Origin of the sequence: Vibrio orientalis CIP 102891 = ATCC 33934 (assembly GCF_000176235.1) — a bacterium.
Classification (GTDB): Bacteria; Pseudomonadota; Gammaproteobacteria; order Enterobacterales; family Vibrionaceae; genus Vibrio; species Vibrio orientalis.
On the sequence record NZ_ACZV01000003.1, the window covers coordinates 172,547 to 287,889 of the forward strand.

The following is a 115,343-nucleotide window of genomic DNA, read 5'->3' on the forward strand; positions in this document are numbered from 1 at the left end:
CAAGAAATTGAAGCGATGAATAGAAGCCATTGCATAGCACTCTTAGTATAAAAATTCTTTGGGGTCGTTAAGAATAAGAACAACATTACTAATGTCGCTCTTAGTTCTCTTGAATCAAAGCCGTATACCTCATATGCTAACGCACCAAACAGGCCATTAATAAAGAGTAATTTAACCCAAAAACTACTTTTTAAGTTGTCTTTGATGATAGCAAAACGAAAAACAAATAGAGAAAGTGCAGCAATAACTAATACAATTGGAACAAGGCGCATATCCCCATCCCCATCCCATAACATCCCTGTTGTAATCCATAGAACTGGGGCTAAAAATAACAATGATACTGCTTTTCTGTTATTTATGAAGTTTAACATTCTCAAATACTCTAAAGACTCGCTTGTTGACATGACTCCACACATATTTCTTATGGTAATTCTTGATATAATATCTAATCTTATCAATAGCCCCCGTACCTTCAGCATTAATTGCACTAGCAAAAGTACCATTCTTGCTACCTTGCTGAACTAGAGCAGGTTGAGACCAGTAGATATTAAAACCAATGACATCTCTCATTTCACTTTGATAAACATCTACTGGAAGGTGAATAGGATGAGTCTGCAGGTAGTCATACAATTTTTTTGCCGCTGCATAATCGATAATATAACCACCCGTCATTTTCGTATAGTTAGCTAGATAGACATGCTGGTTACACTTACGGAATTTAAATGGAACGCTCAAATAAGCACTCTCAATATTTACGAGATAATTAGACTTACCTTTCAATTCTTCAATAATTTTTTCTAGCTTTTTTGAAAAATCATAGGTTAAATAAGCATCATCTTCTAGCACCAAAGCGAAAGGAACCTCTCGCTCCACAATAGCTTTATAAGTTAAATAATGTTTATAGAAACATGATTGCTCTGCAGGGCTCTGAGGACTACCTCGGAACAAATTTTCTAAAACTTCCTCTGTCAAATCCTTAATATCACCATCAAGCATATACTCGAAGCGTTCCAGACCTGACTCTGGTAAATGTTTGTCGATATGCTCTCGTCTTTCGTCATATCCTTCACTTACGTGAATAACAAACACATGCTCAATGGGTTGCACCATTTAAGGCATCTCCTACAACAATATGGGGCGAAACAAAAGAACAGATTATATCTTGAGTGGGCATATGTTTCACGCAATCTTAGTAATACTGTGTAAGAAAACGGGAGCCTTGACTTTACTTCTGGCACTCACCACAAAAAAACGTATTCCTTTGACCTATCTTTTGCTCTGAGATCGGCTCTCCACAACTTGGGCAAGGTTCACCAGCTTTGCCATAGACTTGTAGCTCCTGAGCAAAATAGCCCGGTTTTCCATCAGCTTGAGCAAAATCTTTGAGGGTTGTACCACCTTGCTTGATGGCGGTATCGAGGACTTGCTTAATCTCACTGACAAGTAACACCCACTCTTTTTTGGTGATCTTACCTGCAGGACGAGTGGGATGAATTCTGGCGCTAAATAAAGACTCGTTGGCGTAGATGTTCCCTATACCTACAACCACCTTGTTATCCATAATGAATTGTTTAACCGCGACACGCTTCCCTTTGGCTTTTTCAGCTATGTAGTCAGCATTAAATTCATCGGTCAAAGGCTCGGGTCCCATGATACCTAACGCAGTATGGTTGCCATCTTCCGTCCATAACCAAGCACCAAAGCGTCTTGGATCGTTATAACGCAGCACTTTGCCATTGGTTAGCTTGAGATCAACGTGATCATGCTTGGCTGGTGCTATTTCAGCATCCAGTACTCTCAGAGAGCCCGACATACCTAAGTGGACAATTGCGCAGCCAACATCAGTTTCAATCAGCAAGTATTTGGCTCGGCGAGAGATGTTACGAATCACCTGCCCTTCCATCTGCTTTAACTCTTGGGGAATATCCCAACGCAGCTTCGGAGTGCGAAACGTCAGCTTGGCAACGGTTTCTCCAATTAAATGTGGAGAGATTCCCATCCGGCTGACTTCTACTTCAGGCAATTCAGGCATAACAAAGTCCTATGATGTGGTTATTCAGGCATAAGATAACGAGGTTCGACTGAGATTGCTATCCACTTGCCCTGCCAATTTTTCAGCAGCCAAAACTGCTGAGTTTGGTAAAAAGTGATCCTTTGTGGTTCTTCTTGATCGAAATACCACACTTCGATAGTTTCAGGTGAACCTAATTGAGGCTTCAAATCGTCAAAGCTTTGTTGATTAATCTCTGTACCCACTAACTCTTGCCAGCGCTTTACGAGGTCAGCTTCTGGAATCACACTTGGAATAGAGCTGCGCCAACGACCTTGGTTATTTTCTAATGACCAATTAGCAAAATGTAGCGCTTGAAGATCTTGATTTGGATTGAGTAGATAAGGATGCTGACTGACAACCGCTGGTTCATCAATTAAGTAGGTCTTGATTATCGTGGGCAGGTTGAGCAAACCAATAAAGGCGATAATGCCTAGAATAAGGATATTGTTCCAACGTCGACGACGCCTTGGTGAAACTCGCATGATTGATGTCTTCACTGCTATTAACTATCTCAAAAATAGCAGAAAAGAGGAAGGGAGGCGAGGTATGTTAAATCTTACCTATATCCAAGATTGTCATCCTCAAGAGAGAAGGACGAACAAGTTGGGGATTTCATTAGCTTAGTAACGGATTCAAAAGATTCCCTACTCTCTCCTTCGTCGTTCTATGGAATGGCACTCATGCTAAGCAACATTCCTAGATGTTACAGGCAATAAAAAACCCAACCATATTGCTATGGTTGGGTTTCAATTCACGCTTCCCGAAGGAAGTTCAAAGAAGAATCAATTACTTGATTTTAGCTTCTTTGTACATAACGTGCTGGCGAACTACTGGATCAAATTTCTTGATCTCAAATTTGCCTGGCATGTTACGCTTGTTCTTATCAGTCGTGTAGAAGTGACCAGTACCTGCAGAAGATACTAGACGGATTTTCTCACGTACGCCTTTCTTTGCCATTGTCTATTTCCTCTTAAACGTTTTCGCCGTTTGCACGGATATCAACAAGAACAGCATCGATGCCTTTCTTGTCGATGATACGCATACCTTTAGCAGATAGACGTAGTTTAACAAAACGTTTTTCGCTCTCTACCCAGAAACGATGAGTTTGTAGGTTCGGCAGAAAACGACGCTTAGTAGCATTGCGTGCGTGTGAACGGTTGTTACCCGTTACTGGACGCTTACCAGTTACTTGGCATACTCGTGACATGAATGTCTTCTCCAAAATCGTTTCAGCTCGATATCAACCTTGGTGGCCGAACCTCTCAGTTTCTAAATTAGAAGTTTGAGGTCTTATACCGCTATGGAAACCCATACAAGGCTATCAAAGGTCGCGCATTATACTAACTTGAGTAGCATTGCTCAAGACCCGAACAGATCCTTTTTACAGGTTTTCCTGATCTTTTTTAGGCAGAGCTGATTTATGTGCTAAAAAATGTCGGGGGATTGTAGCAGAAATCAGCGAACTCACAACAAAAAATGTGATTTAAATCCAACCACGTTCTGCGAAGGAAACAATTTCACCATCTCCAACGACAAAATGGTCTAAAACACGAATGTCGACTAAGGCCAATGCGTCAGTAATTCGTCGAGTTATCCTACGGTCGCTCTGGCTAGGCTCAGCAACGCCTGAAGGGTGATTATGAGCAAGAATTAAAGCTGCTGCATTATGCTCTAGTGAGCGCTTCACCACCTCTCTAGGATAAACAGAGGCCGCATCTATCGTGCCTTGGAATAGTGGTTCGCCACAAATAACTCGGTGCTGATTGTCTAAAAATAGCACATAAAACTCTTCACGCTGCTTATCCCTTAGTAATCCAGATAAATAAAGCTTGGTCTGCTCAGGGCTTGTCAGCGCCTCACCACGCTTAAGTGTTTCCGCTAAATAGCGCTGAGTCATCTCTAATGTCGCTTGCAATTGAACAAACTTGGCAACGCCCAAACCTTTGTGGTGACAAAATTCATCAAGATCGGCTGAAAACAGTGCTCTTAATGAGCCAAACTCCTTAATAAGGTGGTCTGATAGCGTTAAAACATTCATTCCCTGCGTTCCGGTGCGAAGAAATATGGCTAATAGCTCTGCATCAGTGAGTGAATGAGGACCATGAGAGAGTAGCTTCTCGCGTGGCATTGATTCTTTGGGTAGTGCATTCATTTATAGACTCTCTGACTAATTCGTGGTGAAGAGAATACTTAAGCAACAACGAACAGCTGAAAGTGAACCGCTATAACACGAGCTAACTCCGCACATTCAAGGTACGAATTGTAATCAAAGTAGGCCGTTTCGCGCGCCTGCTCATATTTCAACTTCAATATCTCAGATACCGAAACTAGGCACGTAAATAGCAGCCATGGTATCTTACGGGCAGAATTTTTAAGGAAGATCATCATGCAAACACTCGCTGGCAAAAAGATCCTTTTGGGCATTAGTGGTGGCATTGCCGCATATAAATGTGCCGAGCTGACACGCCGTCTTATTGAACGTGGCGCCGAAGTTCAGGTTGTCATGACTAAGGCAGCAAAAGAGTTTATTACTCCGTTAACCATGCAAGCCGTCTCTGGCAGACCAGTATCAGATAATTTATTAGATCCTGCTGCTGAAGCCTCTATGGGGCATATTGAGCTAGCGAAATGGGCTGATTTAGTATTACTTGCGCCCGCTACTGCTGATCTTATCGCGCGAATGAGTGCAGGCATGGGCAATGATTTGCTTACTACACTGGTTTTGGCTACTGACTCCCCTATTGCCGTTTCTCCAGCGATGAATCAACAGATGTATCGTAATCTCGCGACTCAAGAGAATATAGCCACACTTGAGCGTCGAGGAATGCACATTTGGGGACCGGCTGCGGGCGAGCAAGCGTGTGGTGATGTCGGTCCAGGTCGAATGCTTGAGCCAATGCAGCTTGTTGAGCGCTGTGAACAGTTCTTTGCTGATAAACCTCTGCAAGGTAAGTCAGTACTCATTACCGCCGGCCCAACCCGTGAGGCAATTGACCCTGTACGTTATATCTCCAACCACAGTTCAGGCAAGATGGGATTTTCATTAGCACAAGCGGCAACTCAGCTTGGTGCAAAAGTTACTTTGGTTTCAGGCCCTGTTTCACTGGCAACTCCGGCTAACGTTCAACGTATTGATGTCGATAGTGCTCAAAGCATGTTTGATAACGTGATAGATAACGCGACAAAGCACGATATCTTTATTGCTTGCGCAGCCGTGGCCGATTATCGCCCGCAAACTATCGCTGAGCAGAAAATCAAAAAGACCGATGACAGTGACCAAATGACCATCACTATGGTCAAGAACCCCGACATCGTTGCTTCAGTTGCCAAACTTAGCGAATCAAGACCGTTTACTGTTGGCTTTGCAGCAGAAACTCAAGATATCGAACACTACGCTCGCACTAAGCTTGCGAAGAAGAACCTCGACATGATTTGTGCCAACGATGTCTCAGTAGAAGGACAAGGATTCAACAGTGACGACAATGCCATCACCATGTACTGGAAAGATGGTAAGCAATCACTTACCCTAGCGTCCAAGCAACAGATTGCATCACAAATCATCCTTACTATCGCAGAACGACTAGAAGCCTAAACGGCCATTGCTCTCATTGAGCGATCAGCTGCGACAAGTAATAGAGCTTACAATATTTGGCTCCGAGGTTAACGGAGCCTTTTAATTCAGAATGGTAATAGAAGGAAAAGAGTTCATGGCCGGAACAAGAAAATCCAACCGCCGGGAAGAAATTTTGCAAGCATTAGCGGAAATGCTGGAGTCCAATGAAGGCGCTTCTCGCATCACCACAGCAAAACTGGCGAAACAAGTTGGTGTTTCTGAAGCTGCTCTGTATCGCCATTTCCCGAGCAAAGCTCGAATGTTTGAAGGATTGATTGAGTTCATCGAAGAGTCATTAATGTCGCGCATTAACCGTATCTTAGATGAAGAAAAAGATACCCTGACACGCATTCGACTGGTACTGCAGTTGATCTTAGCTTTTGCAGAACGTAACCCAGGTCTTAGCCGCATTCTTTCAGGCCACGCTTTGATGTTTGAAAATGAGCGTCTACGCGAGCGTATCAACCAACTGTTTGAGCGTATCGAAACCTCTATTCGTCAAATTTTACGTGAACGCAAGTTACGTGAAGGTAAATCTTTCCCTGTTGATGAAAAAATCTTGGCGGCACAGCTACTGGGGCAAGTTGAAGGCAGCCTTAACCGCTTTGTACGTTCTGATTTTAAATACCAGCCTACTGCTAACTTCGAAGAGTACTGGGCTCTGCTAAGTGCACAGATTAAGTAATCGCTATGAAAAAAAAATCGACCGTTGAGAAACCTAAGTTCACGCTAACTCTCCTCCACCCTAAGTATTGGGGTGTATGGTTTGGTTTCGGCTTACTAGCCCTTATCGTTAACCTGCTACCTTATGCGGTGCTTTATCGTATCGGGCGTGGCATTGGCAAGCTAGGCATGAAAGCGGGCAAATCGCGTGTCAAAGTGGCTCGTCGTAACCTCGAGCTAGCATTTCCAGATATGGAGCACGCTGAACGCGAGAAAATGGTCGAAGAAAACTTCAAAAATACCGGTATGGCGTTAATCGAAACAGGTATTACTTGGTTTTGGCCAACATGGCGCTTTAAACGTATTCTCGTTGCTAAAGATGTTGAAGAACTCAAGCGTTTAGATAGTGAGGGTAAAGGGGTATTACTCTGCTGTGTCCATGCGTTAAACCTTGAAATTACCGCCCGTGCTTTTGGCGCCTTAGGCTTGCAGGGTTATGGTGTTTATCGCCCTCACAGCAACCCAGCTTACGAATTTATCCAATACCGTGGACGCTCACAAAATGGCAATCAACTTGTCTATCGCCGTGATATTAAGCAGATGATCCGCGTGATGCGTGATGGTGAGCGCTTGTTCTACCTTCCTGATCATGACTACGGCAGAAATAAGTCGGTTTTCGTACCCTTCTTCGCTATAGAGGATGCTTGTACCACCACAGGGACCAGCATTCTTGCCTATACCAGCAAGTGCGCCATTGTCCCAGGCTCTGGGTTTAGAAATGCTCAGGGTAGATACGAAATCATTGCTGATAAGTCGATTGAGGCTGATTATCCGCAGAAAGATGAAAAAGCGGCAGCGGCTTATATGAACAAGTATGTTGAAGAGTTGATTCTTCGAGCTCCCGAGCAGTGGATGTGGCTACATAAGCGCTATAAGACCATGGAAGATGAAAGTGTCGAGAGAGGGATTCGATACAAGTAGTCTCGATTAAAAAAACAAAGGGGCTGATGTTTACGCATCAGCCCCTTTTCGATTCAATCGCTAACAGTGTCATTCCCGAAAGGGAGGCTCGACCGAGTTGGGAATCTTTTCAAGCGAGTAGCAAATTTCGAGAGATTCCCTACTCGATCCTTCGTCACTCTATGGAATGACAGGGGCTTATCTCTTAGATGCCGTACTCAGCGCGGTACGCTTTCACTGCTTCTAGATGTTCAGGCGCTGTGCCTTTCTCTTCTAGGAAAGTCACTAGGTCAGTCAGGCTAACAATTGAGATGATTGCGCAGCCAAAGTCACGCTCAACTTCTTGGATAGCTGACAACTCACCTTTACCTTTCTCTTGGCGGTCAATCGCAACCAACACACCTGCTAGGTCAGCGCCGTTTGCTTGGATGATTTCCATTGACTCACGGATTGCTGTGCCTGCAGTAATTACATCATCCACCAGCATAATACGACCTTCCAGTGCGCTACCGACTAGGTTGCCACCTTCACCGTGATCTTTTGCTTCTTTACGGTTGAAACAGTAAGGCGTATCCACATCGTGGTGATCCGCTAGTGCAACAGCTGTTGTCGTCGCAATTGGAATACCTTTGTACGCAGGGCCAAATAGCACATCGAATTCAATGTCAGAATCTGCTAGCGCTGCTGCGTAGAAACGACCTAGACGCGCTAAGTCACGACCAGTATTGAAAAGACCAGCGTTAAAGAAGTACGGACTCTTACGGCCAGACTTTAAAGTAAACTCGCCAAATTTTAGGACTTCTTTCTCTAGTGCAAACTCAATAAATTCACGCTGGTATGCTTTCATTACTTTCTCTCTAAATAAAAGGTCTAGTTTTCTAGACGGTTTATAAACAGTTCAAAACTTAGCCTTGGCCAAATTTTGATAAAAAAATAGCTTCCTAAAAAGGAAGCTATCTAAATCAATTTTCTAACGCCGCCTTCTGCGCCGCTACGATCTCGGTAATACCTTTGGTCGCCGACTCGAGCAACTTCATCAGCTCAGCGTGGGTGAACGGTTCGCCCTCTGCCGTGCCTTGAACTTCGATCATACGCCCGTCTTCGGTCATCACTACGTTCATATCGGTATCAGCGGCTGAATCTTCTGTGTACTCAAGGTCACACAGGATGTCTTCACCTAGAATACCCACAGAAACGGCTGCTACATGGCCTTTCATTGGGTTAGCTTTTAACTTGCCCTTTTCTACTAGGTGTTGGAATGCATCTGCCATCGCAACGCTTGCACCCGAGATAGACGCAGTACGTGTACCGCCATCCGCTTGGATTACATCACAGTCTACTGTCACCATGATTTCGCCCATTGCTTCTAGGTCAACTACTGCGCGTAAGCTGCGAGCAATCAGACGTTGGATTTCCATCGTACGACCACCTTGCTTACCACTTGCCGCTTCACGACGCATACGCGAGTGCGTTGAACGTGGCAGCATGCCGTATTCAGCCGTTACCCAGCCCTTGCCCTGACCTTTTAGCCAGCGTGGAACGTTCTCTTCAACGGTCGCATTACAAAGTACTTTTGTATTGCCGAATTCAACCAATACAGAACCTTCTGCATAAGCTGTGTAGTTACGAGTAATTTTGATTGGGCGAACTTGGTCCGCCTTGCGATCGTTTGGACGCATGGGCATCTACCTTATATGAAGGGGGAGACGTTTTTGGTTGGAGCAGGATTATAGCGAAGTTTGCTCTACAAAGCTATCCATCCGAGATTTGTGCTACTATTGCCTCGCGTTATTTTCAAAGATGATTAAACAGGAAAATTCGATGATCTACAGTATGACAGCCTACGCACGTAAAGAAGTGAAAGGCGATTGGGGCACAGCAGTATGGGAAATTCGTAGTGTTAACCAACGCTACCTTGAAACCTACTTCCGCCTACCAGAACAGTTCCGTGGCCTAGAGCCAGTACTGCGTGAGCGTTTCCGTAAACGCCTAGCGCGCGGTAAAGTTGAATGTGCACTGCGTTTTGAAGCTAACCCAGCCGCAAAAGGCGAGCTAAGCATCAATGAAAGCCTAGCACAGCAAGTGATCAACGCAGCAAACCAAGTGATGCAGATGACTGGCGAAGAGAGCCGCCTAAACCCATTCCAAGTAATGAACTGGCCGGGTGTAATGGAAACGTCTGAGCAAGATATGGATGCGGTAAACAAAGACTTGCTAGGTGCATTTGATGAAGCAGTAAGCGAGTTTATTGAAGCGCGTGGCCGTGAAGGTGAAAACATGAAAGCATTGATCGCTCAGCGCTTAGATGCAATCACCGAAGAAGTGGTTAAAGTGCGTGCTCGTATGCCTGAAATTTTAGAATGGCAACGTGAGCGTCTGTTCTCGAAGTTTGAAGATGCAAAAGTTGAGCTTGATTCATCACGCGTAGAACAAGAGCTAATCTTACTAGCGCAAAAATCTGACGTGGCAGAAGAGCTCGACCGCTTAGACTCTCACGTAAAAGAAGCAACCAACATCCTGAAGAAGGGTGGCGCTTGTGGCCGTCGTCTCGACTTTATGATGCAAGAGTTTAACCGTGAGTCGAACACACTAGCGTCTAAGTCTATCAGCACAGATATCACAGCATCTGGTGTTGAGCTTAAAGTACTTATCGAGCAAATGCGTGAGCAAATTCAGAACATTGAATAATCGATTCAATTGAAATAAAAGCCCCGCGATAAGTGTGGGGCTTTTTTATATCTACAGCCTAACTAGGCACTAAGTCGTTTCGCACATTGAGCGCAAAGCACCGGCTGTTGTTTTGCACGCCTAAAACCAAGTTTGCGCCAGAAAGACGGTTCCGCTTTGGTCACCAAAATACCGAGCAGCAGTGGCACCATTAAAAACAGCGATGTCATCGAAAAACTATTTCCCGCCACCCAACTCGACAAACTTAAAGCAATAAGTGGGAAAAAGAGAAAACAGATAGAAGCAGTAAACGGCGTCGATACCTGACCGAGCTTAAAGTAGGCTACTATACCGCCGACACTTGCGAAAACACCTAAATAGGCCACTGCCACCATTGAGTCTACTGAAAATGCCGCAATCAGTGGTTGCTCTAACCAGAAGGAAACCAGCAACAAGCACACCGAGGCAATCAAACTTGGAATGGCGTTGTAGGTCAGAACTGGAGTGCTACGGCAGTACTTTTCCACAAACACATACATCACCGAATGAATGGCGACGGCGCCACCAAGAGCCAGCGAACCAAGCAAATAGTCTTCGCCACCTAATGTCATTTCTGTCGCTAAGATCAGTGCTAAGCTCAACACCGCAACGAGCAGACCTGCTATTTGTAACTTACTCAAACGTAAGCCCAAAAACAGACTTGATGTCACCATCACAGCAATCGGCATATTGGCAAAAATAATAGAAGCCAAGCCTGATGAGATGTACTGCTCACCAAAAATCATCAAAGTAAATGGAATCGCAAAATAGAAGATAGCGACGACAAACATCCAAAATTGCTTTCCCTTCGGGAACAACAACGGTTGTTTCAGCTTTACCGCTAGTAACACCAACAGCGGCGAAGCGATCAAGAATCGCAGACCCGTAGCAAAAATCGGTGGGACAGTCGCTACCGCAACCTCCATGGCTAACCAAGTCGTCCCCCAAATAAGGCATACCGAGACAAACAAAAACGTCGTTAGATATTTATGCGGCATAACGACCTCCTTGAATCAAAGAGAACGTAATTAATGTCGGCAGGCAAACAGCAGAAGCAGCACAGACACTCGTGCCATAAATCATTTCAAATTTCATATTCTTATTCCCATCACAGGGTGGTGCAAATAAGCCAAGCTACTTACACCGATATCAAAGGAACACAAGCAAGTTGTGTGAATAGTGGTGCGATAAATCGCAGTGAAATAAGAATTAGGCTATTGGAGGTCGATATAGAGATTGGATCTCTACACTGGTGTAACTAATAGGTGCACTTACTGCAAGCGCATAACGGAAAGGGGAACTATAGGAACGAACATTCGTCTCAACGAGTGCAATGTTTGAGACGTTTATATGAGAACAGCACTGTTTCTCGAAACAGGTACCGCCGGGTTCGCAACAACCAACCTCAGTTGTTGCGTCTACTGGTTCAAAACCACATCCACCAAACTCTATCTTTTGCACGACAGAGTTTGAGTTAGCAACATGATGAGAAGAAACTTCCGCTTGTGCTGCACTACTAAGCAGCACAATGGATAGCAATGCACTTAGCACAAAACAAATTGTGGATGTATAGCGAAGCAGCATCACACACTCTCATCACAAAGGGGGTGATGAAAAGATAATCGGCTATTCAGAAAATAACAATATGATTTGATAAGACTTTACACTTCTTTACCTCATACTGCCCCACAGATAACCTTACTCATCTTTCTCGGCGGTATTGTTATCAATATACGGCCAATAATGGTGCCCTACTCGAATCACCATTGTCGCTACCGCCAAAATTAGCGCCGCTACCGAAAGCCAAACTACCAATACCGCATCCAACTCTTTCATACCTAAGGTGATGTATCGAGCGATCGCCATCATGGCAATGTAGATTGGGTAGCGCACTGGGATCTTACCGTTCATCACAAACTGCTTAACCATCGCCAGCACTTCGAGATAGATGAACATCAACAGAATATCGGTCAGCAGCACGCGTTTCTCAGTAAACACATGAACAAACTCTTCGACCATCGCAAACAGCGTCGCAAGCGTGATCGCCACTAGCAGCACAGCCTCTAGCGAATGGAAGATTTTAAGAAATGGTTTACTGAAAGATTTAGGAAGATTGGAAGGCATAATCCCTATCCGTGATAAAAACTAATAGGCATCCAGTTTACCACGAGATGTATGACAAAGAAGCGAGCGGTCATCATTCTTTAGTCGATAACCGCTCCCTATGATGTAACTTTCTATAGCAGTAACAAGTAAGCTAAGAATACTGCAGACAGCGCGTAGATAATTGGGTGAACCTCTTTACCTTTACCTGCCACAACCATGCTGAATGCGTAACTGATAAAGCCCATCGCCATACCGTTAGCTGGAGAGAAGCTCAGTACGGTAAACATGATGGTAAAGAACGCCGCAATACGAGACTCTTTCTTATCCCAGTTAATCTGACCTAGGCGACCTATCATGTAGATACCCACTACGACCATCGCTGGAGCAACCATCGCCGCAGAGAAGATAGAAAATAGTGGATATAAGAGTAGCGATACGAGGAACAGGCCCGACACTACAACCGCCGCAAGACCTGTCTTTGCACCTTGTGAAGAGGCAATGCCCGACTCTGAGAATGCAGTGATTGACGTGGTACCTAGCACTGAACCAATCACGGTACCGCCCGCATCAGCGACTAGCGCAGAGCGCGCATTTGGTACCTTACCGTCTTTATCGATAATCCCCGCATCACGGCCAACACCGACAATGGTGCTCATGCCATCAAAGAAATCGACAATCAGGAAAATCACCACCACAAACAGCAAATCAAACATCTTATCTGCGGTTAAGCTTGAGAAGTCAAAAATCGCACCGAACGTACTTGCCATGCTTGGCGGCGCCGTCACGATTTGCTCAGGAATTGGCGCATTGGATGTACCCATCACTAGATCAGCAATCAATGTCAGGCCAATTGCACTGACAAATGAGATAAACGTCGCCAGCTTAATGTCACGTACCATACAGCCTAATGCAATGAAGATACTGATGTAAGCAATAATCACTTGTGGATCGGTAATGTTACCCATACCGACAAGAACAAACTTATTCTCAACAATGATGCCGGCGTTCTTGAGGCCTAAAAAGGCAATGAATAGGCCAAGCGAGACAGTAATCGCATTCTTTAAGTCTTCAGGAATTGATTCAATCAGCGACTTACGGATATTGGTTAACGAGAGCAGTAAGTACAAAACACCGGACAAGAAGATACCAAACAGCGCTTCATTCCAGAGCAAAGCCACTGAACCGCTTAGTAGCATGCCTTTAAAAAAGCCATTCATGCTCATCCCAGGCGCTAGCATCACTGGGTAGTTACCCCAAACACCCATAATAAAGGTCGCAATTGCTGCTGATAAAGCTGTCGCAGTAAACACCGCGCCTTTATCCATTCCAGGGATACCACCCAAGATTGCTGGGTTAACCGCCAGAATATAGCTCATCGCTAAAAAGGTAATAAAGCCAGCGTATAGCTCAGTACCTAGGGTTGTTTTGCGTTCAGTAATTTTAAATACAGAATCTAAAAGACCTGCTTGATTTTGCGCTTTTAGCGTTGAATCGAGACTCACAGTGAAACCTATACAATTAAAATGGAAGGTAAATGAGATGAAATGCTGTAAGCGGTGATATTTGGAGTCTCAGCACTTAAAAACTGTAGTCACTAAGATAGGCTCAGTGGTAGAGACATCTAGACCATCACTCTAGATATATACAGCATTTAATCGTTTGCGCGGATTGTAAGGAAGTAGAACAAAAACTCAACGATTATTTGAACAAATCCACAAAACAGTACTCGAGTTAGGTCAAATTTGCTGGCTTGTGTGAACGACATCAAGCGACAATTTGACTAATAATCAGAGTTAATCAATCTTATTGTCCTAAATAGGCGATTTATGCTACTCTTCGCCTCCATTTTTCTGGCCTAAATTTCACCACTTCGGTGCGTCAACTTGGTCAGTGCTATCTTTATATATGTCAGCTTTGCTGCTGGCTGTTATCAAACCAAATGTGAGATCGTCCCTATGGGTAAAGGCACTCTATATATCGTATCTGCACCAAGCGGCGCTGGAAAATCTAGTCTTATTTCAGCAATGCTAGAAACAAATCCAACCTACGCGATGAAAGTGTCGGTATCTCACACTACTCGTGGCATGCGCCCGGGTGAGCAAGATGGTGTCCACTACCACTTCGTACAAAAAGAGCACTTCGAAGAGCTGATTGAAAAAAATGAGTTCCTAGAGTACGCAGAAGTGTTCGGTAACTACTACGGTACCTCTCGTGTTTGGATTGAAAATAACCTAGATAAAGGGATCGATGTGTTCCTAGATATTGACTGGCAAGGTGCTCGTCAAATCCGCGAACAAATGCCGCAAGCAAAAAGCCTGTTTATCCTACCACCATCAAACGGTGAGCTAGAGCGTCGTCTTAACGCTCGTGGTCAGGATAGCGATACAGTGATCGCTAAACGCATGGCAGAAGCAAAGTCTGAAATCTCACACTACAGTGAGTACGACTACGTGATCGTCAATGATGATTTCGATACTGCATTAATGGACTTTAAGGCCATCATCCGCGCAGAAAGATTGAAGCAAGACAAGCAAGCTGCTAAATATAAAGGCATGCTCGACGCGCTTTTAGCTGAGTAAATTAGTCGAATGGCAAACAGATCCTAGACACTAGGAACTGTCAGCCTGTATAATTTCTCGTCATTCAAAATTTTAGTTAACTAATTTGGAGTTCTCATGGCACGCGTAACTGTTCAAGACGCTGTTGAAAAAGTAGGCAACCGTTTCGACCTAGTTCTAATTGCGGCACGCCGCGCTCGTCAAATGCAAACTGGTGGCAAAGATTCACTAGTGCCAGAAGAGAATGATAAGCAAACGGTTATCGCTCTACGCGAGATCGAAGAAGGTCTTATCACTAAAGAGATCCTTGATGCACGTGAGCGTCAAGAACAGCAAGAGCAAGAAGCCGCTGAACTAGCAGCTGTAAGCAGCATCGCTCACAGCCGTTAATTAGCCCTCTCTTTTACAACTATCTTCCGGGCCTAAAGTTTGTATCTATTCGATAGCCTTAAAGACGTTGCCCAAGAATACCTAACAGAGCCTCAAATTGAGGCTCTGCGTCAATCTTATGTGGTAGCGAAAGACGCCCATGAAGGGCAAACCCGCTCTAGCGGCGAACCTTATATCATCCACCCTGTTGCTGTAGCTCGCATCTTGGCCGAAATGCGCCTAGATATTGAGACGCTACAAGCAGCCCTTCTGCATGACGTCATAGAAGACACTGAAGTGACCAAAGAAGAGCTCGAAGCTCAATTTGGTAATACGGTTGCAGAACTTGTGGATGGCGTTTCTAAGCTTGATAAGCTTAAGTTTCGTGATCGCAAGGAAGCTCAGGCAGAAAACTTCCGTAAGATGGTTCTTGCCATGGTGCAAGACATCCGCGTTATTCTAATCAAACTCGCAGACCGTACTCACAATATGCGCACTTTGGGTGCTCTACGCCCAGATAAAAAGCGCCGTATTGCTCGCGAGACATTAGAAATCTACTCTCCATTGGCTCACCGCCTTGGTATCCACAACATCAAAACTGAACTTGAAGAGCTTGGTTTTGAAGCGCTCTACCCGAACCGTTATCGTGTTCTTAAAGAGGTAGTGAGAGCTGCGCGTGGTAACCGTAAAGAGATGATTCAACGCATTCATGATGAGATAGAAGGTCGACTTGAAGAAGTCGGCTTAAAAGCTCGCGTATTTGGTCGAGAAAAAAACCTGTTCTCCATCTACAACAAGATGAAGACCAAAGAGCAGCGTTTCCATACCATCATGGATATCTACGCTTTCCGTGTCGTGGTTGATGATGCTGACACCTGTTACCGAGTACTTGGTCAAGTTCATAGCTTGTACAAGCCGCGTCCAGGCCGCATGAAAGACTACATTGCGGTACCAAAAGCGAACGGCTATCAATCTATTCACACTTCAATGGTCGGCCCTCATGGTGTCCCTGTTGAAGTTCAGATCCGTACAGAAGATATGGATCAAATGGCAGACAAAGGTGTCGCGGCTCACTGGTCGTATAAAGGCACTGGCGAGCGTACCGGCACCACCGCTCAGGTGAAAGCCCAGCGCTGGATGCAAAGCCTACTAGAGCTGCAACAAAGCGCGGGTAACTCATTTGAGTTTATCGAGAACGTTAAATCGGATCTGTTCCCAGATGAGATTTACGTCTTCACGCCAAAAGGCCGCATTGTTGAACTACCTGTCGGTGCAACCGCGGTCGACTTTGCTTACGCAGTACATACCGATGTCGGTAATACCTGTGTGGGTGCACGTGTTGATCGCAACCCATACCCGCTAAGTAAATCACTTAAGAACGGCCAAACTATTGAGATCATCAGCGCGCCGGGTGCACGCCCGAATGCAGCATGGCTCAACTATGTAGTGACTTCACGCGCGCGCACTAAGATCCGTCAGGTTCTGAAAACCATGCGCCGCGAAGAGTCAATTACTCTAGGCCGCCGCCTGCTCAATCATGCACTGGGTGAGCTATCACTTTCTGACATCAGTGAAGAAAACATCAATCATGTATTGAGCGATCTTAAGATTGATTCGATTGATGACCTACTGGCTGATATCGGCCTAGGCGAACTAATGAGTATCGTCATTGCTCGTCGCCTATTAGGTGATGCGGATGAGTTAACCGAAGTGGAAGGCTCAAGCGACACCGATAGCAACAAGAAGAAACTGCCTATCCGTGGCGCGGAAGGTATCTTGCTGACGTTTGCGAACTGTTGTCACCCGATTCCAGACGATCACATTATTGCTCACGTATCACCAGGCCGCGGCTTAGTGGTTCACCGCGAGATGTGTCCGAACGTACGTGGTTACCAAAAAGAGCCAGATAAGTACATGGCGGTTGAGTGGTCGGAAGATTACGATAAAGAGTTCATTACTGAAGTGACCGTTGACGTGCAAAACCGTCAAGGTGCACTGGCAGAACTGACCAACGTCATCTCTAAGACTGGCTCAAACATCCACGGCCTTTCTACCGAAGAACGTGATGGTCGCCTATACACAGTCACTGTACTGCTAACGACCAAAGATCGCGTTCACCTTGCGGGCATTATGCGTAAGATTAAAGCGATGCCACATACGCTCAAAGTACGCCGTCGTAAGAACTAATCGACTAATCAGTTGAAACTAAATGTCCTTGAAGCCTCAGGTTTCAGGGACATTTTTGTAAGTAAGAAAGAGTTATGAATTTAGAACGTTACAACCGAATCCAACAAGTCCTTAAAGCTCGCCAAGCCGATTTAACGCTTTGTCTTGAAGAGGTTCACAAGCCAAACAACGTTTCCGCTGTGATTCGTACCGCTGACGCAACCGGTATCCACAAGGTTCATGCGGTATGGCCACACGAGATGCGTACCCTAAGCCACACTTCGGCAGGCGCACGTAACTGGGTTGATGTAGAAACGCATGACAACATTGAAGACGCGATAGCGGAGCTCAAAGCCCAAGGTATGCAGGTTCTCGTGACCAACCTTTCAGATACCGCAGTCGATTTTCGTGAAATTGATTACACCAAACCAACCGCAATCATTTTAGGTAGTGAAAAGGTTGGGGCTTCTGAAAAAGCCAAGCAACTTGCCGATCAGGACATCATCGTGCCTATGGTGGGTATGGTTCAGTCACTCAATGTTTCGGTAGCCAGTGCCGTCATTCTGTATGAAGCGCAACGTCAACGTGAAGCCGCTGGTATGTACGATAACGAAGTGAGCTCAGTACCAGAAGAAACCATTCACCGCCTACTATTTGAACGTGGCCACCCCGTGCTCGCTAAAGTAGCTAAGCGCAAAAGCCTCGCTTACCCACCACTTGATGACCAAGGCCAGATCGTTGCAGACGACGCTTGGTGGGCCGAGATGCAGAAGAAATAGTCTTTTCTATCGTCCGTCATCCTCAAGAGTGAGGGACGAACGAGTTGGGGATCTCTTCTTGTTAGTCAATGATTTGAGAGATTCCCTACTCCTTCCTTCGTCAGTCTATGGAATGACAGATTTTCACTTCTCCCATATGAAATATACCTAAACAGCCTAGATCCCCCTCAATTTATCCTGTACAAAAACACAGCCCGATGGTTAACTATTACTAACTTATAGAATGACTTATCGAGCTTTTTTATGTCCCAACTACTCTCTGCTATTCCTTTAACGTCGTTGACCGGCGTCGGTGCCAAAGTGGCCGAGAAACTAGCGAAAGTTGGGCTTGTTACTGCTCAAGACCTCCTTTTTCATCTGCCTCTTCGCTACGAAGATCGCACTCGCGTCTATCCAATCGCCAAATTGCATGCAGGCCTATGGGCAGCGGTGCAAGGCAAGGTGATGAGTGTTGATACCCTATTTGGCAAACGTAAAATGCTGGCGGTGAAAATCAGCGATGGCAACGGCACCATCACGCTGCGTTTTTTCAACTTCACCGCGGGGATGAAAAACAACTTCACGGAAGGCAAAACCGTACATGCCTATGGTGAGATTAAGCGTGGTGGCTACGGCTTAGAAATCGTCCATCCAGATTACAAGTTTTATGCGTCAAACCAGCCAGCTGATATCGAACAGACCTTAACCCCAGTTTATCCAACCACAGATGGCTTGCGTCAGATAACACTGCGCAACCTGACTGACCAAGCTCTTGAGCTACTCGATAAAACCGCAGTACAAGAACTACTACCCAATGGGTTGTATGATCAGCAAACGACGCTTGCCCAAGCGCTGCATACCATTCATAGACCCCCGCCAAACATCGACTTAGAACAGTTTGATGAAGGCAAACACCCTGCGCAAATTCGCCTGATTATGGAAGAGTTACTCGCGCAGAATCTATCGATGCTTTCTGTACGCAGCAAAGGCCAGCAAGATACCGCGCTGCCATTAACGCCAAAGGACACCCTAAAACAGCAGCTACTCGAACAGTTACCTTTCTCTCCCACCAATGCCCAAGCCCGGGTGGTACAAGAGATCGAGCAAGACTTAGAAAAGCCTCACCCTATGATGCGTTTAGTTCAAGGCGATGTCGGCTCGGGCAAAACCTTAGTTGCGGCTTTAGCCGCGCTGCGTGCACTCGAACATGGCTACCAAGTCGCCTTGATGGCACCAACAGAACTGCTAGCAGAGCAGCACGCAATCAACTTTGCTCACTGGCTAGAGCCAATGGGTATCAAAGTCGGCTGGTTAGCGGGCAAGCTCAAAGGCAAAGCAAAAGAAACTGAGTTGGCTAAGATTGCCAGTGGTGAAGCACAAATGGTGGTCGGTACCCACGCCCTGTTCCAAGAGCATGTAGAGTTCCACCACTTAGCATTAGTGATTATTGATGAGCAGCACCGCTTTGGTGTCCACCAGCGCTTAGAGCTACGTGAGAAAGGTGAAAAGCAAGGTGCTTACCCTCATCAACTAATCATGACAGCGACACCGATTCCGCGCACTCTGGCGATGACCGCCTATGCCGATCTTGAAACTTCAGTGATTGATGAGCTACCACCGGGGCGAACGCCGATTCAAACCGTCGCCATACCAGATACCAAGCGCGAGGATATTGTTGAGCGAGTACGTAACGCTTGCCTCAACGAGGGTAAACAAGCCTACTGGGTGTGTACCTTAATTGATGAGTCTGAAGTACTCGAAGCGCAAGCTGCTGCCGATACTGCTGAAGAGCTACAACGCAAACTACCAGATGTGAAAATCGGTTTAGTTCATGGCCGAATGAAGCCTGCCGAGAAGCAAGCTGTGATGCAGGACTTCAAAGACAACAAGCTGCACCTACTGGTTGCGACAACCGTGATTGAAGTTGGTGTGGACGTGCCAAACTCAAGCTTAATGATTATTGAAAACCCAGAACGCCTAGGTTTGGCTCAATTGCACCAGCTACGTGGCCGCGTTGGCCGAGGCAGCGTCGCCAGTCACTGTGTGTTGCTCTATCACTCACCGCTATCTAAAACCGCGCAAAAACGTTTAGGTGTACTGCGTGAAAGTAATGATGGCTTTGTGATTGCTCAGCGTGATTTAGAAATCCGTGGCCCAGGTGAACTACTCGGGACAAAACAAACGGGCATGGCCGATTTTAAGATTGCCGACTTAGTGCGAGATCAACGCTTAATCCCGGAAGTTCAGCGCATCGCTCGCCATATTCATGACAACTATCCAGATAATGCTGTCGCAATTATTGATCGATGGCTTGGGGATAGGGATGTCTATTCGAAGGCTTAAACAATGACTGTCATCCTCGAGAACGAGGGACGAGCGAGTTGGGGAGCTCTTAAAGCAAGCAAACAACTGACAAAGATGCCCTACTCACTCTTTCGTCGTTCTATGGAATGACATATTTAACCACGTCATCCTCAAGAGTGAGGAACGAACGAGTTGGGGATCTCATAAAGCAAGTAGAGAGCTTATATCGATTCTCTAGTCCTTAACTTGCAGAATCTCATCCCACGGCAAGTTCTCATCACCTAATACAATAAAGTTCGGGTTTTCCAACGTATCGCGCTCATTATAAGAAAGCGGTTCTAGCTGAGTACTTAAAATACGACCGCCCGCCTCTTCAACAATACATTGCGTCGCAGCAGTATCCCATTCACCCGTTGGTCCTAGACGTAAGTAACAATCGACCGCTCCTTCGGCAACCAAACACGCTTTTAGTGCCGCAGAACCAAGTGGCACTAAGTCGTAATTCCACGCGCTGCTCATACGGCCGGTAATACGGTTGATATCCTGGCGACGGCTAATCGCCATCGCTATCGGGCTTTTAGGGCCATCATGCTGATGGGTTTTGATACGAACACTTTCGCTTAAGTCTGGAATCTTCCAAGCACCTTTGCCGTGATAGGCATAATAGGTCACCCCAGAGACAGGGCCATACACTACCCCCATCACTGGCTTATTATTCTCGATCAAAGCAATAATGGTGGCAAAATCGCCACTGCGAGCAATAAACTCTTGGGTTCCATCAAGGGGATCGACTAACCAGTAGCGATCCCACTGCGAACGCTTATCTAAACTAATATCAGCCGCTTCTTCCGACAGCACTGGAATATCAGGTGTCAGATCCGATAGCTTTTCAATGATCAGTTTGTGAGCAGCAATATCGGCACTGGTGACCGGGGTTTCATCACTTTTGGTAAACTCTTCGTACTCTTTTTTCTCGTAAATATCGAGAATAAGCTGTCCGGCGCTGCGAGCAATTTCAATCACGGACGGTAAATGGTGAGACAAGTCTTCTGTTATTGGCATAAAAATTCCTTTGCGCTCTCGCTTAAACTCCTTTGCTCAAGGCAAGGCCGATAATTATTATTTTAAAATGCGTAGAGCGAGTAATAGCGCGGTAATACTGCGCGCTTCACTAAAATCGAGGTGCGTCAGCAGTTCTTCAGCTTGCGCCAACGGCCAACGAACCACATCTAATGGTTCAGGTTCATCACCTTCTAGTTTTTCTGAGTATAGATCTTCGGCGATGAATAGGGTCATTTTACTCGAGAAATAAGAAGGCGCTAAAACCACTTCTTTTAGCGGCGTTAGCTTATTCGAACCTTGACCTATTTCTTCTTTCAACTCTCGTACTGCAGCCTGCTCTGGCGTCTCACCCGGGTCAATTAGCCCTTTAGGAAAACCTAACTCATAGCGCTCTGTGCCCGCTGCGTATTCACGGACTAACAGAATATCGCCTTGAGCTGTGATCGGTACCATCATCACCGCGTTACGGCCACTTGGCTTCATGCGCTCATAGGTCCGTTCCTCACCATTACTAAAACGCAGATCCAGCGCTTCAATCGCGAACAGTCGTGATTGTGCAACTGTTTGTTTATCTAGAATTTCTGGTGGAGTACGTTTAGCCACGAGCCTGCTCCTTTACGAAGGTTGAAGTTCCTAATATATGAGAAATTTTATAAGTTTGAAAACAAAAAAGGGCCGGCATCGCTGCCAACCCTCTCGATTTTATTCAATTTAGAGCAATGTCTTAGTAGTAAGAGTGCTCACCGCGATCGTGTTCAGTCGCGTCACGTACCGCTGATAGCTCACCTTCGAACTGTTGTAGCAGCTCTTTCTCGATGCCTTCTTTAAGAGTCACATCAACCATTGAACAACCGTTACAACCACCACCAAAGGCTACGATTGCGACGCCTTGCTCAGTGATTTCAACTAGGTTTACGTGGCCACCATGACCTGCAAGCTGAGGGTTCACCTGAGTTTGAATTACGTACTCTACGCGCTCAACCAAAGGTGCATCATCAGACACTTTACGCATTTTCGCGTTTGGCGCTTTAAGGGTAAGTTGAGAACCCATCTTATCCGTCACAAAGTCGATCTCTGCGTCTTCAAGGAAAGGTAAGCTTAGTTCATCAATAAATGCTGAAAAACCTTCAAACTTAAGTTCTGTATCCGTAGATTCTACCGCTTCAGTTGGGCAGTAAGATACACCACACTCTGCATTTTGAGTGCCTGGGTTTACCACGAATACGCGAATGTTAGTGCCTTCTGGTTGCTGACCCAATAGGTTAGCAAAATGAGATTGGGCGTTTTCTGTAATAGTAATAGAATTTGACACGACGAATACCTGAGTAATTTTGTAGGCTATTTGTTGTCCATTTTACTCCTGAAAATTTAGAGGTCTAGCCTTTTGATCAAATTCAGCTAAGTTACTACGTCTGGAGTACGGCAAATGCAATAAATATCAACACTTTTCACGCCACTATCAAGCAGTAATTTGCATAAATGCTGCACCGTACTGCCTGTCGTCACAACATCATCAACAATTGCGACGTGGCGATAAGAATTTTCCTCTTTCAGTAACCTAAACGCCCCATTCAAGTTCACCTGCCTTTCACTTCGACTCAGCCCTTTCTGCTGTTTAGTCGCCCGAGTACGACGGAACAAAGGCCGATATTCACATCCTAATTGCTTAGCCAATGAGGCAGCCAATAGCTCACTTTGATTAAAGCCTCGACGCCACTGACGACGCCAATGCAACGGCACCGACGTGACCACTTCAGCAGGGGCATCTATATTTGGAATCAACAAATCAACCAACTTACTGGTGTGCCAAAACTGACCTTCATACTTCAAGTGATGTACATAGGTAGATAAGGGCTGTTGATAATCGCCAACACAATAGAGTCGGCGCCAAGGTGGAGGTGTAACCAAGCACTCACCGCACAAAAGCGTTTCAGCAACACAAGGTAAGCCACAACATTGACAGCGAGGTATCGGTAAGAACCTATCCCGACAGACAAAACAAAATCCATTGTGCTGCTCGTCCAGTGCCAAACCACATAACTCGCAGTTGAGCGGTAACAGGTCGGCGATGTAATTGATGATTCTTTGCGGTAACATGAGCAAAATCCCAGCAATGGAAAGTCCCATTGTGACGATCAAAATAGACGCTTAAGGATGGAAAAAGTGGTACAAGGCGAGAGCAAGTTACAACCTTTATTTTGGCACACAGCAGGCAGCGGCGACGATCTCGTCTTACTTCATGGCTGGGGAATGAATGGGGCTGTTTGGCAGCAAACTGTCGATGTTCTTAGCCAACACTATTGCGTTCACGTGGTCGATCTTCCGGGCTTTGGTCATAGCCATCAATCTTGTTTCACCAATATGCAAGAGTTAGCCAGTCAGGTTTTAGCCGATGCTCCGCAAAAAGCAGTTTGGCTGGGTTGGTCATTAGGCGGATTACTGGCAACGCATATCGCGCTCAATCATCCGGAACGAGTGCAAAAGCTGATTACTGTGGCAAGTTCACCAAAGTTTGCCGCCGAGAAGCGTTGGCGTGGCATCAAACCAGATGTACTGAGTAATTTCACCGAACAATTAGTCGAAGACTTTCAACTAACGGTCGAGCGCTTTATGGCTCTGCAAGCGATGGGCAGTCCTTCTGCAAGACAAGATGTTAAACAGCTCAAAAAAGCCGTGCTTTCTCGCCCTGCGCCTAACCCAGACTCACTGCTTGCTGGACTAAAGCTCCTGGCCGATATCGATTATCGCGCGGAGTTAGAACGTTTAACCACACCGACGCTGCGACTCTATGGTCGACTTGATGGCCTAGTACCCATCAAGGTAGCCAGTGACGTCGATAACCTGCTACCAGCGAGTGAAAGTCATACCTTTAGTGCCTCTTCCCACGCGCCCTTTATGACCGAGTTTGATGAATTTTGTCACAAAGTCCGCCAGTTTATTGCCTAAGTTTTTGTTTCTATTAGGCACATTCAAATAATTGTCACTTGCGCTAAATATTTGTCACCACTGGTCGATAAATATACTAACCGAAGGAGTGTTCGCTCCAACGGTTGGGCGTGAGGAGACAAACAATGCTCGTATCACCTACGAACGTAAGCGTTCCACTGATCGCCCCATCGGTTAATGTGCAAACTGAGCAAGCGGCACGCGACAATAAAGTCCGTGAGCCAATTGCTCCAACCATTGCATTAGCCAAGAGCAACGCCGAACGAAAAGTGACAGCAGACGATAAACGGCGCAAGCAATCTTCATGGGATCCCTCAGAGCACCCTAGCTATGAGACGGATGATGTGGAGGATGTCGTTGCCGCTTCTCACTATCAGGCCGAAGATACCATCGAACGGCTTTTTAAACTGCTTTCACTCGATAGTTACAGCGAACATCAAGGTAAAGGCTATGCTATGCGCTTTCGCTTGCCGAGGCGCATAATCGATGCGGCGATATCAGAAGGAATGATGGCCAAACGCAGGACGGTGATAAAGTTTCATTACGGACATGCGGTTGTGCCCAACACTCCCTCTGATGTAATTGCGGTGTTGTAGTACCTTATCTTGCATTAGCTCGATAAGGTAATACCCAAAAAAATCCCCGCCAGTATCACTACTGCGGGGATTTGTCTTTTCAGTTAGATCGCGAAAAATTAACGCTTGGCTTTGGCAAATGCGGCGGCAAATGCACCACCCATTGCGCTGTTGCCATTCGATTCTTCACCACGGCGTTGGTTGCCTTGCGGCTGACGCTGCTGGCCACGTGGTGCACTTGAACGTTGAGAGCGATTATCTTGTCCTGGTTCATCTTTTAAGCGCATCGACAGACCAATACGTTTACGCTGCACGTCCACTTCCATCACTTTCACTTTGACGATATCGCCCGCTTTAACCACTTCACGCGGGTCAGAAACGTAGCGGTCAGTCAGAGCAGAAATATGCACTAGACCATCTTGGTGAACACCGATATCGACAAACGCACCAAAGTTCGCCACGTTCGATACCACGCCTTCCAATACCATGCCCGGTTCAAGATCCGACACCGAATTCACACCCTCAGCGAAGGTTGCTGTCTTAAACTCTGGGCGAGGGTCACGACCCGGCTTATCCAGCTCTTTAATGATGTCGGTTACCGTTGGCACACCAAAGCTCTCGTCTGTGTAGTCCACGGCATGTAGGCCACGTAAAAACTGAGTATCGCCAATCAAGGCTTTAACATCTTTGCGGTTCTTCTCAGCGATTGCTTTGACTACGGGGTACGCTTCAGGGTGAACCGATGAGGCATCTAGTGGGTTTTTACCATCCATAATGCGCAAGAAACCGGCACACTGCTCAAACGCTTTTGGCCCTAAACGAGCGACTTTCTTTAATGTTGTACGCGCTTCAAAGCGACCGTTCTCATCACGGAAATCGACAATGTTCTGCGCGATAGTGCTCGACAAGCCTGCTACGCGTGTCAGAAGCGCGGCAGAGGCGGTATTCACATCAACACCCACCGCATTTACACAGTCTTCCACAATCGCATCTAGACGTTTTGCCAGCATTGATTGGCTAACATCGTGCTGATATTGACCGACACCAATCGACTTAGGATCGATTTTCACTAGCTCGGCCAACGGGTCTTGCAGGCGGCGTGCAATCGACACAGCGCCACGCAGAGACACGTCCATGTTTGGAAACTCTTTTGCTGCAAGCTCTGATGCTGAGTAAACCGATGCACCGGCTTCACTGACGATGATTTTCTGCACTTTCAGGTTGCCACGTTTAATAAGGTCAGCGACAAAGCTATCCGTTTCACGTGAGGCCGTACCGTTACCAATCGCAATCAAATCGACATTGTACTTACGCACCAAAGCATCAACGATTTGCGCCGATTTATCGTATTGTTTTTGCGGTGGATGCGGGTAGATGGTTTCAGTCGTCAGCACTTTACCGGTTGAGTCCACCACTGCGATTTTCGAGCCGGTGCGTAAACCCGGATCGAGACCCAGAGTTGCACGAGGGCCTGCCGGTGCTGCCATCAACAAATCTTTTAAGTTAGTGGCAAACACTTCAATTGCTTCAATTTCAGCGCGCTCTTTCATGGCGCCCATCAGCTCGGTTTCCATGTGCATCGACACCTTGATGCGCCATGCCCAGCTAATGACCTGCTTACGCCATCCGTCAGCAGGAGCACTGCTGAGGGAAATACCGTAGTGGTCACTGATAATCGTTTCGCAGTAAGACTGACGTGCGCTCTCTTCCTGTTCAGGATCCGCATTCATCGCTAGAGTTAAGAAGCCTTCGTTACGACCACGCAGCATGGCCAAAGCGCGGTGAGACGGCACTTTACTGATCGCTTCATTGTGCTCGAAGTAATCTTTAAATTTTTCGCCTTCTTGCTGCTTACCATCGACAACGCGGGCAACCAGCTCAGCACTGCGATTAAGATGATGACGAATCTTCTCCAGTAAATTGGCATCTTCAGCAATTCGTTCCATCACGATAGCACGAGCACCATCAAGTGCCGCTTTGGTGTCAGCAATGCCTTTATCAGCCGCAAGATAGTTTGCCGCTTCGCTTTCTGGATCGGTTTGTGGCTCATTCCACAACTTATCAGCCAGAGGCTCTAGACCTGCTTCAATCGCGATTTGGCCTTTAGTACGACGTTTAGGTTTGTAAGGCAGATAGAGATCTTCTAGGCGCGTTTTACTGTCTGCTTGATTGATTTCAGCTTCTAGCTCTGAGGTCAATTTGCCTTGTTCTTGAATGGATTTCAGAATGGTTTGACGACGCTCATTAAGTTCACGTAAGTACGCGAGGCGGCTATCAAGGTTACGCAGTTGGGTATCATCCAGACCACCGGTCACTTCTTTACGGTAACGAGCAATAAATGGCACCGTATTACCATCATCAATTAGGTTTACAGCAGCAATGACTTGCTCTGAGCGTACATTTAGCTCTTGAGCAATCAAATTACAGATAGCTTGGCTCATCCGTGTATTCTCTTAATTCTATGTGTGGGTTTTCAGCTTTCGCTTCTGTGCGCTTCAAAGCTATTGGGTATGTTCAATATATTGGGGTAACCATCAGATATTGCAATGCTTCCGACGCAGCGCAGAAAATTAACCTATAAATTACGGCGCTCAGTAGGACATTGGTCAAAATTGTGTCAAAACTAGAGGTAAATCCGAGACTTCTTGATTAGAAACTGCCTACTCTTTCTATACACCCAGATTCTCTCTTAGACTGATGCGGAAAATATCAATGAATAAAATGTCATTGGCGCTAGCCTTAGCCAGCTCATTACTGACTAGCTCTTTTGCTTGGGCAGAACCTCTTGCTGCCACCACCCAAAGCCCAATTTACCAACTCGACGATAAACTGGTCCTTGGCCGCGTTGAAAGTGTCTACCTCAGTGACATTCCAGCATTAGAGGGAATATCATTCGCAGGCAAGATAGATACCGGTGCAGATACCACCTCGATGCACGCCGACAATATTCATGTCATAAGCCTGAACCCAAAATTCCAACACCTAAAAGATGATGAGTTACTGTGGGCAATCATTGATGATCTCGGCGGCACTAAGGCAGTGTGGGATGCCAATACCTTTCTCCCTTATCAAGTGAAAGTCAGCTTCACTATTCCACAGCCGTACACAGGTGAAGAGATAGAGATTACTGATGATCTCGAAGATGTCAGTGCCATCCGTAGCCGAACCAGTGAGAAGCCAATTCTTCGCCCGACAGTCAGAATGCCAATCACCATTGCCGGAAGAACCGTTGATACTGTCGTCAACCTGACCAACCGTAACCAGTTTTCGGCACCTATTTTGATCGGAAAAACCTATCTAGATGACAATGCATGGGTCTTCGCAGGCTATGACTATCTGCAAGAACAGAAAAATGCACAGTTGATCGGCAAGAAAGAGAGCGTCGATATTGGCGGTCTAACGCAACAGGTTAGCTACTCACTGAGCAACAACTACAGTTCGTTACATGCTACCAATATCAAGATTGATGACAAAAATCAGCAAGTCACTTTTACCGTTGAAGATAACGGTGGTAAACAGAGTCAACTGACACGACCACTGATACGAATGCTCAAAGTCAGCGGAGAAGAAAAGCCGCTAGTCTTTGTCCCCGTCAATACCAACAGTGAAACGCCTCAATACTGGATGGTTTACCTAACCGATAGAAGCAAGTTCAGCTCTCAGCTTCGTCTTGGCAAGGACACTCTGAACAAACGCTTTATGATTGATACCAGTCAGAAGTCACTACTGAGTAATTCACCGAAAACATTCAACACTAAGTCCAAAGCGATGCAGGTGTCAGGGGAAGAGAACCTAGTCCTCGATGGCATTTCACTCAAAGCCGAGCCTTCGTTAGTAGTGAAAACCCCACTGCTAAAAGTGGTCAGCTTCGAGATGTTTGAGAAAAAAGGCAAAGATTGGGTGACCTATTACCTCACCAACGCACAAGGTGATGTGCAGCAGTTCTCTAAACCGATCAACAAGAAACTGCGTGTCGGTGATTCAGTAAGACCGGTTGTATTTGGTACATTCAACCTGTACGGCAAGAATGTCGAGATGCCATATGCGATTGATGTCCTTGATGACAACGAAGTGGAAGATTACTTTGTCATTGGCCAGAAGATGTCAAAAGATGGCGTACTGATCAACACTCGAACCGATCACCTACTTGATGCCCACCCACTGTTCAGCGCGGGTCATATCGAAGTGGCGACCGTTGAAGGGTTAGACTTCCCTGTTAAACTAGATACGGGCGCCGACGTTAGCTCAATCAATGCGCAAAACATCAAGATGTTCAAAAAAGATGGCCAACAGATGGTCAGCTTCACCTATCAAAACGATGTCGGGATGGAAGAGAAGTTCACCCGTAAAGTGGTCGATACTATGACCATAACTGCCAAACAAGGTGAGAAAGCCAATGTGCGCCCAGTGGTTGAAATGCATGTCACGCTTGGCGATCTGGAAAAGAAAATCCGCGTTAACTTACAAGACCGCAGCCGATTCCATTACAGCATGATCCTAGGAAAGAACTTCCTTAAGTATGGCGCGGTGGTCGCCAGTGACACCAACTATATCGTCACTGACAAACCTGACTACGAAAAATAGCCAACCAAAAGTCCCGCGCAATGTGGGACTTTTTTATGCTAAATGAGTAACTTCGCTGCTACTCACTATAGCGAATACTATTTACGAACCACTCTTTGAAACCTTCTGGCGTTTTGACACTGAACTCGTCATCGACTTCTTTTTTCAACAGGGCACGCGCCATCGGCGAGTCAATCGAAATGTACCCTTTGGCATCTCCATAAATTTCGTCCGGCCCAACAATGCGAAATGCTTTGGTATCACCATCTTCATTTTCAATCTCCACCCAAGCCCCAAAGAACACTTTACCCTCTTGCTGAGGAGAGTAATCGACCACTTTGACCTGCTCTAAGCGCTTACGTAGGTAACGCACACGGCGATCGATCTCGCGTAGACGTTTCTTATTGTATTGATAGTCAGCATTTTCGCTGCGGTCACCAAGACTTGCGGCCCAAGTTACTTTTTTTGTCACTTCGGGGCGATCTTCTCTCCACAAAAAATCGAGCTCTTTCTTAAGTCGATCATAACCTTCTCGCGTAATTAGGTTTGTTTTCATATTTCTGACGCTATTAAATTGAAGTTCAGATATACATTAGCTAAAAAGGAATAAACGTTAACAATTCTTTGCGCCAATAGAACTGGAACAATGTTACATTTTAAGCTGCGCAATTGAGTAAACCTTCCATTACTCAAAGTTTGCGTAAGCTTATTCAATAGGTGGAACCATTACATGCAAGAAAATCACAAAATCTTAGTTGTCGATGATGATGCGCGACTTCGTGCACTACTAGAACGTTACTTGTCTGAACAAGGGTTCCAAGTTCGCAGTGTCGCTAACAGTGAGCAGATGGACCGCCTGCTAACACGTGAGACTTTCCACTTGATGGTATTAGATTTAATGCTGCCAGGTGAAGATGGCCTATCAATCTGTCGCCGTCTACGTAATGCAAACAGCACCCTTCCGATCCTCATGCTGACCGCTAAAGGGGATGAGATTGACCGTATTGTTGGTCTTGAAGTGGGTGCAGACGACTACCTACCAAAACCATTTAACCCGCGTGAGCTGTTAGCTCGTATTAAAGCAGTACTGCGCCGCCAAACAACCGAACTGCCTGGCGCACCAAGCAGTGAAGAGTCTGTGGTTGAGTTTGGTGACTTCCGCTTAAACCTAGGCACGCGTGAAATGTTCCGTGACGATGAAGCAATGCCGCTTACATCGGGTGAATTTGCAGTTCTAAAAGCACTCGTCACCAATGCTCGTGAGCCAATGTCGCGTGATAAATTGATGAACATGGCGCGTGGCCGAGAATACTCAGCAATGGAACGTTCGATTGACGTGCAAATCTCTCGCTTACGCCGCATGCTTGAGGTTGACCCAAGCAAACCTCGCTATATTCAAACGGTTTGGGGTTTAGGTTACGTCTTTGTCCCGGACGGCAAAGAAGCTTAAAATAAACAGACACTGATAGAGTGCGAGACCAAGTCTCGCACTCTTTGTTTTGACCACCATAACTCGCTCAAGGTTGGTGTTATGCGCATCCGCAGCTCATTTACTCAATCCATCATCATCTTTCTGACGTTACTGATTGCCAGTCAGGTTTACTCTTACTATGCCGTCTTTAACTATGCATTAATGCCGAGTTTGCAGCAGTTCAATAAGATCCTTGGCCACGAAATCAACTTAATGCTTGATGACTCCAAGTCAATGGATGATGAGCTAGAAATGGATGCGCCACTGCGCCGTCGTGTACTTGAGCAACTAGGGGTGACCATTCACGCCAAAGACAGCCCAATGGCAGACGAGTACTACCACGCAGTAACCATCGACCTGATGAGTGAAGAGATGACCCATGAGCTCGGTTCACCCACTGATGTGCGTATGATGCTTGGCAGTGACAGCTATGTATTGTGGATGCAGATTGAGTCACTACCCGATTCACTGCTGCGTATCCCTCTTTCTGAGCTACAAGAAGAGGACTTTACCCCGCTATTTCGCAATAGCTTAATCATGGCACTCTTGATTGTTGCTGGTGGTTGGCTGTTTATCCGCTTGCAAAATCGCCCACTGATCGCGCTAGAAAAAGCCGCTAAGGGCGTCGGACGAGGCGAGATTCCACCACCGCTACCAGAAAAAGGCCCTTCAGAAATACGCTCAGTGACTCGCGCTTTCAATCAGATGTCGAAAGGTATTCAAGCCCTTGAGGAAGACCGCGCGTTATTAATGGCGGGAATTAGCCATGACCTACGCACTCCCTTGACGCGTATTCGCTTAGCGACAGAGATGATGTCGCCGGAAGACAGTTATCTCGCCGAAGGGATTATTGGTGATACCGAAGAGTGTAATGAAATCATCAGTCAATTTATGGACTACCTTAAGCCAGTCAACAAAGACTCTTTCATTCCCGTCGATCTTAATGATATTGCCAATGATGTCGCTTCCTCTGAGGGAGGCTATGAAGTTCAGATTGAAACTGAGCTCCACCAGCCACTCAAAGAGACAATTGGTAGCCCAATTGCGATTAAACGAGCTGTTAGCAACTTAGTGACCAACGCGATTCGCTATGGTAATGACTGGATTAAAGTCAGTACTGGCATCACCGCCGACAACAAATTGGTGTGGGTCTGTATTGAAGATAACGGTCCTGGTATTGAACAGAGCCAGATTGGCAAACTGTTTGAACCCTTTACTCGTGGCGATACTGCGCGAGGCAGTGAAGGCACCGGATTAGGTCTGGCTATCGTTAAACGCATTGTCAGCCAACATAATGGCTCTGTGATCGTAAACAATCGCAGTGGCGGCGGATTAAAAGTACAAATCAGCTTCCCAGCCAGTAAATAACTAAAGGGCAGCCAATGGCTGCCCTTTTCTCAATCTTATAATGCCAAACAACCGCTATTTACAAACGCCCACGATAAGTGAATGGGAACTTGCCTTCCGAGTCTGCTTGATTCGGCAACCACTTCAGCTGCTGTGCTAACTCAGTCGGAAATTCACTTTGCGGCTTAAACCACGCGGTCGCGACATAGTTGCGGTTTGACTCTAACGTCACGCTCGCATTACTCACAACCTGATCGCTATTTTGCTCCACAGAAACATCAATCTTGCTCTCTTGGCAATTGAACTGGGCGACAATCGGCCCTGTCGCCAAGTCAGCAAGTGGCGAACCAATCACATCGGTATTCCAGACCAAACTCCCTTCAGCCGCCTGACAGAACGGAGCTGCATAAGAGTAAGAACGTAAGCTCAGCTCAACTTGACCATTGAGTTCTAGAGGCACTGGCAAGCTAGGCGCGACTTCAAGCAAAGAAGCCACAGGCATCGAAGCGAGTACATTCTCGGCATAAGGGCCGTTTAAAGCATAGCCAACCACTCCTCGCCCTTGTAGTTGAATATCACTACCGCGACCAAAACGGACTTTAGCCTCAAGCTTAGCCGTAAACAGCTGGCTTGGACTTAGTTGCCAGTTCAACTGGCCAAAGTTTTGTCCATTCCAGACTACTTGCTGAGCTGAGCCTTGCCATATCGTCCCTTCTACCCCAGCTAAGCTAAGCTGATTCGGCAGCGGTGCGTATTGCACCACAAATTGAGCAGGCAGATGCACCAAGGCACTGGTCGACAATACACCACCGAGAAACAGGCCAGATAGAATGATTTTTTTCACACTGCTACCCTCTGCCAAATTGCAGTCGATTGATTTCTACCATGCCTTCTTGATCCCCTTTATCAAGGTCAAGGAACACCACACCAATCCCATAAGTTTCCTGCAAAAACGTTACCCAGTTCATAAACTGATTGAAAGGCATTGGTGCGACCCAAACTTGAAATTCATCACCGCGTGGCTGGACGCGAATCAATTCAACCTTAAAACGCTTAACACTGGATGACACCGCTTGGTTGATAGGCAAACCAGAGACGCTCTTGCCTCCTTGACCTTTTAGCACAGCGATCTCATCCGCTTTATCCTTGACCCAAGTAAGCAGTTGCTTTTCACTTTGAATCCGCATCAGGGCGTTGTCCGCCCGGTTGGCTACTGGCTGAACGATCCCCCAGTAGAGGCCACCGACTAACACGAGCATTGTACAGGCAACCATTAGGCGCTGTTCACGTTGAGAAATACTCTGCCACCATGTCTGCAAGGAGGCTAATAAATTATTCATACTCACTCCTTACAGTGGCTTTAACACAAACGAACCATTAACGTTACCGCCAGATCGATTAAGCTGGCCTTGCTCAACAGTAAAACGGTCACCGAGTAATTGCGCTGCTTTCTCAAAAGTCTGGAAGTCTTTACTTTGCGCTTGTAAACGCACTTCATTGCGACCCTCATCATACTTAAAGCTGGTCAAAGTAAGTTCTGGGACCTGTTTAAGTAATGGTGGCAACTTGACCATTAAACTCAGTAGAGCACTGCTATCTGCCCCACCAGATAAACGCTCGGCTTCTCGGTTCATTTCTCGCTTGAGGTAACTTACCGTTGGAATTTTACTTTTGCCCGGTAAAGATTGACGGAAGATGCGTTCACTTTCAGCTCGATAAGCCGCGGCTTGCGCTTCATAGCGCTGAACTTTAAGCACGTTATCGACAACCACAACTGCCAGCAGCAATACCGCTGCTATCGCCACTTTTTGCCATGTTTTCCAGTGACGACTAAAAGAAGACTTTGGCTTAAATGCACCAGTTAAAAGATTGATTTTACTAGCCAAAGTCTGCTCTGCGAGTAATTGCATCACCAGCTTAGGTTCACCATTTTGCCATTGCTGCTCTTCCGCTAGCTCTATGTTTGGTAACGCCGAGTAAGCTGTTAATGGTAAGAGGCCGTCATCATTCTTTACCCAATCTGACTGGGCGATCAGCGCTAACCAATCACTTTCAACCGCCATACCTGAATAAGGCGACTTTTTAAGTAGCCATTGACCGTCAAGCTCTACCGCTGACATACCGTCAACATCAGGCAGCGCCAACACATCCGGCATCACTTGGTGTATCTGGCAGCCTTGCTCACGCAGATCACTCAGCAATTGCTCGAAGAACGCTCGGTCAATTGCGCACACCTGCGCACGCCCCTGGCCTTTGTTTAACACTGAGAAGTGCAACTGATCGACATCTTGGGCTAAATCATCTTCCAATACATACGGCAACATAGATTCGAACTGGCGACTCGCCCCAGCAGGAATTTCCACATCTGTCAGCACTAAGCTTTGCGCTGAGATTAAAACCAGCGTGCGACGACCTTGGGAATAATTAGCCAATTCGGGCAATGCTGAGCGGCCCAATAGCTCGCCACTTGCAATCACCTCTTGCTGCGATTCAGACCAAACTATCCATTGAATAGCTTGCGCCGTATTATTGCTCAGTCGAACGATCAGAAACTCGTTCACCGATACCTCCGAAGCGACGGCGTACGACCGTCACAGTTTCCTTATTCTCACTAAATAGCAAACTACGAACTCTCACCCGAGAGTCGCCGACTAACAATTCAGCATCCAATTCAAAATAAACACTCGTTACCGTAAGGTAAGCTTTCGCCTCTTTCTTTTGCTCTTCCTTAACGGAAGCGAACTCTTTTTCACTTAAGAAGTCATCGATGCTGCCCCAGCCATCAAAAGGGCGATTCTCCAACACCTCTTTTGCTTGTTCTAAGCTAAGTGCTGGATGAAACAGAGCCACCAAAAGTGCCGCTTGTTCCGGCTTTAAGGTGTTCACATTGAGGCGAAGGTCAGACGTTGGCAGCGCACAAATATAAGGGCGCACTTTTTCCATTACCTCACCAGAGACTTCGTTGACCGCCCTAAGCTCCGAACCATCTGCCAATAGACTATTAGCGGTCATATACGCGGGTGACATAGATTCGTAGAAACTGTCTTCCACACCACTGGTCGAGTTGACAGAGTTGTCACTATCGACATACTCCCACAACGACTGGGCGATGGTTTCTGCTTGGTAGTTTTCAACCTCTAGTTCTTCCAATAGATGTTGGAAAGCCTCTACCAAGTAAGGGGCCTTATCTGAACCGGCGACCACTTCAACACCCGACAATGCATTGATGTTAAAGCACGCTTGTTTATCAACTAAGCGCCCAGACAAGGTGCCAAAATCAAGCGGATAGGTTTGCTCTTCAAGCGCCCATGGCTGAGACATATTAATCGTGTCTGAGTCTTTGTAGCTTTGCTCAATACCGACTTTGGCCAACGCTTCGGCGCCCACGCTATACCAATACGCTTGCTGATAATTAATCTGGTTTGTCGCGCGCTTGAACTGACCAAACAGGCGATCGGCCATCGTCGCCGTAATCGTAACCATCACCGCCAGAAGTAACAAAATGATGATTAGCGCAACACCGCGCTGTTTTTTAACCATCACTTTCGGACTCCTCAGCACCTTCCAGTGTCCCACCCGTGGTCAGATAGATGCGTTCAATTTTTCCGTAATCTTGCAGCTCTAAGCTTACTGTCACCGCTTGCGGTAAACGGTAGTTCTTCTGCCAGTTATCACTCCACTGACTGCCATCGTAAAAACGCATTTCAAACGACTCGACGCCATCGAGCAGTGGCATTACCACACCTTCTTGCCCTGCCGGAGTATCCACATAGCGCCACCAAATGCGTTCAAGTTGATCGTCTTTTATTCGGTAGCCGACCTTGCTCACCTCACCACGAGGAAACTGCTGCTGCGGGTTATGCCAACCTAATCGAGTGAACATCACACCTTTAGCATCAGAATCGAGTAAGTACTCTTGCCAATGGATAAGTTGCCCAGAAGCCTCTTCGCCATTGGTGCGTGATTGGCGCAGAGCCATTTGACGAAAGTCGTTATCCATAAATACCAGTGCACGCTGCAGAGATTTCAATCGTTCACTGCGCTCAAGCGACAACTCATTACTGCGCTGTATTTGATTAAGCACCTGATAAGCGCCGACACTTAGGCTAGCAAAGATAGCAATCGCCACCAGCACTTCAATCAAAGTGAAACCTTTCTGACCAGAGCGCTTATTTCGGTACATAACTTCTTACCGTGACAATCGGTGACGCTTTTGCACTGGTCGCGACCTTAACATCAAACGCTTGTAGCATGTCGCCACTGGTCGAAACGGGTTCAATGCTCCAAAACCACTCCCGTTCTGCTAAGGTTTCTTGGCCTTTTTTCTTCACTACTTTGCTGTTAGATAGCATCACTTTGGCCATTTGATTATCGGCCACCATCGCAGCGAAGGTTTTCTCTTCAAGAAAGTTAAGGGTATTAATATGCTGGCTGACCGAACGAATCGTCGCGATGGCTGCGGTGGCAAAAATCGCCAGCGCCACTAACACCTCAAGCAAGGTAAAACCACGTCTATTGCTGTTCATCTGATTCCCCCGGAGCAAACAGGAGAATTTGACCATTTTCTTTTGCCACTATTCGCCAACCGTCTTTCTCGGCATCCGAGTCTTGCGGGTAAATAGCAATAGAAAATGGCGTCACTTCACCACTAGACATAATAAACACTTGTGGAGGAGGAAGACGCTTCTCTTGCTCATATTCGGCAAACATCTCTTCATCAAACAGGCTGCCTGGCTCGAACAAACGCTCTTTGTTGGCCCACACATTACCGCCCAACACAAGGTTTAAGGCTAAGTTATCATCTAATTCAGTACGCTCGGCAATATTGACGCCATCCAAGCGCTGCCAACCTTCTGATGTAAGATGAAAAAACTCATACGCTGATTTTTTCTCGTCTACATGCAGGCCATAATCACGTCCACTGAGTATCGCCTCTTCATTAAGAAGTTGGACACGATGGTAGAGTGATTGAGCCTGCTGTTTGGCGCCATCTTCTGCACTAACAGGTAGTGTTGAGATAACCGCTACCGACGCTACCGATACCAGTACTAATACCAGCAAAATCTCAAGTAACGTAAAACCAGAGTGATGGCGTATGTTCAATCGAGAAAGCCTTATTGCTTACTGAAAGTCTTGAATGTTCCAGTTACCAATATCGGTATTGGCACCTTCACCACCTTCTTGGCCATCAGCACCTAAAGTAAAGATGTCCACACTACCGTTATCACCCGGGCTTAGGTACTGGTAATCATTGCCCCATGGGTCATTAGGTAGACGCTTGATATAGCCACCATCACGGTAGTTACGTGGCTCTGGGCTCGAAGGCTTATTAACAAGCGCATCTAGACCCTGATCAGTTGATGGGTAAACACTGTTGTCTAGCTTGTACATATCAAGTGCATTTTCTAACGCAACAATATCGGTAATCGCTTTTTGTTGATCGGCTTTCTCTTTGTTGCCCAGTAAGTTAGGTACAACAAAGCTTGCCAAAATACCCAAGATCACCACGACGACCATGACTTCTAATAGGGTAAAGCCTGACTGTTTTTTCATTTTTTTGTTCATTTATCTCTCCACTAAATCTCTAGCTAGGCTAAAAACGGTTATGAACTCATTAAGTTATTCATTTCTAAAATTGGCATCAGTGTCGCCATCACAATAAACAGCACCAAACCCGCCATCAGGGCAATTAATGCTGGGGTAAATATTCCCAATGCAATATTGACCGTTGATTCGAAGTTCGCATCTTGGTTGTCTGCGGCGCGCGTCAGCATTCCCTCTAGCTCGCCACTCTGCTCACCACTGGCGATCATATGCAGCATCATAGGTGGAAACAGCTTGGTTTGTTCCAGAGCACGACGCAAACTAGCACCTTCACGAACATTATCGGTCGCTACTAGGACCTGCTGTTTAACGTAATGGTTCGACATAACATCTACAGCAACACGCATGCCTTCCAAAATTGGAATCGCGCTCGACGTACAAATCGACAACGTTCGGGCAAATCGTGAAGTATTGAGACCACGGGCAATTTTACCAATCAGAGGCAACGAAATGACTTTTCGATCCCAATTGAGTCGTATCTTGGGCTTGCTGAGGGCAAATTTGACCAAGTAAATCAGGGCAAATATCGCGATGAGTAGATACAGCCCCCAGTTCTGGATAAACTCACTCGATGCAAGCAGAAACTGCGTCGATTGCGGTAGCTCTTGGCCCATTTGGACAAACTGACCGACGATTTTTGGTACAACCGCAGCCAGCAAGAAAGCGACAATACACACCGCAAATACCACCAAAACAACAGGATAGATCATCGCTTGCTGTAATTTAGAGCGCAGCTTCTGACGGTTTTCAGCGTAATCAGCCAACCGCTCTAATACCGAATCAAGGTGACCAGACTTTTCCCCTGCCGATACCATTGAACGGAAGAGCTCGTCGAAAATATGCGGGAAGTCTGCCAAGCTGTCAGCTAAGGTATAACCTTCCGTGACTTTAGAGCGCACTGCTAACAACATGGTACGAATACGCGGCTTTTCAGATTGTTCAGAGACGGCTTTTAAACACTCTTCAAGCGGCATCCCTGACTGAACTAATGTCGACAGTTGTCGGGTAATCAGTGCTAAGTCAGGTGTGCTTAGGCCACGCTTAAACTGAAACGTCGCCGGACTGCTGCTTTGCTTTTTGGCTTTCTGCCGAGTCTCTGTCACTTCGACAGGAATCAGTCCCTGCTCTTTAAGTCTGGCGCGAACTTGGCGAGCATTATCACCCTCAATCACGCCTTTCTTATTTTTACCCTGTGCATCGAGAGCTTTGTATTCAAACGCTGCCATTAGCCTTCCTTGGTCACTCGTATCACTTCTTCAAGTGAAGTAATACCTTGGCGCACTTTATCTAAGCCATCTTGGCGGATGCTTGGTGTACGTTCGCGAACACTTTTCTCGATCGCCTGTTCACCCGCTTCACTATGAATCAGCTCTTGCACTTCTTCATCGACCACCAGTAATTCATGAATACCAGTACGACCGCGGTAACCCTTAAAGTTACACCCTTCACAGCCACAAGCACGATACAAAGTCAGTGCTTCATCATCCATTAGACTAAAAAGCTTCTTGGTTTCTTTATCCGCTTGATACGACTCTTTGCAATCTGGGCATAAGGTGCGAACCAGTCGCTGCGCCAATACGCCAAGCAAAGAAGAGGAAATCAAAAATGGCTCAATACCCATATCACGCAGACGAGTAATCGCACCGACAGCAGTATTGGTGTGGAGCGTCGACATCACTAAGTGGCCAGTCAAAGAGGCTTGAACACCGATTTGTGCCGTTTCTAAGTCACGAATCTCACCCACCATCACCACATCAGGATCTTGACGCAGTATCGCGCGCAAGCCTCGGGCAAAGGTCATATCTACCTTGGGGTTAACCTGAGTCTGGCCGATGCCATCAATATCGAATTCAATCGGGTCTTCAACCGTGAGGATATTGCGCTCGTTACTGTTAATTTCCGTTAGGCCTGCATATAGGGTGGTCGACTTACCCGAACCGGTTGGACCTGTCACCAAGATAATGCCGTGGGGGCGCTGAATCATCTGACCGAAAGCGTTATGGTTAACCGCCGTCATACCCAAGCTGTGCAGATCGAGGCGAGTCGCGTTCTTATCTAAAAGACGCATTACCACGCGCTCACCATGGGAGGAAGGCATGGTTGAAACACGCACATCGACCGCTCGACCACCAATGCGCAAAGAAATACGCCCATCCTGTGGCACGCGTTTTTCTGCAATATCTAGCTTAGCCATGACTTTTACCCGCGATACCAGCAGCGGCGCAAGTTTACGACTAGGGGACAAAACGTCACGTAGCACACCATCAATACGGAAGCGAATCGAAAGGCTCTTCTCAAAAGTTTCGATATGGATATCCGATGCGCCCTCTTTGATTGCCTCACCAAGCATGGCGTTAATCAATTTGATGATTGGCGCATCATCTTCCGACTCAAGCAGATCCTCATCTTGAGGTAAGTCTTCTGCTAAAGAAAAGAAGTCGTCATTATCCGCGCCGATATCTTCCATCAACTGGCGAGCCTCTGAAGAATCGCGCTGATAGGCTTCCGTCAGTTTGCTATCAAATGCCTCTTTAGTGATTTCTTGCAGCGTAAACGGCTGAGCACAAACTCGGTTGACTTCACGCAAGGCATCGACGCAAATCGGCGCAACATAAAACAACACCAAGCCTAGTTCACCTTGCTCAAGGACCAGCTTGAAGCGATTGGCAAAGCTAAAAGGTAAACGCTTAAAGTAAGGCGTGACTGCTACATCCATTACTGAGCTTCCATCTGATCAAGGAAAGCTTGAATCTCTACCGGATGACGAATTTCCTCACCGAATTTTGGCAATACCGGAATATGCGCATCATCCATCAATTTAAGACCTTGGTCTGCCTTGTAGAGCTGCTCAGCACGAATGAAGTTGTATTTACGCTGGGTGATACCATCTGCCGTCATACCATCACGAATAATGGTTGGCTTGATAAATACCATCAGATTCTTTTTCTCTACTTGAGTACTGGTCGATTTAAACAGATGACCTAAATAGGGAATATCACCCAAAATTGGCACTTTCGACTCACTCTCTAGTGCGCGCTCATCAATCAAACCACCCAAGACAATCATCTGACCATCTTCAACCATCACGGATGTATTGAGCTGACGCTTAGCAAAACGTACATCGACCGCGCCATTGGCACCCAGTACATTCGAGACTTCTTGCTCAATATTAAGCTGAACTGAGTTACCTTCGTTGATTTGCGGTACCACTTTCAGCTTGATACCGACCTCTTTACGATCAACGGTCTGGAATGGGTTCTCGTTGTTAGAACCCGACGTTGAACCCGTCAATACCGGCACTTCTTCACCGACAATGAAAGAGGCTTCACCGTTGTCCATGACGGTAATACTTGGCGAAGATAGAATGTTGGAGTTTGAATCGGTCGACACAGCGCTGATCAGTGCCGTCCAGTCGCCCATCGCTATGCTTAGCGCGGCACCATTCACGCTACCTAATGCTGACGCGAGCGTCGAGTAATCACCTTCTTCCGTGGTGGTCTCATTGCGCAAGAACTTTCCATCAGAGTCATACACAGCGGTCGTAGTGGTCGTATCTTTCGCTTCTTCTAAGCCAACCATGACTTGACCAACAGAAGCGCCTGTATTGCTGTACTGAATCATCGCACCTGTTTCGAGGTTGCCCCACTGCACGCCAAGGTTAACGCCATCGCCTTCTGCCATTTCAACAATCAAGGCTTCAATCAGCACTTGCGCGCGACGAATATCTAATTGAGCAATCACATCTTGCAGCGCGTTCATAATATCTGGTGGCGCAGTCAGAACTAGTGCGTTGGTACCTGGGTGAGCCGCAATCACCACATCGCCACGTTGAGCTGAACTAGCCCCTTTAGAACCTGATGATTTCTCTGCTTGCAGATTATCCGAAACACCTTTGAGCACTTCGACTAACTCTTCTGCTTTAGCATATTTAAGGTAAACCACGCGGTTGTTACCTTTCGATGCCATTTCAACATCCAATTGCTGGATCAAACGACGCAGACGCTGACGCACTTGAGGGTCACCGGAGATCAAGATCGAGTTGGTTCGATCGTCTGCGACCAATTTAGGTTGCAGAAATGCCGGAGTATTTTTGGTATCAGTGGTTTTATTTAGCGCTTCGACAATACGCACCATTTCCGCAGCCGAGGCATTATCTAGCTCGACCACTTCAATCTCTTTATCACCGGCTTGGTCAACACGTTTAATAATGTCAGCAAGACGATTCACCACCGCAGCACGACCGGTAATCAAAATAATGTTGGCTGGATCGTAGTGCACCACGTTACCCGCCCCCGCATTATCGTTTAGCTGACGCAGTAGTGGAGAAAGCTCACGTACCGAAACGTTACGTACTGCAACAACGCGCGTCACCACTTCATCGCCTTTAATGGAACCATCTCCAACCACTGGGACTGCAGAAGTTTTCGCATCTTTCGACTTAATGACTTTGAGAATGCCATTGTCCATCTCGACCACAGCAAAGCCATACACTTCTAACACGTTAAGGAAGAAGCTGTAGTACTGCTCTTCAGTCAACATATCGTAACTGCGCACGTCGATTTTGCCGCGAACAGAAGGGTCGACAATGATGGTCTTGTCTAAATTACGACCAACAATATTGATGAACTCTTGAATATCTGTGCCTTTAAAGCTGGCACTAAAATCATTCGCCGCCACCATGGTGGGGGACGTCAATAAGCTTCCTGCTAAAAGCCAAATGCTCTTTTTAAGCCAATGGTTCACATTTTACTCCTCGAACGACTGCCACTATGCGCGACACTCTTATAATTCAATGTATATCTCATGCGGCTGACCATTACGTTCTACTGTCAGCGTTAATTCGGTTAGTTGAGACAAATTCTTAAAGATTTCACTCATTACCGAGGAATCTTTCAAATCTAAGCCGTTAATTGACACCGCAATATCACCTTGCTTCAAGCCAACTGACTCGAACAACACTTTGTCCTTGCCTGGTGATAAGCGATACCCAACGACATCGCCATCTTGTTTTATTTGCGACATACGCACGTACTGGAAAATCTTCGAACTGTCTTGACGAATCTCTTGGCGAATCTTCTCTAAAGCTTCGGCTGGCACTTGGCTGCGAGTCGAGGTTGTTTCTGCATGAGTCTTAGTTGCAGCTTCCGGCTTACTGTACTTCAAACCTTCTAACATCACCGTTTCATTGCGCCCAGCGTTTTCGATAATCACTCGGTCAGATTGAACTTGAATCAGCTTAGCGCGAGTTCCTTCAATCACTTCATTGATGCCGTAAGTCGCTTGACGGCCACGGTTAGCAATCACAGCCAAGCTTTTCTCTGGATTAGAACTGGTCACTGCACCAACTAACACAACATTAAGGCGACTCTTAGGTGCGTCTTGCAATTTCGGTTGCTCCACGACGGGGGCAGCTTGATTTAGCTCACCAAACAGGTGGCTATTTTGTAGTTCGGAGATATCGATACCAACGGCTGAATCGCTGCCACTTTGAGCCACATTAACCGGGCGCCATTGAGAGACCGATGGAGAACTCCATGGTTGCCAAATCATTTGACCGATAATCCATGCGCAGATCGCCAGTAAGGCGATCATAATGGTATAGCTAGCGCGCTGTTGAACGTGCGGTTCCTTTAACGATTCGCTGAGCTTATATAGTGCTTGGGCACTGTTTTGCTTCACTCACTGTCCTTACTTTACTGACTATTGCACCGCTATTTAAGTGCGCCGAATTTATAACACCGCATCATCAGAACCACACTGTTAAAAGTGATAAATTACTGATGATTACGATAATTTATAATTTTTTAGTAAACGTTGATTGTATCAGACTATGACACAAGCTAAACGTCAAACCCTATGGATGAAATTTCACAATGCCCTTTTTTTTTGATCTCGCTTGAAAAATGAGGCATCCATCACCATTGTTACAGCATCTATTTGGAATCAAAGATTCATCACCTTTAGAGGGCACAAAGCACAATGGGTTCCCAAACCGAAGCAGTAAGACTCGATAAGTGGCTATGGGCAGCACGTTTTTACAAAACTCGCTCCGTCGCTCGAAATATGGTCGACGGTGGTAAAGTCCATTATAATGGTCAGCGCAGTAAACCTAGCAAAGCGGTCGAACTCGGTGCAGTGATCACTCTAAGACAAGGTCACGAGGAAAAGACCGTGGTGATTGAAAAAATCTCTGACCAACGACGCGGAGCTCCGGAAGCACAACTGCTCTACTCAGAAACCGCTGAGAGTGTAAATAAACGGGAAGAGAACGCAACGCAGCGTAAACTTCACGCACATAACCCGAGCCCTGATCGCCGCCCTGACAAAAAGCAGCGCCGCGATATCATTAAATTTAAACACCAATAAGCTCGACCAGATTTACGAGGAACCGCCACATGGCAAGCAATGTTTTGAATCGCTACTTATTTGAAGATCTTTCGGTACGTGGTGAGTTGGTACAGTTGGATGACGCTTACCAGCAAATTATTTCAAGCAAGGAATACCCAGCAGCATTACAAAAGCTGCTAGGAGAGCTATTGGTATCAACAACTCTACTTACTGCAACGTTGAAGTTCGAAGGCTCTATCACTATGCAACTGCAAGGTGATGGTCCGGTATCTCTCGCGGTAATTAATGGCGATCACGATCAGAAGATCCGTGGTGTGGCTCGTTTTGATGGTGAAATCGCTGATGATGCAACAATCCACGACATGATGGGCAAAGGCTACTTAGTTATCACTATCGATCCTAAGAAAGGCGAACGTTACCAGGGCATCGTTGCGCTAGAAGGCGATAACCTAGCTGACGCTCTAGAGGGCTACTTCGCGAACTCTGAGCAACTTAAAACTCGCTTATGGCTGCGTACTGGAGAGCACGAAGGCAAGGCCCACGCTGCGGGTATGCTGATTCAAGTCGTTCCTGATGGCACTGGTTCACCGGATGACTTTGAGCATCTAGAACAGCTAACCAATACGGTTAAAAATGAAGAACTGTTTAGCTTAGAAGCAAGCAAACTTCTGTACCGCCTCTACAACCAAGAGAAAGTTCGCCTATTTGATCCTCAGCCTGTTGAGTTCTTCTGCGGCTGTTCGCGTGAACGTAGTGGCGCGGCAATCGTGACTATCGATCGCGCGGAAGTAAATGACATTTTGGCCGAGATTGGCTCAATTTCTTTACATTGTGATTACTGCGGCACGAATTATTCGTTCAACTCAGCAGATGTCGAAGAACTGTTTTTACATGCAACTTCAGGCGAAAATAAGCTGCATTAATTTTTATGGCATAGCAAGCCTGTAATTTACCTTTCAAAAGGCCAGCGAACGCTGGCCTTTTTGTGATCAAAGCCCCGTATTACCTAGCCCCTCTCGTAATAAAACAACCTGTTAATTTTAGACAAATAATAATCCTTTTGCCCTAGCGCAAAGCTTTGCGCACACGATAAACTAACCTTACCAATATGTGATGAGTCGCTTAAAACCCCATGAAGATTACGGGTATTTTTTGAGCTATATCCCTGTTTTCTAAGAGACCCATTGCTAGCATGGTGAGCAGATAAAAATTAAAAAATTATTACAAAATCCCTACAAAATATTCCGATAAGGAGCACCTATGACCGTTATGGAACATACTAAGGCTGCAACAATTGATCTTACCAAACACGGGCTTCATAACGTAAAAGAGGTTATTCGTAACCCTAGCTACGAAATGTTGTTCGAAGAAGAGACTCGCGCTGATCTGGAAGGCTACGAAAAAGGCGTCGTAACTGAGCTAGGTGCTGTCGCAGTTGATACCGGTATTTTTACTGGTCGCTCACCAAAAGATAAATACATCGTTAAAGACGCAACCACTGAAGAACATATGTGGTGGACGTCAGATGCAGTGAAAAACGATAATAAACCTATCGACCAAGCTGTATGGAATGATTTGAAAGCGCAAGTAACAGAGCAACTTTCAGGTAAGCGCGTATTTGTCATCGACGGTTACTGTGGGGCAAACCCAGATACTCGTCTTAGCATCCGTGTGATCACCGAAGTGGCGTGGCAAGCGCACTTTGTGAAAAACATGTTCATTCGCCCAAGCGAAGAAGAGCTGACAACGTTCGAACCTGACTTCGTGGTGATGAACGGTGCGAAGTGTACCAACCAGAAATGGGAACAACACGGTCTAAACTCTGAAAACTTCACGGTATTTAACCTAACTGAACGCATGCAATTAATTGGCGGTACTTGGTACGGCGGTGAGATGAAGAAAGGTATGTTCGCGATGATGAACTACTTCCTTCCTCTTAAAGACATTGCATCAATGCACTGTAGCGCGAACAAGTGCAAAGAAAATGGTGATGTGGCGATCTTCTTTGGTCTATCTGGCACAGGTAAAACTACGCTATCGACCGATCCTAAGCGTGAACTTATCGGCGATGATGAGCACGGTTGGGATGACGACGGCGTGTTCAACTTTGAAGGCGGCTGTTACGCAAAAACCATCAAGCTTTCAAAAGAAGCTGAGCCAGACATCTACAACGCAATTCGTCGTGATGCACTACTAGAAAACGTGACCGTTCGTAACGACGGCTCTATCGATTTCGATGACGGTTCAAAAACCGAAAACACGCGTGTTTCTTACCCGATCGAACACATCGAGAACATCGTTAAGCCAGTATCGAGAGCGGGTCACGCTAACAAGGTGATCTTCCTCTCTGCTGACGCATTTGGCGTGTTACCTCCAGTATCGAAATTAACGCCTGAACAAACTAAGTACCACTTCCTATCTGGCTTTACCGCAAAACTTGCCGGTACTGAGCGTGGTATTACCGAACCAACGCCGACCTTCTCGGCATGTTTTGGCGCTGCGTTCCTAACACTGCACCCAACTAAGTACGCAGAAGTACTGGTAAAACGTATGGAAGCAGCTGGCGCAGAAGCATATTTGGTTAACACTGGTTGGAATGGCAGCGGTAAACGTATCTCAATTCAAGATACTCGCGGCATCATCGATGCGATCCTAGATGGCTCAATCGAAGAAGCAGAAACTAAGCACATTCCTATCTTCAACCTTGAAGTACCAACAGCGCTGCATGATGTTGACCCTAGCATCTTAGATCCACGCGAAACCTACACTGACCCACTACAATGGGAAAGCAAAGCGAAAGATCTCGCAAGCCGCTTTATCAACAACTTTGATAAGTACACCGACAATGATGAAGGTAAATCACTGGTAGCTGCAGGTCCTCAGCTAGATTAGTGATATCGACAGTAATTGTTTATCTAAGCCCCTCTTTTGAGGGGCTTTTTGTTGCTTGTAGTGAAAAAGTGTTCCAAGCTAGTAACACTGTTCACTATAGGAATGTGAGTTACTGTGAAGAAAGCACTCTTGCTGCTAACACTGATTGTTGTCGGCATCATCGCTCTGTCTACTCTTGGCCTCTATACGGTTATGCAGACGCGTTATGCAGCGCAAACTGTCAATGCGCTTCTGAATCAGCTCACCTCCTACCAAATAACAGCGACCAAAGCGAGCTATACTCCCCCACTCCAATTAACCCTTGAAGATGTGGTTATTGGCCAGGATGAAACGAGTACATCCCTACCAAAACTGACTTTATGGCTTAGCCAGCAACCTTGGCAAAACGGCAAGCTCGCCTTTGATTCAATATTGATTGAGGGGGCAACACTCAACCTCAAACATACCCAACCCGCCCTACTTTCACAGTTGACTCTCCACCAGCTAGCGCTCAAAGAGACCGACATTAGTAGTTCACAGTGGTCGGCACGCGGCGTCAATCTACAAATCGAGCAACCAAAGTGGCAAACCGAACAGCAGCAGTTCCCCTTCGGAGATATTCAACTCTCGGCGCAACAGCTCTACATGCATGGGGAAGCTTTAGATAACCTCTTAGTTGATATGCGCTACCAGAATCAAGATAGCACCATCTTTGGCAGCTCCTTCAATTGGCACGGCGCGAGCATCTCAGGTCAAGCAGAGCAGTATCCGCAAGGTTGGTCACTGATTAACGTCACGATTGATAAGCTATCACTCTCCGAGTCGCAGCAAATCAGCCCTTTACTCACCACATTGGCTAACTTCAATTTGCCTATCTACTACATCAATAGTCTCGATATTCTCAATAGCTCGTTCTCTTACGGTTTGTGGCAGTTCAAACATCTCGATGCCTCGATTGAAGATCTCTCGCTCGATAAGCCACTATGGCAACAAGAGCAAGGTTATGCCTCATTTAATGCAGACAGTATTCGTCACCCAAGCTTAGCGGTGTTTTCTCCACGGGCAAAAGTGACCTTTACCCCAAATCAAATTAGCATCGATGAGTTCGACAGCGACTTCAAGCAAGGACGAGTGCAGCTACAAGGTAAGTTGACCCCGCAGCAGGTAGCACTCGACCAGCTATCGATTACTGGCGTGAAATGGCTAGAAGATACTGAGCAGCTAGCGCCTACTATTCGAGAGATACTCTCTCCACTGGAACGCCTTTCTATTGCCTCACTAGAGGTCAACAACACTCAATTGATTCAAGTTGAGCAGCAACCTTACTGGCAAGTCTCTGGGCTGACCATTGAAGGCAGTGACCTCACGCTAATCGAACAGAATAAACTCGGCTTAATTGAAGGACGGTTAGAGCTTAGCGCCAATTCTGCCAGTATTGATAAGCTGCTGACCACTCAAGCACATGTCAGTGCTTTTGCTAACCAACATAAGTTTACCTTGGAGCGTGCCTTGATTCCGCTTGAGCAAGGCTATATTGAAGCCAATGGGACGTGGGATAGAAGCAGTGTCAGTGCGCCTTGGCAATTTTCGATTCACGCCGATGGTATTCCCCTCGACCAATACCACCTACGACAGTATTTACCCTTTGCGCTTTCTGGCGCTGCTGAAATTGAAGTTGAGTTAAATGGTTTGTCTGGCGACTATTCTATGTTGTCACACAGCTTATCAGGACAGGTTACCGCCTACCTACGCCAAGCAAGTGTTGAAGCCAAAAGTATTGATGGTGAGCAGAGCTACACGCAACAGCTCGATCTTGATGAGATTCAAGTCCAAGCCGATCGAGGGCGAATTGCCATTCATTCAACCAAAGGGATGACCCAACTCGCGGGGGAAATGGATCTGACCAAACCTCAATTTGCTACCTTGCTGCTCAAGTCTGAGCAACCTTGCTTGCAGCTTTGGTCCGATCTAATTAATGGGGCAAATGTGATTAAAGCAACCTGTGACACTCCAAAGCGTACTGAGCCTAAAGCGCCACAGGTAGAAGATGATCAGGATTCGGAGTCAGAGTCAGGACCCAATACCACTTTATAATCTGGGATCAGCATGTAGGTACCAATAAACTCGACAGCAGCTTGGTCACCACTGTAGATGGTCACATGGATAACAATCCGTGCTTTACGCCCTGATGCTAAGCGATCTAAGTCACCACTGATACCATCTAAAGAGGTCGATGCAACGGGGTTTTGAGTAACCGGTTGGCGATAACGAATCTGACTGTCCGCCAACACGATATCACCACTTAGGTTGCGCTCTTTCATCAACAGCCAAGTCATCCCCCAGCCCGTCAAGGTAGCAAGGGTAAAAGCGGAGCCGGCAAACATGGTATTGTGAGGGTTCAAGTTCGGGTTAAGCTGAGCACTACACTCAAATTGATAACCTGTGTATTGGTTAATCTTAATCCCCATCTTGTCACTGATAGGAATTTGATGATCCCAACGCTCTTGTAGCTCAGTACACCACTCAGGTTTGCGCAGTACATTGGCCATTGGATCAAGATGCTTGACCATCTGCTGGTGTCTGACAGGACCACGCTCATCGGTGAGTTCACCACGGCGCTCAAAACCATTCTTTTCATAAAAAGAAATCGCATCCTCACGGGCGTTACACACCAAGCGCTTGGCACCTTCTTGGCGGGCTAACGACTCCAGAGCAACAAGCACTAATGATCCCATACCCTTACTGCGTCGGTTGCCTTTTACCGCCATAAAACGGATTTGACCTTCGCTGTCAGGGGTAATGTATAAGCGACCGATTGCCATTGGTCGACCGCGTCCGTCAACAATCATCCGATGCAAACCCATCGGATCGTATTCATCACGTTCCGAGCCAATCGGCATGCGCCAAGGCTCTCTCAGCATTTGCCAACGAAAGTGATAGTACTTGTTGAGTTGTTTTTCTGTCTTCGGCGTAATCAGCTTAAACATGTAAATCCTTTTCTAGAGGTGTAAAACCTCTCTACTAGCCTTGTAATTATACTTGCAACCAGAAGGTCACGGGGCCATCGTTGACCAAAGAGACTTTCATATCCGCAGCAAAGCGGCCACGTTGAGTCGGTAACACTTCGGCACAACGGTCAGCAAAGTACTCATATAAACGTTCAGCATCCGTCGGATGTGCACCACGAGAAAACCCTGCGCGCGTCCCTTTCTTGGTATCCGCTGGCAGCGTGAATTGAGAGACAACCAACACTTTCCCTTCAACCTGCTTAACGTTGAGGTTCATCTTGCCTTCTTCATCACCGAACACACGATAAGTAGTAACACGTTCCATCAGACGTTTTGCTTTCGCTTCATCATCGTCCTTCTCAACGCCCAACAGTACCAGTAGACCTTGGTCGATCTCGCCAACCACTTCACCATCTACACGAACGGCTGCTTCACTTACTCTCTGAATCAGTGCGATCACTGCCTTTTCCTTCTACTTGCTGTGTTTTTAAACTTTCCGCAGAGTGTATCATTTCTTCACTCTCGCACCACAGTTCCCTTTCCCCCAGCGCAGCCGTCACTTCAGCACCCACCAGCACAATTAACCAACATAGGTAGACCCAAACAAATAAGATTGGAATCGCCGCTAAGGCGCCATAAATCAATTGATAAGACGGGAACTGAGTAATGTAAGCGGCGAAGCCTTTCTTACTTGCTTCGAATAGCAGCGCTGCGACAATCGCACCAATTAAGGCATGCGAGATACGCACCTTTTTATTCGGTACCAACAGATATAAGCCAACAAAAGCAAACAGTGACAATAAGAACGGTAACCAACGGAGCAGCAAGTTATAAACACCAGACACCGCTTCGCTTTCGATAATTTTTAGTGACGTGACATACGAGGTAGCAGCAATACTCGCCCCGACTAGGATTGGGCCAAGGGTTAATACCATCCAATACATCGAAAAGGAAAAGACGGCACGGCGTTTTTGCTGCACTCGCCAAATATAGTTAAGGTTTTTATCGATGTTGGAGATCAGCATTAACGCAGCAACAAATAGAAAGCCACCACCAACGGCGCTCATTTTGCCGGTGTTAGAGACAAACTCAAGCAACGCCCCTTTTACTGCATCTCCTGCGGCAGGAACAAAGTGAGTAATGACAAAATCTTGAATTGCATCGCCAGCATTTTCAAAGATGGCGAACGAAGACAGAACCGACAGTAAAACGGTCAGCATTGGGACAATCGAGAGCAAAGTGATGTAGGCCAGATAGCCCGCATTGACGTTAACTCTATCATGACCCATTCGGCTCAATAGATAACGTCCAAATAGCACACTCTGTTTGACCAATGACTCGATTTTCAACTTGTATCTCCCTATCAACTCAGTCATCCTAACATTCTAATTCTAAAGGAAAGGAACCCATCATGCCGTACTTACTGGCTATTGTATTGTCTATTTTCACCCTCACAGGGTGTCAATCAGCCTATTACTCTGCGATGGAACAAGTAGGCTACCACAAACGCGACATTATGGTGGATCGCGTTGAGGACGCGAAAGAGTCACAACAGGACGCACAGCAAGAATTTACTAGTGCCCTTGAAGCTCTGTCCGCCCTGACCAATTTTGATGGTGGTGAACTTGAAACGGTTTATAACCAGATTAACGACAAGTATCAAGACAGTGAAAAAGCAGCTCAAGACGTTAGCGATCGTATTGCTGCAATTGAAGATGTCTCAGACGCGCTATTTTCAGAGTGGCAAGATGAACTGGAGCTCTACACCAGCAACTCACTACGCCGAGCTAGCGAACAAAAGCTAAAAGAGACTCAACGTTCATACAACACCATGTTATCTGCGATGAAGCGTGCTGAAGACAAAATGACACCAGTATTGAACACCTTGCGCGACAATACGCTCTACTTAAAGCATAACCTCAATGCCAGTGCGATTGGCGCTCTTCAAGGTGAATTCACTAACCTTGAGCAAGACATTCAATACGCAATCAAACAGATGAATGCCGCGATTGCTGAATCGGATAAGTTTCTCGATCGTTTAAATCAGAAGTAACCCACGCCGATGCTACCTATCATCATCACTGGTGGGCCTGGTGCAGGCAAAACCACACTGATCGATGCGCTCAGCGCGAATAACTATCAGACCTTTGCTGAATCATCTCGTCAGTTGATTGAAGAGCAAAGCCAATTGACCAATGGTGTTTTACCTTGGGTTGATCTGCCAGAGTTTGCTCGCTTATGCCTTGCCACTATGGCTACGCAAAAGCAGCAAGCCAGCCAACATGATGTGGCATTTCTCGATCGGGCGATTCCTGATATTTGCGGGTACTTGCAGCAAGCAGGGCTAGAAATAGAGCCTCACTACCGAGCAGAAAGCCAAGGCTATCATCGACAAGCTTTTTTCTGTCGCCCAGAGCGCGGCATCTATGTTCAAGATGAGGTGAGGCCTTACCCATTTGAAGGCGCTGTAGCGATTCACAACGCCTTAGTCGACGTTTATCAACAACTAGGGTTTGAGGTGGTTGAGGTACCTTTTATGTCGCTAGAAGAGCGCGTTGGCTTTATCCAGCAAACACTAAACCTCTAGCCCACATAGTCTCCTAAACGACAAAAGCCCCGAGCAGTATCACTACTCGGGGCTTTTTCATCTAAGCGCTAAAATTATTTAGCGTTACGTGCTTCACGCTTACGATCGCTTTCCGTTAAGAACTTCTTACGGATACGGATGCTTTCAGGTGTCACTTCTACTAGCTCGTCTTCATCAATGAACTCTAGAGCTTGCTCAAGAGTGTGCTTGATTGGCGGAGTAAGAACCTGAGCGTCATCAGTACCTGATGCACGAACGTTAGTTAGCTGCTTACCTTTCAGTGCGTTTACTGTAAGGTCGTTGTCACGGCTATGAATACCGATGATCATACCTTCGTAAACTTCTACACCGTGACCGATAAATAGACGGCCACGTTCCTGAAGGTTAAACAGTGCGTTAGTCAGTGCTTTACCAGCAGCGTTCGCAATTAGAACACCGTTGATACGTTGACCAATCTGACCACCTTTGTGTGGACCGTAGTGATCAAACGTATGGTATAGAAGACCAGAACCAGACGTTAGCGTCATGAACTCAGTTTGGAAACCGATAAGACCACGAGAAGGCATATCGAAGTCCATGCGAACACGGCCTTTACCATCTGGTGCCATATCTTTCAGCTCACCTTTACGTAGGCCGATGTTTTCCATGATGCCGCCTTGGTGCTCCTCAAGAACGTCAATCGTTACTGTTTCAAACGGTTCCATTAGCTGACCATCTTCTTCTTTGATGATTACTTCTGGACGAGATACAGCAAGCTCGAAGCCTTCACGGCGCATGTTTTCGATCAGGATAGATAGGTGAAGTTCACCACGGCCTGATACGCGGAATTTGTCTGGATCGTCTGTTTGCTCAACACGTAGTGCTACGTTGTGAACCAATTCTTTCTCTAGACGCTCAAGGATGTTACGTGACGTTACGAACTTACCTTCTTTACCCGCAAATGGAGAAGTGTTTACTTGGAACGTCATTGTTACTGTTGGTTCGTCAACAGACAGTGCTGGTAGCGCTTCAACTTGGTTCTGCGCACAGATAGTGTCAGAGATTTTCAGCTCACCAAGACCTGTAATCGCGATGATGTCACCAGCATTCGCTTCAGAAATTTCGTGACGCTCAAGGCCTAGGTAGCCCATTACTGTGCCCACTTTACCGTTGCGAGTCTTACCGTCAGCACCGATCACTGTTACTTGTTGGTTTGGCTTAACGCTACCACGAGTTACACGTGCAACACCGATAACACCAACATAAGAGCTGTAGTCTAGCTGAGAAACTTGCATCTGTAGCGGACCATCAAGGTCAACATTTGGTGCGTCAACAACGTCAACGATAGTTTGGAATAGTGGTTCCATGTTCTCGCCAGTTTCGCCTTCTTCAAGCGTTGCCCAACCGTTAAGTGCTGAAGCGTAAACCACTTTAAAGTCTAGCTGTTCATCAGTTGCACCTAGGTTGTCGAATAGGTCGAATACTTGATCCATAACCCAATCAGGACGAGCGCCAGGGCGGTCAATCTTGTTGATTACAACGATTGGCTTAAGACCGTGAGCAAACGCTTTCTGCGTTACGAAACGCGTTTGTGGCATTGGACCATCAACTGCGTCAACGATAAGTAGCACAGAGTCAACCATAGACATGATACGCTCAACTTCACCACCGAAGTCCGCGTGTCCCGGAGTATCTACGATGTTGATACGGTAATCATTCCAGTTAATTGCTGTGTTCTTAGCAAGAATGGTAATACCACGCTCTTTTTCGATGTCGTTTGAGTCCATGACTCGCTCTTCAACTTCGCCGCGAGACTCTAAAGTACCTGATTGCTGTAGTAGTTTATCAACCAGTGTAGTTTTACCGTGGTCAACGTGCGCGATGATCGCGATATTTCTTAAATTATCAATCTGTGGAGTAGCCATGGATTTGATTCGCTCGATATAAGTAGCTCGCCGAAAATCTCGGCAAACTTATTTGATTAAAAAAACGGCCATAATGTACCAGATTCTAGCGAAAAACCCAGAAATATGTGATCTGATTCGCTAGTTTTGCGAAGATAATTTATTGATGAAACGCAAGCTGCCTCTGAGTAAGGGGAAATCTCCATTGACATCAAGGGCAAAACTCGGCTGAATGGAAGTCGATTTTGTTTACTCTTGGTGCATAACCAAGCAAAAGCACCAAATTGGTGCACATCAAGATCATTTTGGTGCAAAACAGTGCATCACATTTGAACCTAGCCCGCTAATTTATTGAAAATTAATGGATTAATTTTTTGGCACGGTTTTAGCTTTAGTAAAATCAGCATCGATTAATACGATTGAAATGAAATTAATCAATGCTGGATTTATAACAAATCACGCTAATACCGAATTAATAACACTGGAGGTTATCCAAGATGTCAGTAGAAAACGTTCTATCGCTGATCCAAGAAAACGAAGTTAAGTTTGTTGACCTACGCTTTACTGATACTAAAGGTAAAGAGCAGCATATCTCTCTACCTTCTCACCAAGTTGACGCAGACTTCTTCGAAGAAGGTAAGATGTTCGATGGTTCTTCTGTTGCTGGCTGGAAAGGCATCAACGAATCAGACATGGTAATGATGCCTGACGCATCATCAGCGGTTCTTGACCCGTTCACAGAAGATGCAACGCTAAACATCCGTTGTGACATCCTTGAACCTGCAACTATGCAAGGTTATGACCGTGACCCACGCTCTATCGCTAAGCGCGCTGAAGACTTCATGCGCTCTACTGGTGTTGCTGACACAGTACTTATCGGCCCTGAGCCAGAGTTCTTCCTATTTGACGACGTAAAATTCGCAACTGACATGTCAGGTTCTTTCTTCAAGATTGATGACGTGGAAGCAGCTTGGAACACAGGTTCTGAGTACGAAGAAGGTAACAAAGGTCACCGTCCAGGCGTTAAAGGTGGTTACTTCCCAGTAGCTCCAGTTGATTCATCTCAAGACATCCGCTCTGCAATGTGTCTAATCATGGAAGAGATGGGTCTTGTTGTTGAAGCGCACCACCACGAAGTAGCAACTGCTGGTCAGAACGAAATCGCAACTCGCTTTAACACGCTAACAACCAAAGCGGATGAAATCCAAATCTATAAGTACGTTGTACACAACGTTGCTCACGCATTTGGTAAGACAGCGACATTCATGCCTAAGCCACTTGTTGGTGATAACGGCTCTGGTATGCACGTTCACCAATCTCTAGCAAAAGATGGCGTTAACCTATTTGCTGGTGATAAGTACGGCGGCCTATCTGAAATGGCACTTTACTACATCGGTGGTATCATCAAGCACGCGCGCGCAATCAACGCATTTGCTAACCCATCAACGAACTCGTACAAGCGTCTTGTACCAGGCTTCGAAGCGCCAGTTATGCTTGCTTACTCAGCTCGTAACCGCTCTGCTTCTATCCGTATCCCAGTGGTACCAAGCCCTAAAGCTCGTCGTATCGAAGTTCGCTTTGGTGACCCAGCGGCTAACCCATACCTATGTTTCGCAGCAATGCTAATGGCTGGTCTTGACGGTATTAAGAACAAGATCCACCCAGGCGAAGCGATGGATAAAGACCTTTACGATCTTCCAGCTGAAGAAGCAGCAGAAATCCCAACAGTGGCTTACTCACTAAAAGATGCACTAGCAGAACTAGATGCTGACCGTGAGTTCCTAACAGCTGGCGGTGTATTCTCTGACGACTTCATCGATTCATACATCGGTCTGAAATCTGAAGATGTAGAGAAAGTAAACATGACAACTCACCCACTAGAGTTCGAACTTTACTACTCTGTATAATCGACTTTCATTGCTAACATTCGATCGTGTTGCATGAATTTAAGGCTCGCCTCGCAGGCGAGCCTTTTTTATTATCCCAAATAAAAACGCCCCTGCTAGTATGTCGCCATTGCTCGATGAGGACAGACTATGCAAGTCACTAGTTGCTGCGGAATTGCCGCACTACTATTTAGTGCGCTGGCATCCAGCCAAACTATCTACACTTGGATCGACCAAGACGGTGCTTTGCACCTCGACGATGCACCCAACCATAGCCAAGCTCAAGCGATCAAGTTCCCCGATGTTGAGCTGCCCACTGCTCCGCCTCAATTAGAGCCTTCTCAGCAAATAGCAGCACAACAACCACAAACTCAAGCTGTTACGACTAAGACACTGGCCATCACCATCACCATCACCTCCCCTAGCCATGATGAAGCGCTAAGGAGTAATAATGGTGCAATCACGGTACAAGCAGAGTTAAACCGTCAGCTAATGGCCGGAGAACGGCTGCAATTGACCCTCGATGGCGAAGCATATGGCACGCCGACAACAACCCCAAATTGGCAATTAAAGAATATCGACCGTGGCTCACACTCATTGGTTATTCAAGTAGTTAGGGACGGCAAGCTTATTGCATCGTCTCAACCTATTACGATGCATTTACAACGCTCAACAGTGAAACCAGTGCCGATAGCCCCGAAAGCTTGAGGCATCTCACTATTTCACTTCAGTTCTGTTGTTGAATGCGCCATACTTGAAAAATAACTTGCACCAACTTAGTGCAAAGTAATTCAAGGATAGGGAAAAGCAGTGGATAGCGATCTAAACGATATTATTTTAAATCACCAAGTCACCTCGATTTTGATTATGAACGAATCGTTGCAGGTGAAATATGCCAATCCAGCAGCAGAACAACTTTTCTCTCAAAGCGCCAAACGGATTACCGGGCATCCACTTTCACACCTCATTCAACACGCCTCGATGGACCTCGCTTTACTCTCTCAGCCATTACAAAGCGGGCAAAGCATTACCGATAGTGACGTGACCTTTGTTGTCGACGGTAAACCACTGATGCTAGAGGTCACGGTCAGCCCAATTGAGTGGAATAAAGAGTTAATGCTATTGGTCGAAATGCGCAAAATCGGACAGCAACGTCGCCTTAGCCAAGAGCTTAATCAGCACGCACAGCAACAAGCAGCAAAGCTATTAGTCCGTGGTTTAGCACATGAAATTAAAAACCCGCTAGGTGGTTTAAGAGGTGCCGCTCAGTTGCTGGAAAGAACGCTGCCCGATCCTAGCCTCACCGAATATACCCAAATCATTATCGAGCAAGCTGATCGACTCAGAGCTTTGGTCGACAGACTACTTGGCCCTCAGAAGCCAGGACAAAAGAAGCAGGAAAACTTGCATCTAATCTTAGAGAAAGTTCGCCAACTGGTCGATTTGGAAGCAAATCAAAGCATCGATATTGAACGAGACTACGATCCGAGCTTGCCCGAAATTTTAATGGATGCGGCGCAAATTGAGCAGGCACTGCTCAACATCGTGAGTAATGCCGGGCAAATTCTGCGTGCGCAAGACAATGGCCAAATCACCATTCGCACCAGAACGGTGCATCAAGCCAATATCCACGGTCAACGTTGCAAGCTCGCCGCCCGTATCGAAATTATCGATAACGGACCAGGCATTCCTGCGGATCTACAAGATACCCTTTTCTACCCAATGGTCAGTGGGCGAGAAGGTGGCACTGGGCTAGGTTTATCCATTGCCCAAAACCTTATCGACCAACACCAAGGTAAGATCGATGTCGAGAGCTGGCCTGGTAGAACAACATTCACTATATATTTACCAATTTAATTTGACGTTATTGGCATTGCCGGAAGGAAGAGACTATGAGTAAAGGGTATGTTTGGGTTGTTGATGACGACAGTTCCATTCGCTGGGTGATGGAGAAAACGCTCTCATCAGCCAATATAAAATGCGAGACCTTCTCGGATGCAGAAAGCGTGCTAATGGCGCTTGAACGTGAAACTCCCGATGTGCTCGTCTCTGATATTCGCATGCCAGGAATGGACGGCTTAGAGCTGTTAAAGCAAGTCAACGATCGCTCTCCAGAACTGCCTGTGATTATCATGACGGCGCACTCCGACCTTGATGCTGCAGTAAACGCCTACCAAAAAGGCGCATTTGAATACCTACCTAAACCTTTTGATGTTGATGAAACACTGACGCTGGTCGAACGCGCGATTGCTCACAGCCAAGAGCAAAAACAAGATCAAGCCTCATTGGCTGAAGAGGACTACACACCACCAGAAATTATTGGTGAAGCGCCGGCAATGCAGGAAGTATTTCGTGCCATTGGCAGGCTGTCACGCTCTTCCATCTCTGTACTAATTAATGGTGAGTCTGGTACGGGGAAAGAGTTGGTCGCCCATGCGTTGCACCGCCATAGCCCAAGAGCAAGTAAACCCTTTATTGCTCTTAATATGGCGGCGATCCCAAAGGACCTGATCGAGTCTGAACTTTTCGGCCATGAGAAAGGCGCATTTACTGGAGCGAACAGCGTCAGGCAAGGGCGTTTTGAGCAAGCCAATGGCGGCACGCTTTTCTTAGATGAAATCGGTGATATGCCCCTCGACATTCAAACTCGACTGCTAAGGGTACTCGCCGATGGGCAGTTTTATCGTGTTGGCGGCCATTCACCGATCAAAGTGGATGTACGAATCGTAGCCGCGACTCACCAAAATCTTGAAAAGTTGGTGCATAAAGGAGACTTCCGCGAAGACCTATTTCACCGCTTAAATGTGATTCGTATTCAGATCCCAGCACTGCGTGAGCGTAAGCAGGACGTTGAAAAGCTAACATTACACTTCTTGGCTCTAGCTGCGGAAGAGTTAGGGGTCGATGTTAAAACACTCCACCCATCAACAGCAGACAAACTGACTCAGCTAAATTGGCCTGGTAACGTTCGCCAACTAGAAAATATCTGCCGTTGGCTAACCGTTATGGCAAGTGGTAGTGAGGTACTTCCAAGCGATCTCCCACCAGAGCTTTTCGAAGAGAAAGCTGTAGGAGAACAAACTGTTTCAGGAACGTGGCAGCAACAATTGGCAAGTTGGGCGAGAAACTCGCTGACTCAAGGTGATACAGAGCTTCTCTCTTACGCACTTCCTGAATTTGAACGTATACTTTTGGAAGCAGCATTGGAACATACCAATGGCCATAAGCAAGATGCAGCGAAAGTTTTAGGTTGGGGACGCAACACTCTAACGCGAAAGCTAAAGGAGCTTTATTAATTAGCAGAGTTCGCAGCCCGAGCAAAATTCATCATCATTCGTAGGTAATATTTACTCTATGCTATTAAAGTTAGAGCGAAGTTACCTATTTTTTGACCTAAAGCCTCGCTTGCATTTACCATAAAAGATATAATACACAGTACGGTAATCATAGAAGCTATTTATGTCAACGACCACACAAATCACGCTAAGAACCGCGGTTGTACTGCCTTTTGTAATGATTTTCATCATTACTATCGGGGTTATAGTGACGGTGCAAAAACATAGCTATGAAGAAATGGTCGTTGATATTAGTGATAAACAACTATCGGCTTTGACTGATAACGTCACGCTTGAGTTAAATCGCTTTCTTAATGAACCTTTTCAAGCAAGCCTTGCTCTTAGCCACTCAATTGGCTTCAACCGCCTCTACCAGCAGGGTGATACCAGTGACATTGAACACTATTTCCTGACCTCTTTTCGTTCACTCTATAATTCCATCACTCAGTTGGATGTGATTGGCTTTGGTGGCGAAGGCGCAGAATACGTTGGCTTTAGAAAAGAACCAAACAAGGGTTACACCTTGATGGTTCAAGATGACCGGACCGAACAACAATTAGTGATTTATCGAGGTCAAACCATCAGCCAAGATATTCGCTCCGTCATTGGCGGCTATGACCCTCGGGTTCGCCCGTGGTACGCCCCCGTAGCAAAAAGCCTTGCACCCATGTGGTCATCCATCTATGCCAATGCTGATGAAAGACAAGAAATCACGTTATCCGCTCTGACACCCGTATTTTATGATCGAGACTTTCAAGGTGTAGTGGTCACAGACGTCAAAATTGACACCTTCAATTCATTTCTAAAAGATCAGCAGCAGCAAACCAATGCTGTGATTTACCTTGTCGATGACAAGAAAAGATTAGTGGCCCACTCAACAAATGGCACTGTGATTTCTTGGGGGACACCTTTTAGTAAAAAAGGGGAACGACTCCTCGCAACCGAGAGCGCCAATCCAATTGTAAAAGCCAATGCCAAATATTCTGAAGCGAATGCACTTTACTCACAAGATGGCTACCAACGCTACTCTCTCGAAATTAATAATCAGCGCTACTTTAACCATCTAACTCCCTATGTGGATGAGTATGGCCTTAAATGGTATATCGGCGTCGCTATTTCAGAATCTGACTTACTCGGCAAGCTCCCAGAAAGCCAGAGAGACAGTTGGGTCATTGGTATCATCGCTAGTCTGATTGGGATTGCATTGGGATTGTTTGCGTTCAACAGGGTCGTAGCACCGATCACTTCAACCGCGAGTGCAGCAAAACACCTTGCCAAGGGAGATTGGGAAAGCACCATGCCTCAACCCGGCAATATTTACGAAACAACCATGTTAGTGTATGCGTTCAATGAAATGGCCAATAACCTCAAAGCCTCATTCCGCGCACTGCGTTCCCAATTGCTTTATGATTCTCTGACTAAGCTATATAGCCGAGAAGGCCTTATCGAGAGCTGTGATAAGCTGCCAACCCTCAATGGCTCTTTAATGCTAGTCGGTATCAAGAAATTTCGCGATATCAATGACAGCCTAGGGCACTACAAAGGTGACCAGCTACTCATCAATATCTCTCAACGGTTACATTCGATTTATTCCGAAGATCACTATTTAGCAAGAATAGGCGGCGATGAGTTCGCTATTTACACGCCGAAGAAACAAACCGAACAAGAACTCATTCTAAGCGCTAACCGTACTCATCAGATATTCGCTTCGCCTTTTATCATGGGTCAAGACAATGTCATTGTTAATATATCGATTGGAATAGTCGAAAATGGCCCAGATTTCAATATGACATTGTGGCTACGCAATGGCAGCATCGCCCTAAGCAATGCCAAAAGGGAGCTGTCAAACATCAGTTTCTATCGTCCTGAAATGGCTGATATTTCACGTAAACGTACCCTGATGGTCGCAAAAATTAAAGACGCGATAGAGCACAAAGAATTTACTCCCTTTTATCAACCCTTAATTGACCTCAGCAGTGGTGAGGTAATCGGTGCTGAAGCACTTGCTCGTTGGTTGTCGCCATCTTCCGGGCTGATTTCACCATTGGAGTTTATCCCGATAGCAGAGGAGAGTGGCTTAATCGAGGCAGTCGGGGAACAAATTCTACTCCAAGCCTGTAATGATACAGTTCGAGGTATTAAAGAAGGCAAGTGGAACTCTAACTTCCATATGCACGTCAACTTATCGGTGAATCAGCTTTCTCAACCAGATTTCATCTCAACGTTGCAAAAAGTCTTAACTCAATCAACATTGAACCCGAGTAACCTCACCTTAGAAATTACTGAATCACGCATTGTTGATAATGATCCCGTCACCATACAAAATATGCAGGCTGTAAGAGATTTGGGCGTTCATATTGCCATTGATGACTTTGGTACCGGCTATAGCTCACTGGCCTACTTACATAAGCTGCCATTTGATTGCATCAAAATTGACCGTACCTTTGTCGAGAAACTTTCCCCACAGGATTTAGACACTTCAATTGTTGCGGCAATCATTAATATGACACGGGGTATGAAAGTAACCTTAGTCGCAGAAGGTATCGAAACGTCAGAGCAGGCGCAAATGTTGACTCAACTCAACTGCCAACAAGGGCAAGGGTTTCTCTATAGCCGGCCAGTGCCATTCGATGAGTGGCCAACAGATTTGGTTAACATGAAATAAAAACCAACATATATGGTTGGTTTTCTGCTCTTAGTCTACTGACACTTCTCTCTTTGATTCTTATACTTAGCACAATTAATTTAATTGGAACGACGATAATGATAACCAAAAATCTTCCTCTCACAGATTTGCACCGTCACCTTGATGGTAATATCCGCACAAAAACAATCCTAGAATTAGGTCAGAAGTTTGGTGTTGCTCTACCTGCTTACGATGTCGAGTCTCTGACTCCACACGTTCAAATCGTTGAAGCGGAGCCATCACTTGTTGCGTTCCTTTCAAAGTTAGACTGGGGTGTCGCTGTACTGGGTGACCTAGATGCTTGTCGACGTGTTGCTTACGAAAACGTTGAAGACGCTCTTAATGCTCAAATCGATTATGCTGAACTGCGTTTTTCTCCATACTACATGGCGATGAAACACAAGCTTCCAGTTGCAGGTGTGGTTGAAGCGGTTGTTGACGGCGTGCAAGCGGGTATGCGTGACTTTGGTATCAAAGCGAACCTAATTGGTATCATGAGCCGTACATTTGGTACAGATGCATGTCAGCAAGAGCTAGATGCAATCCTGACTCAAAAAGATCACATTGTTGCAGTTGACCTAGCTGGTGATGAACTTGGTCAACCTGGCGATCGCTTCGTTAAACACTTTACACAAGTAAAAGACGCAGGCCTTAATGTTACCGTACACGCTGGTGAAGCCGCTGGCGCAGAAAGTATGTGGCAAGCAATTCAAGAGCTAGGTGCAACACGTATCGGCCACGGCGTAAAAGCTATCCACGATCCTAAGCTAATGGACTACTTGGCAGCAAACCGCATTGGTATTGAGTCATGTCTGACTTCTAACTTCCAAACCAGCACTGTTGAGTCACTAACCAACCACCCTCTTAAGCAGTTCCTTGAACACGGTGTTCTAGCATGTCTAAACACTGACGATCCAGCAGTTGAAGGTATTGAACTTCCTTACGAATACGAGGTTGCAGCGCCTCAAGCAGGTCTATCTCAAGAGCAGATCCGTCAAGCTCAGATCAATGGCCTTGAACTGGCGTTTATCTCAGACGCAGAAAAACAAGCGCTAAAAGACAAGGTTGCGAATCGCGTTTAATTCAGCATTACACAAAAAAGCCGACACATTGTTGTCGGCTTTTTTGTACCCAAGACTGGCTGCTACTTAAACTGCTGCTGCATAAAGTCTATAAATGCTTTGAGCCGCTTGGGCTGATACTTATCTCGATGATAAATAGCATAAAAAGGGACTGATTCAACTTTCCAGTCACTCATAATTGGTACTAAAGAGCCTTGCTCAATTTCACCCATACAATACATCGCAGGCACGCGGATAATACCATTGCCCTGCAACGCGCCAGCCACGAGCGCTCGCCCATTCTTGCATACTAGATGTGCCGATACCGAAACTTCATAACGACTCTCATCTGCCTGATGCTGATAGCTCCAACGAGTTACTGAGCCGCGTAAAATTCGATGCTCTAACAGTTGTTTCGGGTGCTCAGGCTCTCCATAAATCGCTAAGTAATCTGGACTGGCGAGGGTCACCATTTCAATATCGCTCAGGTGACGACCAATAAAGTTCGCGTCTTCGAGTTTCCCCATCCGGAAAGCAATATCAAACTGATCTTCAATCAAGTCGATACGTGGGCTCGAGAAATCTATTTCTACGGTAATGTCCTGATGCTGGCGCATAAACTGGCCAACATAATTGGCAACAACGTCCTCTCCTAAAGGGCCGCCAACGCTGTTGATGCGAATATGGCCTTGCACCTGCTCAGTATCATCAACTGCAGCTAGCAAAGCTTGCTCTACCTGCATCAGTGCCGACTCACATTGCTTATAGAAGCGCTCCCCTGCGTAGGTCAATTTCAAAGATCGCGTTGTACGGGTAACTAAACTCACCCCCATGCGAGATTCCAAAGCAGAGATCTGGCGAGAGACATGAGAGCGAGAGACATTAAGTGCTTCCGCTGCCTTAGTAAAGTTACCAAGCTGGGCAATCAGCACAAAAGAACGGATATCTGCGAGGTTTACGTTATTAATCATCGGCAACTGCTTTTGAGGTATTTTTTATAGCATACCAAAGATCGGTATAAGACTTAGCCATAAAACGCAAAAAGCCCGTTGCGTGAGCAACGGGCTTATAATGAAAAAGCCTCGCTATTTCTAGCGAGGCTTTTCAATGTGGCGGAGAGATAGGGATTTGAACCCTAGATACGCTATTAACGTATGCCGGTTTTCAAGACCGGTGCTTTCAACCACTCAGCCATCTCTCCACAAATTGTCATCGTCAGATTAGTACACTGATGATGTGGTTACACGTTTAAACGGGTAACGGTATTTAAAGCCTGGCGATGTCCTACTCTCACATGGGGAAACCCCACACTACCATCGGCGCTAATTCGTTTCACTTCTGAGTTCGGCATGGAAATCAGGTGGGTCCAAATCGCTATGGTCGCCAAGCAAATTCTTAAAATTCGGAAAGCTGTTAAGTTCTTAACACATTCAATATTCTTGTATTGAGTCCATCAAAACCCTTTGGGTGTTGTATGGTTAAGCCTCACGGGCAATTAGTACAGGTTAGCTCAATGCCTCGCAGCACTTACACACCCTGCCTATCAACGTTCTAGTCTCGAACAACCCTTTAGGACCCTCAAGGGGTCAGGGAAGACTCATCTCAGGGCTCGCTTCCCGCTTAGATGCTTTCAGCGGTTATCGATTCCGAACTTAGCTACCGGGCAATGCGTCTGGCGACACAACCCGAACACCAGAGGTTCGTCCACTCCGGTCCTCTCGTACTAGGAGCAGCCCCCTTCAATCTTCCAACGCCCACGGCAGATAGGGACCGAACTGTCTCACGACGTTCTAAACCCAGCTCGCGTACCACTTTAAATGGCGAACAGCCATACCCTTGGGACCGACTTCAGCCCCAGGATGTGATGAGCCGACATCGAGGTGCCAAACACCGCCGTCGATATGAACTCTTGGGCGGTATCAGCCTGTTATCCCCGGAGTACCTTTTATCCGTTGAGCGATGGCCCTTCCATACAGAACCACCGGATCACTATGACCTGCTTTCGCACCTGCTCGAATTGTCATTCTCGCAGTCAAGCGGGCTTATGCCATTGCACTAACCACACGATGTCCAACCGTGTTTAGCCCACCTTCGTGCTCCTCCGTTACTCTTTGGGAGGAGACCGCCCCAGTCAAACTACCCACCAGGCACTGTCCACAACCCCGATTCAGGGGTCAATGTTAGAACATCAACACTACAAGGGTGGTATTTCAAGGACGGCTCCAACGATACTGGCGTACCGTCTTCAAAGCCTCCCACCTATCCTACACATGTAGGGTCAATGTTCAGTGCCAAGCTGTAGTAAAGGTTCACGGGGTCTTTCCGTCTAGCCGCGGGTACACTGCATCTTCACAGCGATTTCAATTTCACTGAGTCTCGGGTGGAGACAGCGTGGCCATCATTACGCCATTCGTGCAGGTCGGAACTTACCCGACAAGGAATTTCGCTACCTTAGGACCGTTATAGTTACGGCCGCCGTTTACCGGGGCTTCGATCAAGAGCTTCGACCGAAGTCTAACCCCATCAATTAACCTTCCGGCACCGGGCAGGCGTCACACCGTATACGTCATCTTACGATTTTGCACAGTGCTGTGTTTTTAATAAACAGTTGCAGCCACCTGGTATCTGCGACTCTCGTTAGCTCCATCCGCAAGGGACTTCACCGACAAGAGCGTACCTTCTCCCGAAGTTACGGTACCATTTTGCCTAGTTCCTTCACCCGAGTTCTCTCAAGCGCCTTGGTATTCTCTACCCGACCACCTGTGTCGGTTTGGGGTACGATTCCTTATAATCTGAAGCTTAGAGGCTTTTCCTGGAAGCATGGCATCAATGACTTCACACCCGTAGGTGCTCGACGTCGTGTCTCAGCCTTAGAAAGAGCCGGATTTACCTAACTCTTAAGCCTACGCACTTGAACCTGGACAACCGTCGCCAGGCCCACCTAGCCTTCTCCGTCCCCCCATCGCAATTATAAGAAGTACGGGAATATTAACCCGTTTCCCATCGACTACGCCTTTCGGCCTCGCCTTAGGGGTCGACTTACCCTGCCCCGATTAACGTTGGACAGGAACCCTTGGTCTTCCGGCGAGGGGGTTTTTCACCCCCTTTATCGTTACTCATGTCAGCATTCGCACTTCTGATACCTCCAGCAAGCTTTACAACTCACCTTCAACGGCTTACAGAACGCTCCCCTACCCAATGTAGTAAACTACATTGCCGCAGCTTCGGTTTATTACTTAGCCCCGTTACATCTTCCGCGCAGGCCGACTCGACTAGTGAGCTATTACGCTTTCTTTAAATGATGGCTGCTTCTAAGCCAACATCCTAGCTGTCTAAGCCTTCCCACATCGTTTCCCACTTAGTAATAATTTGGGACCTTAGCTGGCGGTCTGGGTTGTTTCCCTCTCCACGACGGACGTTAGCACCCGCCGTGTGTCTCCCGGATAGTACTTACTGGTATTCGGAGTTTGCAAAGGGTTGGTAAGTCGGGATGACCCCCTAGCCTTAACAGTGCTCTACCCCCAGTAGTATTCGTCCGAGGCTCTACCTAAATAGATTTCGGGGAGAACCAGCTATCTCCAGGTTTGATTGGCCTTTCACCCCTAGCCACAAGTCATCCGCTAATTTTTCAACATTAGTCGGTTCGGTCCTCCAGTTGATGTTACTCAACCTTCAACCTGCCCATGGCTAGATCACCTGGTTTCGGGTCTATATCCAGCAACTCGACGCCCAGTTAAGACTCGATTTCTCTACGGCTCCCCTAGATGGTTAACCTTGCTACTGAATATAAGTCGCTGACCCATTATACAAAAGGTACGCAGTCACACCACGAAGGTGCTCCTACTGCTTGTACGTACACGGTTTCAGGTTCTATTTCACTCCCCTCACAGGGGTTCTTTTCGCCTTTCCCTCACGGTACTGGTTCACTATCGGTCAGTCAGTAGTATTTAGCCTTGGAGGATGGTCCCCCCATATTCAGACAGGATATCACGTGTCCCGCCCTACTCGATTTCACTGAATGTGCGTTGTCGACTACGGGGCTATCACCCTGTATCGCCGGACTTTCCAGACCGTTCGTCTAACGCATATAAAGCTTAAGGGCTAGTCCAATTTCGCTCGCCGCTACTTTCGGAATCTCGGTTGATTTCTTTTCCTCGGGGTACTTAGATGTTTCAGTTCCCCCGGTTCGCCTCATTAACCTATGTATTCAGTTAATGATACATGCTTATGCACGTGGGTTTCCCCATTCGGAAATCCCAGACTCAAGTGGTTTTTACTACCTAATCTGGGCTTATCGCAAGTTAATACGTCCTTCATCGCCTCTGACTGCCAAGGCATCCACCGTGTACGCTTAGTCACTTAACCATACAACCCCAAAGAGTTTCGCGAAGCGAATCTTGAGGATGTTGTTAAACAACCAAAGTTGTCTGCATTTTTATACATGTGCAGACTCGATTTTGCCGGACTCAATTTTGAATAGTCACTTAACAGTGACATTCCCAAGAACACTTGAATGTGTTGTATTGGTGTTTGTCATAAAGACAAACATTGAGAACTTTACAATCAACAATAAATTGTTGATTTGTCAGCTTTCCAAATTGTTAAAGAGCATGATTCTTCCGAAGAAGGTCATTTTCTAAAGACTTTCAGAGTCGGAGATTCTAACCACATACTAGTTACTGAAGTGGTTTGGAAATTCCTATCCAAAAATACTTAGAGAATGGTGGGCGATACCGGGCTCGAACCAGTGACCCCCTGCTTGTAAGGCAGGTGCTCTCCCAACTGAGCTAATCGCCCACATAAGTTTCCCTTTGTCTTCACTTTTTAAAAGTGAAAATAAAGAGCCATGCTTCGTGGAGAAGAATGGTGGGTCGTGCAGGATTCGAACCTGCGACCAATTGATTAAAAGTCAACTGCTCTACCAACTGAGCTAACGACCCAATGGTATCCCGTAGGGGAGTCGAACCCCTGTTACCGCCGTGAAAGGGCGGTGTCCTAGGCCTCTAGACGAACGGGACACTAGTTGAACACCTTGGGGGGTGTTCCATCTCTTAAACTACATAAACCATCAATCTGTGTGGACACTCATCGTGAGTAATCATCGTATAAGGAGGTGATCCAGCCCCAGGTTCCCCTAGGGCTACCTTGTTACGACTTCACCCCAGTCATGAACCACAAAGTGGTAAGCGTTCTCCCGAAGGTTAAACTACCTACTTCTTTTGCAGCCCACTCCCATGGTGTGACGGGCGGTGTGTACAAGGCCCGGGAACGTATTCACCGTGGCATTCTGATCCACGATTACTAGCGATTCCGACTTCATGGAGTCGAGTTGCAGACTCCAATCCGGACTACGACGCACTTTTTGGGATTCGCTCACTTTCGCAAGTTGGCTGCCCTCTGTATGCGCCATTGTAGCACGTGTGTAGCCCTACTCGTAAGGGCCATGATGACTTGACGTCGTCCCCACCTTCCTCCGGTTTATCACCGGCAGTCTCCCTGGAGTTCCCGACATTACTCGCTGGCAAACAAGGATAAGGGTTGCGCTCGTTGCGGGACTTAACCCAACATTTCACAACACGAGCTGACGACAGCCATGCAGCACCTGTCTCAGAGTTCCCGAAGGCACACCAGAATCTCTTCCGGCTTCTCTGGATGTCAAGAGTAGGTAAGGTTCTTCGCGTTGCATCGAATTAAACCACATGCTCCACCGCTTGTGCGGGGCCCCCGTCAATTCATTTGAGTTTTAATCTTGCGACCGTACTCCCCAGGCGGTCTACTTAACGCGTTAGCTCCGAAAGCCACGGCTCAAGGCCACAACCTCCAAGTAGACATCGTTTACGGCGTGGACTACCAGGGTATCTAATCCTGTTTGCTCCCCACGCTTTCGCATCTGAGTGTCAGTATCTGTCCAGGGGGCCGCCTTCGCCACCGGTATTCCTTCAGATCTCTACGCATTTCACCGCTACACCTGAAATTCTACCCCCCTCTACAGTACTCTAGTCCACCAGTTTCAAATGCAATTCCGAGGTTGAGCCCCGGGCTTTCACATCTGACTTAATGAACCACCTGCATGCGCTTTACGCCCAGTAATTCCGATTAACGCTCGCACCCTCCGTATTACCGCGGCTGCTGGCACGGAGTTAGCCGGTGCTTCTTCTGCAGCTAACGTCAAGTGAGGCCGCTATTAACGACTCCACCTTCCTCACTGCTGAAAGTACTTTACAACCCGAAGGCCTTCTTCATACACGCGGCATGGCTGCATCAGGCTTGCGCCCATTGTGCAATATTCCCCACTGCTGCCTCCCGTAGGAGTCTGGACCGTGTCTCAGTTCCAGTGTGGCTGATCATCCTCTCAGACCAGCTAGGGATCGTCGCCTTGGTGAGCCCTTACCTCACCAACTAGCTAATCCCACCTGGGCATATCCTGACGCGAGAGGCCCGAAGGTCCCCCTCTTTGGCCCGAAGGCATTATGCGGTATTAGCCATCGTTTCCAATGGTTATCCCCCACATCAGGGCAATTTCCCAGGCATTACTCACCCGTCCGCCGCTCGACGCCCTTAACGTTCCCCGAAGGTTCAGTTAAGTCGTTTCCGCTCGACTTGCATGTGTTAGGCCTGCCGCCAGCGTTCAATCTGAGCCATGATCAAACTCTTCAATTTAAGATTTTGTTCGGCTCAATGAATACTGACTTCAAAACTACTAATGTAATTTTAAAGCTATTATCGTTCCAACAGAACGATAATGAATTGACTGTGCCAAGTCCGAAGACTCGTTTGGTCACTTCGTTTCATTGAAACCTAATTTGATACCGAGGTATCTAATTGGATTATCATCAACGAGTGCCCACACAGATTGATAGGTTTATATTGTTAAAGAGCGTTCTTCTTTGTGACTCACATCACTTCGGAAGAGGCGGTCATTTTAGCGAGATAAAGTTTAGTGTCAACCACTTTTTTCAAACTTTTTTCAAGCGTTTCCACTTGGCTAATTGACCTTGCTAACTGGGCTTTCATTCTTTTCGAAACTTAGCTTCGAACCGTTCCCGTGTCAGCGAGGGGGCATTATAGAGATCGCCATCACATTGGCAAGCCCTTTTTGCAGTTTTTTTTGATTTTTTTGCCGTTTGAGTATTTTCTATTCAAAACGAGCTATTTTCCTCACTTTTCTTTGCCTCTCTAGGCCAAAACCCCTCTATATAAGGAGAAAAAATGAGTTCTCTACGCAGTTACAAAGGAATTTCACCTCAAATTGGTCAACGTGTCTATATAGATAGCAGCTCTGTTTTAGTCGGAGATATTAAAATAGGAGACGATTCGAGTATTTGGCCACTTGTTGCGGCCAGAGGTGATGTTAACCACATTCATATTGGTGAGCGAACCAACGTTCAAGACGGCAGTGTGTTGCATGTCACCCATAAAAACGCGGAAAACCCTGAAGGTTACCCTCTTATCATTGGTAACGATGTCACTATCGGCCACAAGGTAATGCTGCATGGCTGTATCATTAAAGATCGCGTTTTAGTCGGTATGGGTGCGATCGTGTTAGACGCAGCTATTATAGAAGAAGAGGTGATGATTGGCGCTGGCAGTCTAGTACCACCAGGAAAGCGACTTGAAAGCGGTTACCTTTATGTTGGAAGCCCGGTCAAGCAAGCTCGCCCTCTTAATGATAAGGAACGAGCTTTCTTACAGAAGTCGGCAGACAACTATGTGCAGAACAAAGAAGATTACCTTCACGAGGTTAAAGAGATTAGCTAACCACCTCTATATTACCTTGTGAATTGAACTCTTCTTCTTCGATCAGTTCTTCAGCAAGCTCTTCAAGATCGAATCGATATTGTGAAAAGACTTCCAGAGCTTGCTGTGCATTGCCAATTACTTGGCCTGATAGCTTTTCTAACTCTTGTTTATCAACGAGACATTGAATCAAGGCTCCCGACTGTTGAGCAGAAAACAGCACTGCTTGCTTTTCTTCATCCCAGGATTGGATATCCGGAAATAAAATCGATTGATTCATTACAGCCCCTCAAGGTTCTTTCTAAGTTCACGCAAAATTTGCTTTGTACCCGGTCTTAAACCACGCCAGAGCATAAAGCTTTCTGCAGCCTGACCAACAAGCATCCCAAGCCCATCGAAAACTCGCACCACCCCATGCTCATGTGCCCATTGATTGAAAGTGGTTTTCCCCGCGCCATACATCATGTCATACACGACAGCTTGTTCAGTAAAGATTGCTGCTGATATGTCTGGTAGCTCCCCACTCAAACTAGAAGAGGTAGAATTGATAATCACATCAAACGGCTGCTTCACTTCACTCATCTCACAAGCGCTTAGCGCTCCATACGGTGCAAACATTTCGGCCAGCAGTTGCGCTTTGGCAAAGGTTCGGTTGGTAACAACAATCTCAGCGGGTTGCTGATCTAACAGTGGCTTAATAACGCCACGCGCGGCACCACCAGCACCAATAAGTAAAATTCGAGCTCCTTTTAAAGGCGCCTGATATTGAAGTAAGTCTTGCACCAACCCTTCACCATCGGTGTTATCACCAATAATGTCACCATCATCAAGCTTCTTCAGTGTATTCACCGCCCCAGCCAACTGCGCTCGTTCAGTTAGTCGAGTAGCAAAGCGATAAGCGTCTTCCTTAAATGGAACGGTAACATTGCAACCTTTACCACCTTGAGCAAAAAACTCAGACGCCGCTTGTTGAAAGGCATCTTTGTTTGGGCTTTCTGCAGTATAGGTCAATGACTGATTGGTTTGACGAGCAAATAGGGTATGAATAAAAGGCGATTTACTTTGTGAGATGGGATTACCAAAAACGGCATAACGATCTATTTGCTGAGTCATTTCCTTTACCTGCAAACTAAAAAAGGGCCAATGCGAAACATTGACCCTATCACTATCTATATATTGAAGAAAGTCTTACCACTCTCTTGGTTTGAGGTAATGATCGTACAGTTCCGCTTCAGGTGAACCCGGCTCAACTTGGTAAGCATACTCCCAGCGCGCTAATGGTGGCATCGACATCAAAATAGACTCAGTACGACCACCACTCTGCAGACCAAACAGAGTGCCTCGGTCAAACACTAGGTTAAATTCAACGTAACGACCTCGGCGATAGAGTTGGAACTGACGTTCACGTTCACCGTATTCAGTCTCTTTGCGGCGCTCTACTATCGGCAGATAGGCGTCCGTATAACCTTGACCAACCGCTTTAATGTACTCAAAGCACTTATCAAACTCCCAGTGGTTGAGGTCATCAAAGAAAAGACCACCGACGCCTCTGGTTTCATCGCGGTGTGGAAGATAGAAGTATTTATCACACCAAGCTTTATGCTCTGAGTAGACTTCATTACCAAATGGCGCGCACACTTCCTTCGCGGTGTTGTGCCAATATTGCGCGTCTTCTTCGAAAGGATAAAACGGCGTTAAATCGAAACCACCACCGAACCACCAAATAGGCTCTTCACCCTCTTTTTCAGCAATAAAGAAACGAACATTAGCATGCGAGGTTGGAACATATGGGTTATTAGGGTGCATAACCAATGACACGCCCATGGCTTCAAAGCGACGCCCTGCAAGCTCAGGTCGATGCGCTGTTGCTGAAGCTGGCATCTCTTTTCCTTGTACATGAGAAAAGTTAACGCCACCTTGCTCAAACACCGCTCCTTCTTTCATTACTCGAGTTCGACCACCACCACCCAATTTCTCTCCGGGTTCACGATGCCATTCATCCTCTACAAATACTGCGCTCCCATCGGCTTGCTCTAGTTGCTGACAAATAGAGTCTTGAAGCGTCATGAGAAATTGTTTTACTGCTAGTTTATCTATCGCTGACATTCGACTTCCTTTATTGCAGGGTTAACCCTGTCTTAATACTTGTGAGGTTCTTGCATCACGAATTTCACTTGGGTTTGTTCGACCACCCGTTTGCCCTTCTAGCACCGCCACCAATTTATCACCAAGGTGTTGATAAACTTGTTCGGTTGTTACGCATGGAGGCTCGCCAGTCAAATTCGCGCTGGTAGAGGTTAGCGGCTTTCCAAATGCATTACACATTTTTTGTACTAAAGGATGATCAGTCACACGCACGGCAATCGAGTCATATTGCCCCGACACCCAATTAGAGACCTTATCACTACTTGGCATAATCCAAGTGACAGGCCCAGGCCAAGTTTGCTGCACTCGCTCTAACTGTTCGGCGCTCAAAGCTTGTTGATCAATATAAGGCAACAGTTGCTGGTAATTAGCGGCTATCAGGATAAGCCCTTTTTCTACCGGGCGTTGTTTAAGTTCGAGTAGCTTCTTTATCGCATTAGGGTTGTCTGGATCGCATCCAACCCCAAACACGCCTTCTGTTGGATAGGCGATCACTTCACCCTGTTTTAGTGCACTGAGTGCTCGCTCAAAGTTACTCACCTAAGCATCCTATTTGATTCGCGGTTTAGGTTAAGTGTACAAATAATCGTAAGTCGTGACTAAAGCTATTTAAGTGGCAATCTTTCATCTGCTCATTCAAACCTGACGCAAACGTTTGCTTAGTGATGAAATCCCCGTATAATGCGCTCAAATTATTTGCTCACCAATTCTACGCAGCTTTGAAGGAGTTTGAGATGAAAGTCGGTATCATCATGGGTTCTAAATCAGATTGGCCAACAATGAAACTAGCAGCAGAAATGCTAGACAGATTCGGCGTTGAGTACGAAACGAAAGTGGTTTCTGCGCATCGCACACCTCAACTTCTTGCAGACTATGCCACTAGTGCTAAAGAGCGTGGTCTTAAAGTGATCATCGCGGGGGCTGGCGGCGCTGCACACCTTCCGGGTATGGCGGCAGCCTTCACTTCACTACCAGTGCTTGGTGTACCTGTACAGTCACGCGCACTGAGCGGTCTAGATTCACTCTACTCTATCGTGCAAATGCCAAAAGGTATTGCAGTAGGTACGTTAGCTATCGGCGAAGCTGGCGCAGCCAATGCGGGTATTCTAGCGGCGCAAATCCTTGGCACTCACGATGAAGAAGTGATGGCGAAGGTCGAAGCGTTCCGCAGTGAGCAAACTGAAACGGTTCTAGCCAACCCAAATCCAGCAGAGGACTAATGCAATGCATGTTTTAGTGCTTGGTGCAGGTCAATTGGCTCGTATGATGTCTTTGGCAGGCGCTCCTCTGAACATTGAAATTTCTGCTTACGATGTTGGTAGTAAAAGTGTCGTTCACCCATTAACTCAGAGCGTGATTGGTCACGGCCTAGAGAATGCGATTGAAACAGCCGATGTAATCACAGCGGAGTTCGAACATATCCCTCACGACATTCTTGCGGTCTGTGAGCAAAGCGGTAAGTTCCTTCCATCAAGCGATGCTATCAAGGCTGGCGGAGATCGCCGTATTGAGAAAGGACTACTTGATGATGCGGGTGTACGTAATGCTACATATTATGTCATCAACAGCCGTGAAGACTTTGACCGCGCGATTGAACATGTCGGCATTCCGATGGTGCTAAAAAGTGCCTTGGGTGGTTACGATGGTAAAGGGCAATGGCGACTAAAAGATCCAACTCAGGCAGACAGTATTTGGGCAGAAATGGCAGAATGTATCGCCGCTACCGAGACCCAAGCAATTGTTGCTGAAGAGTTCGTCCCGTTTAGTCGCGAAGTGTCTTTGGTCGGTGCGCGCGCTAAAGATGGCAGTGTTGCCGTCTACCCACTTGCAGAAAACGTGCATACCAATGGTGTGCTGACACTTTCAACCGCGATTGCCGATACTGAGCTTCAACAGCAAGCCAAGCAGATGTTCACCGCAGTTGCCAACAAGCTCAACTATGTCGGAGTGCTAGCGCTAGAATTCTTTGACGTCGATGGTACGCTACTGGTGAATGAAATTGCCCCACGCGTGCACAACTCTGGCCACTGGACACAACAAGGTGCCGAAACCTGTCAATTTGAGAACCATCTGCGCGCCGTATGCGGACTGCCGTTAGGCTCAACTAAGCTGATTCGCTCCACTTCGATGATCAACATTCTTGGTGAAGATACTCTTCCTCAAGCGGTGCTTGAAATGGATGGTTGCCATATTCATTGGTATGGCAAAGAGAAGCGTGCGGGTCGTAAGATGGGCCATATCAACGTTTGTGGTGACTACAGCGGAGAACTGCAGCGTAAGCTTTGCACACTTGCAGACAGTTTAGATAAAGACGCTTTCCCTGCGGTACATGAGTTTGCCGCCAATTTTTCTGAATAACTTCGTCAAGCAAACAAAAAACGGCGCACTTAGCGCCGTTTTTTTTAATCTTGTTGAATGTGGTGACACTTTCGGTCTGCACATTGCAGCTTATCGCCACTGGCGAGCTTTTTCTCAACCAATAGTGGATAGCCACATTTCTCACATTTACCCGCGACCGGTGGCTGATTGACGGCAAACTTACACTTAGGGTAGTTATCGCAAGCATAAAACAGTTTACCAAAACGGGTTTTACGCTCAACTAACTGGCCTTTATGACATTCAGGGCACGAGTGCGTCTGCGGAGCCTGTTCTTGTTTAGGCTGATCAAGAGACTCAATGTGATGGCAGCTAGGATAGTGACTGCAACCAATAAACATACCGTAGCGTCCCTGACGCAATACCAATTCATTACCACACTCAGGGCATGGTACGCCTAGCTCTTTAACGATATGACCATCGTTTTGATGTAGGGGCTTAATGAAATCACACTCAGGATATTGGTTACAACCAAGGAAAGCGCCATGCTTGCCGTGACGAAGCTGAAGCTCACCTTCACGCTGCTCCGCTTGGCATTTAGGACATGACTGATGTTCCAACGCATGTTCATGCGCTGAAAACAGTGTCTGATCAATCTTGTTACTCATATCGACCCATGAAGATTAGTGAAGAATACCTTGCTCTTTGGTATACAACAGCTCTTCCATAAGCGTATAAGCATTTTCATTGCCCGGCACATTAAACAGTACCATCAAGACAATCCATTTCAGATCATCCAACTCAAACTCATCGGTTTCTAAACCCATAATACGATCTATGACCATTTCACGAGTTTCTGTCGTCAGTACATTGACCTGCTCAAGGAAGGTCAAAAAGCCACGACATTCAATCGATAGGCGTTCACACTCTTTATTAGTGTAAATACGAGTCGAATTGGAAGTGCTGCACACAGAGATTGCAGAGTGAGTTTCACTTTGCTGCAATGCCGCTAGCTCTTCTAGCCAGATAAGGGCTTTATAGATGTCTTTTTGATGAAAACCAGCACGAAGAAGTTCTTCTTCTAGCTCATCTTGATTGACTTGTAACTCCGCATCGCTATGGATGTAAGTCTCGAACAGATACATTAGGATATCCATCATCATAGCTAGCCCCTCCCCTTTCGAATATAGCCACCGGAAACCGCAACAACATGCCCTAGAAGCTCAAGCTCCAAGAGCTGCATCATGACTTCCTGCACAGGTATATTGGTCCTGTTTGCAAGAATATCAACTGGTGTAGCCTTACTTCCTACGTTAGCTAACAGTAAAGCAAATGGCAATTCTTCTTTACTATCTATTATATCAAATAGTTCGGGCTGAATAGGTGGCTTATTACAATCAGACCAAGCAAGCAGAGTTTCAATTTCATCAAGAATATCTTGAACCGTTAGAACTAAGCATGCCCCCTGTTTAATCAATAAGTTACAGCCTCTTGCACTCGATTGATGAATTGACCCTGGCAAGGCGAACACTTCTCGCCCCTGCTCTATCGCATAACGCGCAGTAATCAGCGAGCCACTTTTCTCTGCAGCTTCAATTACCAAAACCCCCAATGACAATCCACTGATGATTCGATTTCGCCGCGGAAAATGATCCGCTTTGGGTTTGGCTAAGGGGTGAAACTCAGAGACCAAGGCTCCACCACTGTCGATGATTCGCAGGGCGAGATCTCGATGGCGAGCGGGATAAATAGTGTTTAACCCACAACCAAGCACAGCTAACGTTGTACCGTTTCCTTGTAGAGCGCCATCATGGGCATAACCATCGACACCGAGTGCTAAGCCACTGGTGACGGCTAGCTCATGCTCAACCAAACTGTGAGCAAAGCTTCTTGCACTGTTTAACCCATCGATACTCGCATTGCGGCTACCGACTATCGCCACTTGCGGAACAGATAAGCAACTAGGGTTACCCGTGACAAACAACAATGGTGGCGCCCCCTCAGCTTGCTTGAGCAAATCTGGATAGTGGTCATCAGTTTGGCAAATAATGTGCTGGTTGGACTCTTGCTGCCACTGCAAACATTGCTCAACATCGCGTGTGGCAGTGTGGCGGATATAATCAATTTGTTTATCACTAAGACCAATCGCTTTGAGCTGATCTTGGTTAGAGCCAACGATATTACTTGGCGTATCTATTGCTAATAAGCGTGTAAAGGTTTTCGGCCCGATACGCGGAGTAAAGTAAAGTGCCAGCCACGCAGCCAGATCTTCAGTATTCATCACTCTTCTCCGCTCAACAGAGGCGGTGCTAGTAGTTTAGAATCGACACCTATCGGCTGAGTGCTTTGACTAACCAACGCAAGACTAAAGTGCTGATAAGGGCGTATCACGACCAAGTTGCCAATATGGGTCTTGGCCAGCGATACCTGCTTAGCGTTATCTAACTTTACTACTGCGCCTTGTTGGTAGAGCTCAAACATGCTGCCTTGAACAAGTTCATCAACCAACCCACGATCAAGCACCACCACATCATACTGCCCCACATAACGTTGGCCGGTTAAGCTACCTAGAATCTGGGCGCTATGTCCTACCGAGGCTGGGGTTGGATAGAAATGATTGGTTGCATTCGCCAACGCTTCGAAGTTATCTGGCAGAACAATATCATTGGGCAAAATTTCTTGTCGTGGCTCGATTACACGCAAACGAGTCAGTTGTTCAGCATATTCAACATGCTCGGCGTCTGCGATACGTTTCAAAGCAACGACAATATGCTCGTTACGAGTGAAGGTCGCCAGTTGACGATAGATCCCCCAGCTAGACACGGGTTGCTGGCCAGAAATATACACAACGTCTTGTTCTGTTAATAGTTGTCGGCCATGACTGGCACCCAAAACACGGACACTATTTTCGACAAGGGCTTGGCCGAGCAATAGATTCGAGTCGAGGTAAGGCAATACCAACTCAGGCTTAATGGTTGGGAGTGGAGATTTGTCGACTATACGCACGCTAGGGCTAAGCTTAACCTTTGGTTTCATACTCAATATCGGCTGACCATTGTGCCAAGTTAAATAGAGGCGATCACCGGGGTAAATAAGGTGAGGATTTTCGATCTCGGGATTGCTCTGCCATAAGCGAGGCCATAACCAAGGGTTCTCTAGATACAGCGCAGAAATATCCCATAAGGTATCCCCATCTTCGACGATATAGAGAGTGGGGGCATCGATTTTGAGTCCAAGGGACGCTGGAGCAACAGTTGCATGACTAGTAAACGAGACAAGTATTACGCCCAGCAAAATCGCGGGTTTCGTGAGTAAACCTAACATAGTCAATCCTAGACAACGATGAATTCCCGGGCCGATTAGCGGCTACTTTTTCACTGTTCCAAGCAAGAGAAGCTGTTCAAAAAGCCGCATTGATGCTGTCATTTGACATCTAAAATGTCTAGAATTGAGCCAACAAGGTTTATCCTGATTCGGCACAGTTCAACATTCGAGTGTATATGTCTGTATTACAAGTATTAACATTCCCAGATGATCGCCTTCGCACCGTAGCAAAGCCGGTAGAAGCAGTGACTCCTGAGATTCAAAAGTTCGTTGATGACATGATTGAAACCATGTACGACGAAGAAGGTATCGGCTTGGCAGCAACCCAAGTTGATTTCCACCAGCGCATCGTTGTTATCGATATCTCTGAGACTCGTGATGAGCCAATGGTTCTGATCAACCCAGAGATTCTAGAAAAACGCGGCGAAGATGGCATTGAAGAAGGCTGTCTATCGGTTCCGGGGGCACGTGCATTAGTTTCTCGTGCAGCGGAAGTAACGGTAAAAGCGCTTAACCGCGATGGTGAAGAGTTCACATTTGAAGCTGATGACCTATTAGCGATTTGTGTTCAGCATGAGCTTGACCACTTAGAAGGCAAACTGTTTGTAGATTACCTTTCGCCTTTAAAACGCAAGCGTATTCAAGACAAGCTAGCTAAGATCAAGCGCTTCAACGAGAAGAACGCTAAAGCTTAACCGCCATAATAGAAGGAAGGTACCTTGAGCAAACCTTTGAAAATTGTTTTTGCTGGTACTCCGGATTTCGCCGCCCGTCACTTGGCGGCGTTGTTGTCTTCGGAGCATGAAGTTATCGCTGTTTACACACAGCCAGATCGCCCAGCAGGCCGTGGTAAGAAACTCACCGCGAGCCCAGTAAAGAACATTGCCCTTGAGCACAACATTCCGGTTTACCAACCAGAAAACTTCAAGTCAGATGAAGCAAAGCAAGAACTTGTCGAGCTGAATGCCGACCTTATGGTTGTGGTCGCTTACGGTTTACTACTACCTCAAGCGGTATTAGATACACCGAAACTTGGTTGTATCAACGTACACGGTTCGATTCTTCCTCGCTGGCGTGGTGCGGCACCAATTCAACGCTCAATTTGGGCGGGTGATAACGAGACTGGCGTAACCATCATGCAAATGGATATTGGCCTAGATACCGGTGATATGCTGAAGATCGCGACCTTACCAATTGAAGCAACGGACACTAGCGCAACCATGTATGAAAAGCTGGCAGAACTTGGTCCTGATGCGCTCGTTGAATGCTTGGCAGATATTGCCGAAGGTAAAGCTGTAGCTGAAAAGCAAGATGATGAACTGGCTAACTACGCGAAGAAACTGAGTAAAGAAGAAGCGCGTATTAACTGGGCTGACGACGCGGCACACATTGAACGCTGCGTACGTGCTTTCAATCCATGGCCAATGAGCCACTTTGAAGCGGCAGAGAATAGCATCAAAGTATGGCAGAGCCGTATTGATGAGCAAACGTCGAGCAAACCAGCGGGTACCATCCTGCAAGCTGACAAGACAGGTATCTACATTGCTACTGGCAATGGCGTGCTGGTACTAGAGCAACTGCAAGTACCAGGTAAAAAAGCGATGCCCGTACAAGATATTCTCAACTCTCGTGCAAACTGGTTTGAAGTCGGTACTCAACTGGTTTAACTTTTCTCCCGCAAGGGAAACGTACATTTTGAGGGTGGAGACACCCTCCCTTAATTTAAGGTATCCATCATGAATGTTCGCGCTGCTGCTGCTAACGTCCTATTTCAAGTGGTCGATAAAGGCCAATCTCTTTCACACGCACTACCTGCTGCTCAAAAGACCATCAGACCAAGAGACCACGCACTGTTGCAAGAAATTTGCTACGGCGCACTAAGGTACTTACCTCGCTTAGAGTCTATTGCTAATGAGCTAATGGAAAATCCGTTGAAAGGGAAAAAGCGTGTCTTCCACCACTTAATTTTGGTCGGTATTTACCAGCTAAGTTTCATGCGTATACCTGCGCACGCAGCGGTTGCGGAAACCGTTGAAGGCACCAAGACGTTAAAAGGCCCAAGCCTGCGCGGTCTGATCAATGCCGTTTTACGTAGTTACCTACGTGATCAAGAAGAGCTAGATGAGAAAGCGGTTAGCCACAACGCGGGCAAATATGGCCACCCTAACTGGCTGCTGAATATGTTGCGCGAAAGCTACCCTGATAGCTGGGAACAACTGATCGAAGCAAATAACAGCAAAGCGCCAATGTGGCTGCGCGTCAATCGCCAGCACCACACTCGCGATGAATACCTTGAGCTGTTGAAAGATGAAAACATTGAATTCAGTATTCACCCTGAAGCGGCTGATGCCATAAAATTGGCCTCACCTTGCGATGTAACGCTTCTACCAGGCTTCGACCGAGGTTGGGTATCGGTACAAGACGCAGCAGCTCAGCTGTCAGTGAATTATCTGCAGCCACAAAATGGCGAGCTGATTCTAGACTGTTGCGCTGCGCCGGGCGGAAAAACTGCGCACATTCTTGAGCACACTGAAGATACTGAAGTGGTTGCGATTGATTGTGATGCCAAACGTCTTGACCGCGTCTATGACAACTTAGAGCGTCTGCAATTACGTGCCGATGTGATTTGTGGCGATGCTCGCTACCCTCAAGAGTGGTGGACAGGTGAGAAGTTTGACCGCATTCTGCTTGATGCGCCATGTTCAGCGACTGGTGTTATCCGTCGCCACCCTGATATTAAGTGGCTACGTCGAGCAAACGACATCGATGCTTTGGCTGAGCTGCAAAGTGAAATTATGGATGCGATGTGGGGACAGTTAAAAGTGGGTGGCACTATGGTTTACGCCACTTGCTCAATCACTCCACAAGAAAACGTTCTACAAGTAAAAGCTTTCCTTGAACGTACAGACAATGCGACCTTGGTTGGCTCTGATATCAACAATCCTGGTCGTCAGATCCTGCCTGGCGAAGAGGATATGGATGGCTTCTACTACGCAGTATTAATCAAAAACGCGTAAACAGTTAGGCGGTGACAATAGTCGCCGCCTTTTCAGTAGTTAAACGAGAGAAATGTATGAAAATCATCATTCTTGGTGCGGGTCAGGTTGGCGGCACACTGGCAGAAAACCTCGTCGGTGAAAACAATGACATCACCATCGTAGACAGAAACAGCGATCGCCTACGCGAGCTGCAAGATAAATACGATTTACGAGTTGTGAATGGCTATGCGAGCCATCCTGATGTGCTACGTGAAGCTGGCGCTCAAGATGCCGATATGTTGGTTGCAGTCACCAACATGGATGAAACCAACATGGCAGCCTGTCAGGTGGCCTTTTCTCTGTTTAACACTCCAAACCGAATTGCTCGTATTCGTTCTCCGCAATATTTATCGGAGAAAGAAGCACTATTCCAATCGGGTGCGGTACCCGTTGACCACCTCATTGCACCTGAAGAGCTAGTGACTAGCTATATCGAACGCTTAATCCAATATCCTGGCGCACTTCAGGTGGTTAGTTTTGCCGAACAAAAAGTTAGCCTTGTGGCGGTAAAAGCGTATTACGGTGGTCCACTAGTGGGTAATGCCCTATCAGCACTGCGTGAGCACATGCCGCACATTGATACTCGTGTTGCTGCGATCTTCCGTCAAGGCCGCCCAATTCGCCCGCAAGGCACGACCATCATTGAAGCCGATGATGAGGTGTTCTTTGTTGCGGCAAGTAACCACATTCGCTCGGTAATGAGTGAACTGCAGCGCCTAGAAAAACCGTATCGCCGTATCATGATTGTCGGTGGTGGTAACATTGGCGCCAGCTTGGCTCGCCGACTAGAGCAGTCATATAGCGTTAAGCTGATTGAACGCAGTTACCAACGCGCTGAAAAACTCTCTGAAGAGTTAGAAAACACTATCGTCTTCTGTGGTGACGCTGCCGACCAAGAGCTGCTTGCCGAAGAGAACATTGACCAAGTCGATGTGTTTATCGCCCTAACCAACGAAGATGAAACCAACATTATGTCCGCCATGCTCGCTAAGCGCATGGGCGCAAAGAAAGTGATGGTGTTGATTCAACGTGGCGCTTACGTTGACCTTGTTCAAGGTGGCGTCATTGATGTCGCAATCTCTCCGCAACAAGCGACTATTTCTGCGCTACTCACGCACGTTCGTCGTGCCGATATTGTTAACGTATCTTCGCTGCGTCGTGGCGCGGCCGAAGCGAGCGAAGCGATTGCCCATGGCGATGAAACCACCTCCAAAGTAGTCGGTCGCGCGATTGGCGATATCAAGTTGCCACCGGGCACTACCATTGGTGCGATTGTTCGTGGTGAAGAAGTTCTAATCGCCCATGACCGCACAGTTATCGAACAAGATGATCACGTGGTGATGTTCCTCGTCGACAAGAAATACGTGCCAGACGTCGAAGCGCTATTCCAACCGAGTCCATTCTTCCTGTAAGGCTCCGTTATGGTCAACTTCCGTCCCGTACTGTTCGTTATCGGGCTAGTGTTATCCAAGCTAGCCCTATTTATGTACGTTCCAACTTTGGTCGCCTTTATCACAGGTACCTCCGGTTTCTTAGAGTTCGGCCAAGCCGTGGTGATCACCCATATTGCCGCCTTTGCCTGTTTAACTATCGGACGCACCCGAGCCTTTAAGCTCAGTGTGCGAGATATGTTTCTAATCACTAGCTTGGTTTGGACCATTGCCAGTGCCTTTGCCGCACTGCCGTTTGTCTTTATCAATCACATTAGTTTCACCGATGCTTACTTTGAAACCATGTCGGGCATCACCACCACGGGTTCCACGGTACTGAGCGGGCTAGATAATATGGCGCCAAGCATCTTACTGTGGCGCAGCATCTTGCAATGGCTTGGTGGTATCGGCTTTATTGTAATGGCGGTAGCGGTACTGCCCATGCTCAATGTCGGTGGTATGAAACTGTTCCACACCGAGTCCTCCGACTGGTCAGATAAAAGCAGTCCAAGAGCCAAAACCGTCGCGAAAAACATCGTTGCGGTGTATCTGGTACTGACAGGCTTGTGCTTACTGGCTTACCTTGCCTCCGGCATGACCTTGTTTGAAGCGATCAACCACTCTTTCACCACCTTATCCACCGGAGGCTACTCTACCTCTGATGGGTCGATGAACCACTTCTCCAACTCCGCTCATTGGGTAGCAACGGTGTTTATGTTCTTAGGTGGGTTACCGTTCTTGTTGTTTGTTGCGGCATTACGTAAGCGCCGTCTAGACCACTTGTTCAAAGATGCACAGGTGCGTGGCTTTACTTACCTATTTCTTATCAGCAGCCTGATTATCTCTTCTTGGTTGGTGATTAGAGATGGCTACGCAGTATCAGACGCGCTGCGAGTTTCAATGTTCAACATTGTCTCAGTGGTAACCACAACGGGTTTTGGCTTAGAGGATTTTACCGCTTGGGGTGCACTGCCAACGACCTTGTTTGCTTTCCTAATGATGGCTGGCGCTTGCTCAGGCTCAACGTCTGGTGGGATTAAAGTATTCCGTTTTCAGATCGCAATAACGCTACTCAACAAACAGATGATGAAGCTCATTCACCCATCAGGAGTTTTTGTTCAACGTTACAACCAGCGCCCGGTGAATGATGATATCGTCCGTTCAGTGGTCGCGTTTGGCTTAACCTTCTTTATAACCATCATTGCCATTGCTGGCGGTTTAAGTGCTATGGGCCTTGACCCAATCACCAGTATTTCTGGTTCCATTACCGCGGTGGCTAACGTGGGTCCAGGTATGGGCAGCGTGATTGGCCCGACAGGAAACTTCGCTCCACTACCGGATGGCGCGAAATGGCTACTGAGTTTAGGTATGCTGATGGGACGCCTTGAAATTTTGACTCTGCTGGTGCTGTTCTTCCCAGCATTTTGGCGACGTTAAGGATTAAGAATGAAAAAACTTATTGTGCTTGGTGGCCTAATCGCAAGCTCTCAACTTATGGCTGCACAACAACTCACGCTAGAGGATGGGCGACAGGTTCAGCTCAACGACGACTTTACTTGGCACTATGTCACAGCGCCGACGGCCAGTGAGGCTCAAGTGGATAACACCACGGCAATACCCGTGGTTGCTGGCATCCCAGTGATCCAAAATCAGACAGGGATTTTGATAAGTCTAGATAGTGATAAACCGACCATGCAGCTGTCAGACTCAGGAGTGGATATTCTATTAGCGGCCGCTAGCTACCAAGATGGTCAATTGGTGATTCCTACCTCTTTAACCAATCAAAGCCGACAAGCCGTGATTACAGTCGAGCTTGAGGTGGAAGTGTTGGATAGTTCTGGGGCAGTACTTAGCAAACAAAACACTAAGGTGTGGTCTTCAATCAAGCGTATGGCTGATACCTATCTAAGACCAGAGCAAATCGCCGCAGGTAAGCCGATAAAAGTGGATGTAGAGTCCGCTTCTCAGTATCAAATCAAAGCCAAAGTAATCAACATCGAAACGCGTTAGACCGGTTGGACATATAGGTAAATCGCGAAGAAGTGACAAGCGCATCCTGCCAAAACAAAACCATGCCAAATGGCGTGATTGTATGGGATGCGTTTCGCCACGTAGAAAATCACCCCTAACGAATAAATCACGCCACCAGCGGCTAGCAGCGTTAACCCCTCAATCGACAAGTTCATCGCCAACTGATAAATCACAATCAGCGAGAGCCAGCCCATCGTCAGGTAGGTCACCAGAGACAACTTTTTAAAGCGATAGACAAACGCCAGCTTCATGATGATGCCAAATAAGGCAATGCCCCAGATCACCGCCATCAGACCTATCGCTAAAGGCGTTCGCAGAGTCACCAATAAAAACGGCGTGTAGCTACCAGCAATAAGCAGATAAATTGCGCAATGATCAAAGGTTTTAAGCGCACGTTTGGCGCGCGGATTAGCAATCGCATGATAGAGCGTTGAAGCCAAGAACAGTAAGATCATACTGCCGCCATAAATACTCATACTGGCGAACGTCATCGCGTCCGCATTGTGCTGCGACGCTTTGATCAGTAAAAGCACCAAACCAACAATACTCAGCAGCATGCCCAAAGCATGAGTTAACGTGTTAGCGAACTCTTCTTTTGCACTGTATTCAACAGGAGGATGTACAGACATGCGTGCGTAACTCTTGAGTAAAATTGGAATAATTACTCAAGAGTATTACATATTAAGCTTACACTTGTAAGCTGAAAAGTTTTAAATTTCTGTTAAGAATGGCTATCGAGATACTCTAACACCAACTTGCCCGCTTCATCGGCAGAGGTATGTAACGGCAGAGCCAATTGCCTTTTTAATTGACCGACTCCGAGTAGGCTTGCCAACATCCCTTTTGCCCCTTCGCGGTGGCGATCGATTTCGAACCACAGCTGCAGCTCATCATCATTGCGGTAAGCCACCACTTCTAGTTCACGCCAACGACCGTGGAACGGCCCTGTGGTTGGGACAAACTCGAACTCCTGCACAAATGGCATCGCAAAACCATCGACCTCTTCACACTCGACCTGACGAATACGTAAACCTTGTTCTTCCAAAGCGGTGAAAATACCGTCAAGCAGCGGATCGGGACGGACAGTTAGGATGTCTTTATCGGTTGGGTCCTTAGCCATCGCAATATCAAGTCCAGTTTCTAGCCATACCTTAGAGTCACCGATCGTCACTGGCGTATTCCATGGCACATCGAGCTCGACTTCAAAATCACGAGTCTCGCCTGGATTAATCGTGAAAGCATACGGCAGTGACCATTCAGCCAGAACATAGCTAGCTGGCACGCGGCGCATTCTCCCGGCAGTATGTTTGCTCTTATCGTGATCAGCCGGAACCTCTTTGATGTAACGACAGTTGAGTTTCAAATCAATATTATCGATCTCTTGCGCGGTCGACCCACCATAGACATGAATAGTAATGTTGACCTTTTGTCCCGGTAACAACACTTCTTGCTGCAACACCGAATCGACATTCGCCGACCCAATACCAAAACTTGCCAGGGTCTTCTTAAATAACGACATAACTACCTCCTGGGCTCTATAGAGATTCAATTACTTTCATACTAATCTTGTTTAGCGTCTCACTACTACTACCTGCTTCACATAATTGTAGTGAACGAAAATGATTAGATATCGATCAATCCAACTGATAATGCTAATCTATTTATTGATATGCGTGCATATCAATACTCCTGATTAATTAATTGGATTGGCACTAGCCAAACGAGCCAAACTTCAGCAATGAATCTATGCTCATAGTTAATTAGGCCATTACATTGGCAATGGATATGCCTGACAGTTAGGTATCTTAGATGCGCCCGACAACCGTCAGGTTTTCGCACACTAACCGTAGTGCGATGCGCCGCCGCAGTGGCTTCGTGGCTGCTCCAGTGGCAAAGAAAACAGCTCCTGCAATGACCTTAGTTGAACAGACTGCCGTATTAGCACCTGCTCCAGCAAAAGTTGTTAAAGCAGCCTAGTTAAAAAGCGCAGTTTGACTGCGCTTTTTTCTTACCTTCATTTCTGCAATTTGTTACCTTTAGCCTTAAATCATTATAAGTATTGTGGAGAAAGCCTGTGAAGTGTCACCGTATTGAGGAGCTACTTGAGCTATTGGAGCCAGAGTGGCAGAAAGATCAAGAACTTAACCTACTTGAGATGATCGTTAAGTTAGCGCAGGAAGCGGGTTATGAAGGTAAGCTTGAAGATCTCACTGATGATGTGCTGATCTACCACCTTAAAATGCGTAACAGTGCCAAAGATGAAATGATTCCAGGTCTCAAAAAAGACCAAGAAGATGACTTTAAAACAGCAATCCTTAGAGCTCGCGGCATCATCAGCTAAAAAAATACCAGACATAAAAAGCGGCAACGGCCGCTTTTTTTATACCTATTTGCCCTTCAATTTGCGAACTGTTAGGCGATTTATTTCTATAACTGTACTGACCTTTGTTGTTAAAGGTTGATAACCTTAAAGAAATAAAAATGTTATTGCGTATATAATCGCCGTCCATAAGAATTTACTAAAATAGCAATGTCTGCAGAGTGTGAAACGTATAAATCACACCATAGAGCCTAAGAAGGAAGCACAATGAGTCAGGACAAAATCGATATTAAAGATGTGACTCCGAAAACCTTTAATCCCAAAACCCACAAAACCAAAGGCGATAGGTTTAATCCGAGCAATCGTATTTACGTTCGCGAAAGTAAAGGCACATTCCAGCAATTGCGTCGTTATGGCGGCTGGTTCCTACTGCTGTTTTTTGCCCTGATTCCATGGATACCTTATGGCGAACGTCAGGCAATCTTACTCGACATTGGCAATCAGCAATTTAACTTTTTTAGCACCACCCTTTATCCGCAAGACCTAACCTTACTTGCGTTGCTGTTTGTGATTGCGGCGTTTGCGCTGTTTTTCATTACCACCTTTTTAGGTCGCGTTTGGTGTGGTTATCTATGCCCGCAAACCGTTTGGACCTTTATGTACATTTGGTTCGAAGAAAAGCTCGAGGGCAGTGCCAATAAACGCCGTAAGCAAGACTCCGGTAAGCTAACCGCTAACTTAGCGATGCGCAAAACCGCTAAACATGTCGCTTGGTGGGCCATTGCCCTTGCAACGGGTTTTACCTTCACCGGTTACTTTGTTCCTATCCAAGATCTCGTTGTGGGCTTCTTTACCTTTGACGCTGAGTTTTGGCCTGTTTTCTGGGTACTATTTTTCGCTGGCTGTACCTACGCTAATGCTGGTTGGATGCGTTCAATTATGTGTATCCACATGTGCCCTTACGCACGCTTCCAATCGGCGATGTTTGATAAAGATACCTTCATCGTCGGCTATGACAGCAAGCGGGGTGAAACTCGAGGCCCTCGCTCACGTAAGGCCGATCACAAAGCACTTGGCTTAGGTGACTGTATCGATTGTGACTTATGTGTGCAGGTTTGCCCAACCGGGATTGATATTCGTGATGGCCTACAATACGAGTGTATTAACTGTGGCGCTTGTATCGATGCTTGTGACAAAACTATGGATCGCATGGGTTACGACAAAGGCTTGATCAGCTACACCACCGAACATCGCCTATCAGGCAAACATACCAAAGTCGCTCGACCTAAACTGCTTGGCTATGGCGCCGTTCTACTGGTGATGATTGGCCTATTCTTCGTTCAGGTTGCGAGTGTCGATCCAGCTGGGCTAAGCGTGCTACGCGATCGTAACCAGCTATTTAGAGTCAATGGCTCTGGCGAGATAGAAAACACTTATACGCTGAAAGTCATCAATAAAACGCAACAAGAGCAAGAGTACGCCCTAAGCGTTGAAGGTTTAGGTGATGTTTCATGGTACGGTAAACAGACCATACAAGTTGAACCGGGTGAAGTGCTTAGCCTGCCAATGAGCCTAGGTGTTAACCCTGACAATCTCAGCTCTCCTGTTTCAACGATTCAGTTTATACTGTCCGATAGCGAAGACTTCACTATTTCTGTAGAAAGCCGCTTTATTAAAAAGCTTTAGACTTTCTCACTACCCAAATGGAAAGAGGCTCAGCAATGAGCCTCTTTTATTTTATGACACAGCAAGCATTCAATTTTGATGCGCTTACGCCAGATTTTATGTGGTATGCCCTAGAGAGCATCGGCATCCGCGCAGAGTCTGGTTTTCTCGCGTTAAACAGCTACGAAAACCGCGTCTATCAATTTACTGATGAAGAGCGTCAGCGCTATGTGGTGAAGTTTTATCGTCCAGAACGCTGGAGCCAAGAGCAGATTCAAGAAGAGCATGACTTTACTCTTGAACTGATCGAGTCAGAGATTCCCGTCGCACCACCAGTCAGACTCAATGGCCAAACTCTGCACCAATATCAAGGTTATCTGTTTGCCCTATTTGAAAGTGTCGGTGGACGCCAATTTGAAGTCGATAATTTAGAACAACTTGAAGGCGTCGGTCGATTCCTAGGCCGTATCCATAAGGTCGGTTCGAAAGCGCCATTTAAGCATCGCCCCACTCTTGGTTTAGAGGAATACTTATACCAACCGCGTAAGCTACTCGAGAACTCTGAGTTTATTCCTATGCATCTAGAAAATGCATTTTTTAATGACCTCGATCTGCTGATCAAATCGTTAGAAAATCGTTGGGATGATTCTGCGACCATTATCCGCCTACACGGCGACTGCCACCCCGGCAATATTTTATGGCGTGATGGGCCAATGTTTGTCGATCTAGATGACTCCCGCAATGGTCCCGCGATTCAAGATTTATGGATGTTACTCAGTGGCGATCGCGCCGAGAAATTGATGCAACTCGACATCGTTTTGGAGGCGTACCAAGAGTTTAATGATTTTAATAGCAACGAATTGAAACTAATTGAGCCATTGCGCGGTCTACGTATGGTGCACTATATGGCATGGTTAGCAAAAAGATGGCAAGATCCTGCATTTCCTATCGCTTTTCCATGGTTTAATGATCCAAAATACTGGGAAAGTCAGGTACTTGCTTTTAAAGAGCAAATTTCTGCATTGGATGAACCCCCACTTTCACTCATGCCGCAGTGGTAAGTAAAATGACAACATGGAGTCAAAAATGAAAAAGCTGTTCGCACTCGTTGCCACATTGATGCTGAGCTTGACAGCTCACGCTGCACAGTTCAGTCAAGGTGAGCACTACAAAGTTCTGGATTTAGAAGCATCGAAAAAACCAACGGTCACAGAGTTTTTCTCTTTCTACTGTCCGCACTGTAATACCTTTGAACCTATTATTCAGCAGCTTAAAGCTCAGTTACCAGCAGACGCTAAGTTCCAAAAGAACCACGTTTCTTTCATGGGCGGTAGCATGGGTGAATCAATGAGCAAAGCTTACGCGACCATGGTTGCGCTAAAAATTGAAGATAAGATGACCCCAGTGATGTTTAACCGCATCCACAACATGCGTAAAGCACCGAAGAATGATGAAGAACTGCGTCAAATCTTCTTAGATGAAGGCGTTGATGCGAAAAAGTTTGATGCTGCATTCAAGGGCTTCGCAGTTGATTCAATGGTTCGTCGCTTTGATAAACAGTTCAAAGATAGCGGCCTTTCAGGCGTTCCAGCGGTAGTGGTTAACAACAAATACCTTGTTGATGCACAATCAATCAAAACGCTAGATGAATACTTCGCACTGGTTAACTACCTACTGACACTGAAGTAACCACCACCAACAATTATCAAAAAAGGGAGCTAAGGCTCCCTTTTTTATTGTCACTTTATCGATGAAGAGGGCTGGTGCAACTCTTTAAGTAACTGATCTTTTTCTTGCCATACATCCCCCAGCCACTGCTGGAACTGCCGTTTATAGGGTTTGTCATTGAAGTAGTCACCGCGAACTTGCTCATCCACCGGCAGCACTCTAGTACGAACGACAATTTTGCTCATCCGCCCCATCAACACATCTTTAAATGGCTTATCGGTATTTTCTGGGTAGGCTAGTGTGACATCAATGATACTGTCAAACTGATCACCCATTGCCGACAAAGTGTAAGCAATCCCGCCAGTTTTAGGTTGCAGTAAATATTCATAACCCGCTCGGCTTTTGCGCTGTTTCTGCTTAGTGAAACGTGTCCCCTCAACGTAGTTCACCACGGTTGTTGGGGTATGTTTAAACTTGGCACATGAGCGACGAGTGGTGGCTAAATCTTGGCCACGTTTTTCAGGATGGCGAATCAAATACTCACGAGAATAACGACGCATAAACGGCATATCTAGTGCCCAGCAAGCCAGACCAATAAATGGTACGTACAATAGCTGCTGTTTAAGGAAGAATTTAGGCATTGGGATACGATCTTTAAACACACTGCACAGCACGACGATATCCGTCCAGCTTAAGTGGTTGCTGATCATCAAATACCAACCCTCTTGTTTAAGCTCTTCTCCCCCTTCAACATCCCATTCGACTCGGTTAGAGACATTCAAAATCAATGAGTTAATCGTCGCCCATAACCACATTATTTTATTGGCTAATTGGGTCCCTTTGGCCTTAAGGGCTGCGCTAGGTAACAGCACTTTTAACACCGCTACCAGACATATAGCTAAGGAGCAAAGTGCAGAATTGAGGATAACCAGAGTTGCATTCAGAACAAGAATTAGATGTGCCAACATATCGCTTAATAGTGAGATTTGAACAAAATTTATAAAGAATTATTTATGAATAATAAAACAGCGTGTAATTATACAAGCCAGTGGGAAGTTTAAAACCAATCTGCGCATGGTCAGAGTAGTTAGCTTAAACTTCAACAAATTCTAGTCAAAAGGTTTACTTCATGGAGCACCGATAATGACAACCATCAAACCTATCGTCCTAGCCCTTGCGGTTATTTCCACTCCCGCACTCGCTCAACTTTCTAAGCATGCTGGGCTCAGTGGCGAGCTTTCACTTAGCAGCGGTTATACCTCTTCAACATCCAATTTTAATACCGATGCTAATGCAGAACTGGCTGATAATACCCAAGCAGGACAAAGAGAAGATGGAGTTCTCGTCTTCCCACTGGGCAATCTCGCCTATACCTTTGGCCAACAACTCGATAAACAGGTTTACGTTGGTACCTCGCGAGAAGATATTGCGGTAGGTACCTTAGCGCTTGAGCTTGGCTATAAGCAACAACTCGCCAATGGAACAGTGATAGACGCCTCTTTCCTACCGACCATTATGTCTGGAGATACTTGGGCGAACCCATTTGAAGAAGGTGTCCAACGCAGTGAAACCGATGAGACCGGCACCGCTTACCGCCTCAAGTTTAGCAATATTGCGCAATCTGGCTTTAGCCTCGATACCGCTTATGCAGACAAAGAAATTAAAGATGAACGCTCAGGCCAGTTCGATACCAGCATCAACAGTGACTTACTAAGACGCGATGCCAGCTCTATTTACGTCAAAGGGGGGTTCCGACTCCCTCTTAGTCGTACCACATTTATCATCCCGTCACTGACCTACATCCAAACCGATGCAGACGGTGATGCATACTCGAACACCTCAGTCGGTGGTGAGCTATCACTGTTTAAGCTTATCAACCGACATCAATTGGTCCTAACGGCTAGTTACACTAACCGCAGCTACGATGCCTCTCATCCTATTTACAATACAACTCGTTCTGATGATGAAATCAGCTTGTTTGCCGCTTATGAATACAAACAATTTATGGGCTGGCAAAATTTGTCGTTGGTCTCCTTTGCCGGTATTGGACAAACCGACTCAAATATCGAATTCTACGACGAAGATCAGATGATTGTGTCACTCGGTGTTAACTACCAATTCTAACGCGCTCGCCCGCAAGTCATCGCGACTTGCGGGGCTTTGTTATACCGCCTGAGCCGTCAATTCTCTTAGCAATCTATCCATCGCTCGATAGCCAAGCGCTTCAGCCAGATGGGAACGTGCAATATGCTCGACACCTTCTAGATCGGCAATCGTGCGAGCGACCTTAATAATGCGGTGATAAGCTCGAATCGACAGACCAAGCCGATGCAGCGCACTCTCTAAGAACTGCGCATCTTGCTTAGCTAACGGGCAATAACGCTCAATTTCTCGGCTGCCAAGCAATGCATTGACCTTACTTGAACGCGACAACATTGTCTCACGGGCAATATAGACTCGTTCACGTACCACTGATGTTGGTTCTCCTCTATCGCCACCCTCCGCTAACGTCCCTTTTGGTAATGCTGGAATTTCCAGTGACATATCAAAGCGATCGAGCAGTGGTCCTGAAAGGCGACTTAGGTAACGTAAGATAGTTTGCGGATTCACTCTTGATTGATTGCCTTCGTAGTAGCCCGTTGGACTTGGGTTCAATGCTCCCACCAACTGAAAGCGCGCCGGAAAACGGGTTTTTCCTTGCGCCCGCGAAATGATGATCTCTCCTGACTCTAACGGCTCACGCAGAGAATCCAGCACTTTGCGTTCAAACTCAGGCATCTCATCTAAAAACAACAAACCATTATGAGCCAATGAAATTTCACCAGGACGAGGAATCGAGCCACCTCCAACCAGCGCTGCCATGGAGCTAGAATGATGAGGAGCGCGAAACGGCCGCTGCTTCCAGTTATGAATATTGATCTCTTGCTGAGTCAATGACGCTACCGACGCGGTCTCCATTGCTTCATCACTGGTCATTTCCGGTAATAAATCACACAACCGAGAAGCCAGCATGGTTTTTCCAGTCCCGGGCGGGCCTAAAAACAGCAGATTGTGATTACCTGCGGCAGCAATTTCTAACGCGCGTTTACCTTGCTGCTGGCCAATAATATCTTGCAAGTCTCTTTGCAATTCTCGCTTAGCGCTTAACGAAGAGGTTTGATGCAACGCCAAGGCTTGCTGACCACACAAATCGGCACACACTTCGAGTAAACTCTGCGCCGACTTATGCGTTTCTGCTCCGACTAATGCCGCTTGATCGCCATTATGATGAGGGACAACCAACCTTCGCTGAGCCTTATTCGCCGCCAATGCCGCTGGTAACACACCTTTCACACTGCGCAGTTCACCGGATAGAGCCAGTTCACCAACAAACTCAATATTAGCAACCGCTTGTAGCGGGATTTGCTCGGATGCGGCCAAAATTCCTAGGGCAATAGGCAAATCAAACCGCCCACCTTCTTTGGGCAAATCCGCCGGAGCAAGATTGACGGTAATCCTCTTGGCAGGAAACTCAAAACGAGTGTTAATAATCGCGCTTCGCACTCTATCTCGGGACTCTTTGACTGTTGTCTCTGGTAAGCCAACCAAGGCAAAGCCTGGCATCCCGTTACTAATATGGACTTCAACCGTCACCGCAGGTGCTTCAACCCCGACACAGGCTCGGCTATGGATAACGGCTAGGCCCATAAGATAACCACCTGACTATTGTTGTTCATTTATACCCCTGATAGTTCGTTCATTTTTTTATCAAGGTTGTTATATAGCTTGGCTAGATGCTGAAAGAATGTGAAAAAAGAATGAGTTTTTGCTTGTCATTTAACGGAATTGTATGTTACCACTAGTGACGCAAACATTTTCGTGCCTAACTAGGCACACATATAACTAAAGACATAAAGATGAACTTCAACGCCCGCTTCAACGCACTGATTGCCCTGATTATCGTGGTCATTATTGACACCACGCGGGGTCTAGTGGGCGAAAGATAGCCACAGAATAGAAAAAACCCCCGCACTGAAAAGTCCGGGGGTTTTTTACAATTTATACGCCGTAAATTTAGGTTTATAACGAATTATAAAGCTCATAAAACGAGCTGCAGGAAGAATGGGAGTGCACATGATGTGCAATGCAACACAACAACAAATGACAGACCACCAGGAGGTTTACGATGACAGGTGCTGAGTTAGTCGTAGCCGCTTTGGCACAGCAGGGGATAAAAACGGTATTTGGTTACCCAGGCGGGGCAATCATGCCAATCTATGATGCTCTATACGATGGCGGAGTTGAACATATCCTCTGTCGTCATGAGCAAGGCGCTGCAATGGCCGCTATCGGTATGGCCCGCGCCACGCAAGATGTCGCAGTATGTCTCGCAACATCAGGTCCAGGAGCAACTAACCTCGTCACAGGTCTAGCAGATGCCTTTATGGACTCGATCCCTCTTGTTGCGATTACAGGTCAGGTCGCAAGTTCTCATATTGGTACTGACGCATTCCAGGAAATGGATGTGATCGGTATGTCTCTTTCGTGTACTAAGCACAGCTACCTAGTTACTGACATCAATGAACTTGCGCCAACCTTAGCCGAAGCCTTTGAAGTCGCTAAAGATGGTCGCCCTGGCCCTGTCATTGTTGATATCGCCAAAGATGTCCAGCTTGGCCAAGCTCCGGTAAAGACCTTACCTGACTTTACGCCACCGAAAGCGCCTGTCGCCAATGCAGACGACGTTACTAAAGCTCAACAACTGTTATCGCAAAGCTCTCGTCCGGTTTTATACGTTGGCGGTGGTGTACAACTTGGCCACGCCACTGACTCCGTTCGCGAATTCCTGCGCTTAAATCCAATGCCATCAGTAAGCACATTGAAAGGTCTGGGCACCATTGAGCGTCACGACCCGCACTACCTTGGTATGCTAGGTATGCACGGCACCAAAGCGGCTAACCTAGTGGTACAAGAGTGTGACTTACTGATTGCAGTGGGCGCGCGTTTTGATGACCGAGTAACAGGCAAGCTCGATACTTTTGCGCCTAACGCCAAGGTTATTCACATCGATATCGACGCCGCAGAGCTGCACAAACTACGCACCGCTAATGCCGCTGTTCGCGCAGAAATCCCAGCTGTTCTTCCTCAGCTAGAGTTAACTCACGACATCACGCCTTGGGTTAAACACAGTGAAAGCCTACGTAGCGGATTCAAATGGCGCTACGACCACCCAGGCGATCTGATCTACGCACCGGGGTTACTAAAGCAGCTTTCCGATCTGATGCCAGATAGCTCAATCATCTCAACCGATGTCGGCCAGCACCAAATGTGGGCAGCGCAACATATTCAGCCGCGCGATCCACAAAACTTCATCACATCAGCGGGCCTCGGCACGATGGGTTTTGGTCTTCCTGCTGCAATGGGCGCTGCCGTCGCTCGTCCCGATGATCAATCTATACTTATTACTGGGGATGGCTCATTTATGATGAACATCCAAGAGCTTGGCACGCTAAAACGTCGCCAGATCCCGGTAAAAATGGTGTTACTGAACAATCAACGCCTCGGCATGGTTCGTCAGTGGCAATCGTTGTTCTTCGATGGCCGCCACAGTGAGACCATCCTAGATGACAACCCTGACTTTGTAATGCTAGCTAAAGCCTTTGATATTCCTGGTAAAACCATCACGAAGAAAGAAGAAGTTGAGCCAGCACTAAAAGAAATGCTAGAAAGTAAGACGTCTTATCTTCTTCATGTTCTAATCGATGAAGAAGAAAACGTCTGGCCACTTGTACCACCAGGTGCTTCAAACAATGAAATGCTGGAGAACACATAACATGGAAAGATACCTAATCGACATCAAAGCAGACGATAAACCTGTCCTGTTAGAGCGTGTTCTTCGCGTCGTTCGCCACCGTGGCTTTATTGTTAAGCAAGTGGCGGGCACGCAAAACCACGAAAGCAAAGTCGCGAGCGTAGAGATCATCGTTGATAGCGATCGCCCAATTTCATTTCTCACCAACCAGATCGAGAAACTTTGGGATGTACGCACCGTTGAAGTAACGCAAATTGCGCGCGACGAACTACCGAATAACAACCTACAACAAAAGATTTGTGCATAAGGAAGGCAATAAATGGCTACAAAAACTGCAGATTACATTTGGTTCAATGGTGAAATGGTTCCTTGGGCAGAGGCAAATGTACACGTGTTAACTCACGCAATGCACTACGGTACTTCGGTTTTCGAAGGGGTACGCTGTTACAACACACCAAAAGGTCCAATTGTCTTCCGTCACCTAGAGCACGCAAAACGCCTTAAAGATTCAGCGAAGATTTACCGCTTCCCGATTCCTTACACGGTTGAAGAGATCATGGAAGCAACGCGCGAAACACTGCGTCAAAACAAACTAGACAGCGCATACATTCGCCCACTTGGTTTCGTTGGTAATGTTGGCCTTGGCGTTTGTCCTCCAGCAGACACAGAAATGGATCTGATCGTTGCGGCCTTCCCTTGGGGTTCATACCTAGGTGAAGAAGCGCTAGAAGCTGGCGTTAATGCGATGATCTCAAGCTGGAACCGCGCAGCACCAAACACAATTCCTACTGCTGCTAAAGCAGGTGGTAACTACCTATCTTCTCTATTGGTTGGCGGTGAAGCCCGTCGTCACGGTTACGATGAAGGTATCGCGCTAAGCGTCGATGGCTACCTATCTGAAGGTGCTGGCGAGAACATCTTTGTGATCAAAGATGGCGTGATTACCACTCCACCAGCAACCAGCGCAATCCTACCAGGTATCACTCGTGACTCTATCATGACGCTGGCACGCGATCGTGGCTACGAAGTACGTGAAGCAAACATCGCTCGTGAAGCGCTATACCTTGCAGACGAAGTATTTATGACAGGTACCGCAGCAGAAGTTGTTCCTGTTGCCACCATCGATAAGATTGAAGTGGGTACAGGCAAGCGCGGCCCAATCACCAAAGAACTGCAAGAAGCATACTTTGGCCTATTCAACGGCACCACTGAAGATAAGTGGGGCTGGTTAGATTACGTTTACCCAGAAGACGCGGCGAAATAAGGAAATAGAAGATGCCTATATATAGATCAGCAACCACCACTCATGGCCGTAATATGGCGGGTGCTCGTGCCCTTTGGCGCGCAACTGGGGTAAAAGACGAAGATTTTGGTAAGCCAATTATTGCCGTTGTTAACTCATTCACTCAATTCGTACCGGGCCACGTCCACTTAAAAGATATGGGCCAATTGGTCGCGGGTGAAATTGAAAAAGCGGGCGGTATTGCCAAAGAATTCAACACGATTGCGGTCGATGACGGTATCGCAATGGGTCACGGCGGTATGCTTTACTCACTGCCATCACGTGAACTGATCGCTGACTCTGTGGAATACATGGTCAACGCGCACTGTGCTGATGCGATGGTGTGTATCTCCAACTGTGACAAAATCACTCCGGGAATGCTAATGGCGTCAATGCGACTCAACATTCCAGTGATCTTCGTTTCTGGCGGTCCAATGGAAGCGGGTAAAACTAAGCTTTCTGACCAAATCATCAAGCTCGACCTTGTTGATGCGATGATTCAAGGCGCAGACCCGAAAGTATCAGACGAGCAGAGTGAGCAGATCGAGCGTAGCGCATGCCCAACCTGTGGTTCGTGTTCAGGTATGTTCACCGCTAACTCAATGAACTGTCTAACTGAAGCGCTGGGTCTTTCTCAGCCTGGTAACGGTTCAATGCTGGCAACACACGCAGACCGCGAACAGCTATTCATCAATGCGGGTAAACGTATCGTTGAACTGACGCGTCGATACTACGAGCAAGATGACGAGTCAGCTCTACCGCGCAACATCGCTACCTTTGACGCGTTCGAAAACGCGATGGCACTCGATATCGCCATGGGTGGTTCAACTAACACCATTCTGCACCTACTCGCAGCCGCGCAAGAAGGTGAGATTGACTTCGATATGGATGATATCGATCGCTTGTCTCGCAAAGTACCTCATCTATGTAAGGTGGCACCATCAACGCAAAAATACCATATGGAAGATGTTCACCGCGCAGGTGGTGTCATGGCTATCCTTGGTGAACTAGACCGCGCTGGCCTACTGCACAATGATGCTCGCACCGTGCTTGGTCTTTCAATGAAAGAGCAGCTAGCGAAATACGACATCATCCAAACAGAAGACGAAGACGTACTGAAATTCTTCCGCGCTGGTCCTGCGGGTATTCGTACCACCAAAGCATTCTCTCAAGATTGTCGTTGGGATCGCCTTGATGATGACCGTGCGGAAGGTTGTATCCGTACCAAGGAAAATGCCTTTAGCCAAGAAGGTGGCCTAGCGGTACTTTCAGGAAACATCGCCCTTGACGGCTGTATCGTTAAGACCGCTGGCGTTGATGAAAGCATCCATAAGTTCACTGGCCCTGCGGTAGTATTTGAAAGCCAAGAAGATGCCGTAGAAGGTATCTTAGGCGGCAAAGTAAAAGCCGGTGACGTGGTGATTATTCGCTACGAAGGTCCTAAAGGTGGCCCGGGTATGCAAGAAATGCTTTACCCAACTACCTACCTAAAATCGATGGGACTGGGTAAAGAGTGTGCACTTCTGACTGATGGTCGTTTCTCTGGTGGTACATCAGGTCTATCAATCGGTCACGCTTCTCCTGAAGCAGCAAACGGCGGCGCAATTGGTCTGGTTAAGCAAGGCGATATTATCGCGATTGATATTCCAAACCGTTCAATTTCTTTAGAAGTTTCTGAACAAGAGCTTGCTGAGCGCCGTGCGAAACAAGACGAGTTAGGCTGGAAACCAGTCGACCGTCAACGTGAAGTTTCATTTGCACTCAAAGCGTACGCAAGTATGGCGACCAGTGCTGACAAAGGTGCAGTACGAGATAAATCAAAGCTAGAGGACTAGCTTATGAGTGACTCAATACTATCAGGGCAAGAACCTCAAACTGGCGCGGATTACCTGCGCCAGATCTTACGAGCTCCAGTCTATGAAGTGGCAACGGTAACGCCACTTCAAGAGATGCCTCGCCTGTCTGCACGCATTGCTAACAATGTGCAGATCAAACGAGAAGACCGCCAGCCGGTACACTCGTTTAAACTGCGCGGCGCTTACAACATGGTTGCGAGCCTGACTGATGAGCAAAAAGCCGCAGGTGTGATTGCCGCATCCGCGGGTAACCATGCTCAAGGTATGGCGCTATCAGGCACAAAGCTCGGCATTAAGACCACTATCGTGATGCCAAAAACCACCCCAGACATCAAAGTCGAGGCGGTGCGCGGCTTTGGCGGTAACGTGGTTCTACACGGCAACAACTTTGATGAAGCGAAAGCTGAAGCAGAACGTCTATCTGCAGCACATGGTTACACCTTTGTGCCGCCATTCGATCATCCACTGGTGATTGCGGGTCAAGGTACGATTGGTATGGAGATGCTGCAACAAAATGGCCATCTCGATTATATCTTCGTTCCTGTCGGTGGCGGCGGTCTAGCTGCAGGGGTTGCAGTGCTGGTTAAACAGCTAATGCCTGAAATCAAAGTGATTGCCGTTGAGCCAGAAGATTCAGCTTGTCTAAAAGCTGCGTTGGATGCCGGTGAGCCGGTAGTGCTCGATCAAGTCAGCATGTTTGCCGATGGTGTTGCGGTTAAGCGCATTGGTGAAGAGACCTACCGTCTATGTGAAAAGTACATTGACGGTCATATCTCTGTTTCTAGTGATGAAATCTGCGCGGCAGTCAAAGACATCTTTGAAGACACGCGTGCGATCGCCGAACCTTCTGGCGCACTCGCTCTGGCTGGCCTTAAGAAGTTCGCTGAGCAGAATAAACTTGAAGGCAAGCAGCTTGGTACTGTTTTGTCAGGGGCGAACACCAACTTCCATGGTCTACGTTACGTCTCTGAGCGTTGTGAGCTGGGTGAAAAGCGTGAAGGTCTGTTGGCTGTCACCATTCCTGAGCGTCAAGGGGCATTCTTTGAGTTCTGTAACTTGATTGGCGGCCGTGCAGTGACAGAGTTTAACTATCGCTACAACGACGACAAACTCGCCAATATCTTTGTTGGTGTCCGTTTGCAAGGCGGTCAAGAAGAGTTAGACAACATCATTCATGATCTACGTGACGGCGGCTACCCTGTGGTTGACCTCTCTGATGATGAAATGGCCAAACTGCACGTGCGCTACATGATTGGTGGTAAGCCTTCTAAGCCACTTAAAGAACGCCTGTACAGCTTTGAGTTTCCAGAATACCCAGGCGCACTAGTGAAGTTCTTAAGCACGCTTGGTACTCACTGGAATATCAGCCTATTTAACTACCGTAACCACGGTGCTGACTATGGTCGTGTGCTGTGTGGCTTTGAGCTTGATGAGTCAGACTTATCTCGCTTCTCTGCCCATTTACGTGAGTTGGGCTATCAATGTAAAGATGAGACCGACAACCCGTCGTATAAGTTCTTCCTTTCATAAAGTCTAAGCCCTTAACCCACTCGGTTAAGGGCTTTTTGTTATCCCATCCCTAGACAACTTTTTACTTGCCTATACTTTGGTCAAAATGCGTGATACGCATAGATATAATGCTAAAGTTTCATTTTTGTCATAGCCAGTTTAGGTCTACACTGAACCCAGTTTTTAAATTGCTGCTCTATTTTGGAGATCACTATGTTTAACGCACTGATTCTAAACCAAGAAGAAAAACGTACTATCGCAACTATCGAACAGATCGATGAAGCACAACTGCCTGAAGGCGAAGTACTGATCGACGTTGATTACTCATCACTAAACTACAAAGACGGTTTAGCAATCACGGGTAAAGGCAAAATCATCCGCAACTTCCCTATGGTTCCTGGTATCGACCTAGCTGGCACTGTAGTGAGCTCTGAAGATGGTCGTTACCAAGCAGGTGACAAAGTGGTACTTACTGGTTGGGGCGTGGGTGAAAACCATTGGGGTGGTATGGCACAGCGCGCACGTCTAAAAGCAGATTGGCTAGTTCCACTACCAAAAGGCCTAGACAGCAAAAAAGCGATGATGGTTGGCACTGCGGGCTTCACTGGCATGCTATGTGTTCAAGCTTTACTAGATGCCGGTATCAAGCCTGAAGATGGCGAGATCCTAGTGACTGGCGCAAGTGGTGGTGTAGGCTCTGTAGCAGTAACCCTTCTTGGTCAACTAGGCTACAAAGTTGCGGCAGTAACAGGTCGCGTTGAACAAAATGGTCCACTACTAGAAAAACTTGGCGCTAGCCGCATTATCGACCGTGTTGAGTTTGAAGAACCAGCGCGCCCACTAGAAAAGCAAATCTGGGCAGGTGCCGTTGATACTGTCGGCAGCAAAGTGCTGGCGAAAGTCCTAGCGCAAATGGATTACAACAGCGCAGTCGCAGCGTGTGGTCTGGCAGGTGGTTTCGATCTACCGACTACAGTAATGCCGTTCATTCTACGTAATGTGCGTCTGCAAGGTATCGATTCAGTATCGTGCCCAACTGAAAAACGTATCGCTGCATGGGAAAAACTGGTTGAACTACTACCAGAGAGCTACTTCGAGCAAGCATGTACCGAAGTAGAGCTAGCTGACGCGCCAAAATACGCTGAAGATATCACGAACGGTCAAGTAACAGGCCGCGTAGTTATCAAGCTTTAATCGCTTAACTACACAGCGTCATTCCTAAGAGTGAGGAACGAGTAAGGAGTCTCTAAATACAAGAGATTCCGGACATTTCGTTCCTCAATTCCGGAATGACATTTCTCATTCTTTTCGATCAATCCAAGCCAATATCTTCAATTCGTTTGGCGATTAAGCGACTGCACTCTTCCTTTACGATTCCGCGTAACCACTCCTGAGCAGGTGAATGTTCACAACGTGGATGCCAGATCATCGAGTAATCAAACGGAGTAAACTGGAACGGTAAAGGCTTAATCACCAAGTCATATCGCTCAGCCACTAAATAGGCGAGATCAGCTGGCACAGTAATAATGATTGGCATGGTATCGACGATCGCTAGCGCCGCTTCAAGGTGATAAGCACGTAGCACCATCTTACGTTTTGGTTGATCGACCAACGCCCCTTCTATCAGAGCCTTAACGCCATCACTAATGGCAATCATCGCATGAGGGTAAGTGAGATAGTCCGACAGACTCATCTCTTGATCCGCTAACGGATGCTGTTTAGAGAGCAAACAGAGTACCCCTACTCGACCTAAAATCTCACTTCGCAACGGTTCCACAGGGCCAATCGGTCGGCAAATCGCTAAATCAGCGCCCTTAGCGGTAAGCTGATCGGCTAATCGGTCGTGCTGCAGTGGCAAAAAATTGAACGATACATTAGGCGCTTCTTGATAGATACGTGGCAGCGCAAACGGCAAGATGGTTTGCATCGCGTAATCTGTCGTCGCAATGGTGAAGGTTTGGTCACAGCTTTGCGGCTCAAACTCGATTGGCGACAAGAGCTGACGTAGTGACTCTAGAGGCTCACCCAAACAGCGATCAATCTCTAACGCTTTTTCAGTCGGAATTAGGTGTTGTCCTTGACGAGTAAACAAGGGATCGCCAAGCATCTCTCGTAATCGACCTAGCACTCGACTCATCGCAGATTGACTGAGGTTCAAACGATGGGCTGCTTTACTCACACTGCACTCTTCAATCAATACACGCAGTGCCACCAGCAAGTTCAGATCTCGACGATAAATCTCTTCTAATTCCACGTTGAACCATTAATTTCTATAAGGGATTAACTTGATTGTACCTTTTTCAGGCAAAAAAAATCCCGCTTTTCAGCGGGGAAGCCCAAGAAAACTGGGGATAGTGTCGGAATGTAGTTGAGCGTAGTGGTAAAGCAGATAACAGTTGGAAGTGCTATTATCCGTTCTCTTGTTCTTCAGATGCACTCGGCCAGCGATGCATCTCAAGCCAAATCCCTACAACCGTCGCGCCCATACCAAGCAATGGCATAAACGAAGACGATTCTGATGGCGAACGTAAAACAAGGGCGCAAAAAGAAATAAAACACAGCACGGAGTAGATTGTTAAACGATCTAGAGCTGTCAACATACTTGCTTCCCTTGTTAATTGTTACCAACTTGTTAACTAAGTTAAAACAAATTGTTCACTTTGCCAAGGGGTTATTGAATATTTTTTCTTCACTAGTATTATCTAGGCCAAATTGAGCAACCAAAGATACGACCATGACATTCAATCCACAGCAGGCAGACAAAACCCTAGAGGCAGAAGGATTACGCTGCCCAGAGCCAGTTATGATGGTCAGGAAGACAATTCGAAATATGCAGGAAGGTGAAGTGCTGCTTGTCAAAGCCGACGATCCATCGACGACACGCGACATTCCTAGTTTTTGCCGCTTTATGGATCATCAACTGATAGATTCTCAAACTGAAGAGCTACCTTTTCAGTACCTCATTAAGAAAGGCATGGAGTAATCTCTGTCTCAGAAAACAAAACGGCAGCCAGATGGCTGCCGTTTTTTATTCATCATATTCGAGGGTGCGGACTTCGCTTTGCAGTTTATTGAGCTGTTTTCTCATCGTGCGCATCTCCTCATGCATAGGAATGATGTGCGCAACGCGGATCCAAGCTTCGACCGTCAATCCAGTTAAAATAAACGACCCTGCGACTATCGGTAGCCACATATCCGTTAACACCATGGCTAATAAACACAGTGCCAAGCCGAAGGTGAACAAATAACTCTGACTCTTAGGGGTCATCCCCATATAACGTGTAAGCATAACCTTGCCCTCTCGCTATCATCCACAAGGTTAAATTACCATGACAACTATGACACTAATATGTCAGTGATCACGTATCAGATCGATTTTGAATCAAAGTTTGATCTAACGCTATTTCATCAATAGTTATTGATATTTACCACCATAATCGCAGCTTTTGACTACAGCACCGCAGCACCAATCGCTAGAGCGACAAATAGTAGAGCGGTGACTTTGCGAATTAAGGCGAGCGGCATTTTATCTGCTGAAAGTTTGCCGATTAGCACGACAGGGACATTCGCTAAGAGCATACCAATCGTCGTGCCCAGAATAACCCAAGTTAATGCATCAGCATGCTGCGCACCTAATATCGATGTCGCAATTTGAGTCTTATCACCAATCTCAGCAACAAAGAACGCAATGAAGCTAGCGACAAATGGACCACGATTGGAGATCTGCTCATCATCATCCAACTTATCAGGAATTAACACCCAAGCTGCCATCGCAATAAAACTGACCACCAACACCCATCTTAAGGTTTCAGGCGTTAAGTAATCAGCAACAACCACACCTAACCACGCAGCTAGGGCATGATTAGCGATAGTGGCAAAAAAAATGGCGGCAATAATAGGGATTGGTTTACGGTATCGACTGGCTAGCAGTAATGACAACAACTGAGTTTTATCACCGATCTCCGCCAGTGCGACGGTGGTGATTGAGATAGCTAAAACGCTCACGACATGCTCTTCATGGGGCGGGAATATTATATTTAACCAAAGACAAACCTCATGCCCCACCCCGGTTCATGATGATTTGTCTAAGGTCTTGCTAAACCACATCGGCATGTTGTTATTGTGCGCCGATATTGGGTCTCGAATGCCATGATGATTTTGCATCAATTATGTTGACAGACGAACCTATCACTCCAGTGTTGGTGATTAGGTAAGCTACTCCCCAAAGACGGCGTGATTCTATCGGGCTAACCGAGGATTCTCAACCTTCAAACTGCAAATAAACTCCCTTTTAAGAGAATTTGGTTAGATAGGTCGGAAAAAATCCACTAAAGGAGATTTTCGACTACCAATTAATCAAGATTAGCGCTACTCCGCAAGGAAATATCTCGGTATACTTGATTGTTATTTTTCTCTGTTTTAGACAGACCTTTTACTCAAAGAATCGCGCGAATTACTATGCAAAAATACGATATCAAAACCTTCCAGGGAATGATCCTCGCGCTGCAGGATTACTGGGCACAAAACGGTTGTACTATTGTTCAACCTCTAGATATGGAAGTAGGTGCGGGCACCTCTCACCCAATGACATGTCTACGTGCACTTGGCCCAGAGCCAATGTCGACAGCTTACGTTCAACCTTCACGTCGTCCTACCGATGGTCGTTACGGTGAAAACCCGAACCGTCTGCAGCACTATTATCAATTCCAAGTAGCTCTAAAACCTTCTCCAGATAATATTCAGGAGTTGTACCTAGGCTCACTTGAAGTTCTTGGTATCGACCCACTAGTTCACGATATTCGTTTCGTAGAAGACAACTGGGAAAACCCAACGCTAGGCGCATGGGGTCTTGGCTGGGAAGTATGGCTAAACGGTATGGAAGTGACTCAGTTCACTTACTTCCAGCAAGTTGGCGGCCTTGAGTGTAAGCCAGTAACCGGTGAGATCACTTACGGTATCGAACGTCTAGCGATGTACATCCAAGAAGTAGACTCTGTTTACGATCTTGTCTGGAACGTAGCACCAGACGGCAGCAACGTGACTTACGGTGATATCTTCCACCAAAACGAAGTTGAGCAATCAACCTACAACTTCGAGCACGCTGACGTAGATTTCCTATTCACTTTCTTCGACCAGTGCGAGAAAGAGTGTAAAGAGCTACTTGAGCTAGAAAAGCCGCTACCGCTTCCAGCTTACGAGCGCATTTTAAAAGCAGGCCACGCATTCAACATCCTTGATGCGCGCAAAGCTATCTCTGTAACAGAACGCCAACGTTACATCCTTCGTATCCGCAACCTGACTAAATCAGTTGCTGAAGCGTACTACGCGTCACGTGAAGCTCTTGGCTTCCCTATGTGTAAGAAGAGCGAGGAGAAGTAATCATGGCTAAAGAATTTCTAATTGAACTGGGTACTGAAGAGCTACCACCAACGCAACTTCGCACTCTAGCGGAAGCGTTCGCAGCAAACTTCGAAGTTGAGCTAAAAGGCGCAGACCTAGCACACCAAGGTGTGAAATGGTACGCCGCTCCTCGTCGTCTAGCACTTAAGGTTTCAGCTCTAGCTGAAGGCCAAGCTGACAAAGTGGTTGAGAAGCGTGGTCCTGCAGTTTCTGTGGCATTCGATGCTGACGGCATTGCGACTAAAGCGGCACAAGGCTGGGCACGTGGTAACGGCATCACGGTTGAACAAGCAGACCGCCTTAAAACAGACAAAGGCGAATGGCTTCTTTTCAAACAAGAAGTAAAAGGCCAAGCAACATCTGAAATCGTTGTTGAACTAGCAGCAAAAGCACTGGGTAACCTACCGATCGCTAAGCCAATGCGTTGGGGTAACAAGACAACTCAGTTTATCCGCCCGGTAAAAACGCTAACTATGCTGATGGGCTCTGACCTTATCGAAGGTGAGATCTTAGGCGTAGCATCAGACCGCACTATCCGTGGTCACCGCTTCATGGGTGAGCAAGAGTTCACTATCGAGTCTGCAGAGCAATACCCAGCGATCCTAGAAGAGCGCGGTAAAGTCATGGCCGATTACGAAGCGCGTAAAGCGATCATCCTTGCTGACTCGCAAAAAGCAGCAGCAGCGGTTGGTGGTACAGCGGATCTAGAAGATGACCTAGTAGAAGAAGTAACTTCTCTGGTTGAGTGGCCAGTCGTTCTTACTGCGAAGTTCGAAGAAGAGTTCCTAAAAGTCCCTTCTGAAGCTTTGGTTTACACCATGAAAGGTGACCAAAAGTACTTCCCTGTTTACGATGACAACAACAAGCTACTGCCTAACTTCATCTTCGTTTCAAACATCGAATCAAAAGAGCCTCGCTACGTAATCGAAGGTAACGAAAAGGTTGTACGTCCACGTCTAGCGGATGCAGAGTTCTTCTTCAACACTGACCGTAAGCGTCCGCTTATCGACCGTCTACCTGAGCTAGAGCAAGCTATCTTCCAGAAACAGCTTGGTACTATCAAAGATAAGACAGACCGTATTACTGAGCTTGCTGGCTACATCGCTGAGCAGATCGATGCTGACGTTGAGAAATCTAAGCGTGCAGGTCTGCTAGCGAAGTGTGACCTAATGACCTCTATGGTATTCGAATTTACCGATACTCAGGGTGTTATGGGCATGCACTACGCGACTCACGACGGTGAAGACGAGCAAGTTGCACTAGCTCTTTACGAGCAGTACATGCCTCGTTTTGCTGGTGACGAGCTACCAAGCACAGGTATTTCTTCTGCAGTTGCAATGGCAGACAAGCTAGACACTATCGTAGGTATCTTCGGTATTGGCCAAGCTCCAAAAGGTTCTGACCCATTTGCACTTCGTCGTGCATCGCTAGGTGTGCTACGTATTATCGTAGAAAACGGCTACAATCTAGATCTAACGGACCTAATCGCGAAAGCGAAGTCTCTATTTGGCGACCGTCTAACTAACGATAACGTTGAAACTGATGTTATCGAGTTTATGCTTGGTCGTTTCAATGCATGGTACAAAGACGAAGGCTTTAGCGTGGATATCATCCAAGCGGTACTGGCTAACCGTCCAACTAAACCAGCAGACTTCGATCAGCGCGTAAAAGCGGTATCTCACTTCCGCGAGCTAGAAGCCGCTGAAGCACTAGCTGCTGCGAACAAGCGTGTAGGTAACATCCTAGCGAAATTCGACGGTGAACTCGCTGCTGAGATCGACCTAGCACTTCTACAAGAAGACGCAGAGAAAGCACTAGCAGAAAGCGTTGAAGTGATGACAGAAGCGCTAGAGCCAGCGTTCGCTACAGGTAACTACCAAGAAGCGCTAAGCAAGCTAGCAGGCCTACGTGAGCCTGTTGATGCCTTCTTCGATAACGTAATGGTCATGGCAGACGACGAAGCTCTGAAAAAGAACCGTCTAACGCTACTGAACAACCTACGTAACTTGTTCCTACAAATTGCAGATATTTCTCTACTACAGAAATAATCATCGCTATTAGGTATCAGTAAAAGGGAAGCATTGAGCTTCCCTTTTTTATTTGCGATTAAGGCTAAAAATGCGTTTTGTGAACTCGATAAAATTGTGTAGGGATAAATTCGTCCACCAGTAGGATCATCACTCGGACTGTAGTGACGCTGTTTTGTTATAAACAGCGTAAATATTCGGGAAGGATTCTATGAAAAAGTCTATTTTAGCCCTATCAGCATCTCTTTTGGCCGCTTGCAGCCAAACGCCCAATAATGTCCTGACTCTGACCATTGGAGAAACGCAGGCCACCTTCGAGCAGCAGAATGGCTTACTTGTTGCTGAGCAAACACTGACCAAAGGCAGCTACTCGCTCTCTATTGCAGACCACCAGCAAAGTTGTGGCAGTCGCTACGCACTACAAGATGCCGCGCGCATCAAGTTCAATAAAGCACTCAAGCTTGATAACTGCTCGGATTCTGCCGCGATCCCGATGCGAGTATTCAGCGCCAATACCTACCAGTTTGTTCTCAATCCAGAATCTAACGAGCTTACCGTAACAATAAAGCCAAAAGAGAACGCTATTGCTCGCTATCAATGTCCAGTCGCCAGTGATCACCCTACCACCATTGATGTCTCCGCTACCTTCGCCAATGGCAGCACCATTCGCGATGCTTTAACAGGTCAGCAAGCTACCGTTAGTAACGGCAAAGTGAGATTACAAGCGGGTGCAATGAGCCAAGGCGTGATGTTACTTGAGCAAGTAGAGTCACCACAAATAGCCGCGTTTAGTTGGGATAACGCCACGGTCTACTTTGTTATGACGGATCGTTTTTACAATGGCAATCCAAACAATGACCATAGCTATGGCCGCAGCAATGATGACGATAAAGAGATCGCCACCTTCCATGGCGGCGATCTGGCAGGGTTAACCGAAAAGTTAGATTATCTTGAGCAGTTAGGCGTCAATGCGCTGTGGATCACCTCACCCTTAGAACAAATTCATGGCTGGGTTGGCGGCGGTAGCAATGGCGATTTCAAACACTATGGTTACCACGGTTATTACCACCAAGATTGGACTGAGCTCGATGCCAATATGGGCACAGAGCAAGAGCTTAAAACCTTAATCGATACGGCTCACAGCAAAGGAATTCGCATCATCTGGGATGTCGTGCTCAACCATACGGGTTACGCAACATTAGCCGATATGCAGGAGTTTGATTTCGGCCAGTTGTATTTAGATGCTCAGGAAGCACAAGATATCCTCGGCGAACAGTGGACAGATTGGACACCAAAACAAGGCCAAAACTGGCACAGCTTTAATGACTATATTAACTATCGTGATGGGGAGGCGTGGCAAAAATGGTGGGGCAAAGATTGGCTTCGCACCGATATTGGTGATTATGACCAACCCGGCTATAACGACCGCACTATGTCATTGGCACATCTACCCGATATCAAAACAGAATCCGAGCGAGCCACTGGATTACCCAACTTCTATCGCAATAAATCGACTAACGCGCAGGATGTCAGCCAGACACCACAACAGCACTTAATTACTTGGCTATCTGATTGGGTAAGGGAATACGGTATTGATGGCTTTAGAGTCGATACCGCCAAGCATGTCGAGTTTGAAACTTGGCAACAGCTAAAGCTCGAATCGACAGCGGCGCTAGCGGAGTGGAAACAAAACAATCCAGACAAAGCGCTCGATGATCTACCATTCTGGATGACTGGTGAAGTATGGGCACACGGTGTGGTCAAGAGCCCGTATTTTGACCACGGTTTTGATTCGATCATCAACTTTGAGTTCCAAGGCGATGTCGCACCAAAAGCACTGAGCTGCTTTGCCGACCTCGATCGTGATTACCAGCGCTATGCCGAGCGCATCAATCAAGACAGCAGCTTTAACGTCTTAAGCTACTTGTCATCCCACGATACCTCGCTGTTTTGGGGTAGCCGCGCCAAAACCATTGAACAGCAAGTTCGCGCAGCCAATGCATTAATGCTGGCACCTGGCGCGATCCAGATCTATTACGGCGATGAGATCGCACGCGACTTTGGCCCGACAGGCTCCGATCCTCATCAAGGGACGCGTTCAGATATGCCATGGGATCAGATAACTGGTGAGCGCCAGCAATTGCTCGAACACTGGCAAAAGCTTGGACAGTTTAGACAGCGCCACCCCGCTATCGCTCAGGGCGAACACATTACCCGCCACCAGCAAGGCTACTACGCCTTTGAACGACGCTATCAAGATGACAAGGTGCTAGTGGTTTATACCGGCTCACAATAAGTACGCAGCTCGGTATTAACGCCCTTTTTCACAAAGCCAACATCACTATGTTGGCTTTTTTTCATTCAATACTAATTCTCGCTTTGCTCTATTTGCACATTAAGGTATGTTCAGGGATTACTCTATTGGTCAGCAACGCACTGACTGTTCTATACATAAAGCAATGACAATAATGAATTAGGTACAACAAGTAATGCAGTTCTCAAAATTTGGTGAAAAATTTAATCAGTATTCAGGCATCACCCAGTTAATGGATGATTTAAATGATGGTCTACGCACTCCTGGTGCCATCATGCTCGGCGGAGGCAATCCAGCCGCCATTCCAGCCATGCTCGACTACTTTCGCCAAGCCAGTGAGGATATGCTCGCCAGTGGAGAGCTCGTCTCCGCCATGGCCAACTATGATGGACCACAAGGCAAAGATGCCTTTGTCAAAGCACTCGCCAAGCTATTGAAAGAGACCTATGGCTGGGACATTTCAGAAAAGAACATCAGCTTAACCAACGGCAGCCAGAGTGGTTTTTTCTACCTATTTAATCTGCTTGCTGGTCAGCAACCTGATGGCTCACATAAAAAGATTCTACTGCCACTCGCCCCTGAATATATTGGCTACGGCGATGCAGGGATTGACGAAGATATCTTCGTCTCCTACCACCCAGAAATCGAGCTGCTTGATAACGGCCTATTTAAATACCACGTTGATTTTGAACAGCTTAAAGTCGATGACTCGGTTGCAGCGATTTGTGCCTCTCGCCCAACCAACCCAACCGGTAACGTGCTGACAGACGAAGAGATCCACAAGCTGGATAAGCTAGCGCGTGAAAACAATATTCCATTGATCATCGATAATGCCTACGGCCTGCCGTTCCCAAATATTATCTTTGAAGATGTGCAGCCGTTTTGGAATGAAAATACGATTCTATGCATGAGCCTATCTAAACTAGGTCTGCCAGGCGTGCGCTGCGGTATTGTGATTGCAAGCGAAGAGATCACTCAAGCGATGACCAATATGAACGGCATTATTAGCTTAGCCCCGGGCAGTCTTGGTCCAGCGCTAGCCAATCATATTATCGGTAAAGGCGATCTGTTAACGCTGAGCTCTGATGTGATCAAGCCGTTCTATCAGCAGAAGTCACTGCGCGCGGTAGAATTGCTGCAAAATGAAATCACCGATCCTCGCTTCCGTATTCATAAACCTGAAGGGGCGATTTTCTTATGGCTATGGTTTGACGAGCTGCCAATCACGACTATGGAGCTGTATGCTCGCTTGAAAGCGCGCGGGGTATTGATTGTGCCTGGTGAGTATTTCTTTATTGGCCAAGAAGACGATTGGGACCACGCTCATCAATGCCTACGTATGAACTACGTACAAGATGATGAGATGATGCAGAAAGGCATTAAGATTATTGCTGAGGAAGTCGAAAAGGCATACAGCGAAAGTAAGTAGAGATTCCCTACTCGGTCGTTCCTCCCTCTATGGAATGATACCGTAAATAGTCCAATAAAAAAGAGCACCTAGATGGTGCTCTTTCACTCTTCTTCCCGGACATACTCAGCTAGTTAAAGCTGATGGCATTTAGCCCTCAATCAAATTCTTGCCATTAATCGCAATTTTACGTGGTTGCATTGCTTCTGGGATTTCGCGCTCTAGGTCAATATGTAGTAGACCGTTTTCCATGCTTGCGCCCACCACTTTTACGTAGTCTGCTAGCTGGAATTTACGTTCGAAATCACGCTCTGCGATACCTTGGTATACGTAGGTCTTTTCCGCTTCTGTTTTACGCTCACCCTTAACAATCAACGTGTTCTCTTTTTGAGTCAGATCGAGTTGGTCTTCAGCAAAGCCAGCAACTGCCATCGTAATACGGTAGTTGTTCTCATCTTTTTGCTCGATGTTGTACGGAGGGTAACCGCCAGAAGTGTTCTTCGAGGTGTTTGCTTCCATCATGTTAAATAGACGATCGAAGCCAATTGCGTTGCGGTAAAGTGGAGTGAAATCTACAGTTCTCATAATGCTATCCTTTTAGTAAGCAATAGTCTTAGTCGTGAGTTTGTGCGGATCGATGCTGTGATCGAGCCTTGCCGACTAAGGGATTTATCCGCTACTCCTCGGGCTCTGTTAGCGCTGGGACGTAGTAATAAATCGATTCAATTGTGTGCCTCTAAAGTCATCCTCTGTTGAGCGATACCTTGTCAGCGAGTCCAGAGGTCTGTTTCTTCTCTCTTGAGCAAGACAGCGTTCCTCTTCACAAATAGATATGTGGTTGGGACAAATTAGTTTCAAGGGATTATCTTTAAATATTTTCCCAAACCAATATTTTTCAATATCTTACAGACATAAAAAAGCACCATCCAAAGGACAGTGCTTTTAATAGTGTAGGATTCTTTATTACTAAAGAAATCTATACATCCAAGTTAGCAACCTTCAATGCGTTTTCCTCGATGAAGTTACGACGAGGTTCAACTTGGTCACCCATTAGAGTCGTGAACAGCTGGTCAGCACCGACTGCATCTTCGATCGTTACTTGCATCATGCGGCGCGTTTCTGGATCCATCGTCGTTTCCCAAAGCTGATCTGGGTTCATCTCACCTAGACCTTTGTAACGCTGTAGGCTTAGACCACGACGTGACTCTTTAATTAGCCACTCTAGTGCTTCAACAAATCTTGAAACAGGCTGAGTACGCTCACCACGCTTGATGTAAGCACCGTCTTCAATCAGACCTTCTAGCGCTTCAGAAAGAGAAGCTAGCTTGCCGTATTCTTTCGAGTTGATTAGGTCGATGCTCAGCACGTGCTCATGAGTCACACCGTGAGTACGAACGACAATCTTAGGTAGGCTTAGACCTAGCTCAGCGTGTTGTTCTACTTCGAAGCTGTATTGGCTTGCACCGACTTCTTTAGCATTTAATTGCTCTACAAGCTGCTTAGTCCAAGCATCCACTAGTGATGCATCGTGGCACTGCTCGGCAGTTAGACGTGGCGTGTAAATTAGTTCATGAACTAATGCACGTGGGTAACGGCGGCTCATACGATCCACTAGCTTGATACCCGCATTGTATTGCTGAACTAGCTTCTCTAGAGCTTCACCTGATAGCGCTGGCGCTTCTGGGTTTACGTGTAGAGCGGCATTATCTAGAGCTAGAGCCACTTGGTACTGGTTCATTGCATCTTCATCTTTGATGTACTGCTCTTGTTTACCTTTCTTCACTTTGTAAAGTGGTGGCTGAGCAATGTACACGTAGCCACGCTCAATAAGCTCTGGCATTTGACGGTAGAAGAAGGTCAATAGTAGCGTACGGATGTGCGAACCATCGACGTCGGCATCGGTCATGATGATGATGTTGTGGTAACGCAGTTTGTCTGGGTTGTACTCGTCACGACCGATACCACAGCCAAGTGCTGTGATAAGCGTTGCAACTTCCTGAGAAGAAAGCATTTTGTCGAAACGTGCTTTTTCAACGTTAAGAATCTTACCTTTTAGCGGTAGGATTGCTTGGTTCTTACGGTTACGGCCTTGTTTTGCGGAGCCGCCTGCCGAATCACCCTCCACTATGTATAGTTCAGAGAGTGCTGGATCTTTTTCCTGACAGTCAGCAAGTTTACCTGGTAGACCAGCTAAATCTAGCGCGCCTTTACGACGAGTCATTTCACGAGCTTTACGCGCTGCTTCACGAGCACGTGCTGCGTCGATAATCTTAGAACAAACCATCTTCGCTTCTGTCGGGTTTTCAACTAGGAACTCAGACAGTTTCTCACCCATTGCCGATTCAACCGCTGATTTCACTTCTGAAGAAACCAACTTGTCTTTAGTTTGGCTTGAGAACTTAGGATCTGGCACTTTTACCGAAACAACAGCCGTTAGACCTTCACGCGCATCATCACCGGATGTCGCGGTCTTCGCTTTCTTCGAGAAACCTTCTTTGTCCATGAAGGTATTAAGTGTACGAGTCAGAGCCGCACGGAAACCCGCTAAGTGAGTACCACCATCGCGTTGAGGGATGTTGTTGGTGAAACAGTA

At 46.7% G+C, this 115,343-nt stretch carries 106 protein-coding genes, 4 tRNA genes, 3 rRNA genes and 1 riboswitch (2 of these 114 running past the window's edge); of the genes, 52 read left to right on the forward strand and 61 right to left on the reverse strand.

From position 1 onward, the window contains the following. The 7 genes from VIA_RS02875 to radC all read right to left on the reverse strand — a co-directional run. Positions 1-404: the start of an O-antigen ligase family protein gene (locus tag VIA_RS02875; protein WP_235801286.1), read on the reverse strand. It extends 829 nt beyond the left edge of the window; 404 of the gene's 1,233 nt are visible here — the first part of the coding sequence; it begins with the start codon at positions 402-404; the stop codon falls past the left edge of the window. Further along, entirely contained in the window at positions 352-1,110 is a 759-nt protein-coding gene (locus tag VIA_RS02880; protein WP_004410836.1) for a glycosyltransferase family 25 protein, read from the reverse strand. The genes VIA_RS02875 and VIA_RS02880 overlap by 53 nt, the downstream gene beginning before the upstream one ends. Before the next feature lie 115 nt (positions 1,111-1,225). Further along, positions 1,226-2,032, reverse strand: coding sequence for a bifunctional DNA-formamidopyrimidine glycosylase/DNA-(apurinic or apyrimidinic site) lyase (mutM, locus tag VIA_RS02885; RefSeq protein WP_004410837.1), 807 nt, complete (start codon positions 2,030-2,032; stop codon positions 1,226-1,228). A gap of 20 nt (positions 2,033-2,052) precedes the next feature. Beyond that, a complete protein-coding gene (locus VIA_RS02890; protein ID WP_004410838.1) occupies positions 2,053-2,535 on the reverse strand; it encodes a hypothetical protein in 483 nt (160 codons plus the stop codon). Between the two features lie 304 nt (positions 2,536-2,839). Continuing rightward, entirely contained in the window at positions 2,840-3,010 is a 171-nt protein-coding gene (rpmG, locus tag VIA_RS02895; protein WP_004410866.1) for a 50S ribosomal protein L33, read from the reverse strand. A gap of 13 nt (positions 3,011-3,023) precedes the next feature. Next, positions 3,024-3,260, reverse strand: coding sequence for a 50S ribosomal protein L28 (rpmB, locus tag VIA_RS02900; RefSeq protein WP_004410867.1), 237 nt, complete (start codon positions 3,258-3,260; stop codon positions 3,024-3,026). 276 nt (positions 3,261-3,536) lie between these two features. Continuing rightward, positions 3,537-4,205, reverse strand: coding sequence for a RadC family protein (gene radC / locus VIA_RS02905; protein WP_004410868.1), 669 nt, complete (start codon positions 4,203-4,205; stop codon positions 3,537-3,539). Positions 4,206-4,439: 234 nt separating this feature from the next. On the opposite strand from radC, the gene coaBC reads away from it, so the two are divergent. The 3 genes from coaBC to VIA_RS02925 all read left to right on the forward strand — a co-directional run bounded on the left by coaBC (position 4,440) and on the right by VIA_RS02925 (position 7,310). Further along, positions 4,440-5,645 (forward strand): bifunctional phosphopantothenoylcysteine decarboxylase/phosphopantothenate--cysteine ligase CoaBC, encoded by a 1,206-nt coding sequence (gene coaBC, locus VIA_RS02915; RefSeq protein WP_004410871.1) that lies wholly within the window; start codon positions 4,440-4,442, stop codon positions 5,643-5,645. A 115-nt stretch (positions 5,646-5,760) separates the two neighbouring features. Continuing rightward, positions 5,761-6,351: a nucleoid occlusion factor SlmA gene (slmA, locus tag VIA_RS02920; RefSeq protein ID WP_004410873.1), complete on the forward strand. Its 591-nt coding sequence runs from the start codon at positions 5,761-5,763 to the stop codon at positions 6,349-6,351. Positions 6,352-6,356: 5 nt separating this feature from the next. Then, positions 6,357-7,310 (forward strand): Kdo(2)-lipid IV(A) acyltransferase, encoded by a 954-nt coding sequence (locus VIA_RS02925; RefSeq protein ID WP_004410874.1) that lies wholly within the window; start codon positions 6,357-6,359, stop codon positions 7,308-7,310. A gap of 184 nt (positions 7,311-7,494) precedes the next feature. On the opposite strand, the gene pyrE is transcribed toward VIA_RS02925, so the two are convergent. Both pyrE and rph read right to left on the reverse strand, forming a co-directional pair. Then, positions 7,495-8,136: an orotate phosphoribosyltransferase gene (gene pyrE, locus VIA_RS02930; RefSeq protein ID WP_004410876.1), complete on the reverse strand. Its 642-nt coding sequence runs from the start codon at positions 8,134-8,136 to the stop codon at positions 7,495-7,497. 115 nt (positions 8,137-8,251) lie between these two features. Continuing rightward, positions 8,252-8,968, reverse strand: coding sequence for a ribonuclease PH (gene rph, locus VIA_RS02935; protein ID WP_004410877.1), 717 nt, complete (start codon positions 8,966-8,968; stop codon positions 8,252-8,254). A gap of 142 nt (positions 8,969-9,110) precedes the next feature. Between rph and VIA_RS02940 the strand changes: the two genes are divergently transcribed. Next, on the forward strand, positions 9,111-9,977 hold the full coding sequence (locus tag VIA_RS02940) for a YicC/YloC family endoribonuclease (RefSeq protein ID WP_004410878.1): 867 nt from the start codon (positions 9,111-9,113) through the stop codon (positions 9,975-9,977). A gap of 62 nt (positions 9,978-10,039) precedes the next feature. Here VIA_RS02940 and VIA_RS02945 read toward each other — a convergent pair whose 3' ends face one another. The 4 genes from VIA_RS02945 to VIA_RS02960 all read right to left on the reverse strand — a co-directional run bounded on the left by VIA_RS02945 (position 10,040) and on the right by VIA_RS02960 (position 13,603). Continuing rightward, complete coding sequence (locus tag VIA_RS02945) at positions 10,040-10,993, reverse strand: DMT family transporter (protein ID WP_004410879.1); 954 nt, start codon at positions 10,991-10,993, stop codon at positions 10,040-10,042. A 211-nt stretch (positions 10,994-11,204) separates the two neighbouring features. Next, positions 11,205-11,579, reverse strand: a complete 375-nt coding sequence (locus VIA_RS02950) for a hypothetical protein (RefSeq protein ID WP_040896650.1) — start codon at positions 11,577-11,579, stop codon at positions 11,205-11,207. A gap of 114 nt (positions 11,580-11,693) precedes the next feature. After that, positions 11,694-12,119, reverse strand: coding sequence for a phosphate-starvation-inducible protein PsiE (locus tag VIA_RS02955; RefSeq protein WP_004416804.1), 426 nt, complete (start codon positions 12,117-12,119; stop codon positions 11,694-11,696). 113 nt (positions 12,120-12,232) lie between these two features. Then, the gene (locus VIA_RS02960; RefSeq protein ID WP_004410881.1) at positions 12,233-13,603 is read right to left on the reverse strand and encodes an NCS2 family permease; all 1,371 of its coding nucleotides are present in this window, start codon (positions 13,601-13,603) and stop codon (positions 12,233-12,235) included. A gap of 66 nt (positions 13,604-13,669) precedes the next feature. Further along, positions 13,670-13,769: riboswitch (purine riboswitch) on the reverse strand. 287 nt (positions 13,770-14,056) lie between these two features. Between VIA_RS02960 and gmk the strand changes: the two genes are divergently transcribed. From gmk to recG, 5 genes are all read left to right on the forward strand, one after another. Beyond that, a complete protein-coding gene (gene gmk / locus VIA_RS02965) occupies positions 14,057-14,680 on the forward strand; it encodes a guanylate kinase (protein WP_004410882.1) in 624 nt (207 codons plus the stop codon). Between the two features lie 96 nt (positions 14,681-14,776). Then, a complete protein-coding gene (gene rpoZ / locus VIA_RS02970) occupies positions 14,777-15,049 on the forward strand; it encodes a DNA-directed RNA polymerase subunit omega (RefSeq protein ID WP_004410883.1) in 273 nt (90 codons plus the stop codon). Positions 15,050-15,088: 39 nt separating this feature from the next. Continuing rightward, entirely contained in the window at positions 15,089-17,215 is a 2,127-nt protein-coding gene (spoT, locus tag VIA_RS02975) for a bifunctional GTP diphosphokinase/guanosine-3',5'-bis pyrophosphate 3'-pyrophosphohydrolase (RefSeq protein ID WP_004410884.1), read from the forward strand. A gap of 74 nt (positions 17,216-17,289) precedes the next feature. Further along, positions 17,290-17,973, forward strand: a complete 684-nt coding sequence (gene trmH / locus VIA_RS02980; protein WP_004410885.1) for a tRNA (guanosine(18)-2'-O)-methyltransferase TrmH — start codon at positions 17,290-17,292, stop codon at positions 17,971-17,973. A 243-nt stretch (positions 17,974-18,216) separates the two neighbouring features. Continuing rightward, positions 18,217-20,295 (forward strand): ATP-dependent DNA helicase RecG, encoded by a 2,079-nt coding sequence (recG, locus tag VIA_RS02985; RefSeq protein ID WP_004410886.1) that lies wholly within the window; start codon positions 18,217-18,219, stop codon positions 20,293-20,295. A gap of 195 nt (positions 20,296-20,490) precedes the next feature. Here recG and cysQ read toward each other — a convergent pair whose 3' ends face one another. From cysQ to VIA_RS21610, 4 genes are all read right to left on the reverse strand, one after another. Then, on the reverse strand, positions 20,491-21,318 hold the full coding sequence (gene cysQ, locus VIA_RS02990) for a 3'(2'),5'-bisphosphate nucleotidase CysQ (RefSeq protein WP_004410887.1): 828 nt from the start codon (positions 21,316-21,318) through the stop codon (positions 20,491-20,493). 57 nt (positions 21,319-21,375) lie between these two features. Beyond that, complete coding sequence (gene nudE / locus VIA_RS02995) at positions 21,376-21,921, reverse strand: ADP compounds hydrolase NudE (RefSeq protein WP_004410889.1); 546 nt, start codon at positions 21,919-21,921, stop codon at positions 21,376-21,378. 121 nt (positions 21,922-22,042) lie between these two features. Continuing rightward, the gene (gene nfuA / locus VIA_RS03000) at positions 22,043-22,630 is read right to left on the reverse strand and encodes a Fe-S biogenesis protein NfuA (RefSeq protein WP_004410891.1); all 588 of its coding nucleotides are present in this window, start codon (positions 22,628-22,630) and stop codon (positions 22,043-22,045) included. Positions 22,631-22,716: 86 nt separating this feature from the next. Then, positions 22,717-23,415 (reverse strand): amidophosphoribosyltransferase, encoded by a 699-nt coding sequence (locus VIA_RS21610; RefSeq protein WP_004410893.1) that lies wholly within the window; start codon positions 23,413-23,415, stop codon positions 22,717-22,719. Between the two features lie 57 nt (positions 23,416-23,472). On the opposite strand from VIA_RS21610, the gene bioH reads away from it, so the two are divergent. Further along, entirely contained in the window at positions 23,473-24,264 is a 792-nt protein-coding gene (gene bioH, locus VIA_RS03015; RefSeq protein WP_004410895.1) for a pimeloyl-ACP methyl ester esterase BioH, read from the forward strand. A 125-nt stretch (positions 24,265-24,389) separates the two neighbouring features. Then, complete coding sequence (locus VIA_RS03020; protein ID WP_004410896.1) at positions 24,390-24,860, forward strand: hypothetical protein; 471 nt, start codon at positions 24,390-24,392, stop codon at positions 24,858-24,860. Positions 24,861-24,958: 98 nt separating this feature from the next. On the opposite strand, the gene VIA_RS03025 is transcribed toward VIA_RS03020, so the two are convergent. Then, complete coding sequence (locus VIA_RS03025; RefSeq protein ID WP_004410897.1) at positions 24,959-27,280, reverse strand: Tex family protein; 2,322 nt, start codon at positions 27,278-27,280, stop codon at positions 24,959-24,961. A 271-nt stretch (positions 27,281-27,551) separates the two neighbouring features. Here VIA_RS03025 and VIA_RS03030 point away from each other — a divergent pair, with 271 nt between their 5' ends. Continuing rightward, the gene (locus VIA_RS03030; RefSeq protein ID WP_004410899.1) at positions 27,552-29,423 is read left to right on the forward strand and encodes a putative ATP-dependent zinc protease; all 1,872 of its coding nucleotides are present in this window, start codon (positions 27,552-27,554) and stop codon (positions 29,421-29,423) included. A 58-nt stretch (positions 29,424-29,481) separates the two neighbouring features. Here VIA_RS03030 and greB read toward each other — a convergent pair whose 3' ends face one another. Beyond that, positions 29,482-29,958, reverse strand: coding sequence for a transcription elongation factor GreB (greB, locus tag VIA_RS03035; protein WP_004410900.1), 477 nt, complete (start codon positions 29,956-29,958; stop codon positions 29,482-29,484). Positions 29,959-30,132: 174 nt separating this feature from the next. Between greB and ompR the strand changes: the two genes are divergently transcribed. Beyond that, positions 30,133-30,852 carry an osmolarity response regulator transcription factor OmpR gene (gene ompR / locus VIA_RS03040; protein WP_004410902.1) on the forward strand — a complete coding sequence of 240 codons (720 nt, stop codon included), beginning with the start codon at positions 30,133-30,135 and terminating at the stop codon, positions 30,850-30,852. An 81-nt stretch (positions 30,853-30,933) separates the two neighbouring features. Then, positions 30,934-32,241: a two-component system sensor histidine kinase EnvZ gene (gene envZ, locus VIA_RS03045; RefSeq protein ID WP_004410904.1), complete on the forward strand. Its 1,308-nt coding sequence runs from the start codon at positions 30,934-30,936 to the stop codon at positions 32,239-32,241. Positions 32,242-32,299: 58 nt separating this feature from the next. Here envZ and VIA_RS03050 read toward each other — a convergent pair whose 3' ends face one another. Genes VIA_RS03050 through gspC form a run of 12 tightly spaced genes read right to left on the reverse strand, consistent with a single transcriptional unit; the run spans position 32,300 to position 43,503 of the window. After that, positions 32,300-33,064: a type II secretion system protein N gene (locus VIA_RS03050; protein WP_004410905.1), complete on the reverse strand. Its 765-nt coding sequence runs from the start codon at positions 33,062-33,064 to the stop codon at positions 32,300-32,302. Between the two features lie 4 nt (positions 33,065-33,068). Beyond that, complete coding sequence (locus VIA_RS03055) at positions 33,069-33,560, reverse strand: type II secretion system protein M (protein ID WP_004410906.1); 492 nt, start codon at positions 33,558-33,560, stop codon at positions 33,069-33,071. Positions 33,561-33,569: 9 nt separating this feature from the next. Next, the gene (gspL, locus tag VIA_RS03060) at positions 33,570-34,781 is read right to left on the reverse strand and encodes a type II secretion system protein GspL (protein ID WP_004410907.1); all 1,212 of its coding nucleotides are present in this window, start codon (positions 34,779-34,781) and stop codon (positions 33,570-33,572) included. After that, positions 34,747-35,760, reverse strand: coding sequence for a type II secretion system minor pseudopilin GspK (gene gspK, locus VIA_RS03065; protein WP_004410908.1), 1,014 nt, complete (start codon positions 35,758-35,760; stop codon positions 34,747-34,749). Before gspK ends, gspL begins: the two co-directional genes overlap by 35 nt. Further along, positions 35,753-36,403 (reverse strand): type II secretion system minor pseudopilin GspJ, encoded by a 651-nt coding sequence (gene gspJ / locus VIA_RS03070; RefSeq protein ID WP_004410909.1) that lies wholly within the window; start codon positions 36,401-36,403, stop codon positions 35,753-35,755. The genes gspK and gspJ overlap by 8 nt, the downstream gene beginning before the upstream one ends. Beyond that, a complete protein-coding gene (gene gspI, locus VIA_RS03075; protein WP_004410910.1) occupies positions 36,390-36,746 on the reverse strand; it encodes a type II secretion system minor pseudopilin GspI in 357 nt (118 codons plus the stop codon). Before gspI ends, gspJ begins: the two co-directional genes overlap by 14 nt. After that, positions 36,733-37,317: a type II secretion system minor pseudopilin GspH gene (gspH, locus tag VIA_RS03080; RefSeq protein ID WP_174269815.1), complete on the reverse strand. Its 585-nt coding sequence runs from the start codon at positions 37,315-37,317 to the stop codon at positions 36,733-36,735. The genes gspI and gspH overlap by 14 nt, the downstream gene beginning before the upstream one ends. Positions 37,318-37,341: 24 nt before the next feature. Then, positions 37,342-37,785, reverse strand: a complete 444-nt coding sequence (gspG, locus tag VIA_RS03085; protein WP_004416815.1) for a type II secretion system major pseudopilin GspG — start codon at positions 37,783-37,785, stop codon at positions 37,342-37,344. A 38-nt stretch (positions 37,786-37,823) separates the two neighbouring features. Beyond that, the gene (gene gspF / locus VIA_RS03090; RefSeq protein WP_004410914.1) at positions 37,824-39,050 is read right to left on the reverse strand and encodes a type II secretion system inner membrane protein GspF; all 1,227 of its coding nucleotides are present in this window, start codon (positions 39,048-39,050) and stop codon (positions 37,824-37,826) included. Next, positions 39,050-40,540 carry a type II secretion system ATPase GspE gene (gspE, locus tag VIA_RS03095; RefSeq protein ID WP_004410915.1) on the reverse strand — a complete coding sequence of 497 codons (1,491 nt, stop codon included), beginning with the start codon at positions 40,538-40,540 and terminating at the stop codon, positions 39,050-39,052. The genes gspF and gspE overlap by 1 nt, the downstream gene beginning before the upstream one ends. Beyond that, positions 40,540-42,567 carry a type II secretion system secretin GspD gene (gene gspD / locus VIA_RS03100; RefSeq protein ID WP_004416818.1) on the reverse strand — a complete coding sequence of 676 codons (2,028 nt, stop codon included), beginning with the start codon at positions 42,565-42,567 and terminating at the stop codon, positions 40,540-40,542. Before gspD ends, gspE begins: the two co-directional genes overlap by 1 nt. Positions 42,568-42,606: 39 nt before the next feature. Continuing rightward, positions 42,607-43,503, reverse strand: a complete 897-nt coding sequence (gene gspC, locus VIA_RS03105) for a type II secretion system protein GspC (protein ID WP_004410918.1) — start codon at positions 43,501-43,503, stop codon at positions 42,607-42,609. Between the two features lie 300 nt (positions 43,504-43,803). On the opposite strand from gspC, the gene hslR reads away from it, so the two are divergent. The 4 genes from hslR (at position 43,804) to VIA_RS03125 (ending at position 49,137) form a co-directional block, all read left to right on the forward strand. Continuing rightward, positions 43,804-44,190 (forward strand): ribosome-associated heat shock protein Hsp15, encoded by a 387-nt coding sequence (gene hslR, locus VIA_RS03110; RefSeq protein ID WP_004410919.1) that lies wholly within the window; start codon positions 43,804-43,806, stop codon positions 44,188-44,190. A gap of 29 nt (positions 44,191-44,219) precedes the next feature. Then, a complete protein-coding gene (gene hslO, locus VIA_RS03115; RefSeq protein WP_004410920.1) occupies positions 44,220-45,095 on the forward strand; it encodes an Hsp33 family molecular chaperone HslO in 876 nt (291 codons plus the stop codon). A 337-nt stretch (positions 45,096-45,432) separates the two neighbouring features. After that, entirely contained in the window at positions 45,433-47,064 is a 1,632-nt protein-coding gene (gene pckA / locus VIA_RS03120; RefSeq protein ID WP_004410922.1) for a phosphoenolpyruvate carboxykinase (ATP), read from the forward strand. A 114-nt stretch (positions 47,065-47,178) separates the two neighbouring features. Then, a complete protein-coding gene (locus tag VIA_RS03125) occupies positions 47,179-49,137 on the forward strand; it encodes an AsmA family protein (RefSeq protein ID WP_004410924.1) in 1,959 nt (652 codons plus the stop codon). On the opposite strand, the gene VIA_RS03130 is transcribed toward VIA_RS03125, so the two are convergent. The 3 genes from VIA_RS03130 to VIA_RS03140 are packed head-to-tail and all read right to left on the reverse strand — an operon-like array spanning position 49,095 to position 51,400. Continuing rightward, positions 49,095-50,030 carry a bifunctional GNAT family N-acetyltransferase/hotdog fold thioesterase gene (locus tag VIA_RS03130; protein WP_004410926.1) on the reverse strand — a complete coding sequence of 312 codons (936 nt, stop codon included), beginning with the start codon at positions 50,028-50,030 and terminating at the stop codon, positions 49,095-49,097. The genes VIA_RS03125 and VIA_RS03130 overlap by 43 nt on opposite strands. Before the next feature lie 46 nt (positions 50,031-50,076). Further along, positions 50,077-50,511: a D-aminoacyl-tRNA deacylase gene (gene dtd / locus VIA_RS03135; protein ID WP_004410927.1), complete on the reverse strand. Its 435-nt coding sequence runs from the start codon at positions 50,509-50,511 to the stop codon at positions 50,077-50,079. Continuing rightward, positions 50,483-51,400, reverse strand: coding sequence for a virulence factor BrkB family protein (locus VIA_RS03140; protein ID WP_004410929.1), 918 nt, complete (start codon positions 51,398-51,400; stop codon positions 50,483-50,485). Before VIA_RS03140 ends, dtd begins: the two co-directional genes overlap by 29 nt. A 62-nt stretch (positions 51,401-51,462) precedes the next feature. Here VIA_RS03140 and VIA_RS03145 point away from each other — a divergent pair, with 62 nt between their 5' ends. After that, the gene (locus VIA_RS03145; RefSeq protein WP_004410930.1) at positions 51,463-52,104 is read left to right on the forward strand and encodes a DUF2959 domain-containing protein; all 642 of its coding nucleotides are present in this window, start codon (positions 51,463-51,465) and stop codon (positions 52,102-52,104) included. A 9-nt stretch (positions 52,105-52,113) separates the two neighbouring features. Continuing rightward, entirely contained in the window at positions 52,114-52,638 is a 525-nt protein-coding gene (locus tag VIA_RS03150) for an AAA family ATPase (RefSeq protein WP_004410931.1), read from the forward strand. A 74-nt stretch (positions 52,639-52,712) separates the two neighbouring features. On the opposite strand, the gene typA is transcribed toward VIA_RS03150, so the two are convergent. Continuing rightward, the gene (gene typA, locus VIA_RS03155; protein WP_004410933.1) at positions 52,713-54,542 is read right to left on the reverse strand and encodes a translational GTPase TypA; all 1,830 of its coding nucleotides are present in this window, start codon (positions 54,540-54,542) and stop codon (positions 52,713-52,715) included. A gap of 476 nt (positions 54,543-55,018) precedes the next feature. Between typA and glnA the strand changes: the two genes are divergently transcribed. From glnA to add, 6 genes are all read left to right on the forward strand, one after another. Then, positions 55,019-56,428 (forward strand): glutamate--ammonia ligase, encoded by a 1,410-nt coding sequence (glnA, locus tag VIA_RS03160; RefSeq protein WP_004410939.1) that lies wholly within the window; start codon positions 55,019-55,021, stop codon positions 56,426-56,428. A gap of 129 nt (positions 56,429-56,557) precedes the next feature. Then, the gene (locus tag VIA_RS03165) at positions 56,558-57,115 is read left to right on the forward strand and encodes a DUF4124 domain-containing protein (protein ID WP_004410941.1); all 558 of its coding nucleotides are present in this window, start codon (positions 56,558-56,560) and stop codon (positions 57,113-57,115) included. Between the two features lie 102 nt (positions 57,116-57,217). Then, positions 57,218-58,264 (forward strand): nitrogen regulation protein NR(II), encoded by a 1,047-nt coding sequence (gene glnL, locus VIA_RS03170; RefSeq protein WP_004410944.1) that lies wholly within the window; start codon positions 57,218-57,220, stop codon positions 58,262-58,264. A gap of 35 nt (positions 58,265-58,299) precedes the next feature. Continuing rightward, positions 58,300-59,703, forward strand: coding sequence for a nitrogen regulation protein NR(I) (gene glnG / locus VIA_RS03175; protein ID WP_004410947.1), 1,404 nt, complete (start codon positions 58,300-58,302; stop codon positions 59,701-59,703). A 163-nt stretch (positions 59,704-59,866) separates the two neighbouring features. Beyond that, positions 59,867-62,407, forward strand: coding sequence for a phosphodiesterase GepA (gene gepA / locus VIA_RS03180; RefSeq protein ID WP_004410949.1), 2,541 nt, complete (start codon positions 59,867-59,869; stop codon positions 62,405-62,407). Positions 62,408-62,505: 98 nt separating this feature from the next. Next, entirely contained in the window at positions 62,506-63,510 is a 1,005-nt protein-coding gene (add, locus tag VIA_RS03185; RefSeq protein ID WP_004416825.1) for an adenosine deaminase, read from the forward strand. A gap of 62 nt (positions 63,511-63,572) precedes the next feature. Here add and VIA_RS03190 read toward each other — a convergent pair whose 3' ends face one another. The 8 genes from VIA_RS03190 to VIA_RS03225 form a co-directional block, all read right to left on the reverse strand. Then, complete coding sequence (locus tag VIA_RS03190) at positions 63,573-64,460, reverse strand: LysR family transcriptional regulator (RefSeq protein ID WP_004410951.1); 888 nt, start codon at positions 64,458-64,460, stop codon at positions 63,573-63,575. 139 nt (positions 64,461-64,599) lie between these two features. Next, positions 64,600-64,690 (reverse strand) — tRNA-Ser (locus tag VIA_RS03195). A gap of 70 nt (positions 64,691-64,760) precedes the next feature. Beyond that, positions 64,761-64,877: ribosomal RNA gene (gene rrf / locus VIA_RS03200) — 5S ribosomal RNA — on the reverse strand. Positions 64,878-64,963: 86 nt separating this feature from the next. After that, positions 64,964-67,854 (reverse strand): 23S ribosomal RNA (locus VIA_RS03205). Positions 67,855-68,210: 356 nt separating this feature from the next. Further along, positions 68,211-68,286 (reverse strand) — tRNA-Val (locus VIA_RS03210). Between the two features lie 67 nt (positions 68,287-68,353). Next, positions 68,354-68,429: transfer RNA gene (locus tag VIA_RS03215), tRNA-Lys, on the reverse strand. Positions 68,430-68,431: 2 nt separating this feature from the next. Then, positions 68,432-68,507: transfer RNA gene (locus VIA_RS03220), tRNA-Glu, on the reverse strand. 88 nt (positions 68,508-68,595) lie between these two features. Then, positions 68,596-70,149, reverse strand: a 16S ribosomal RNA gene (locus tag VIA_RS03225). The 16S, 23S and 5S rRNA genes sit together here with 4 tRNA genes alongside, the layout of an rRNA operon. 549 nt (positions 70,150-70,698) lie before the next feature. Here VIA_RS03225 and VIA_RS03230 point away from each other — a divergent pair. Then, on the forward strand, positions 70,699-71,247 hold the full coding sequence (locus VIA_RS03230) for a gamma carbonic anhydrase family protein (RefSeq protein ID WP_004410957.1): 549 nt from the start codon (positions 70,699-70,701) through the stop codon (positions 71,245-71,247). Here the strand turns inward: VIA_RS03230 and VIA_RS03235 are convergent. The 4 genes from VIA_RS03235 to tsaC form a co-directional block, all read right to left on the reverse strand. Then, the gene (locus VIA_RS03235; RefSeq protein WP_004410967.1) at positions 71,240-71,506 is read right to left on the reverse strand and encodes a DUF1488 family protein; all 267 of its coding nucleotides are present in this window, start codon (positions 71,504-71,506) and stop codon (positions 71,240-71,242) included. The two genes, VIA_RS03230 and VIA_RS03235, sit on opposite strands and share 8 nt — an antisense overlap. Beyond that, entirely contained in the window at positions 71,506-72,339 is an 834-nt protein-coding gene (aroE, locus tag VIA_RS03240) for a shikimate dehydrogenase (protein ID WP_004410968.1), read from the reverse strand. Before aroE ends, VIA_RS03235 begins: the two co-directional genes overlap by 1 nt. A 75-nt stretch (positions 72,340-72,414) precedes the next feature. Then, positions 72,415-73,332, reverse strand: coding sequence for an oxygen-dependent coproporphyrinogen oxidase (gene hemF, locus VIA_RS03245; protein ID WP_004410969.1), 918 nt, complete (start codon positions 73,330-73,332; stop codon positions 72,415-72,417). A gap of 21 nt (positions 73,333-73,353) precedes the next feature. Further along, positions 73,354-73,911, reverse strand: coding sequence for an L-threonylcarbamoyladenylate synthase type 1 TsaC (tsaC, locus tag VIA_RS03250; RefSeq protein WP_004410970.1), 558 nt, complete (start codon positions 73,909-73,911; stop codon positions 73,354-73,356). A 194-nt stretch (positions 73,912-74,105) separates the two neighbouring features. Here tsaC and purE point away from each other — a divergent pair, with 194 nt between their 5' ends. Both purE and VIA_RS03260 read left to right on the forward strand, forming a co-directional pair. Continuing rightward, entirely contained in the window at positions 74,106-74,591 is a 486-nt protein-coding gene (gene purE / locus VIA_RS03255; protein WP_004410971.1) for a 5-(carboxyamino)imidazole ribonucleotide mutase, read from the forward strand. 4 nt (positions 74,592-74,595) lie between these two features. After that, a complete protein-coding gene (locus tag VIA_RS03260) occupies positions 74,596-75,729 on the forward strand; it encodes a 5-(carboxyamino)imidazole ribonucleotide synthase (RefSeq protein WP_004410972.1) in 1,134 nt (377 codons plus the stop codon). Positions 75,730-75,773: 44 nt separating this feature from the next. Here VIA_RS03260 and VIA_RS03265 read toward each other — a convergent pair whose 3' ends face one another. From VIA_RS03265 to VIA_RS03280, 4 genes are read right to left on the reverse strand one after another with little or no spacing between them, the layout of a single operon-like run. Further along, entirely contained in the window at positions 75,774-76,355 is a 582-nt protein-coding gene (locus VIA_RS03265; protein WP_004410975.1) for a DNA topoisomerase family protein, read from the reverse strand. 15 nt (positions 76,356-76,370) lie between these two features. After that, complete coding sequence (locus VIA_RS03270) at positions 76,371-76,850, reverse strand: DUF494 family protein (RefSeq protein ID WP_004410978.1); 480 nt, start codon at positions 76,848-76,850, stop codon at positions 76,371-76,373. A gap of 2 nt (positions 76,851-76,852) precedes the next feature. After that, entirely contained in the window at positions 76,853-77,968 is a 1,116-nt protein-coding gene (gene dprA / locus VIA_RS03275) for a DNA-processing protein DprA (RefSeq protein ID WP_004410980.1), read from the reverse strand. Beyond that, positions 77,968-79,011: a LysM peptidoglycan-binding domain-containing protein gene (locus VIA_RS03280; protein WP_004410983.1), complete on the reverse strand. Its 1,044-nt coding sequence runs from the start codon at positions 79,009-79,011 to the stop codon at positions 77,968-77,970. Before VIA_RS03280 ends, dprA begins: the two co-directional genes overlap by 1 nt. A gap of 176 nt (positions 79,012-79,187) precedes the next feature. Here VIA_RS03280 and def point away from each other — a divergent pair, with 176 nt between their 5' ends. From def to VIA_RS03310, 6 genes are all read left to right on the forward strand, one after another. Then, the gene (def, locus tag VIA_RS03285; protein ID WP_004410985.1) at positions 79,188-79,706 is read left to right on the forward strand and encodes a peptide deformylase; all 519 of its coding nucleotides are present in this window, start codon (positions 79,188-79,190) and stop codon (positions 79,704-79,706) included. Between the two features lie 24 nt (positions 79,707-79,730). Next, positions 79,731-80,678: a methionyl-tRNA formyltransferase gene (gene fmt, locus VIA_RS03290; protein ID WP_004410987.1), complete on the forward strand. Its 948-nt coding sequence runs from the start codon at positions 79,731-79,733 to the stop codon at positions 80,676-80,678. A 69-nt stretch (positions 80,679-80,747) separates the two neighbouring features. Next, a complete protein-coding gene (rsmB, locus tag VIA_RS03295) occupies positions 80,748-82,028 on the forward strand; it encodes a 16S rRNA (cytosine(967)-C(5))-methyltransferase RsmB (RefSeq protein ID WP_004410988.1) in 1,281 nt (426 codons plus the stop codon). 17 nt (positions 82,029-82,045) lie between these two features. Further along, positions 82,046-83,461 carry a Trk system potassium transporter TrkA gene (gene trkA / locus VIA_RS03300; protein WP_328285397.1) on the forward strand — a complete coding sequence of 472 codons (1,416 nt, stop codon included), beginning with the start codon at positions 82,046-82,048 and terminating at the stop codon, positions 83,459-83,461. A 9-nt stretch (positions 83,462-83,470) separates the two neighbouring features. Next, the gene (locus VIA_RS03305; protein WP_004410998.1) at positions 83,471-84,916 is read left to right on the forward strand and encodes a TrkH family potassium uptake protein; all 1,446 of its coding nucleotides are present in this window, start codon (positions 83,471-83,473) and stop codon (positions 84,914-84,916) included. A gap of 9 nt (positions 84,917-84,925) precedes the next feature. Then, positions 84,926-85,489 (forward strand): DUF3157 family protein, encoded by a 564-nt coding sequence (locus VIA_RS03310; RefSeq protein ID WP_004411001.1) that lies wholly within the window; start codon positions 84,926-84,928, stop codon positions 85,487-85,489. On the opposite strand, the gene trhA is transcribed toward VIA_RS03310, so the two are convergent. Together trhA and VIA_RS03320 are read right to left on the reverse strand one after the other, a co-directional pair. Then, a complete protein-coding gene (trhA, locus tag VIA_RS03315; protein ID WP_004411003.1) occupies positions 85,486-86,139 on the reverse strand; it encodes a PAQR family membrane homeostasis protein TrhA in 654 nt (217 codons plus the stop codon). The genes VIA_RS03310 and trhA overlap by 4 nt on opposite strands. Positions 86,140-86,231: 92 nt before the next feature. Beyond that, positions 86,232-87,029, reverse strand: coding sequence for a sporulation protein (locus tag VIA_RS03320; protein ID WP_004411005.1), 798 nt, complete (start codon positions 87,027-87,029; stop codon positions 86,232-86,234). A 290-nt stretch (positions 87,030-87,319) separates the two neighbouring features. Between VIA_RS03320 and VIA_RS22295 the strand changes: the two genes are divergently transcribed. The 5 genes from VIA_RS22295 (at position 87,320) to VIA_RS03340 (ending at position 91,184) form a co-directional block, all read left to right on the forward strand. Continuing rightward, a complete protein-coding gene (locus VIA_RS22295; RefSeq protein WP_004411008.1) occupies positions 87,320-87,487 on the forward strand; it encodes a hypothetical protein in 168 nt (55 codons plus the stop codon). A 97-nt stretch (positions 87,488-87,584) separates the two neighbouring features. Continuing rightward, positions 87,585-87,851, forward strand: a complete 267-nt coding sequence (locus tag VIA_RS03325; protein WP_004411010.1) for a YihD family protein — start codon at positions 87,585-87,587, stop codon at positions 87,849-87,851. A gap of 246 nt (positions 87,852-88,097) precedes the next feature. Then, positions 88,098-89,516 (forward strand): cytochrome c oxidase accessory protein CcoG, encoded by a 1,419-nt coding sequence (gene ccoG, locus VIA_RS03330; RefSeq protein ID WP_004411013.1) that lies wholly within the window; start codon positions 88,098-88,100, stop codon positions 89,514-89,516. A gap of 53 nt (positions 89,517-89,569) precedes the next feature. Beyond that, on the forward strand, positions 89,570-90,556 hold the full coding sequence (locus VIA_RS03335; RefSeq protein WP_004417250.1) for a serine/threonine protein kinase: 987 nt from the start codon (positions 89,570-89,572) through the stop codon (positions 90,554-90,556). A gap of 25 nt (positions 90,557-90,581) precedes the next feature. Beyond that, positions 90,582-91,184 (forward strand): thiol:disulfide interchange protein DsbA/DsbL, encoded by a 603-nt coding sequence (locus VIA_RS03340; protein WP_004411017.1) that lies wholly within the window; start codon positions 90,582-90,584, stop codon positions 91,182-91,184. A gap of 50 nt (positions 91,185-91,234) precedes the next feature. Here VIA_RS03340 and VIA_RS03345 read toward each other — a convergent pair whose 3' ends face one another. Next, on the reverse strand, positions 91,235-92,131 hold the full coding sequence (locus VIA_RS03345; protein WP_038211131.1) for an acyltransferase: 897 nt from the start codon (positions 92,129-92,131) through the stop codon (positions 91,235-91,237). Positions 92,132-92,306: 175 nt separating this feature from the next. On the opposite strand from VIA_RS03345, the gene VIA_RS03350 reads away from it, so the two are divergent. Beyond that, a complete protein-coding gene (locus VIA_RS03350) occupies positions 92,307-93,287 on the forward strand; it encodes a DUF2860 domain-containing protein (protein ID WP_004411020.1) in 981 nt (326 codons plus the stop codon). A gap of 39 nt (positions 93,288-93,326) precedes the next feature. Here the strand turns inward: VIA_RS03350 and VIA_RS03355 are convergent, their stop codons facing one another. Then, on the reverse strand, positions 93,327-94,850 hold the full coding sequence (locus tag VIA_RS03355; protein ID WP_004411023.1) for a YifB family Mg chelatase-like AAA ATPase: 1,524 nt from the start codon (positions 94,848-94,850) through the stop codon (positions 93,327-93,329). 478 nt (positions 94,851-95,328) lie between these two features. Here VIA_RS03355 and ilvG point away from each other — a divergent pair, with 478 nt between their 5' ends. From ilvG to acuI, 6 genes are all read left to right on the forward strand, one after another. Beyond that, complete coding sequence (ilvG, locus tag VIA_RS03360) at positions 95,329-96,975, forward strand: acetolactate synthase 2 catalytic subunit (protein WP_004411025.1); 1,647 nt, start codon at positions 95,329-95,331, stop codon at positions 96,973-96,975. A gap of 1 nt (position 96,976) precedes the next feature. After that, a complete protein-coding gene (ilvM, locus tag VIA_RS03365; protein ID WP_004411027.1) occupies positions 96,977-97,261 on the forward strand; it encodes an acetolactate synthase 2 small subunit in 285 nt (94 codons plus the stop codon). A gap of 12 nt (positions 97,262-97,273) precedes the next feature. Further along, the gene (gene ilvE / locus VIA_RS03370; protein WP_004411029.1) at positions 97,274-98,218 is read left to right on the forward strand and encodes a branched-chain-amino-acid transaminase; all 945 of its coding nucleotides are present in this window, start codon (positions 97,274-97,276) and stop codon (positions 98,216-98,218) included. A gap of 11 nt (positions 98,219-98,229) precedes the next feature. Then, the gene (gene ilvD, locus VIA_RS03375; protein ID WP_004411030.1) at positions 98,230-100,071 is read left to right on the forward strand and encodes a dihydroxy-acid dehydratase; all 1,842 of its coding nucleotides are present in this window, start codon (positions 98,230-98,232) and stop codon (positions 100,069-100,071) included. A 3-nt stretch (positions 100,072-100,074) separates the two neighbouring features. Beyond that, positions 100,075-101,622, forward strand: coding sequence for a threonine ammonia-lyase, biosynthetic (gene ilvA / locus VIA_RS03380; protein ID WP_004411032.1), 1,548 nt, complete (start codon positions 100,075-100,077; stop codon positions 101,620-101,622). A gap of 192 nt (positions 101,623-101,814) precedes the next feature. After that, the gene (gene acuI / locus VIA_RS03385; protein WP_004411034.1) at positions 101,815-102,795 is read left to right on the forward strand and encodes an acrylyl-CoA reductase (NADPH); all 981 of its coding nucleotides are present in this window, start codon (positions 101,815-101,817) and stop codon (positions 102,793-102,795) included. 118 nt (positions 102,796-102,913) lie between these two features. Here the strand turns inward: acuI and VIA_RS03390 are convergent, their stop codons facing one another. Next, complete coding sequence (locus VIA_RS03390) at positions 102,914-103,855, reverse strand: LysR family transcriptional regulator (RefSeq protein ID WP_004411036.1); 942 nt, start codon at positions 103,853-103,855, stop codon at positions 102,914-102,916. A gap of 154 nt (positions 103,856-104,009) precedes the next feature. Continuing rightward, positions 104,010-104,201 carry a hypothetical protein gene (locus VIA_RS03395; RefSeq protein WP_004411038.1) on the reverse strand — a complete coding sequence of 64 codons (192 nt, stop codon included), beginning with the start codon at positions 104,199-104,201 and terminating at the stop codon, positions 104,010-104,012. A gap of 134 nt (positions 104,202-104,335) precedes the next feature. Between VIA_RS03395 and tusA the strand changes: the two genes are divergently transcribed. Then, positions 104,336-104,584 (forward strand): sulfurtransferase TusA, encoded by a 249-nt coding sequence (tusA, locus tag VIA_RS03400; RefSeq protein ID WP_004411039.1) that lies wholly within the window; start codon positions 104,336-104,338, stop codon positions 104,582-104,584. Positions 104,585-104,629: 45 nt separating this feature from the next. Here tusA and VIA_RS03405 read toward each other — a convergent pair whose 3' ends face one another. Beyond that, complete coding sequence (locus VIA_RS03405; RefSeq protein ID WP_004417254.1) at positions 104,630-104,890, reverse strand: hypothetical protein; 261 nt, start codon at positions 104,888-104,890, stop codon at positions 104,630-104,632. A 161-nt stretch (positions 104,891-105,051) separates the two neighbouring features. Then, positions 105,052-105,606, reverse strand: coding sequence for a TMEM165/GDT1 family protein (locus VIA_RS03410; protein ID WP_004411043.1), 555 nt, complete (start codon positions 105,604-105,606; stop codon positions 105,052-105,054). A 453-nt stretch (positions 105,607-106,059) separates the two neighbouring features. Here VIA_RS03410 and glyQ point away from each other — a divergent pair, with 453 nt between their 5' ends. The 4 genes from glyQ (at position 106,060) to VIA_RS03430 (ending at position 112,771) form a co-directional block, all read left to right on the forward strand. Next, positions 106,060-106,980, forward strand: a complete 921-nt coding sequence (gene glyQ / locus VIA_RS03415; RefSeq protein WP_004411044.1) for a glycine--tRNA ligase subunit alpha — start codon at positions 106,060-106,062, stop codon at positions 106,978-106,980. Positions 106,981-106,982: 2 nt separating this feature from the next. Further along, complete coding sequence (glyS, locus tag VIA_RS03420; RefSeq protein ID WP_004411046.1) at positions 106,983-109,049, forward strand: glycine--tRNA ligase subunit beta; 2,067 nt, start codon at positions 106,983-106,985, stop codon at positions 109,047-109,049. Between the two features lie 190 nt (positions 109,050-109,239). Beyond that, positions 109,240-111,324, forward strand: a complete 2,085-nt coding sequence (locus VIA_RS03425; protein ID WP_004411047.1) for an alpha-amylase — start codon at positions 109,240-109,242, stop codon at positions 111,322-111,324. 193 nt (positions 111,325-111,517) lie between these two features. After that, positions 111,518-112,771 (forward strand): valine--pyruvate transaminase, encoded by a 1,254-nt coding sequence (locus tag VIA_RS03430; RefSeq protein WP_004411052.1) that lies wholly within the window; start codon positions 111,518-111,520, stop codon positions 112,769-112,771. A 129-nt stretch (positions 112,772-112,900) separates the two neighbouring features. On the opposite strand, the gene VIA_RS03435 is transcribed toward VIA_RS03430, so the two are convergent. Both VIA_RS03435 and gyrB read right to left on the reverse strand, forming a co-directional pair. Continuing rightward, a complete protein-coding gene (locus VIA_RS03435) occupies positions 112,901-113,335 on the reverse strand; it encodes an Hsp20 family protein (protein ID WP_004411053.1) in 435 nt (144 codons plus the stop codon). Positions 113,336-113,726: 391 nt separating this feature from the next. Continuing rightward, positions 113,727-115,343, reverse strand: partial view of a DNA topoisomerase (ATP-hydrolyzing) subunit B gene (gene gyrB / locus VIA_RS03440; RefSeq protein WP_004411055.1) — the 3' portion only. 801 nt of this gene lie beyond the right edge of the window; only the last 1,617 of its 2,418 coding nucleotides appear in the window; the start codon falls outside the window, past its right edge; it ends in the stop codon at positions 113,727-113,729.

Coding starts and splice junctions, on each gene's coding strand:
- ompR (WP_004410902.1), top strand. CDS start 30,133: ATGCAAGAAAATCACAAAATCTTAGTTGTCGATGATGATGCGCGACTT.
- radC (WP_004410868.1), bottom strand. CDS start 4,205: ATGAATGCACTACCCAAAGAATCAATGCCACGCGAGAAGCTACTCTCT.
- pyrE (WP_004410876.1), bottom strand. CDS start 8,136: ATGAAAGCATACCAGCGTGAATTTATTGAGTTTGCACTAGAGAAAGAA.
- VIA_RS03435 (WP_004411053.1), bottom strand. CDS start 113,335: ATGAGAACTGTAGATTTCACTCCACTTTACCGCAACGCAATTGGCTTC.
- VIA_RS02940 (WP_004410878.1), top strand. CDS start 9,111: ATGATCTACAGTATGACAGCCTACGCACGTAAAGAAGTGAAAGGCGAT.
- mutM (WP_004410837.1), bottom strand. CDS start 2,032: ATGCCTGAATTGCCTGAAGTAGAAGTCAGCCGGATGGGAATCTCTCCA.
- VIA_RS03280 (WP_004410983.1), bottom strand. CDS start 79,011: ATGTTAGGTTTACTCACGAAACCCGCGATTTTGCTGGGCGTAATACTT.
- VIA_RS03430 (WP_004411052.1), top strand. CDS start 111,518: ATGCAGTTCTCAAAATTTGGTGAAAAATTTAATCAGTATTCAGGCATC.
- def (WP_004410985.1), top strand. CDS start 79,188: ATGTCTGTATTACAAGTATTAACATTCCCAGATGATCGCCTTCGCACC.
- VIA_RS02890 (WP_004410838.1), bottom strand. CDS start 2,535: ATGCGAGTTTCACCAAGGCGTCGTCGACGTTGGAACAATATCCTTATT.
- gspJ (WP_004410909.1), bottom strand. CDS start 36,403: ATGTACCGAAATAAGCGCTCTGGTCAGAAAGGTTTCACTTTGATTGAA.
- gmk (WP_004410882.1), top strand. CDS start 14,057: ATGGGTAAAGGCACTCTATATATCGTATCTGCACCAAGCGGCGCTGGA.
- rpmB (WP_004410867.1), bottom strand. CDS start 3,260: ATGTCACGAGTATGCCAAGTAACTGGTAAGCGTCCAGTAACGGGTAAC.
- VIA_RS03145 (WP_004410930.1), top strand. CDS start 51,463: ATGCCGTACTTACTGGCTATTGTATTGTCTATTTTCACCCTCACAGGG.
- VIA_RS03335 (WP_004417250.1), top strand. CDS start 89,570: ATGACACAGCAAGCATTCAATTTTGATGCGCTTACGCCAGATTTTATG.
- VIA_RS03340 (WP_004411017.1), top strand. CDS start 90,582: ATGAAAAAGCTGTTCGCACTCGTTGCCACATTGATGCTGAGCTTGACA.
- gepA (WP_004410949.1), top strand. CDS start 59,867: ATGTCAACGACCACACAAATCACGCTAAGAACCGCGGTTGTACTGCCT.
- slmA (WP_004410873.1), top strand. CDS start 5,761: ATGGCCGGAACAAGAAAATCCAACCGCCGGGAAGAAATTTTGCAAGCA.
- VIA_RS03310 (WP_004411001.1), top strand. CDS start 84,926: ATGAAAAAACTTATTGTGCTTGGTGGCCTAATCGCAAGCTCTCAACTT.
- VIA_RS03190 (WP_004410951.1), bottom strand. CDS start 64,460: ATGATTAATAACGTAAACCTCGCAGATATCCGTTCTTTTGTGCTGATT.
- VIA_RS03395 (WP_004411038.1), bottom strand. CDS start 104,201: ATGTTGACAGCTCTAGATCGTTTAACAATCTACTCCGTGCTGTGTTTT.
- bioH (WP_004410895.1), top strand. CDS start 23,473: ATGGAAAAAGTGGTACAAGGCGAGAGCAAGTTACAACCTTTATTTTGG.
- trhA (WP_004411003.1), bottom strand. CDS start 86,139: ATGTCTGTACATCCTCCTGTTGAATACAGTGCAAAAGAAGAGTTCGCT.
- pckA (WP_004410922.1), top strand. CDS start 45,433: ATGACCGTTATGGAACATACTAAGGCTGCAACAATTGATCTTACCAAA.
- ilvD (WP_004411030.1), top strand. CDS start 98,230: ATGCCTATATATAGATCAGCAACCACCACTCATGGCCGTAATATGGCG.
- VIA_RS02945 (WP_004410879.1), bottom strand. CDS start 10,993: ATGCCGCATAAATATCTAACGACGTTTTTGTTTGTCTCGGTATGCCTT.
- glnG (WP_004410947.1), top strand. CDS start 58,300: ATGAGTAAAGGGTATGTTTGGGTTGTTGATGACGACAGTTCCATTCGC.
- rpoZ (WP_004410883.1), top strand. CDS start 14,777: ATGGCACGCGTAACTGTTCAAGACGCTGTTGAAAAAGTAGGCAACCGT.
- VIA_RS03165 (WP_004410941.1), top strand. CDS start 56,558: ATGCAAGTCACTAGTTGCTGCGGAATTGCCGCACTACTATTTAGTGCG.
- ilvM (WP_004411027.1), top strand. CDS start 96,977: ATGGAAAGATACCTAATCGACATCAAAGCAGACGATAAACCTGTCCTG.
- purE (WP_004410971.1), top strand. CDS start 74,106: ATGAAAGTCGGTATCATCATGGGTTCTAAATCAGATTGGCCAACAATG.
- hslR (WP_004410919.1), top strand. CDS start 43,804: ATGGGTTCCCAAACCGAAGCAGTAAGACTCGATAAGTGGCTATGGGCA.
- VIA_RS22295 (WP_004411008.1), top strand. CDS start 87,320: ATGCGCCCGACAACCGTCAGGTTTTCGCACACTAACCGTAGTGCGATG.
- VIA_RS03270 (WP_004410978.1), bottom strand. CDS start 76,850: ATGATGATGGATATCCTAATGTATCTGTTCGAGACTTACATCCATAGC.
- typA (WP_004410933.1), bottom strand. CDS start 54,542: ATGGCTACTCCACAGATTGATAATTTAAGAAATATCGCGATCATCGCG.
- VIA_RS02880 (WP_004410836.1), bottom strand. CDS start 1,110: ATGGTGCAACCCATTGAGCATGTGTTTGTTATTCACGTAAGTGAAGGA.
- ilvA (WP_004411032.1), top strand. CDS start 100,075: ATGAGTGACTCAATACTATCAGGGCAAGAACCTCAAACTGGCGCGGAT.
- add (WP_004416825.1), top strand. CDS start 62,506: ATGATAACCAAAAATCTTCCTCTCACAGATTTGCACCGTCACCTTGAT.
- gspE (WP_004410915.1), bottom strand. CDS start 40,540: ATGGATGTAGCAGTCACGCCTTACTTTAAGCGTTTACCTTTTAGCTTT.
- VIA_RS03355 (WP_004411023.1), bottom strand. CDS start 94,850: ATGGGCCTAGCCGTTATCCATAGCCGAGCCTGTGTCGGGGTTGAAGCA.
- VIA_RS03350 (WP_004411020.1), top strand. CDS start 92,307: ATGACAACCATCAAACCTATCGTCCTAGCCCTTGCGGTTATTTCCACT.
- VIA_RS03265 (WP_004410975.1), bottom strand. CDS start 76,355: ATGAGTAACAAGATTGATCAGACACTGTTTTCAGCGCATGAACATGCG.
- rsmB (WP_004410988.1), top strand. CDS start 80,748: ATGAATGTTCGCGCTGCTGCTGCTAACGTCCTATTTCAAGTGGTCGAT.
- gspG (WP_004416815.1), bottom strand. CDS start 37,785: ATGAACAAAAAAATGAAAAAACAGTCAGGCTTTACCCTATTAGAAGTC.
- tusA (WP_004411039.1), top strand. CDS start 104,336: ATGACATTCAATCCACAGCAGGCAGACAAAACCCTAGAGGCAGAAGGA.
- rpmG (WP_004410866.1), bottom strand. CDS start 3,010: ATGGCAAAGAAAGGCGTACGTGAGAAAATCCGTCTAGTATCTTCTGCA.
- rph (WP_004410877.1), bottom strand. CDS start 8,968: ATGCGTCCAAACGATCGCAAGGCGGACCAAGTTCGCCCAATCAAAATT.
- VIA_RS02950 (WP_040896650.1), bottom strand. CDS start 11,579: ATGCTGCTTCGCTATACATCCACAATTTGTTTTGTGCTAAGTGCATTG.
- greB (WP_004410900.1), bottom strand. CDS start 29,958: ATGAAAACAAACCTAATTACGCGAGAAGGTTATGATCGACTTAAGAAA.
- VIA_RS21610 (WP_004410893.1), bottom strand. CDS start 23,415: ATGTTACCGCAAAGAATCATCAATTACATCGCCGACCTGTTACCGCTC.
- hemF (WP_004410969.1), bottom strand. CDS start 73,332: ATGTCAGCGATAGATAAACTAGCAGTAAAACAATTTCTCATGACGCTT.
- gspK (WP_004410908.1), bottom strand. CDS start 35,760: ATGGTTAAAAAACAGCGCGGTGTTGCGCTAATCATCATTTTGTTACTT.
- VIA_RS02925 (WP_004410874.1), top strand. CDS start 6,357: ATGAAAAAAAAATCGACCGTTGAGAAACCTAAGTTCACGCTAACTCTC.
- VIA_RS03305 (WP_004410998.1), top strand. CDS start 83,471: ATGGTCAACTTCCGTCCCGTACTGTTCGTTATCGGGCTAGTGTTATCC.
- trmH (WP_004410885.1), top strand. CDS start 17,290: ATGAATTTAGAACGTTACAACCGAATCCAACAAGTCCTTAAAGCTCGC.
- glyS (WP_004411046.1), top strand. CDS start 106,983: ATGGCTAAAGAATTTCTAATTGAACTGGGTACTGAAGAGCTACCACCA.
- VIA_RS03230 (WP_004410957.1), top strand. CDS start 70,699: ATGAGTTCTCTACGCAGTTACAAAGGAATTTCACCTCAAATTGGTCAA.
- VIA_RS03130 (WP_004410926.1), bottom strand. CDS start 50,030: ATGTTTAAGCTGATTACGCCGAAGACAGAAAAACAACTCAACAAGTAC.
- glyQ (WP_004411044.1), top strand. CDS start 106,060: ATGCAAAAATACGATATCAAAACCTTCCAGGGAATGATCCTCGCGCTG.
- VIA_RS03425 (WP_004411047.1), top strand. CDS start 109,240: ATGAAAAAGTCTATTTTAGCCCTATCAGCATCTCTTTTGGCCGCTTGC.
- cysQ (WP_004410887.1), bottom strand. CDS start 21,318: ATGCCAATAACAGAAGACTTGTCTCACCATTTACCGTCCGTGATTGAA.
- aroE (WP_004410968.1), bottom strand. CDS start 72,339: ATGACTCAGCAAATAGATCGTTATGCCGTTTTTGGTAATCCCATCTCA.
- ccoG (WP_004411013.1), top strand. CDS start 88,098: ATGAGTCAGGACAAAATCGATATTAAAGATGTGACTCCGAAAACCTTT.
- gspI (WP_004410910.1), bottom strand. CDS start 36,746: ATGAACAGCAATAGACGTGGTTTTACCTTGCTTGAGGTGTTAGTGGCG.
- VIA_RS03260 (WP_004410972.1), top strand. CDS start 74,596: ATGCATGTTTTAGTGCTTGGTGCAGGTCAATTGGCTCGTATGATGTCT.
- envZ (WP_004410904.1), top strand. CDS start 30,934: ATGCGCATCCGCAGCTCATTTACTCAATCCATCATCATCTTTCTGACG.
- VIA_RS03055 (WP_004410906.1), bottom strand. CDS start 33,560: ATGAATAATTTATTAGCCTCCTTGCAGACATGGTGGCAGAGTATTTCT.
- VIA_RS03030 (WP_004410899.1), top strand. CDS start 27,552: ATGAATAAAATGTCATTGGCGCTAGCCTTAGCCAGCTCATTACTGACT.
- coaBC (WP_004410871.1), top strand. CDS start 4,440: ATGCAAACACTCGCTGGCAAAAAGATCCTTTTGGGCATTAGTGGTGGC.
- VIA_RS03235 (WP_004410967.1), bottom strand. CDS start 71,506: ATGAATCAATCGATTTTATTTCCGGATATCCAATCCTGGGATGAAGAA.
- acuI (WP_004411034.1), top strand. CDS start 101,815: ATGTTTAACGCACTGATTCTAAACCAAGAAGAAAAACGTACTATCGCA.
- VIA_RS03405 (WP_004417254.1), bottom strand. CDS start 104,890: ATGCTTACACGTTATATGGGGATGACCCCTAAGAGTCAGAGTTATTTG.
- VIA_RS03025 (WP_004410897.1), bottom strand. CDS start 27,280: ATGAGCCAAGCTATCTGTAATTTGATTGCTCAAGAGCTAAATGTACGC.
- ilvE (WP_004411029.1), top strand. CDS start 97,274: ATGGCTACAAAAACTGCAGATTACATTTGGTTCAATGGTGAAATGGTT.
- ilvG (WP_004411025.1), top strand. CDS start 95,329: ATGACAGGTGCTGAGTTAGTCGTAGCCGCTTTGGCACAGCAGGGGATA.
- hslO (WP_004410920.1), top strand. CDS start 44,220: ATGGCAAGCAATGTTTTGAATCGCTACTTATTTGAAGATCTTTCGGTA.
- recG (WP_004410886.1), top strand. CDS start 18,217: ATGTCCCAACTACTCTCTGCTATTCCTTTAACGTCGTTGACCGGCGTC.
- VIA_RS03150 (WP_004410931.1), top strand. CDS start 52,114: ATGCTACCTATCATCATCACTGGTGGGCCTGGTGCAGGCAAAACCACA.
- glnA (WP_004410939.1), top strand. CDS start 55,019: ATGTCAGTAGAAAACGTTCTATCGCTGATCCAAGAAAACGAAGTTAAG.
- VIA_RS03320 (WP_004411005.1), bottom strand. CDS start 87,029: ATGTCGTTATTTAAGAAGACCCTGGCAAGTTTTGGTATTGGGTCGGCG.
- dprA (WP_004410980.1), bottom strand. CDS start 77,968: ATGAATACTGAAGATCTGGCTGCGTGGCTGGCACTTTACTTTACTCCG.
- VIA_RS03345 (WP_038211131.1), bottom strand. CDS start 92,131: ATGTTGGCACATCTAATTCTTGTTCTGAATGCAACTCTGGTTATCCTC.
- gspF (WP_004410914.1), bottom strand. CDS start 39,050: ATGGCAGCGTTTGAATACAAAGCTCTCGATGCACAGGGTAAAAATAAG.
- VIA_RS02955 (WP_004416804.1), bottom strand. CDS start 12,119: ATGCCTTCCAATCTTCCTAAATCTTTCAGTAAACCATTTCTTAAAATC.
- VIA_RS03020 (WP_004410896.1), top strand. CDS start 24,390: ATGCTCGTATCACCTACGAACGTAAGCGTTCCACTGATCGCCCCATCG.